67 protein-coding genes and 1 riboswitch (1 of these 68 cut by a window edge) are annotated in these 82,794 nt (G+C 56.8%); of the genes, 31 read left to right on the top strand and 36 right to left on the bottom strand.

Going from position 1 to position 82,794, the window contains the following annotated elements; genetic code table 11:
* Positions 1-51: 51 nt before the first annotated feature.
* The gene (gene acnB / locus L6R44_RS10385; protein WP_237424081.1) at positions 52-2,649 is read right to left on the bottom strand and encodes a bifunctional aconitate hydratase 2/2-methylisocitrate dehydratase; all 2,598 of its coding nucleotides are present in this window, start codon (positions 2,647-2,649) and stop codon (positions 52-54) included.
* A gap of 399 nt (positions 2,650-3,048) precedes the next feature.
* Here acnB and L6R44_RS10380 point away from each other — a divergent pair, with 399 nt between their 5' ends.
* Complete coding sequence (locus L6R44_RS10380; RefSeq protein WP_237424080.1) at positions 3,049-4,599, top strand: DUF3300 domain-containing protein; 1,551 nt, start codon at positions 3,049-3,051, stop codon at positions 4,597-4,599.
* A 10-nt stretch (positions 4,600-4,609) separates the two neighbouring features.
* Complete coding sequence (locus L6R44_RS10375) at positions 4,610-5,401, top strand: DUF2950 family protein (protein WP_237424079.1); 792 nt, start codon at positions 4,610-4,612, stop codon at positions 5,399-5,401.
* 49 nt (positions 5,402-5,450) lie between these two features.
* On the opposite strand, the gene traT is transcribed toward L6R44_RS10375, so the two are convergent.
* From traT to pdhR, 5 genes are all read right to left on the bottom strand, one after another.
* A complete protein-coding gene (traT, locus tag L6R44_RS10370) occupies positions 5,451-6,182 on the bottom strand; it encodes a conjugal transfer complement resistance protein TraT (protein ID WP_077064276.1) in 732 nt (243 codons plus the stop codon).
* Between the two features lie 194 nt (positions 6,183-6,376).
* A complete protein-coding gene (lpdA, locus tag L6R44_RS10365) occupies positions 6,377-7,801 on the bottom strand; it encodes a dihydrolipoyl dehydrogenase (protein WP_032644085.1) in 1,425 nt (474 codons plus the stop codon).
* 175 nt (positions 7,802-7,976) lie between these two features.
* Positions 7,977-9,875, bottom strand: coding sequence for a pyruvate dehydrogenase complex dihydrolipoyllysine-residue acetyltransferase (aceF, locus tag L6R44_RS10360; protein ID WP_237424078.1), 1,899 nt, complete (start codon positions 9,873-9,875; stop codon positions 7,977-7,979).
* 14 nt (positions 9,876-9,889) lie between these two features.
* On the bottom strand, positions 9,890-12,553 hold the full coding sequence (gene aceE / locus L6R44_RS10355; RefSeq protein ID WP_061715959.1) for a pyruvate dehydrogenase (acetyl-transferring), homodimeric type: 2,664 nt from the start codon (positions 12,551-12,553) through the stop codon (positions 9,890-9,892).
* A 123-nt stretch (positions 12,554-12,676) separates the two neighbouring features.
* Entirely contained in the window at positions 12,677-13,441 is a 765-nt protein-coding gene (gene pdhR, locus L6R44_RS10350) for a pyruvate dehydrogenase complex transcriptional repressor PdhR (RefSeq protein ID WP_014882565.1), read from the bottom strand.
* Between the two features lie 263 nt (positions 13,442-13,704).
* Here pdhR and L6R44_RS10345 point away from each other — a divergent pair, with 263 nt between their 5' ends.
* The 4 genes from L6R44_RS10345 to L6R44_RS10330 all read left to right on the top strand — a co-directional run bounded on the left by L6R44_RS10345 (position 13,705) and on the right by L6R44_RS10330 (position 17,872).
* On the top strand, positions 13,705-13,932 hold the full coding sequence (locus L6R44_RS10345) for a hypothetical protein (protein ID WP_080283038.1): 228 nt from the start codon (positions 13,705-13,707) through the stop codon (positions 13,930-13,932).
* A gap of 46 nt (positions 13,933-13,978) precedes the next feature.
* Entirely contained in the window at positions 13,979-15,349 is a 1,371-nt protein-coding gene (gene aroP / locus L6R44_RS10340; protein ID WP_032644082.1) for an aromatic amino acid transporter AroP, read from the top strand.
* A gap of 164 nt (positions 15,350-15,513) precedes the next feature.
* Positions 15,514-16,911 carry a glycoside-pentoside-hexuronide (GPH):cation symporter gene (locus L6R44_RS10335; protein ID WP_237424077.1) on the top strand — a complete coding sequence of 466 codons (1,398 nt, stop codon included), beginning with the start codon at positions 15,514-15,516 and terminating at the stop codon, positions 16,909-16,911.
* A gap of 10 nt (positions 16,912-16,921) precedes the next feature.
* Entirely contained in the window at positions 16,922-17,872 is a 951-nt protein-coding gene (locus L6R44_RS10330; RefSeq protein WP_237424076.1) for a glycoside hydrolase family 43 protein, read from the top strand.
* An 18-nt stretch (positions 17,873-17,890) separates the two neighbouring features.
* On the opposite strand, the gene ampE is transcribed toward L6R44_RS10330, so the two are convergent.
* Positions 17,891-18,745: a beta-lactamase regulator AmpE gene (ampE, locus tag L6R44_RS10325; RefSeq protein ID WP_237424075.1), complete on the bottom strand. Its 855-nt coding sequence runs from the start codon at positions 18,743-18,745 to the stop codon at positions 17,891-17,893.
* A gap of 9 nt (positions 18,746-18,754) precedes the next feature.
* Positions 18,755-19,306, bottom strand: coding sequence for a 1,6-anhydro-N-acetylmuramyl-L-alanine amidase AmpD (ampD, locus tag L6R44_RS10320; RefSeq protein ID WP_237424074.1), 552 nt, complete (start codon positions 19,304-19,306; stop codon positions 18,755-18,757).
* Positions 19,307-19,393: 87 nt separating this feature from the next.
* On the opposite strand from ampD, the gene nadC reads away from it, so the two are divergent.
* From nadC to hofC, 4 genes are all read left to right on the top strand, one after another.
* Positions 19,394-20,287, top strand: a complete 894-nt coding sequence (gene nadC, locus L6R44_RS10315) for a carboxylating nicotinate-nucleotide diphosphorylase (protein WP_032644077.1) — start codon at positions 19,394-19,396, stop codon at positions 20,285-20,287.
* A 174-nt stretch (positions 20,288-20,461) separates the two neighbouring features.
* Positions 20,462-20,899: a prepilin peptidase-dependent pilin gene (ppdD, locus tag L6R44_RS10310; protein ID WP_237424073.1), complete on the top strand. Its 438-nt coding sequence runs from the start codon at positions 20,462-20,464 to the stop codon at positions 20,897-20,899.
* Between the two features lie 10 nt (positions 20,900-20,909).
* Positions 20,910-22,292 carry a type II secretion system protein GspE gene (gene gspE, locus L6R44_RS10305; RefSeq protein ID WP_237424072.1) on the top strand — a complete coding sequence of 461 codons (1,383 nt, stop codon included), beginning with the start codon at positions 20,910-20,912 and terminating at the stop codon, positions 22,290-22,292.
* Positions 22,282-23,466 carry a protein transport protein HofC gene (gene hofC, locus L6R44_RS10300; RefSeq protein ID WP_237424071.1) on the top strand — a complete coding sequence of 395 codons (1,185 nt, stop codon included), beginning with the start codon at positions 22,282-22,284 and terminating at the stop codon, positions 23,464-23,466. The genes gspE and hofC overlap by 11 nt, the downstream gene beginning before the upstream one ends.
* A 42-nt stretch (positions 23,467-23,508) precedes the next feature.
* Here hofC and L6R44_RS10295 read toward each other — a convergent pair whose 3' ends face one another.
* Entirely contained in the window at positions 23,509-24,552 is a 1,044-nt protein-coding gene (locus tag L6R44_RS10295) for a GMP reductase (protein WP_032644074.1), read from the bottom strand.
* A gap of 228 nt (positions 24,553-24,780) precedes the next feature.
* Here L6R44_RS10295 and coaE point away from each other — a divergent pair, with 228 nt between their 5' ends.
* The 3 genes from coaE to yacG are packed head-to-tail and all read left to right on the top strand — an operon-like array spanning position 24,781 to position 26,348.
* Positions 24,781-25,401: a dephospho-CoA kinase gene (gene coaE / locus L6R44_RS10290; RefSeq protein ID WP_237424070.1), complete on the top strand. Its 621-nt coding sequence runs from the start codon at positions 24,781-24,783 to the stop codon at positions 25,399-25,401.
* Positions 25,401-26,144, top strand: coding sequence for a cell division protein ZapD (gene zapD / locus L6R44_RS10285; RefSeq protein ID WP_237424069.1), 744 nt, complete (start codon positions 25,401-25,403; stop codon positions 26,142-26,144). Before coaE ends, zapD begins: the two co-directional genes overlap by 1 nt.
* A gap of 9 nt (positions 26,145-26,153) precedes the next feature.
* Entirely contained in the window at positions 26,154-26,348 is a 195-nt protein-coding gene (yacG, locus tag L6R44_RS10280; protein ID WP_032644071.1) for a DNA gyrase inhibitor YacG, read from the top strand.
* Between the two features lie 33 nt (positions 26,349-26,381).
* Here the strand turns inward: yacG and mutT are convergent, their stop codons facing one another.
* From mutT to leuO, 23 genes are all read right to left on the bottom strand, one after another.
* Positions 26,382-26,774: an 8-oxo-dGTP diphosphatase MutT gene (gene mutT / locus L6R44_RS10275; RefSeq protein WP_032644070.1), complete on the bottom strand. Its 393-nt coding sequence runs from the start codon at positions 26,772-26,774 to the stop codon at positions 26,382-26,384.
* A gap of 57 nt (positions 26,775-26,831) precedes the next feature.
* On the bottom strand, positions 26,832-29,537 hold the full coding sequence (secA, locus tag L6R44_RS10270; protein WP_237424068.1) for a preprotein translocase subunit SecA: 2,706 nt from the start codon (positions 29,535-29,537) through the stop codon (positions 26,832-26,834).
* A 58-nt stretch (positions 29,538-29,595) separates the two neighbouring features.
* Positions 29,596-30,099: a secA translation cis-regulator SecM gene (gene secM / locus L6R44_RS10265; RefSeq protein WP_237424067.1), complete on the bottom strand. Its 504-nt coding sequence runs from the start codon at positions 30,097-30,099 to the stop codon at positions 29,596-29,598.
* Between the two features lie 276 nt (positions 30,100-30,375).
* A complete protein-coding gene (lpxC, locus tag L6R44_RS10260; RefSeq protein WP_010426966.1) occupies positions 30,376-31,293 on the bottom strand; it encodes a UDP-3-O-acyl-N-acetylglucosamine deacetylase in 918 nt (305 codons plus the stop codon).
* Positions 31,294-31,394: 101 nt separating this feature from the next.
* Positions 31,395-32,546 carry a cell division protein FtsZ gene (ftsZ, locus tag L6R44_RS10255; protein WP_008501978.1) on the bottom strand — a complete coding sequence of 384 codons (1,152 nt, stop codon included), beginning with the start codon at positions 32,544-32,546 and terminating at the stop codon, positions 31,395-31,397.
* Between the two features lie 63 nt (positions 32,547-32,609).
* Positions 32,610-33,866: a cell division protein FtsA gene (gene ftsA / locus L6R44_RS10250; protein ID WP_023334508.1), complete on the bottom strand. Its 1,257-nt coding sequence runs from the start codon at positions 33,864-33,866 to the stop codon at positions 32,610-32,612.
* A complete protein-coding gene (gene ftsQ, locus L6R44_RS10245) occupies positions 33,863-34,705 on the bottom strand; it encodes a cell division protein FtsQ (protein ID WP_032644068.1) in 843 nt (280 codons plus the stop codon). Before ftsQ ends, ftsA begins: the two co-directional genes overlap by 4 nt.
* Position 34,706: 1 nt before the next feature.
* On the bottom strand, positions 34,707-35,630 hold the full coding sequence (locus L6R44_RS10240) for a D-alanine--D-alanine ligase (protein ID WP_237424066.1): 924 nt from the start codon (positions 35,628-35,630) through the stop codon (positions 34,707-34,709).
* Positions 35,623-37,098, bottom strand: coding sequence for a UDP-N-acetylmuramate--L-alanine ligase (gene murC, locus L6R44_RS10235; RefSeq protein WP_237424065.1), 1,476 nt, complete (start codon positions 37,096-37,098; stop codon positions 35,623-35,625). The genes L6R44_RS10240 and murC overlap by 8 nt, the downstream gene beginning before the upstream one ends.
* A gap of 56 nt (positions 37,099-37,154) precedes the next feature.
* Positions 37,155-38,219, bottom strand: a complete 1,065-nt coding sequence (murG, locus tag L6R44_RS10230; RefSeq protein ID WP_237424064.1) for an undecaprenyldiphospho-muramoylpentapeptide beta-N-acetylglucosaminyltransferase — start codon at positions 38,217-38,219, stop codon at positions 37,155-37,157.
* A complete protein-coding gene (ftsW, locus tag L6R44_RS10225) occupies positions 38,216-39,460 on the bottom strand; it encodes a cell division protein FtsW (RefSeq protein ID WP_032644064.1) in 1,245 nt (414 codons plus the stop codon). Before ftsW ends, murG begins: the two co-directional genes overlap by 4 nt.
* On the bottom strand, positions 39,460-40,776 hold the full coding sequence (murD, locus tag L6R44_RS10220) for a UDP-N-acetylmuramoyl-L-alanine--D-glutamate ligase (protein WP_237424063.1): 1,317 nt from the start codon (positions 40,774-40,776) through the stop codon (positions 39,460-39,462). The genes ftsW and murD overlap by 1 nt, the downstream gene beginning before the upstream one ends.
* A 2-nt stretch (positions 40,777-40,778) precedes the next feature.
* The gene (gene mraY / locus L6R44_RS10215; protein ID WP_008501985.1) at positions 40,779-41,861 is read right to left on the bottom strand and encodes a phospho-N-acetylmuramoyl-pentapeptide-transferase; all 1,083 of its coding nucleotides are present in this window, start codon (positions 41,859-41,861) and stop codon (positions 40,779-40,781) included.
* On the bottom strand, positions 41,855-43,213 hold the full coding sequence (murF, locus tag L6R44_RS10210) for a UDP-N-acetylmuramoyl-tripeptide--D-alanyl-D-alanine ligase (protein WP_237424062.1): 1,359 nt from the start codon (positions 43,211-43,213) through the stop codon (positions 41,855-41,857). The genes mraY and murF overlap by 7 nt, the downstream gene beginning before the upstream one ends.
* Positions 43,210-44,697 carry a UDP-N-acetylmuramoyl-L-alanyl-D-glutamate--2,6-diaminopimelate ligase gene (gene murE / locus L6R44_RS10205; protein WP_237424061.1) on the bottom strand — a complete coding sequence of 496 codons (1,488 nt, stop codon included), beginning with the start codon at positions 44,695-44,697 and terminating at the stop codon, positions 43,210-43,212. Before murE ends, murF begins: the two co-directional genes overlap by 4 nt.
* A complete protein-coding gene (locus L6R44_RS10200) occupies positions 44,684-46,450 on the bottom strand; it encodes a peptidoglycan glycosyltransferase FtsI (protein WP_032644060.1) in 1,767 nt (588 codons plus the stop codon). The genes murE and L6R44_RS10200 overlap by 14 nt, the downstream gene beginning before the upstream one ends.
* A gap of 15 nt (positions 46,451-46,465) precedes the next feature.
* Positions 46,466-46,831 carry a cell division protein FtsL gene (gene ftsL / locus L6R44_RS10195; RefSeq protein ID WP_008501989.1) on the bottom strand — a complete coding sequence of 122 codons (366 nt, stop codon included), beginning with the start codon at positions 46,829-46,831 and terminating at the stop codon, positions 46,466-46,468.
* Positions 46,828-47,769, bottom strand: coding sequence for a 16S rRNA (cytosine(1402)-N(4))-methyltransferase RsmH (gene rsmH, locus L6R44_RS10190; RefSeq protein WP_021240527.1), 942 nt, complete (start codon positions 47,767-47,769; stop codon positions 46,828-46,830). The genes ftsL and rsmH overlap by 4 nt, the downstream gene beginning before the upstream one ends.
* 2 nt (positions 47,770-47,771) lie before the next feature.
* Positions 47,772-48,230 carry a division/cell wall cluster transcriptional repressor MraZ gene (gene mraZ, locus L6R44_RS10185; protein ID WP_032642561.1) on the bottom strand — a complete coding sequence of 153 codons (459 nt, stop codon included), beginning with the start codon at positions 48,228-48,230 and terminating at the stop codon, positions 47,772-47,774.
* Positions 48,231-48,829: 599 nt separating this feature from the next.
* Entirely contained in the window at positions 48,830-49,837 is a 1,008-nt protein-coding gene (gene cra / locus L6R44_RS10180) for a catabolite repressor/activator (protein WP_032644059.1), read from the bottom strand.
* A gap of 179 nt (positions 49,838-50,016) precedes the next feature.
* Positions 50,017-50,508, bottom strand: coding sequence for an acetolactate synthase small subunit (ilvN, locus tag L6R44_RS10175; protein ID WP_023334498.1), 492 nt, complete (start codon positions 50,506-50,508; stop codon positions 50,017-50,019).
* A 1-nt stretch (position 50,509) separates the two neighbouring features.
* On the bottom strand, positions 50,510-52,234 hold the full coding sequence (gene ilvI / locus L6R44_RS10170) for an acetolactate synthase 3 large subunit (protein ID WP_237424060.1): 1,725 nt from the start codon (positions 52,232-52,234) through the stop codon (positions 50,510-50,512).
* A gap of 380 nt (positions 52,235-52,614) precedes the next feature.
* Positions 52,615-53,577 (bottom strand): transcriptional regulator LeuO, encoded by a 963-nt coding sequence (leuO, locus tag L6R44_RS10165; protein ID WP_279238172.1) that lies wholly within the window; start codon positions 53,575-53,577, stop codon positions 52,615-52,617.
* 588 nt (positions 53,578-54,165) lie between these two features.
* Here leuO and leuL point away from each other — a divergent pair.
* The 7 genes from leuL (at position 54,166) to L6R44_RS10135 (ending at position 60,765) form a co-directional block, all read left to right on the top strand.
* Positions 54,166-54,252 carry a leu operon leader peptide gene (leuL, locus tag L6R44_RS24995; RefSeq protein WP_071530973.1) on the top strand — a complete coding sequence of 29 codons (87 nt, stop codon included), beginning with the start codon at positions 54,166-54,168 and terminating at the stop codon, positions 54,250-54,252.
* 91 nt (positions 54,253-54,343) lie between these two features.
* A complete protein-coding gene (leuA, locus tag L6R44_RS10160; RefSeq protein ID WP_237424059.1) occupies positions 54,344-55,915 on the top strand; it encodes a 2-isopropylmalate synthase in 1,572 nt (523 codons plus the stop codon).
* Entirely contained in the window at positions 55,915-57,006 is a 1,092-nt protein-coding gene (gene leuB, locus L6R44_RS10155) for a 3-isopropylmalate dehydrogenase (RefSeq protein WP_032644055.1), read from the top strand. The genes leuA and leuB overlap by 1 nt, the downstream gene beginning before the upstream one ends.
* 2 nt (positions 57,007-57,008) lie before the next feature.
* Positions 57,009-58,409, top strand: a complete 1,401-nt coding sequence (gene leuC / locus L6R44_RS10150; protein WP_032644054.1) for a 3-isopropylmalate dehydratase large subunit — start codon at positions 57,009-57,011, stop codon at positions 58,407-58,409.
* Between the two features lie 10 nt (positions 58,410-58,419).
* A complete protein-coding gene (gene leuD / locus L6R44_RS10145) occupies positions 58,420-59,025 on the top strand; it encodes a 3-isopropylmalate dehydratase small subunit (protein WP_237424058.1) in 606 nt (201 codons plus the stop codon).
* Positions 59,026-59,186: 161 nt separating this feature from the next.
* The gene (locus L6R44_RS10140) at positions 59,187-60,077 is read left to right on the top strand and encodes a cation diffusion facilitator family transporter (protein WP_237424057.1); all 891 of its coding nucleotides are present in this window, start codon (positions 59,187-59,189) and stop codon (positions 60,075-60,077) included.
* A gap of 106 nt (positions 60,078-60,183) precedes the next feature.
* Entirely contained in the window at positions 60,184-60,765 is a 582-nt protein-coding gene (locus L6R44_RS10135; RefSeq protein ID WP_237424056.1) for a cytochrome b/b6 domain-containing protein, read from the top strand.
* 47 nt (positions 60,766-60,812) lie between these two features.
* Here L6R44_RS10135 and L6R44_RS10130 read toward each other — a convergent pair whose 3' ends face one another.
* Positions 60,813-61,991, bottom strand: coding sequence for a sugar efflux transporter (locus L6R44_RS10130; protein ID WP_237424055.1), 1,179 nt, complete (start codon positions 61,989-61,991; stop codon positions 60,813-60,815).
* Positions 61,992-62,111: 120 nt separating this feature from the next.
* Complete coding sequence (gene sgrT / locus L6R44_RS10125) at positions 62,112-62,264, bottom strand: glucose uptake inhibitor SgrT (RefSeq protein WP_032644049.1); 153 nt, start codon at positions 62,262-62,264, stop codon at positions 62,112-62,114.
* 88 nt (positions 62,265-62,352) lie between these two features.
* On the opposite strand from sgrT, the gene sgrR reads away from it, so the two are divergent.
* From sgrR to thiQ, 4 genes are all read left to right on the top strand, one after another.
* Entirely contained in the window at positions 62,353-64,008 is a 1,656-nt protein-coding gene (gene sgrR / locus L6R44_RS10120; RefSeq protein ID WP_237424054.1) for an HTH-type transcriptional regulator SgrR, read from the top strand.
* A gap of 36 nt (positions 64,009-64,044) precedes the next feature.
* Positions 64,045-64,145: riboswitch (TPP riboswitch) on the top strand.
* A gap of 31 nt (positions 64,146-64,176) precedes the next feature.
* Positions 64,177-65,160, top strand: a complete 984-nt coding sequence (gene thiB / locus L6R44_RS10115; RefSeq protein WP_237424053.1) for a thiamine ABC transporter substrate binding subunit — start codon at positions 64,177-64,179, stop codon at positions 65,158-65,160.
* Positions 65,136-66,746 carry a thiamine/thiamine pyrophosphate ABC transporter permease ThiP gene (thiP, locus tag L6R44_RS10110; protein ID WP_237424052.1) on the top strand — a complete coding sequence of 537 codons (1,611 nt, stop codon included), beginning with the start codon at positions 65,136-65,138 and terminating at the stop codon, positions 66,744-66,746. The genes thiB and thiP overlap by 25 nt, the downstream gene beginning before the upstream one ends.
* Positions 66,730-67,431, top strand: coding sequence for a thiamine ABC transporter ATP-binding protein ThiQ (thiQ, locus tag L6R44_RS10105; protein WP_237424051.1), 702 nt, complete (start codon positions 66,730-66,732; stop codon positions 67,429-67,431). The genes thiP and thiQ overlap by 17 nt, the downstream gene beginning before the upstream one ends.
* A 137-nt stretch (positions 67,432-67,568) precedes the next feature.
* Here the strand turns inward: thiQ and L6R44_RS10100 are convergent, their stop codons facing one another.
* A complete protein-coding gene (locus L6R44_RS10100; protein ID WP_237424050.1) occupies positions 67,569-68,336 on the bottom strand; it encodes a DedA family protein in 768 nt (255 codons plus the stop codon).
* Between the two features lie 128 nt (positions 68,337-68,464).
* The gene (gene araC, locus L6R44_RS10095; protein ID WP_237424049.1) at positions 68,465-69,310 is read right to left on the bottom strand and encodes an arabinose operon transcriptional regulator AraC; all 846 of its coding nucleotides are present in this window, start codon (positions 69,308-69,310) and stop codon (positions 68,465-68,467) included.
* Between the two features lie 336 nt (positions 69,311-69,646).
* Here araC and araB point away from each other — a divergent pair, with 336 nt between their 5' ends.
* The 7 genes from araB to L6R44_RS10060 all read left to right on the top strand — a co-directional run.
* Complete coding sequence (gene araB / locus L6R44_RS10090) at positions 69,647-71,356, top strand: ribulokinase (protein ID WP_237424048.1); 1,710 nt, start codon at positions 69,647-69,649, stop codon at positions 71,354-71,356.
* A 10-nt stretch (positions 71,357-71,366) separates the two neighbouring features.
* The gene (gene araA / locus L6R44_RS10085; RefSeq protein ID WP_237424085.1) at positions 71,367-72,869 is read left to right on the top strand and encodes an L-arabinose isomerase; all 1,503 of its coding nucleotides are present in this window, start codon (positions 71,367-71,369) and stop codon (positions 72,867-72,869) included.
* Positions 72,870-72,956: 87 nt separating this feature from the next.
* On the top strand, positions 72,957-73,652 hold the full coding sequence (gene araD / locus L6R44_RS10080) for an L-ribulose-5-phosphate 4-epimerase (protein WP_237424047.1): 696 nt from the start codon (positions 72,957-72,959) through the stop codon (positions 73,650-73,652).
* A gap of 195 nt (positions 73,653-73,847) precedes the next feature.
* On the top strand, positions 73,848-76,205 hold the full coding sequence (gene polB / locus L6R44_RS10075; RefSeq protein WP_237424046.1) for a DNA polymerase II: 2,358 nt from the start codon (positions 73,848-73,850) through the stop codon (positions 76,203-76,205).
* A 128-nt stretch (positions 76,206-76,333) separates the two neighbouring features.
* On the top strand, positions 76,334-79,240 hold the full coding sequence (rapA, locus tag L6R44_RS10070; protein ID WP_237424045.1) for an RNA polymerase-associated protein RapA: 2,907 nt from the start codon (positions 76,334-76,336) through the stop codon (positions 79,238-79,240).
* Between the two features lie 12 nt (positions 79,241-79,252).
* Positions 79,253-79,912, top strand: a complete 660-nt coding sequence (gene rluA, locus L6R44_RS10065; RefSeq protein WP_237424044.1) for a bifunctional tRNA pseudouridine(32) synthase/23S rRNA pseudouridine(746) synthase RluA — start codon at positions 79,253-79,255, stop codon at positions 79,910-79,912.
* A 309-nt stretch (positions 79,913-80,221) separates the two neighbouring features.
* A protein-coding gene (locus tag L6R44_RS10060; RefSeq protein ID WP_237424043.1) for an autotransporter outer membrane beta-barrel domain-containing protein crosses the window boundary here: on the top strand, positions 80,222-82,794 show its 5' portion. It continues 898 nt past the right edge of the window; the window shows 2,573 of its 3,471 coding nt (coding positions 1-2,573); it begins with the start codon at positions 80,222-80,224; its stop codon lies off the right edge, out of view.

Below are 82,794 nucleotides of genomic sequence, written 5' to 3'. Positions count from 1 at the left end.
CCCCCAGCCCCTCTCCCCTTTGGGGAGAGGGCCGGGGTGAGGGGTTCGTTTTTATACCGCGGTCTGGAAGATAACCCCGTCGGCCTTCTCGGTGTACTGAGAAAGCTGGTCGAAGTTCAGATAGCGATAGGTATCCACCGCCGTCTTATCTACCTGAGCCACAAAGGTCTGGTACTCTTCCGGCGTTGGCAGTTTGCCAATCAGCGCGGCAACCGCCGCCAGCTCCGCAGAAGCCAGGAAGACGTTCGCACCGGTACCTAAACGGTTCGGGAAGTTACGGGTCGAGGTGGAGACCACCGTCGCACCGTCGGCTACGCGCGCCTGGTTACCCATGCACAGGGAGCAGCCAGGAATTTCGATGCGGGCACCGCTCTTACCAAACACGCTGTAGTAGCCTTCTTCCGTCAGCTGCGCGGCATCCATACGGGTTGGCGGCGCCACCCACAGGCGGGTCGGCAGCTGGCCCTTGTGGGTATCCAGCAGTTTACCGGCCGCACGGAAGTGACCGATGTTGGTCATGCAGGAACCGATGAACACTTCGTCGATCTTCTCGCCCTGAACCTCAGACAGCGGACGCGCGTCGTCCGGATCGTTCGGTGCACACAGGATCGGCTCTTTGATATCCGCCAGATCGATGTCGATCACCGCCGCGTACTCTGCGTCAGCATCGGCTTCCAGCAGCTGCGGATCGGCCAGCCATTTTTCCATACCCTGAATACGACGCTCCAGCGTGCGACGGTCGCCGTAGCCTTCTGCAATCATCCACTTCAGCAGCACGATGTTGGAGGTCAGGTACTCTTCGATTGGCGCTTTGTTCAGCTTGATGGTACAGCCCGCTGCGGAACGCTCGGCGGAGGCGTCGGTCAGCTCGAACGCCTGCTCCACTTTCAGGTCCGGCAGACCTTCAATTTCCAGAATGCGGCCAGAGAAGATGTTTTTCTTACCTTTCTTCTCAACGGTCAGCAGGCCCTGTTTAATCGCATACAGCGGGATAGCGTGAACCAGGTCGCGCAGGGTGATACCCGGCTGCATTTTACCTTTGAAGCGCACCAGTACCGATTCCGGCATATCCAGCGGCATCACGCCGGTCGCCGCAGCAAACGCCACCAGACCGGAGCCCGCCGGGAAGGAAATCCCGATAGGGAAACGGGTATGGGAGTCACCGCCGGTACCCACGGTATCCGGCAGCAGCATGCGGTTCAGCCAGGAGTGGATAACGCCGTCACCCGGACGCAGGGAAACGCCGCCGCGGTTCATGATGAAGTCTGGCAGCGTGTGGTGCGTGGTCACGTCAACCGGCTTCGGATACGCCGCGGTGTGGCAGAAGGACTGCATGACCAGGTCAGAAGAGAAGCCCAGGCACGCCAGGTCTTTCAGTTCGTCACGGGTCATTGGGCCAGTGGTATCCTGAGAGCCCACGGAGGTCATCTTCGGCTCGCAGTACGCGCCAGGACGAACGCCCGCAACGCCGCACGCGCGGCCGACCATTTTCTGCGCCAGCGAATAACCGCGGTTGCTTTCCGCCACATCTTTCGCCTGACGGAACACGTCCGAGTGCGGCAGACCCAGCGCTTCACGCGCCTTGGTGGTCAGGCCACGACCGATGATCAGCGGAATACGGCCACCGGCACGCACTTCATCGACCAGCACGTCGGTTTTCAGCTCGAAGCTTGCCAGCAGCTCGTTGGTGTCGTGGTTACGTACTTCACCCTTGAACGGGTAAACGTCAATCACGTCGCCCATGTTCAGGTTGCTCACGTCCACCTCGATTGGCAGCGCGCCCGCATCTTCCATGGTGTTGAAGAAGATTGGCGCAATTTTGCCGCCGAGGCACAGGCCGCCGCCGCGCTTGTTCGGCACATGAGGGATGTCGTCACCCATGAACCACAGCACGGAGTTGGTCGCGGACTTACGGGAAGAACCGGTACCCACAACGTCACCCACGTAGGCCAGCGGGAAACCTTTTTTCTGCAGGGCTTCGATCTGTTTGATCGGACCCACCACGCCCGGCTGATCCGGCTCAATGCCTTCACGGGCGTTTTTCAGCATCGCCAGGGCGTGCAGAGGGATATCCGGGCGAGACCACGCGTCCGGCGCCGGAGAGAGGTCGTCGGTGTTGGTTTCGCCGGTCACTTTGAAGACGGTAACGGTGATTTTCTCAGCAAGCTGGGGACGGTTCAGGAACCATTCGGCATCCGCCCAGGACTGCATCACCTGCTTCGCATAGACGTTGCCTGCTTTGGCTTTTTCTTCTACATCGTAGAAGTTATCAAACATCAGCAGCGTGGAAGAGAGCGCTTTAGCGGCAATCGGTGCCAGCTTGTCGTTATCCAGCGCGTCAATCAGCGGATGAATGTTATAACCACCCTGCATGGTGCCGAGCAGTTCAATGGCTTTTTCAGGAGTAACCAGTGGGGAGGTGGCTTCGCCTTTGGCGATAGCGGCAAGGAATCCGGCTTTTACGTAGGCAGCTTCATCTACGCCAGGCGGTACGCGGTTGATCAACAGATCTAACAGGAATTCTTCTTCGCCCTTAGGCGGGTTCTTCAGCAGCTCGACGAGCGCGGCCATTTGGGTTGCATCTAAAGGTTTGGGTACAATTCCCTCGGCGGCACGTTCTGCTACGTGCTTACGGTATTCTTCTAGCACGACGGTTCTCCTCGCTCTCATTGTCATATGCGGCGGGCGTTCTCTTCACGCTCCTGTGAGACAGCAGTTTGTAGGGTAAATGCCCGATACCGCGTCGGGCAGCATAGCAGGATTTCTGCACAGTGTTAATCCGTTTACAAAAAAGCAACATTAAAAAATTTGCTGAATCGTTAAGCATGGTGTAGCGGGGATTTAGGGCAGCATTTTGCCGTTTCTGCTGCACCGTAACGCTTCAGTTTTTTCGTCATCGGATATAATTGCGTAATAAATACTCACACTCTTTATCCGGACGTGCCGGACGCTTCCCAATAAAAGTCAAAACAGTCAAAGACGGGTGAATAATACTCACGCCAACCGTAACGCCTCACGGCATAGCGCTTGTCTCGTTGGAGTCATTTTATGAAGTTGTCCTTTAAGCCACATCTGCTCATCCTTCTGTGCAGTGCCGGGCTGTTTGCCGCCTCAGGCGTCATGTTTGTCAAAGGCCGCGCGACGGAGCCCGCAGCGCCGGCAGCGGCCGCTCAACAGCCGGCTGCACCAGCGCCTGCCGCAGCCCAGCCCGCCCCGGTCGCCGCGCCAACGTATACGGCCGCGCAAATCGATCAGTGGGTTGCCCCCATTGCGCTCTACCCTGACGCCCTGCTGTCACAAATTCTGATGGCCGCAACTTACCCAGCCAACGTGATCCAGGCGGCGCAGTGGTCCAAAGACAACCCCAAAATGGAAGGGGACGCCGCGATCCAGGCCGTTGCGGGCCAGCCGTGGGATCCAAGCGTAAAATCGCTGGTCGCGTTTCCTCAGCTGATGTCGCTGATGGGGGAAAACCCGCCGTGGGTGCAAAATCTGGGTGATGCGTTTCTCGCGCAGCCGAAAGACGTGATGGATTCCGTGCAACGCCTGCGCGCGCTGGCACAGAAGACCGGCGCGCTGCAATCGACGCCTCAGCAGAAGGTCACCACTGTGACAAAACCGGCACCGGCGAAAACCAGCACCAGCGAGACAACGACAACGTCCGCGCCCGCCCCAACGGTAATCAAAATTGAATCTGCCGACCCGCAGGTGATTTACGTCCCCACCTATAACCCCAATACGGTTTACGGAACCTGGCCAAACACCGCCTATCCGCCCACCTATCTTCCGCCTACGCCCGGGGAGCAGTTTGGCAACAGCTTCGTCAACGGTTTAGGCTTCAGCCTGGGCGTCGCCACAACCTATGCCATTTTCAGCAACATCGACTGGGATGATGACGATGACTGGGATCACCACCATGGCGACTGGGATAATCACGGCGGCTATAACCGCAACGGCGATAACAATATCAATATCAACGTTCAGAACTTCAATAAAATCAGCGGACAGCGCCTGACGGACGCCAACCGCACCTGGCAGCACAACCTGGCCTATCGGGAAGGCGTGCCCTATCCCACTAACCAGCTCAACACCCGCTTCCACTCAACCAGCGCGGCGACCGGGCTAAGCTCAGCGCAGCAAACACAGGTTAACCGGGATAGCCAGCGTCAGGCCGCGCTGAGCCAGATGGAGAAATCCACGGGCAAAACCTTCCCGCAAACGGCGCGCAGCGGAACGAGAGACGCGCAGCGTCAGGCCTCAAGCGAACAGCTGAAGCAGATTTCGCAGCGCAATAACTACCGTGGCTACGACACCAAACCGCAGACGGCGAAGCGAAGTACCACACAGCAGCGAGAAAATCGCCAGACCACCGCGCAGAGACAAGATAAACGCGCGTCACAGCCCGCGCAGCAACGCACTCTTCAGCAGCGAAACAGCCAGCCCCGGGCCAATGCGCTGAGCGGCAACGACAGCCGCTCCGCGAACTGGCAGGCGCAGCAGCAGCGCGGTGCGCAAAGCAGACAGCTCGCCGCTCGCCAGCAGCAGACGCGTCAGGCGTCTGGTGGACGCGTTGAGCGCCGTGAAATTCGACATCGCTAAGGGAACCGACATGAAAAGTAAACTACTCAGTGGAATAGCGTTGTTCGTGCTTTCGGCCTCGGTGATGGCGCAGCAGTCCTTTAGTACGCCAGACCAGGCAACCGATGCGCTGGCTAAAGCCATCAGTGAGCAAAATGAGCGCGCGATGAGCAACCTGCTTGGAGAGAACTGGCGCGATTTTCTGCCGCCGGAAGGCGTTGATCCGGACGCCGTCGATCGCTTCCTGCGCGACTGGAAAGTCCGTCACAACACGGTTGTCGAAGGCGATACGGCGCATCTAGTCGTCGGAGACAGCGGCTGGCAGCTCCCCATTCCGGTGATCAAAACCGCTGCCGGCTGGGCGTTTGATATTAAAGAAGGGGCGGAAGAGATCCTGACCCGCGAAATCGGGCGTAACGAGCTCGCCGCCATTGAAGCCCTACATGCCTATGTTGATGCGCAGCAAAGCTACTTTGCGATGAACCAGCAATACGCGCAGAAGATTGTCAGCTCGCAGGGGAAAAAGGACGGCCTGTACTGGCCCGCCTCACCCGGCGAAGCGCCCAGCCCGCTCGGACCGGCATTTAGCCCGAGCGTGCCGGGTACCGGCTATCACGGCTATCGCTTTCGGATCCTGCCGGAGAACAACGGATTCGCGATGGTTGCCTGGCCGGTTAGCTACGGCCAGACGGGCGTCATGAGCTTTGTGGTAAACCAGGATGACAAGGTGTATCAGTCCGATCTCGGCAGCGATTCTGAGCAGAAAGCCCGGGCGATGACCGCCTATAGTCCTGATAAAAACTGGCAGCCTGTGGTCCCCTAACGCCACTTTGCAGGCCGGGTAAGGCGAAGCCGCCACCCGGCTGTTTTACTTACAGAATATTTGCCACCGATTTCGCCAGCTGCGCTTCCAGAACTGGTTTCGCTTCTTCGAACTTCAGATTGACCTTGTTAGCATTCGATACCACGCGGGTCTGATACTTCGCGCGATCGCCCTGCTCGGAGCTGGTTTGCAGCTTCACGCCGGACGTCCCCTGGCGCAGCGCCGCAATGTTATCGGTGGTGACTTTCGCTTTGCTACGCTCAGAGATCTGCAGGTCGGTAACCATGGTGTAGTTCACGTCTTCCACCATCGCATCTGCCGCCATGCCGATCAGCCCAGCAGCCAGCCCCACGCCCAGCGCGGCGCCGGAAGAGTTGCTGTTGTAGGCGGTAATACCGGCCCCCAGCGCGGCGCCCACGGCGGCACCTTCATAGCCGGTTTTCAGGTAGCCCTGAGACTCGCGCAGGTCCATTTTATCGGCTTTGAGGACGTTAGCCTGAACCCAGTAGTATGCGCCGTCAGGTGAGCTGGTGACCTTGTACCCTTTGGCACTCAGATCGTTTGCCAGCAGCGTCTGGAGGTTGCTCATGTCTTTATCGGAGGTGTTTTTTACCTGAATATAGACCGTTTTTTCACTGGATGGCTCAAGCCAGATGGTTTCGCTCATCTGGGTTTTCACTTCCAGGTTGCGCTTTTTCACGGCTGTCGTCATTGCGCCACATCCGGTCAGCGTCATAACTGACGCCAGTAAGCCAATTCCCACAATTTTCTTAAAAGACATGCTTTTTCCTTTTTTCGTGTAATTAAAAGTCCAGAACCCCTGAACCGCGCAGCCAGTAGCCACACAACGGTGAAAAAAGTATCGGCAGAAGAAGGGAAATTTTTAGCAGAAATATCAATGAGATGACTACCAATTCGGGTAGTTTCCGGGCAAAAAAAACGCCCCCGGGGAGGCGTTTAGCAATCGAAAGAAGCTTATTTCTTCTTCGCTTTCGCGTTTGGCAGGTCGGTGATGCTGCCTTCAAACACTTCTGCCGCCAGGCCCACGGACTCGTGCAGAGTCGGGTGAGCGTGGATGGTCAGCGCGATGTCTTCCGCGTCACAGCCCATTTCGATCGCCAGACCGATTTCACCCAGCAGCTCGCCGCCGTTGGTGCCGACAATCGCACCACCGATCACGCGGTGAGTCTCTTTGTCGAAGATCAGTTTGGTCATACCGTCTGCGCAGTCGGAAGCGATAGCACGGCCAGAAGCAGCCCACGGGAAGGTGGCGGTTTCGTAGCTGATGCCTTTCTCTTTCGCTTCTTTCTCGGTCAGACCCACCCATGCCACTTCTGGCTCGGTGTACGCGATAGATGGAATGACTTTCGGATCGAAGTAGTGCTTCATGCCGGCAATAACTTCAGCGGCAACGTGACCTTCGTGAACGCCTTTGTGCGCCAGCATTGGCTGACCGACGATATCGCCGATAGCAAAGATGTGCGGCACGTTGGTGCGCAGCTGTTTGTCAACGCGGATAAAGCCACGGTCGTCCACTTCCACGCCGGCTTTGCCCGCGTCGAGGTTTTTACCGTTCGGCACGCGGCCGATAGCCACCAGCACGGCGTCGTAACGCTGTGGTTCGGATGGGGCTTTTTTGCCTTCCATGGAAACGTAAATACCGTCTTCTTTCGCTTCAACGGCAGTTACTTTGGTTTCCAGCATCAGGTTGAATTTCTTGCTGATGCGCTTGGTGAAGACCTTAACGATGTCTTTATCGGCAGCCGGGATAACCTGGTCGAACATTTCAACCACGTCGATCTCTGAACCCAGCGCATGGTACACGGTACCCATTTCCAGACCGATGATACCGCCGCCCATAACCAGCAGGCGCTTAGGAACGGTTTTCAGCTCCAGGGCATCGGTGGAATCCCACACGCGCGGATCTTCATGCGGAATGAAAGGCAGTTCGATTGGGCGAGAGCCTGCCGCGATGATCGCGTTGTCGAAGTTGATCACGGTTTTGCCGTTTTCGCCATCCACTTCCAGGGTGTTCGCACCGGTGAATTTACCCAGACCGTTTACCACTTTCACCTTACGGCCTTTGGCCATACCCGCCAGACCGCCGGTCAGCTGAGTGATAACTTTCTCTTTCCAGGTACGAATTTTGTCGATATCGGTTTTCGGCTCGCCGAAGACGATACCGTGTTCTGCCAGCGCTTTGGCTTCTTCAATCACTTTCGCGACGTGCAGCAGCGCTTTAGAAGGGATACAGCCGACGTTCAGACAAACACCGCCGAGGGTGCTGTAACGTTCTACGATGACGGTTTCCAGACCTAAATCCGCGGCGCGGAATGCTGCGGAATAACCTGCCGGGCCTGCCCCAAGTACTACGACCTGAGTTTTGATTTCTGTGCTCATCATGACCTCTTAATTTATACCCGTCGTCCACCGGGTCGTTCTATCCGCCCGCATTTTACAAAATTGTTAACAATTTTGAAACAACAAACGGCTCATGAATTTTTGCTTACGCCAGTAACGTCAATAACACCATGAGGTTACCAGAAAAAAGCCGGCCGACTGGCCGGCTTTTCGATTACATCACCAGGCGGCGAATGTCGCTCAGCATGTTGTTGATGATGGTGATGAAGCGCGCACCATCAGCACCGTCGATCACGCGGTGGTCGAAGGACAGAGAGATTGGCATCATCAGACGCGGCATGAACTCTTTGCCATTCCACACCGGCTCCATGGCGGACTTGGACACGCCAAGGATCGCCACTTCCGGCGCGTTAACAATCGGCGCGAAGTGGGTGGTACCCAGGCCGCCGATGCTGGAGATCGTGAAGCAGCCGCCCTGCATTTCGCCGGCAGTCAGCTTACCATCACGCGCTTTCTTGGAGATCACGGTCAGTTCACGGGACAGCTCGGTGATGCTCTTCTTGTTCACGTCCTTGAAGACCGGAACAACCAGACCATTTGGCGTATCAACCGCAACACCGATGTTGATGTATTTCTTCAGCGTCAGCTTCTGGCCGTCTTCGGACAGGGAGCTGTTGAAGCGTGGCATCTGCTCAAGGGCAGCGGCAACGGCCTTCATGATGAAGACCACTGGGGTGAATTTCACGTCCAGCTTGCGCTTCTCGGCTTCGGCGTTCTGCTGTTTACGGAACGCTTCCAGATCGGTGATATCGGTTTTGTCGAAGTGCGTAACGTGCGGGATCATCACCCAGTTACGGCTCAGGTTAGCACCAGAGATTTTCTGGATGCGGCCCAGCTCCACTTCTTCGATTTCGCCGAACTTGCTGAAGTCGACTTTCGGCCATGGCAGCATGCCCGGGATACCGCCACCGGCGGCTGCAGCTGGTGCAGCTTCGGCGCGTTTCACCGCGTCTTTCACGTAGGTCTGAACGTCTTCGCGCAGGATACGCCCCTTACGGCCGGTCCCTTTCACTTTCGCCAGGTTCACACCGAACTCGCGCGCCAGGCGACGAATCAGCGGAGTCGCGTGGACGTAAGCGTCGTTTTCAGCGAACTCAGATTTTTCTGCTTTCGCAGCAGGGGCAGCAGCTGGTTTAGCAGCCTGAGCCGGTGCAGCAGCCGGTGCTGGCGCAGCCGCGGCGGCCGGAGCAGCAGCAGGCGCAGCGCCTTCCACTTCGAAGACCATGATCAGAGAGCCGGTAGACACTTTGTCGCCGGTGCTGATTTTGATCTCTTTAACGGTACCGGCGAACGGCGCAGGGACTTCCATAGAAGCCTTGTCGCCTTCAACGGTGATCAGTGACTGCTCAGCGGCAACTTTATCGCCCACTTTCACCATCACTTCGGTCACTTCAACTTCGTCACCGCCGATGTCCGGTACGTTCACGTCTTTCGCACCGCCAGCCGCAGCTGGAGCAGCGGCAGGTGCCGGAGCAGCCGCCTGAGCCGGGGCAGCAGCAGGTGCAGCACCCGCCACTTCGAAGACCATGATCAGAGAGCCGGTAGACACTTTGTCGCCGGTGTTGATCTTGATCTCTTTAACGGTACCCGCGAACGGAGCTGGCACTTCCATAGAGGCCTTGTCGCCTTCTACGGTGATCAGTGACTGCTCGGCCGCAACGGTGTCGCCCACTTTCACCAGGATCTCAGTGACTTCAACTTCGTCACCGCCGATGTCAGGCACGTTAACTTCTTTCGCTGCCGCGGCAGCTGCTGGAGCAGCGGCGGCCGGAGCGGCTTCTTTCTTCTCTTCCTGCGCAGGTGCAGCAGCTGCTGCACCGTCGGCGGAATCGAAAATCATGATCAGTTTGCCGGTCTCGGTTTTATCGCCAACGGAGACTTTGATCTCTTTAACGATGCCAGCCTGAGGAGACGGGACTTCCATAGAGGCTTTGTCGCCTTCTACGGTGATCAGCGACTGTTCAGCTTCAACTTTGTCGCCTACTTTGACCAGGATCTCGGTGATTTCAACTTCATCAGCCCCGATGTCCGGTACATTGATTTCGATAGCCATTATTCTTTTACCTCTTACGCCAGACGCGGGTTAACTTTTTCTGCATCGATGTTGAATTTGGTGATTGCGTCCGCAACCACTTTCTTATCGATTTCGCCACGTTTAGCCAGTTCGCCCAGTGCTGCTACAACCACGTAAGAAGCATCAACTTCGAAGTGGTGACGCAGGTTTTCGCGGCTGTCAGAACGACCGAAGCCGTCAGTACCCAGTACGCGATAATCATCAGCTGGAACGTAAGTACGAACCTGCTCAGCGAACAGTTTCATATAGTCAGTAGACGCCACCGCTGGCGCGTCGTTCATCACCTGAGCGATGTACGGAACGCGTGGGGTTTCCATTGGGTGCAGCATGTTCCAGCGCTCACAATCCTGGCCGTCACGCGCCAGTTCGGTGAAGGAAGTCACAGAGTACACGTCGGAACCCACGCCGTAGTCTTTCGCCAGGATCTGCGCGGCTTCACGCACGTGACGCAGGATAGAGCCGGAGCCCAGCAGCTGAACTTTACCTTTGCTACCTTCAATGGTTTCGAGTTTGTAGATACCTTTACGGATACCTTCCTCGGCACCTGCTGGCATTGCCGGCATGTGGTAGTTTTCGTTCAGGGTGGTGATGTAGTAGTAAATGTTCTCCTGCGCTTCACCGTACATGCGCTGCAGACCGTCATGCATGATGACTGCCACTTCGTACGCGTAAGATGGGTCGTAAGAGATACAGTTAGGGATAGTCAGAGACTGAATGTGGCTGTGGCCATCTTCGTGCTGCAGACCTTCACCGTTCAGGGTCGTACGACCGGACGTACCGCCTACCAGGAAGCCGCGAGCCTGCTGGTCGCCTGCCTGCCAGCACAGGTCACCGATACGCTGGAACCCGAACATGGAGTAGTAAATGTAGAACGGGATCATCGGCAGGTTGTTGGTGCTGTAAGAGGTCGCAGCAGCCAGCCAGGATGCGCCTGCGCCCAGCTCGTTGATACCTTCCTGCAGGATCTGACCTTTCTCGTCTTCTTTGTAGTAGGCAACCTGCTCACGGTCCTGCGGGGTGTACTGCTGGCCGTTCGGGCTGTAGATACCGATCTGACGGAACAGACCTTCCATACCGAAAGTACGCGCTTCGTCTGCGATGATTGGCACCAGGCGATCTTTGATCGACTTGTTCTTCAGCATCACGTTCAGGGCACGAACGAAAGCGATAGTGGTGGAGATCTCTTTGTTCTGCTCTTCCAGCAGCTGAGAGAAGTCTTCCAGCGCTGGCAGTTCCAGCTTCTCGGTGAAGTTAGGCTGACGAGCTGGCAGGTAGCCTTTCAGCGCCTGACGACGTTCGTGCAGGTACTTGTGCTCTTCAGAACCTTCCGGGAAGGTGATGTAAGACAGGTTTTCTACCTGCTCATCGGTCACTGGAACGTTGAAACGGTCGCGGATATAACGCACGCCGTCCATGTTCATTTTCTTAACCTGGTGCGCGATGTTTTTACCTTCTGCGGTATCACCCATGCCGTAACCTTTGATGGTGTGGGCCAGGATCACAGTCGCTTTACCTTTGGTTTCCTGCGCTTTTTTCAGTGCAGCGTAAACTTTCTTCGGATCGTGACCACCGCGGTTCAGGGCCCAAATCTGCTCATCAGTCCAGTCGGCAACCAGCGCTGCGGTTTCAGGGTATTTGCCGAAGAAGTGCTCACGCACGTAGGCACCGTCTTTGGATTTGAAGGTCTGATAGTCGCCGTCAACGGTTTCGTTCATCAGCTGGATCAGCTTACCGCTGGTGTCTTTACGCAGCAGCTCATCCCAACGACCGCCCCACATGACTTTGATTACGTTCCAGCCAGCACCGGCGAAGATGCCTTCCAGTTCGTTGATGATCTTGCCGTTACCGGTTACCGGACCATCCAGACGCTGCAGGTTACAGTTGATGATGAAGCACAGGTTGTCCAGCTTCTCACGGGTGGCGATGGTGATCGCACCTTTAGATTCTGGCTCATCCATTTCGCCGTCGCCCAGGAAGGCGTAAACGGTCTGCTCGGAGGTGTCTTTCAGACCACGGTGTTCCAGATACTTCAGGAATTTCGCCTGGTAGATCGCACCGATTGGACCCAGACCCATAGATACGGTCGGGAACTGCCAGAATTCAGGCATCAGTTTAGGGTGCGGGTAAGAAGACAGACCTTTACCGTGAACTTCCTGACGGAAGTTGTTCATCTGCTCTTCAGTCAGACGACCTTCCAGGAATGCGCGTGCATAGATGCCCGGAGAGATGTGGCCCTGGAAGTACACCAGATCGCCGCCGTCTTTCTCGTTCGCTGCACGGAAGAAGTGGTTGAAGCACACTTCGTAAACGGTCGCAGAAGACTGGAAGGACGCCATGTGGCCACCCAGCTCCAGGTCTTTCTTGGATGCGCGCAGAACGGTCATGATGGCGTTCCAGCGAATTGCAGAACGGATACGACGTTCCAGATCCAGATTGCCCGGGTATTCCGGTTCGTCTTCGACGGCAATCGTGTTTACGTAGTTGCTAGCCCCTGCACCTGAAGCAACCTTCACGCCGCCTTTGCGGGCTTCAGAAAGCAGCTGATCAATCAGATACTGAGCGCGCTCAACACCTTCTTCACGGATGACCGATTCGATCGCCTGTAGCCAGTCGCGAGTTTCGATCGGATCCACGTCATTTTGGAGACGTTCTGACATGGGGGTATTCCTTATCTATCTAATACGTTGATTTGTCTGGAACCTGTCCCATTGTATTTTCGCCAGAAAACACAATAAGACAGGTTCTGCGTTTAGTTGCCGCGCTCTAAAAGTACCTGGCGCTTAATCCTTTCGTTGCTGTATGCGGCGTAATGAACGTTCGCGACGCGATTGTTCACGGCTGCGGTCCAGCAAGATTTCCTCAATGAAAGCCAGATGGCGGTGCGACGCTTCGCGCGCCTGCTCCGGTTCCCCGGCCATTATCGCCTCGAATATTCGGGTGCGATGGTTGCTTACCAGTGGGAGCATCTCCCGACGGGCATACAACAATTCAAAATTCTGACGAACGTTCTGGGCCAGCATCGGCTCCATGCAGCGTAGCAGATGGAGGAGCACCACGTTGTGGGCCGCTTCGGTGACGGCGATTTGATACTGGACGACGGCGCTGGACTCGGCGTCTAAATCGCCGGACTGCTGTGCCCGTTCAATGGCCTGATGCAGTTCGCGTATGCGCACGCGATCTTCATCAGTGCTGCGAAGGGCGGCGTAATAGGCCGCAATACCTTCAAGCGCGTGACGGGTCTCAAGCAGGTCAAACTGGGATTCTGGGTGGTCAGAGAGAAGTTCTACCAGCGGATCGCTGAAGCTCTGCCACAGGCTGTTTTGCACAAAGGTTCCGCCGCCCTGGCGACGAAGCAGCAAGCCCTTTGCTTCGAGACGTTGAATCGCCTCACGCAGAGAGGGACGTGAAACGTCGAACTGTTTTGCCAGCTCGCGTTCTGGCGGAAGTTTCTCACCCGGGCGCAGAGTCCCTTCGAGGATTAAAAACTCCAGCTGCTGCTCAATCACATCAGATAGTTTTGGTTGGCGAATTTTGCTGTAGGCCATATTCCCTGTCTTACGCCTTTTTGCCCGGAGTCAATTGGTCTTACCAATTTCTATTTCGTATCGCTAAAGTAACAAAGTATTCACCTTCTGTCCATATTGGTTTTGATTGAAATCAGTAAACCCTGCACATTTTAACAACCTTACAGAAATAACGTTTCAGAAATGTAACTTTGCACAAATGAGTTGATTACTCACAAAGAGGGAGTTTTAACCATAATGAAACGGGGGTTTTTGCAATCTGAAGCGATTCAACAGGGCAAATAATGAAAATTCGCCCACTTACGGCGCATTTCTATTCTATAGGTTGGGTGAGGAACAACGAGCGGGCCGATTTACAAATGCTTTCTTTTTATTCAAGTCGTCATCACCCCTTCATAAAGCAGGTGCATTCGCAGGCGCTTACCACTATTCTTGCGCTTACGGAAGTCATCTCCGCTTTTTTCGGTCTCGTTTACCGTAAAGAAATAAATACAGAATATGGATTTTCATAATTACACACGCTCAGCGTGAACATAACAACCACACACGAGGTTTCAAATGGAAGCTCAACAGCACGGCGATCAGCTAAAGCGCGGGCTTAAAAACCGCCATATACAGCTCATCGCACTGGGCGGTGCGATTGGTACCGGCCTGTTTCTGGGCAGCGCATCCGTTATCCAGTCTGCCGGTCCGGGCATTATTTTGGGTTACGCGATTGCGGGTTTCATTGCTTTTCTGATCATGCGCCAGCTGGGCGAAATGGTAGTGGAAGAGCCGGTCGCGGGCTCCTTTAGCCACTTTGCCTATAAGTACTGGGGCAGCTTTGCCGGCTTCGCCTCGGGCTGGAACTACTGGGTGCTGTACGTTCTGGTTGCCATGGCCGAATTGACCGCCGTCGGGAAGTACATTCAGTTCTGGTATCCCGAGATCCCAACCTGGGCTTCTGCTGCAGCCTTCTTCGTCATTATCAACGCCATTAACCTGACCAACGTAAAAGTGTTCGGCGAGATGGAGTTCTGGTTTGCCATCATCAAGGTTATTGCCGTGGTGGCGATGATTATCTTCGGCGGCTGGCTGCTGTTCAGCGGCAACGGCGGCCCGCAGGCCACCGTGCGCAACCTCTGGGAACAGGGCGGCTTCCTGCCGCACGGCATGACGGGCCTGGTGATGATGATGGCCATTATCATGTTCTCCTTCGGCGGTCTGGAGCTGGTGGGTATCACCGCCGCAGAAGCCGACAACCCGGAGCAGAGCATTCCAAAGGCCACGAACCAGGTTATCTACCGCATCCTGATCTTCTATGTGGGCTCGCTTGCCGTCCTGCTCTCCCTGCTGCCGTGGACGCGCGTGACCGCTGACACCAGCCCGTTTGTGCTGATCTTCCACGAGCTGGGCGACACCTTTGTGGCTAACGCCCTGAACATCGTGGTGCTGACCGCGGCGCTCTCCGTTTATAACAGCTGCGTTTACTGCAACAGCCGCATGCTGTTCGGCCTGGCCCAGCAGGGCAACGCGCCAAAAGCGTTGCTCAACGTCGATAAGCGCGGCGTGCCGGTCAATACTATTCTCGTTTCGGCGGTCGTGACCGCCCTGTGCGTGCTGATTAACTATATGGCTCCCGAGTCGGCGTTTGGCCTGCTGATGGCGCTGGTGGTCTCTGCCCTGGTCATCAACTGGGCGATGATCAGCCTGGCGCACATCAAGTTCCGCCGCGCAAAACAGCAGCAGGGCGTCACCACCCGCTTCCCTGCCCTGCTTTATCCGCTGGGCAACTGGATCTGCCTGCTGTTTATGGCGGCGGTGCTGGTGATTATGCTGATCACGCCGGGTATGGCGATTTCCGTCTACCTGATCCCGGTCTGGATTGCGATCCTGGGCGTTGGCTATCTCTTCAGCCAAAAAAGCCGTAAGGCCATGAAGGCCCACTAAGCCTCTCTTCGCGGCGCCTGCTTTTGCGGGTGCCGCGCGTTGTTACCTCCCTCACACTTTCATCCCTACAGCGTTTTTATCCATATCACCGCCCTGATACTGCAACGCATATATTCGTTTGCCAGCAAATAATTCTCTCCATACCGAAACCCGGAGAGCAGGCTATGGATAACGCTAAACTGTCAGTGAAAGAAAAGATCGGCTATGGAATGGGCGATGCAGGTTGCAACATCATCTTTGGCGCCATCATGCTGTTTGTTAACTATTTTTATACGGATATTTTTGGCCTGGCCCCTGCGCTGGTCGGCGTGCTGCTGCTGTCTGTCCGCGTGATTGACGCCGTAACGGACCCGATCATGGGCGCGATTGCCGACCGCACCCGCAGCAAATATGGTCGGTTTCGTCCATGGCTGCTGTGGATCGCCTTCCCCTATGCGCTGTTTAGCATCCTGATGTTCACCACGCCGGAGTGGACCTATAACAGCAAAGTTATCTATGCGTTTGTCACCTACTTCCTGCTGTCGCTGACCTACACGGCGATTAATATTCCCTATTGCTCGCTGGGCGGGGTGATCACCAATGACCCGAAAGAGCGCGTCGCCTGCCAGTCGTATCGCTTCGTGCTGGTCGGCATCGCCACGCTGCTGCTCTCGTTAACGCTGCTGCCGATGGCCGACTGGTTTGGCGGGGAAGACAAAGCCAAAGGCTACCAGATGGCAATGACCGTGCTGGCGCTGATTGGCACCTGTATGTTCCTGTTCTGCTTCGCCACCGTGCGCGAACGCGTGCGCCCGGCGGTGCAGACCCACGACGAGCTGAAAAACGATCTAAAAGACGTGTGGAAAAACGATCAGTGGGTGCGCATTCTTCTGCTAACGCTGTGCAACGTCTGCCCGGGCTTTATCCGCATGGCGGCCACCATGTATTACGTCACCTGGGTGATGGGCCAGAGCACCCACTTCGCCACCCTGTTTATCAGCCTGGGGGTCATCGGCATGATGTTTGGCAGCGTGCTGGCAAAAGTGCTAACCGACCGCTGGTGTAAGCTGAAGGTCTTCTTCTGGACCAATATCGTGCTGGCGATTTTCTCAACCGCCTTTTATTTCTTCGACCCGAAAGCCACCGTCACCATCGTGGTGCTCTACGTCCTGCTGAACGTTCTGCACCAGATCCCGTCTCCGCTGCACTGGTCGCTGATGGCCGACGTGGACGACTACGGCGAGTGGAAAACCGGGAAACGCATCACCGGGATCAGCTTCTCCGGCAACATCTTCTTCCTCAAGCTGGGGCTGGCGATTGCCGGGGCGATGGTCGGCTTCCTGCTCTCCTGGTACGGCTACGACGCGGGCGCAAAAGCGCAAAGCGCGGAGGCCATTAACGGGATCGTGCTGCTCTTCACCGTCATTCCCGGCGTTGGATACTTAATTACCGCGGGCGTGGTGCGTCTGCTGAAGGTGGACCGCGAAACCATGAAGATGATCCAGTCCGATCTGGAGAAGCGCCGCGCCAACTACCGCGAGCTGAACGCTTATCAGGAACTCAAAGCCGCAGAGACAAAATAAGGAAAGTTGCATGCAAACCTGGCCAAACCCGTTTATTGAACAACGCGCCGACCCGTACATTTTATATCACGCGGGGCAGTACTACTTTATCGCCTCCGTGCCGGAGTACGACAGGCTGGCTATCCGCCGTGCTGACTCGCTGGAGGGCTTGCGCAGCGCCGAAGAGGTGGTGGTCTGGCGTAAACCCGACGCCGGCCCCATGAGCCAGCTTATCTGGGCCCCGGAACTGCACCACATTGACGGGAAGTGGTACATCTATTTTGCCGCGACGCACACCCAGGCGCTCGACGCGCTCGGGATGTTCCAGCACCGCATGTTTGCCATTGAATGTGCCGACAACGATCCGCTCACCGGCACGTGGGTGGAAAAAGGCCAGATAAAAACGCCGTTCGACACCTTCGCCCTGGACGCCACCACCTTTGTGCATCAGGAGAAGCGCTGGTATCTGTGGGCGCAAAAAGCGCCGGATATCACCGGGAACTCCAACCTTTACCTGTGCGAAATGGCGAACCCGTGGACGCTCAAAGGCGAGCCGGTGATGCTCAGCAAGCCGGAGTATGACTGGGAATGTCGCGGGTTCTGGGTTAACGAAGGCCCGGCGGTACTGATTCACGGCGATAAGCTGTTTATCAGCTATTCCGCCAGCGCCACCGACGAGAACTACTGCATGGGGCTGCTGTGGATAGACCTGAATGCCGATCCGCAAAACCCGGCAAACTGGCACAAATCCCCGCGTCCAGTGTTCGTTACCAGCTATGAAAACCGCCAGTTCGGCCCGGGACACAACAGCTTTACGCAAACGCCGGAAGGGGAAGACGTGCTGGTGTATCACGCGCGTAACTACACCGAAATTGAGGGCGATCCGCTTTACGATCCAAACCGTCATACCCGCCTGAAGCGGGTCCGCTGGGACGAAAGCGGGATGCCTGATTTCGGCATCCCGCCTGCGGATTCGCTTTAATCTTTACGGCGCGCTGGCCTACACCAGCGTGCCGTAAATGGTCAGCAGCGCCACAACAACCACCACCACAAACGAGGTTTTCTTCGCCATGGAGACAGCGGCTTTCGGTGTTTCAATCTTGTCGGTATGCGGCTCGCGCGCCAGCGAGAACTGCGCCAGACGCGTTAACACCTGGTACTGCGACGTATGGCGGTCAGCCAGCGAAGCGAACCATGCGGGCAGCGCTTTTTCACCGTGCCCAATGAGCGCGTACACCACGCCCACCAGACGCACCGGGAGCCAGTCGAGCACGTGCAGGATGGCATCGATGCCGGAGAGCAAACGCTCATGCGGCGTCAGATAGCGGGCAAGCCAGGTCTGCCAGGCGCGCAGGAAGGCATACCCCATCAGCAACACCGGTCCCCACGGGCCGCCCACCACAAACCAGAACAGCGGCGCCAGGTAGTAACGGAAGTTAATCCACAGCAGCGCGTTCTGCAGCTCGCGCAGAAACTCGCGTTCGTCGCAGTCCGGCGGCACGCCGTGGATCATCGTCAGCTCGCTCGCCATGGCGCCGCGCGCGTGGGCATCGTCACGGGAGGCGGCCTTCAGGTAGGCGTGATAGTGCAAACGCACCTTACCCGCACCAATGCACAGCACCCCAAGCAGGATCCACACCACCAGCAGCGGCACGTTGAAAAAGAGCCCGTACAGCGCGCGCAGCAGCAGGAACGTAATCACCATCACACCCGCCATCATCAGCAGCGTGCGCAGCATAGAAAAGTGCTTAATCCGGCGGAATAACACCTCCAGCCGGTGATCCAAATGCCAGTGCTCGCCGAGCTTGAACAGGCGTTCGGCGATGATAACCAGCAGCATGGTAAACAACGTCATGGTATCTCCTTATTCTGACGACGCGGTGAGCATGGCGCGAAAGCGGGGCCAGTCAAAGGCCGGGCCGGGATCGGTTTTTCTCGCCGGGGCAATATCACTGTGTCCCGTAATATTGTCGGCAATGGCCGGGTAGCGTCGGATAAGCGTGCGGGTCAGAGCCGCTAGCTGCTGATACTGCGCATCGGTGTAGGGCATGGTATCCGTGCCTTCCAGCTCGATGCCGATAGAAAAATCATTGCACCGTTCGCGCCCGTGATACATCGACACCCCGGCATGCCAGGCGCGTTTATCAAAGGGAACATACTGAACCACTTCACCGTCGCGACGAATCAGACAGTGAGCCGACACGCGCAGATGGGCAATCTCAGCAAAGAAAGGATGGGCATCGGGATCTATCGTTCCCGTGAATAACGCATCGATCCACGGGCCGCCAAACTCACCCGGCGGGAGACTAATATTATGAACCACCAGCAGTGTGGGCTTTTCATCCTCCGGGCGGCAATCGTGGTGCGGCGAAGGCACATGCCGCGCGTCCACCAGCCATCCGTTTTCTAACAACATGCTGGAACTCCTTATGTATGGTGCTGTTACTCGGTTCAGAGTAGCATGTTTCAATATTATGATTCGTTACCAATTTGGAGTTTTATCATGCCGCCTCGCCGCTACAACCCCGACCACCGACGTGAAGCGCTTCTGGAACGTATTACTATGGATATTCCGGCAAGCGTTGCCCATGCTTTGAAAGAAGATCTGGGCGGTGACGTGAATGCCGACAATGATATTACCGCACAATTGTTGCCGAAAGAGACGCGCTCGCACGCGGTCATTATCACCCGTGAAGAGGGCGTTTTTTGCGGCAAGCGCTGGGTTGAAGAGGTCTTTACTCAGCTGGCGGGCGATGACGTGCAGGTAACATGGCACGTGGAGGACGGCGATACCGTCACGCCAAACCAGCCGCTGTTTGAGCTGGACGGCCCTTCCCGCGTCCTGCTGACCGGCGAACGCACCGCGCTCAATTTTGTACAGACGCTTTCTGGCGTGGCCAGTGAAGTGCGTCGCTACGCTGACCTGCTGGCCGGTACCCGCACCCAGCTGCTGGATACCCGCAAAACGCTGCCGGGCCTGCGCACGGCCCTGAAGTATGCGGTCCTCTGCGGGGGCGGCGCAAACCATCGTCTGGGCTTATCCGACGCCTTCCTGATTAAAGAGAACCACATTATTGCCTCTGGCTCCGTGCGTCAGGCGGTGGAGAAAGCCTTCTGGCTGCATCCGGACGTGCCCGTTGAGGTGGAAGTCGAAAGCCTTGAAGAACTTGAGCAGGCGATTAAGGCCGGGGCCGATATCATCATGCTCGATAACTTCGAAACAGAGCAGATGCGCGAGGCGGTAAAACTGACAAACGGCCGGGCCCGGCTTGAAGTGTCCGGGAACGTCACGTTCGACACGATCCGTGAGTTTGCCGAAACCGGCGTGGATTACATCTCCGTCGGCGCGCTGACCAAGCACGTTCGCGCCCTCGACCTCTCAATGCGCTTCAAATAGCGCCTTCTCCCCTCTCCGCCCGGAGAGGGGAAATTCAGCCCCGCTCGCAAATCCGCTGTTCTTCGCTGCAACCCTCAAAAATTTCTCTGAAGCCCCCTTCCCGTTCCCTTTTTTGCCCCTCGTTTCTGCTCTTTTCCGCTGACAAAGTAGCGCCACTTTGCATAAGGAGCAGATATGGACAGACAACAAGGATTCACACTTATTGAGCTGATGGTGGTCATCGGCATTATTGCGATTCTGAGCGCCATCGGCGTTCCCGCCTATCAGAACTACCTGCGCAAGGCAGCGCTCACCGATATGCTGCAAACCTTCGTTCCCTACCGCACGGCCATTGAGCTTTGCGCGCTGGACCATGGTGGCGTGGCGAGCTGCGATGCGGGCAGCAACGGCATTCCTTCCCCCACGACCACACGCTACGTTTCAGGAATGAGCGTGGCGAAAGGGATCGTGACCTTAACGGGACAGGAGAGTCTTAACGGGCTTGAGGTGGTCATGACGCCACAGTGGAACGACGGCAACGGGATGACGGGCTGGACGCGTGACTGCAATACCAGTGCTGACAGCGCCCTGAAGCAGGCCTGCGAAGACGTTTTCCGCTTCGACACTAACTGAGGTGCGGACAATGAATACCGACCAGCTCGTCGCGCTTTGCCAGCGCCATCACGCTCTGCTGCTTACCAGCGACGGGGACAAAGTGAGCATTGCCGTCGTGGGCACCCCCGCGACTGAACTCATGGAGGCGCTGCGCTTCGCGACCCAGAAACGGATCGATATTGAGTGCTGGAGCGCTGAACGCATGGAAAAACACCGGCAGCTAACGTCGCAAGCGCATCTGCCCGTCGTTTCACAGGCACGCTCCGCGGTGGATATCCTCAACCACACGCTGCAGCAGGCGATCAACCAACGCGCCTCCGACATTCACATCGAACCGATGGAGCACGCATGCCAGATCCGTTTACGCATCGACGGCGTACTTTGCCCCCAGCCTCCGCTATCCGCCTCGCTGGCCAGCCTGTTCAGCGCGCGCTTAAAGGTGCTGGGCAACCTGGATATCGCAGAACGTCGTTTGCCTCAGGACGGCCAGTTTACGATTGAGCTGGCCAACGAGCCGGTCTCGTTTCGGATCGCCACGCTTCCCTGCAGCGGCGGCGAGAAAATCGTGCTGCGTCTTCTGCATCAGGTTCAGCAGGCGCTTGAGCCAAAAGCGCTTGGCATGAGTGATGAACAGCTGGCCAGGTTTACTGAGGTGCTTCACCAGCCGCAGGGGCTGATTCTGGTCACTGGCCCTACCGGCAGCGGTAAAACCGTGACGCTGTACAGCGCGCTGCAGGCGCGAAATACCCCAGACGTCAACATCTGCAGCGTGGAGGATCCCATTGAGATCCCCCTTGCGGGATTAAACCAGACGCAGATTAATCCTCGGGCGGGCTTAACCTTCCAGAGCGTGCTCCGGGCGCTGCTGCGTCAGGATCCAGACATCATTATGGTCGGCGAAATCCGTGACGGAGAAACGGCAGACATTGCCATCAATGCCGCCCAGACCGGACATCTGGTGCTGTCGACCCTGCACACCAATTCGACGACGGAAACCCTGATTCGCCTGGAGCAGATGGGCGTCGCGCGCTGGATGATATCTTCCGCGCTGTCGATGGTCATTGCCCAGCGCCTGGTCCGCCGTCTGTGCCCACACTGTCGCCGGGAAGCCAGCGAGCAGGCTCAGTTACCGCGCGCCGTATGGTCCAGACCGCTTCCGCGCTGGCAGCCCACCGGCTGCGATCGTTGCTATCACGGTTTTTATGGCCGCGTGGCCATTTTTGAAGTACTCACAATCGACAGCGCCCTGCGGCAGGCGATTGCCAGCGGGGCGGGAACAGAAGTGATAGAGGCGAGCGCGCGGCAGGCGGGAATGCTTTCTCTTTTTGAGCACGGCTGCATGGCTGTTGAACAAGGGCTAACCACGCTCGAAGAGCTGGTGCGCGTTCTGGGAATGCCAAATGGCGTCTAATCTGCTCTGGCGCTGGCGAGCGCTCACCAAAGAGGGAGAACCCCGAAGCGGGACCCTCTGGGCCACAGACCGCAATGCGGCCTGCATCTGGCTGATGCGTAACGATCTTCATCCTTTGACCCTGACCCGATGCGCTCAGCGACACCGCTGGCGGCCACATCACTGCTACGAGATGTTTCGCCAGCTCGCAACCCTTCTGCAGGCCGGGCTGACATTAGCCCACAGCCTGCAGATGCTGGCAGAGCAACATCCGTTAAGGCCGTGGCAGGCGCTGCTGCAAAGCATTGCCGATGAGCTCAGCGAGGGAGCCCCCTTTTCTGAACTGCTAAAAAAATGGCCTGCGGTGTTTAGCCCACTGCATGTCTCGATGGTGAAAACCGGTGAGCTAACGGGCAAACTGGAGGCGTGCTGTCGCCAGCTCGCTGAGCAGCAAAAAGCGCAGCAGCAGCTCAGTGCAAAAGTGAAAAAGGCGCTGCGCTACCCGGCGATCGTCCTGACGCTTGCCGTGCTCGTGGTGCTGGCGATGGTCACCCTGGTCTTGCCCGAGTTTGCTGCGATCTACAAAACGTTTAACACACCGCTCCCGATGCTGACGCAGATGGTCATGGGGATGGCCGAATTTATTCGGTCATATGCCCTCGCATTGTTCGCCGCGTTGTTAGGCCCCGCAGCCGCGGCCTGGTCTTTGCGGCAGAATCCGCGCTGGCAGCGCATGCTGATGCATACGCCGGTGATGGGCGAGCTGGCAAAAGGTCAAAAGCTGGGGCACGTCTTTACCGTGCTGTCACTCACGCAGCAGGCCGGCATCCCCTTTTTACAGGGCCTTGAGAGCGCGGAGGAGACCGTAGAAAGTCGTTACTGGCGGGGAATACTCGCAGGCGTTCGTGAGGACATTGAGAAAGGCCACCCGGTCTGGTCATCCTTTCAGAAAGCGGCCATCTTTACCCCGCTCTGTATTCAGCTTTTACGAACCGGCGAAATGTCGGGCGCGCTGGACATCATGCTGGCAAACCTCGCCCGGCATCACACGGAACAGACCTTTCAGCGGGCAGATAGCCTGGCGGCACTTCTGGAACCCATACTTCTGATTGTGACGGGGGTCATCATCGGCACGCTGGTGGTGGCAATGTACCTGCCTATTTTCCATCTGGGGGATGCGATGAGTGCGGGATGACGCTCAACAGGGCTGGCGCACGGGCATGCGCCAGCGAAAGCCTTACAGGCTATTAAATACGCGGTTTTCCTGTTCCTGAACGCGAATAAACGTCGTACGCTTCGTCAGCTCTTTCAGGCGGGATGCCCCCACGTAGGTGCAGGCGGAGCGCAGGCCACCGAGGATATCGCGCGCGGTGTTATCAACCGGACCGCGCAGAGGCAGCTTCACGGTTTTGCCTTCTGCCGCACGGTATTTTGCCACACCACCGACGTGACGGGTCATTGCGGATTCAGAGCTCATGCCGTAGAACAGCATAAATTTCTCGCCGTTCTCTTCAACCACGGTACCACCGCTCTCTTCGTGGCCTGCCAGCATACCGCCGAGCATCACGAAGTCCGCGCCGCCGCCGAAGGCCTTTGCAACATCGCCCGGCATGGTGCAACCGCCGTCGCTGATGATCTGGCCGCCCAGGCCGTGCGCCGCATCGGCACATTCGATAACGGCGGACAGCTGCGGATACCCAACGCCGGTTTTGACGCGCGTGGTGCACACTGAGCCCGGGCCAATGCCCACTTTCACGATATCTGCACCGGAAAGGATCAGCTCTTCACACATTTCACCGGTCACCACGTTGCCCGCGATGATGGTTTTCGTCGGCCAGGCCTCGCGCGCCTTGCTGACGAACTGCACGAAGTGCTCGGAGTAACCGTTCGCCACGTCAATACAAACGAAGCTGAGCGCCGGGTTCGCATTCAGGATCTGTTTGGTCTTCTCGAAATCGGCATCAGAGGTGCCGGTGGAGACCATCACGTGCTTCACGACATCCGCAGAGGCGGATGCAACAAACGCATTCCACTCTTCCGGGCTGTAGTGCTTGTGTACGGCGGTGAGAATGTCGAACTGCGCCAGGGCGGTTGCCATCTCAAAGGTTCCCACAGTATCCATGTTGGCAGCGATGATCGGCACGCCAGACCACGTCTGACCGGAATGCTTAAAGGTGAATTGACGTTCGAGTTCAACGTCTGAGCGACTTTTCAGTGTAGAGCGTTTAGGGCGGATAAGAACGTCTTTGAAACCTAACTTCAGATCTTCTTCGATACGCATGTGCGGATTCCTGGGGTTAGAGGCAAATATGTTAAAAGCACAACTCCAGTGACGCTATCATACGCACTAATACCTGCTCCGCAAGACTGCGAAATTCTCTTTTTTTACGCTACAATCCTATAAATTTACCTGGTAAAAAGCCGGTAAACAGGGCTAAACGATGGCTAACGCACGTTTGAAATTCAACCAACTGATTTTAATAATGAATAATTCCCAGGATTTGATTTAATGGGGTATATCGTCGCATTAACCGGCGGCATCGGTAGTGGCAAAAGTACCGTTGCGGACGCATTTTCTCGTCTGGGCATTACGATTATTGATGCCGATATCATTGCCCGTCAGGTGGTAGAGCCTAATACACCCGCGCTAAAAACCATCGAAGACCATTTTGGTCAGGCAATCCTCAACGCGGACGGCACGCTAAATCGCCGTCGGCTTCGCGAATGCATTTTTTCCGATTCTGCGGAAAAAGCCTGGCTTAATGCCCTGCTCCACCCCATTATCCACCAGGAAACTCAGCGCCAGATGGCCGCAGCTCGCTCGCCGTATGTTCTGTGGGTGATCCCCTTGCTGGTAGAGAACCAGCTGCAGAATAAAGCCGATCGGGTGCTGGTCATTGATGTCTCGCCTGAAACGCAAATCCAGCGCACCGTGACGCGCGACGGTGTCTCTCGCGAACAGGCTGAACAAATTCTTGCCGCTCAGGCCACGCGCGCTCAGCGCCTTGCCGTAGCGGATGATGTTATTGATAATAACGGCGCACCAGATGCCATTGCATCGGATGTTGCCCGCCTGCACGCGCAGTATATGACGTTTGCCGCGCAGGCCGCTGCACAGGAAAAACCATAATGTCGACACACATCCTTTTTGAGCATCCGCTCAATGAAAAAATGCGTACCTGGCTGCGCATCGAATTCCTTATTCAACAGCTTTCACAACATCTGCCTGTTAACGATCACGCTACGGCGCTGCACTTCTTCCGCAACGTAGGCGATCTCCTGGATGTAATTGAACGCGGCGATGTCCGCACAGAACTGCTTAAAGAGCTGGAGCGCCAGCAGCGTAAATTGCAGGCATGGACAGAAGTTCCCGGGGTAGATCAGAGCCGTATCGACGCGCTCCGCCAGCAGTTAAAAAGCAGTAGCGCTGTCCTGATGGCCGCGCCGCGCGTCGGGCAGTTTTTGCGTGAAGACCGCCTGATTGGCCTGGTGCGACAGCGTCTGAGCATTCCTGGCGGTTGCTGTAGTTTTGACCTGCCGACCCTGCATATGTGGCTACATATGCCCCAGGCGCAGCGTGACGCGCAGGTAAACAGCTGGCTCGCCAGCCTGGAGCCCATGCACCAGACGCTGGCACTGATCCTCGATCTGATCCGCAACTCTGCGCCGTTCCGCAAGCAAACCAGCCTGAATGGTTTCTTCCAGGATAACGGTGATGATGCCGATCTTCTGCGTCTCAACCTGGCTCTTAGCGAACAGCTTTACCCACAGATTTCCGGGCATAAGAGCCGCTTTGCGATTCGCTTTATGCCGCTGGACAGTGAAAATGGCACCGTGCCGGAACGTCTCGATTTTGAACTGGCCTGTTGTTAAGGAGTGCCGATGTCTGATGTGACCACCGTAAGCTGCCCAACCTGCGGCAAAACCGTTGTCTGGGGCGAAGTGAGTCCTTTCCGCCCGTTTTGCTGCAAGCGCTGCCAGCTAATCGACCTGGGCGAATGGGCGGCGGAAGAGAAACGCATTCCAAGCAAAGGCGATCTCTCGGACAGCGACGACTGGAGCGAAGAGCAACGATAGCTTGAAAGCCTGCTGGCGCTTCGCCCGGCAGGCCTACTGTTGTTCGACCAATCGCAGGATCACAGGCTCGTTGGCTGGCGGGAATTTTTCGGCATCACTTGCCTGTAGTTCCACCCAGTTACCCGGCTGACCCTCTTTTCCCCAGGGCTCCCCCTCCCAGTTTTCGACCAGCCAAAACCACAGCGTGATGTGCCTGTCCGGAAACTGATACTCAAGCTTGTCAAACAGCGTTGCGCCAAGCGGCGTGATCCCCACCTCTTCCTGAAGCTCCCGAACCAGCGCCTCTTCCGGCGTTTCACCTGATTCGATTTTCCCGCCAGGAAACTCCCATTTGTTTGCCATGTGGGCGTCGGCGGCGCGCTGGGTGATAAAGATTTGATTTTGCGGGTTGCGAATAATCCCGACGGCAATTTGCAGTATTTTCATAGTGTCGCTTCCATAAAAAAGGCGCAGTAATCTGCGCCTTTTTGCTTTTTTATGAACTTAGCTCAGACGGCCGTGGCACGCCTTGTACTTTTTACCTGAACCGCACGGGCACGGATCGTTCCGCCCCACTTTACGATCGCCGGTCTGCGCGGCGATCGCCGCTGCGGCTTCGCTGTCGTCGGTCTGATGGCTCAGCTGCTGCATTTGTGCCAGACGTTCAGCCTCTTCACGACGCTGCTGCTCCATTGCCTCCACTTCTTCCGGCATACGCACCTGAACCTTGCTCAGGGTGCTGATCACTTCATACTTCAGTGACTCCAGCATAGAGGCAAACATGGAGAAGGATTCACGCTTGTACTCCTGCTTCGGATCTTTCTGCGCATAGCCACGCAGGTGGATACCCTGACGCAGGTAATCCATCGCCGCCAGGTGCTCTTTCCACAGGGAGTCCAGCGTCTGCAGCATCACGCCTTTTTCGAAGTGACGCATCATCTCAGCGCCAACGACCTCTTCCTTACGCTTGTAAACGTCCAGCGCGGTTTCATAGATGCGCTCGCGCAGGGTCTCTTCGTGCAGCTCAGGCTCTTTGTCCAGCCACTCTTTGATAGGCAGCTCGAGGTCAAAGTCGTTTTTCAGACGTTCCTGCAGGCCTTCGATATCCCACATTTCTTCCAGAGACTGCGGTGGAATATGCGCATCAATCGTCGCTTTAAACACATCTTCGCGGATGCTGTTGATGGTTTCGCTCACGTCGGACACGTCCAGCAGTTCGTTACGCTGGGTGTAAATCGCACGACGCTGATCGTTAGCCACGTCGTCATACTCCAGCAGCTGCTTACGAATATCGAAGTTGCGGCTTTCCACTTTACGCTGTGCGTTAGCGATCGCTTTGGTCACCCACGGGTGCTCAATGGCTTCACCTGGCTTCATGCCCAGCTTACGCATCATGCCGGACACGCGGTCGGAGGCAAAAATACGCATCAGCGCATCTTCCATAGACAGATAGAAGCGGGATGAACCGGCATCACCCTGGCGACCCGCACGGCCACGCAGCTGGTTGTCGATACGACGGGATTCGTGACGCTCGGTACCGATGATGTGCAGACCGCCGGAAGCCAGCACCGCGTCGTGACGCACCTGCCAGTCGGCTTTGATCTGGGCAATCTGTTCTGGCGTTGGGTTTTCCAGCTCCGCCACTTCAGCCTGCCAGCTACCGCCCAGCATAATATCGGTACCACGACCCGCCATGTTGGTGGCGATGGTCACGGCAGCCGGATAGCCCGCCTGCGCAACAATGTCCGCTTCTTTGGCGTGGAATTTGGCGTTCAGAACGTTGTGTTTGATACCCGCTTTCGTCAGCTCGTTGGAAACCACTTCGGATTTCTCGATGGAGATGGTCCCCACCAGTACCGGCTGGCCCTTCGCAGTACGGTCGCGGATATCTTCAATGATGGCCTGAATTTTTTCCGCTTCGGTCATGTACACCAGGTCCGGCATATCCTTACGGATCATTGGACGGTTGGTTGGAACGACCACGGTATCGAGCTTATAGATAGAGCTGAATTCAAACGCTTCGGTATCAGCAGTACCGGTCATCCCCGCCAGCTTCTCGTACAGACGGAAGTAGTTCTGGAAGGTGATAGACGCCAGCGTCTGGTTTTCATTCTGAATATCCACACCTTCTTTGGCTTCCACAGCCTGGTGCAGACCGTCAGACCAGCGACGTCCCTGCATGGTACGGCCGGTGTGTTCATCGACGATGATCACTTCGCCATCTTTAACGATGTAGTCGACGTCGCGGGTAAACAGCGCGTGCGCGCGCAGCGCGGCGGTCACGTGGTGCATCAGCATAATGTTGCTCGGGGAGTAGAGAGACTCGCCCTCTTCCATAATGCCTTCAGCGACCAGCAGTTCTTCAATTTTCACCAGACCGCGTTCGGTCAGGTTCACCTGGCGCGCTTTTTCATCAACGGAGAAGTGACCTTCACCCTGGAAGGTGTCGGAGTCTTCTTTCTCCTGACGCAGCAGGTGTGGAATGATTTTATCGACCTTACGGTACATCTCGGAGCTGTCTTCAGCCGGGCCGGAGATGATCAGCGGGGTACGCGCTTCATCGATCAGGATGGAGTCCACCTCATCCACCAGCGCATAGTGCAGCTTACGCTGTACGCGCTCTTCCGGGCTAAACGCCATGTTGTCGCGCAGGTAGTCGAAGCCGTATTCGTTGTTTGTACCGTAGGTGATATCCGCATTGTACGCTTCACGCTTGGCTGGCGCAGGCAGGCCGGACATGTTGATACCCACGGTCATACCGAGGAATTCAAACAGTGGACGGTTGTTTTCGGCGTCACGCTGCGCCAGATAGTCGTTGACGGTAACGACGTGAACGCCTTTACCGGTCAGCGCGTTCAGGTAGGCCGGCAGCGTTGCGGTCAGGGTTTTACCTTCACCGGTACGCATTTCCGCGATGCAGCGCTCGTTCAGCACCATACCACCCAGCAGCTGAACGTCGAAGTGACGCATGCCGAATACACGCTTACTTGCTTCACGCACCACGGCAAACGCTTCCGGGATCAGGCTTTCTAAGGTTTCGCCTTTTTCCAGACGGGCACGGAATTCCGCCGTTTTTGCTTTCAGCTCGTCATCGGAGAGCTTCTCCATCGCCGGTTCCATACCGTTGATGACGGCAACAGCTTTGCGCATACGGCGCAGAGTACGATCGTTACGACTACCGAAAACTTTTGTTAATAATTTGATTAGCATAATAAATTCTCAAACGCCCCAGCGTGGGCAGATAAATTAAGGTATTGAAAAAGTTAATTTAGCTGAGGCGTTGCGGCCCGGCGCGAATGCCGTGAGCCTGGCTAATCCAGGTTGAAATAGAGAATACAAGAGGTGAAACAAAGGTGCGTGGCGTCGTCTGGTGCGCCACAACCGGCGGCTGGCTGTCCTGGGTGAGGAGCGCATTGAGCGTGTCCAGCAGGGCAAGATGCTGAGCCTGCACCGGCAGCGCCTCTTCCGCAACAGGCATAGCCTGCGGCGCCATCGCGAAGGAGAGATGGCGGATAACCGTGCGGATAGCGTGCTGGTGCCAGTAATCGACGGAGAAGTTAGGACGGCGGCTGGCCTCAAGCCACGCAAGATTAGTGAAATTAACCCGCGTGTTGAGATCGTGTTTGGTGGTAGAGGCTTTTGCGGGCGTCGCCGCTTCGGCACTGCTGCAGAGCGCAGGCAAGCCGAAACTCGCCGCGACCATCCCTAATAAGAGATGCGGCCAGAAGTAACGTCTGCCAAATTGTCGCCAGCGCGTCAGTATTCCGCTCACCTGCTCCACCCAATAAGCCAGCCTTGCTGAGGCTGAGTTCAGTTATTCTTTTAGCGCCCAGATATTACCACTAATGCCACTATACATCAGCAGGAATGAGGTGCCGCCGTGGGGAAAAACGGTCAAGAATGCAGCTAACGCACACATTTTCTGCGCATGACAAACAAGAGATAACGCTGGGGGAAACGAAGAAAGGTAAAAATAAAAACGACTGGTCTTCCTGGCCGGAGAGAGTACCAGGTTAACCAGTCGATTTTTTACGAACGGTCCAGACCGTTACGCCAGAACCATGTTTGGTGCTTTGAAGGCCAGCGGCAGTTCAGCTTCGTCTTCAAAGGTCACATATTCCCAGGCTTCCTGTTTTGCCAGGACGGCCTGCAACAATTTGTTGTTCAGCGCATGACCGGATTTGAACGCGGTAAATGCACCAATGATGTTGTGACCACACATAAACAGGTCGCCGATCGCATCCAGCATTTTGTGACGAACGAATTCATCTTCAAAACGCAGGCCGTCTTCGTTCAGTACGCGATAATCGTCAACAACGATGGCACAATCGAAGCTGCCGCCCAGGCACAGGCCGCGGGACTGCAGATATTCGATATCACGCATGAAGCCAAACGTACGTGCGCGGCTGATCTGACGCATAAACGCATCAGCAGAGAAGTTCATCGCGTAGCGCTGGGTGCTGGAGTCAATCGCCGGATGGTTAAAGTCGATGGTAAAGTCCAACGAGAAACCATTGTACGGTTTGAATTCAGCCCACTTGTCGCCATCTTCGACGCGAACGGTCTCTTTGATGCGAACAAATTTCTTCGCGCAGTTCAGTTCTTCGATGCCGGCATCCAGCAACAGATAAACGAACGGAGCAGCACTGCCATCCATAATCGGGATTTCTGGCGCATCGACTTCAACAATAATGTTGTCGATACCCAGACCCGCCAGGGCGGCGTTCAGGTGCTCTACGGTAGAAATCCGCACGTCATGCTCGTTCACCAGACAAGTACAGAGCATAGTATCACGCACAGATTTGGCATCGGCCGGAAAATCTACCGGTGGATTCAAGTCGGTGCGACGATAGATGACCCCGGTATTGGCCGGCGCAGGGCGTAACGTCAGCGTGACTTTCTTGCCGGTATGTAAACCGACACCCGTCGCCTGAACGATACGTTTAAGTGTCCTTTGTTTGATCATCGTATAATCTCGCCAAATTAACTATCCAACCGAGAGTGTATATCACTAACGGTGGGCCAGTTTAGCACAAAGAGCGCAAATCCCCTAATTCCAGCCAATTCTTAATCAGCTTGCTTACGCAGGAACGCCGGGATATCCAGATAATCTGGCTCTTTCGCCGTTTGCGGCGTTGGGTCGTTCACCACTTTCGCGGCCGGTTTCTGCTCTTGAGTCAGAGGAGACATACCGTGCTGCTGGTAACGATCCATTACCGGTTGCTGTGTCTGTTTGTTAGTCACGAGGGTGATCTCAGGACGCTTGTCCATACCGATACCGGTCGCAACAACGGTCACACGCAGCTCGTCGTTCATTTCAGGGTCAAGGGAAGTACCGATTACCACGGTGGCGTTGTCAGAGGCGAACGCACGGATAGTGTTACCCACGGTTTCGAACTCATCCAGACGCAGGTCAAAGCCAGCGGTAATGTTGACCAGCACGCCGCGCGCACCAGACAGATCGATATCTTCCAGCAGTGGAGAAGAGATGGCCATTTCAGCCGCTTCTTCTGCACGGTCTTCGCCGCTCGCCACGCCAGAGCCCATCATCGCGTAGCCCATTTCGGACATCACGGTGCGAACGTCTGCAAAGTCAACGTTCATCAGGCCAGGACGAGTAATCAGTTCAGCGATACCCTGAACCGCGCCTTTCAGCACGTCGTTTGCGGCACCGAAGGCGTCCAGCAGGGAGATACCGCGACCCAGAACTTTCAGCAGCTTGTCGTTCGGGATGGTGATCAGCGAGTCCACATGCTTGGACAGCTCGGTGATACCCTGCTCCGCGAAGGCCATACGCTTCTTGCCTTCAAAGTTGAAAGGCTTGGTCACGACAGCAACGGTCAGGATACCTAAATCTTTAGCGACTTCCGCCACAACAGGTGCTGCGCCGGTACCGGTACCGCCACCCATGCCTGCTGCGATGAAGACCATGTCCGCACCTTCCAGTGCAGCGCGCAGGGCTTCACGATCTTCTTCAGCCGCATTGCGACCGACTTCCGGGTTAGCCCCTGCTCCCAGCCCTTTGGTGATACCACCGCCGATCTGGATAGTCTGGCCTACAGCCGTCTTACGCAGTGCCTGTGCATCGGTGTTAACTGCGAAGAACTCAACACCTTCAATGCGTTCACGCACCATATGCTCTACGGCGTTACCGCCGCCGCCACCGACGCCGATGACTTTAATCACCGCGTCGTTGGTCAGTTCCATAGGTTCAAACATAATTTCTCTCTCCGTTGTGCCTGTCGCCCGAGACCGCTAATTCTCTCCGGTCTCTTAAAAAAATTAAAACTCTTTTCGCAACCAGTTGTTCAGTCGTTTGACCCACGACCCCACTGAGACGCGTTTTTCCACTTCTGCTTCACCACTGAGATGAGATTCCTTCCCGTAATGGAGCAGGCCCACAGCCGTTGAATAATACGGCTCCTGAGCATAATCCGTTAAACCGGTGATATTCAGCGGCGCGCCAATACGCACCTGCGTATGGAACACGCGCTGAGCACAGGCCGCAAGACCTTCAATTTGCGCTGCACCGCCGGTTAATACAATCCCCGCCGCAAGATGATGCTTAACGCCCTGCTGACGAAGCTGTTCCTGTAACTGTAAAATCTCTTCGTTGACCAGGTTGAGCAGCTCGGTATAGCGCGGCTCAATCACCTCTGCCAACGTCTGGCGCTGCAGGCTGCGCGGTGGACGACCACCAACGCTCGGCACTTCAACGCTCTCATCTTTGCCAACGATAGACCCCAGCGCACAGCCGTGGCGCACTTTAATCGCTTCTGCATCGCTCGGTGGCGTACCAAAAGCGTAAGCAATATCGCTGGTCACAACGTTCCCGGCATACGGGATCACTTTGGTGTGGCGCAGCGCACCGCCGGTATACACGGCGATATCCATTGTACCACCACCAATATCGACCACACAGACGCCCAGTTCACGTTCATCTTCGGTCAGCACGGAATAACTGGCCGCCAGACCGGCGAAAATAAGTTGGTCAACTTTCAGGCCACAACGTTCAACGGCTTTGACAATGTTCTTTGCCATATCGTTGTGACATGTGATCAGGTGCACTTTTGCCTGCATACGGACGCCAGACAGACCGACCGGGTTTTTGATCCCTTCCTGATAGTCGATCGCGTATTCCTGCGGGATGACGTGCAGCACGCGGTGCTCGTCGCGGACACGCACGGATTTCGCCGTGTGCACGACGTTTTCAACGTCTTCCTGCGTCACTTCTTCTTCGGAAATCGGCACCATACCGATTTCGTTCTGGCAGCTTATGTGCTTACCAGAAAGGGCAAGATAGACAGAAGAAATCTGGCAATCTGCCATCAATTCAGCCTGATCGATGGCGCGCTGAACGCATTTCACCACCGATTCAAGATCGTTTACCCCACCTTTATCCATACCACGGGACGGGCAACTGCCTACGCCAATGATATTGACCATACCGTCGGGCAGAACTTCCCCTACTAAAGCGGCAACCTTCGCGGTGCCAATCTCCAGTCCAACTACCAGTTTTCTGTCCGTCGCCTTGATCATTGTTGTTCTGCCTGTACCTGTGCCTGATTCTGTTGCTGATTAGGTTCCTCGACCGGAGCCGGTACCCAACCGACTGCTGCGCCTGAGTCATAGCGCAAATCAACGTAGCTTATCCGTTTGCCGTCAGTCTGTGCCTGCTGCTGTAAAACCGGGTAAAGTTCGACAAAACGCGCCAGACGCTTCATGGTGTCGCCGCGTCCCAGGTTGAGCTTAATGCCGTTTGTTAACGTCAGCTGCCAGGAACGGCGCGCCGTCATGGCCGCATCTTTTAACGTAAACCTGTCCTTCGCCAGCACCTGCCCCATGTCGCGAAAACCCTGTAACACTTCGTTTTCGCTGCCTTCAGGGCCATACAACATCGGTAAATTTTGCTTGTTGACACGATCGGCCGGGACGCTGAAGGAATTTCCGTCTACGTCAACCATGTGCTGATCATTCCAACGCGCAATGGGCACATATTCAACCAGATGAATCTTCAATTCATCAGGCCATTGCTTTCTTACGCTCGCCTGTTTTATCCAGGGCAGACGTTCAATCTGGCTCTGGATAATATTGACGTCCTGCGTCATAAAGGTGCCGGGCGAGCCCAGCGCCAGAATTGACTGACGAATATCGTCGTTGCGCGTGTAGTGACGCTCACCGGTGACCACCAGCTTAGAAAGCGGCAACCGCTGCGCATCCTCCATCCAGCCCAGGACCATCCAGCCGCTGATAAACACGGTGCACAGCACCCCGAGCAGGAAAATGATGCCTGCAAGACGCGTTCCATTACTGCGGCGTGAAGAGGCGTATTCTTCCTCGTCATCGCGGTTGCGCGTGTTCAATGCAGCCTGAGACATATCAGCCCGCCGCCTGGTCCAGGATGCGTACGACTAACTGCGAGAAGCTCATCCCCGCCTGACGCGCCGCCATCGGCACAAGGCTGTGGCTGGTCATTCCCGGAGAGGTATTCGCTTCCAGCAGATAAAATTGCCCGTCACTGTCCTGCATCACGTCGATGCGTCCCCAACCCTGGCATCCCAAAACATGCCAGGCTTTAAGCACCAGGGACTGTAAATCGGCTTCACGCTCAGCTTCAAGGCCACTTGGGCAGAAATATTGCGTCTCATCAGAGAGATACTTCGCCTCATAATCATAGAAGACTCCAGCGGGTTGGATACGGATTGACGGTAAAATTTCTTCGCCAAGCATCGCGACGGTAAATTCCGGCCCGCTAAGCCATTTTTCTACCAGAACTTCATCATCATGTTGAAATGCCAGCGCTAAAGCGGACGCTAAATCGTCAGCTTTGTCGACTTTGGACATTCCCACGCTGGAGCCTTCCCGGCTTGGCTTTACAATAACCGGTAAGCCCAGATCAGCAATGCGTGCATTAACGCTATCCGGCAGGCCCAATTCAAATTCGCGACGCGTCAGTGCCACCCAGGGTGCGACAGGTAGCCCTGCGCCCTGCCACAGCAGCTTGCTGCGCAGTTTATCCATAGAGATAGCGGAAGCCATCACGCCGCTGCCGGTGTACGGCAGGCCGATCAGATCCAGAAGCCCCTGCAGGGTGCCGTCTTCACCGCCGCGACCATGTAAAGCGATAAAGACTTTATCGAAGCCCATGGCCTTTAATTGCGTCACGTCGACCTCTTTTGGATCGACCAGGTGCGCATTGACGCCACCTTCACGCAGGCCAGCCAGCACGGCCGCGCCGGAGTTCAGAGAAACCTCGCGCTCGGCGGAGGTGCCGCCGGACAGGACAGCAATCTTATCAGCCATGATGCTCATCCTCCTGGTTTTGCGGCTTCAGTTTGATTTCAGCTAAGGTACGGGCGATTTTGCCGATATTTCCCGCGCCCTGGATCAGAATCAAATCGTTACCTGTCAGGACCGGTGCCAGAATATCCGCCACCTGTGCCGGGTCAGAAACCAAAATAGGGTCAACTTTACCGCGTCCGCGGATTGTGCGACACAAAGAACGGCTGTCAGCCCCAGGAATCGGAGTTTCGCCCGCTGCATAAACGTCCAGCATCAGCAATGTATCCACCTGCGACAGTACGCTGGCGAAATCGTCATACAGATCGCGGGTGCGCGTGTAGCGGTGGGGCTGGAAGATCATGACCAGATTTTTTTCAGGCCAGCCCGCGCGAGCGGCTTTGATGGTCGCGTCCACCTCGGTTGGATGGTGACCGTAGTCGTCCACCAGCATCGCGGTGCCGGCTTTACCGTTGACGGCCTCCAGCGGGAATTCACCGAGGAAATCGAAGCGACGGCCGGTGCCCTGGAAGCTTTCCAGCGCGCGCAGGATCGCGTCATCATCAATGCCTTCTTCCGTCGCGACGGCCACTGCCGCGGCCGCATTGAGGGCATTATGGCGCCCTGGCGCATTCAGCGTCACGTGCAGCAGCTCTTTGTCCTGACGCGCCAGCGTGAAGTGCCCCTGCGCGCCGATCTGTTTGTACCCTTCGACGCGAACGTCAGCGTCTTCACTGAAGCCGTAGGTGGTAATTTGACGCCCGACGCGCGGCAGCAGCTCGCGGATCACCGGATCGTCTACGCACATCACCGCGCGCCCGTAGAACGGCAGGTTGTGCAGGAAGTTGATAAAGGTCTGCTTTAAGTTCTCGAAGTCACCCTGGTAGGTATCCATATGGTCAGCTTCGATGTTAGTAACAATCGCCACCATCGGCTGCAGGTGCAGGAACGACGCGTCGCTCTCATCCGCTTCCGCAATCAGATAACGGCTGTGGCCGAGACGCGCGTGTACGCCTGCGGCTTTCACCAGACCGCCGTTGACGAACGTCGGGTCGAGGCCCGCTTCCGCATAAATACTGGAGACCATCGCCGTGGTCGTGGTTTTACCGTGGGTCCCGGCAATCGCGATGCCGTGACGGAAACGCATCAGTTCCGCCAGCATTTCTGCACGGCGGATCACCGGAATGCGCGCGTCGTGCGCGGCAACGATTTCCGGGTTGTCAGAGGAGATGGCGCTTGAGACCACCACCACGCTCGCATCGCGCACGTTTTCCGGACGATGGTTAAAATAGATGGTCGCCCCAAGCGACGCCAGCTGCTGCGTAACAGGGTTTGGCGCCAGGTCAGATCCGCTGATCTGATAGCCTTCGTTAGCTAACACTTCGGCAATACCGCCCATGCCGGCACCACCGATGCCAACAAAGTGAATGTGCCGGACGCGACGCATCTCGGGCACGATTGAACGCAGTTTTGCCAGTTGTTGTGTATTCATTCTCTAAACGCCATCGACTACTTAAAATTCGTGCCGCGCTTTACGCGCTGCGAGGGTTAAGCCTGGGCTGCCAGGCTCACTTCTTTTGCCACCCGTTCCGTCGCATCAGGGATAGCCGTCGCGCGCGCGCGCTCGGCCATCTCAAGCAATACGTCTCTGTTCCAGCCCGCCAGGGTGGTGGCGACCGCGTCGGCGGTAAAGTATGGCTGCTCAAATATCTTCGCCGCACCGGCTTTCTCGAGCGGCAGCGCATTCCAGTACTGCTGTCTGTCTTTGTGCTGGAACGGCACAAACAGCGCTGGCAAACCGGCGGCAGCAATCTCGCTCACCGTCAGCGCGCCAGAGCGGCAAACCACGACATCGGCCCAGGCATACGCTGCCGCCATGTCGTCGATAAACTCTGTGACTTTATGCTGCGGTTGCCCCGCCTCGGCGTAGGCCTGCTCAACGGTCTGCTGAGCGCCTTTTCCGCTCTGGTGCCAGATGGTTACGGCATCTGCGAGCTGTGCGGCTACCTGCGGCATCGTCTGGTTTAAAATGCGTGCGCCCTGAGAGCCGCCCACGACCAGGACACGCACCGGCCCTTCACGGCCCGTCAGGCGAGCGTCCGGCAGCGGCAGCGCCAGCACGTCCACGCGCACCGGGTTACCCACCACGTCCGCTTTCGGGAACGCGCCGGGAAATGCCTGCATAACTTTGGTGGCGATTTTCGCCAGCCATTTGTTGGTCAGACCGGCAATACCGTTCTGCTCATGCAGCACGACGGGAATACCTAACGACCACGCCGCCAGCCCGCCGGGACCAGAGACATAGCCGCCCATTCCCAGCACCACATCGGGCTTAAAGCGCTTCATGATGGTGCGCGCCTGACGCCAGGCGTTAAAAATGCGCACCGGTGCCAGCAGCATTGCCTTGAGGCCTTTGCCCCGAAGGCCGGAAATACGAATAAAGTCGATCTCGATACCGTGCTTCGGTACCAGATCGGCCTCCATGCGGTCTGCGGTTCCCAGCCAGCGTACCTGCCAGCCCTGATCCATTAAATGGTGCGCAACCGCCAGCCCCGGGAACACGTGTCCGCCGGTACCGCCTGCCATCACCATTAACCGCTTCGGTTGATTCATCGTGAACCTCGTGTAAACGCCTGGGCTTTTTCCAGGCGCGTCTCATAATCTATGCGCAACAACAGCATGATGGCCGTCGACATGATCAACAGACTGGAACCACCATAACTGATCAACGGCAACGTCAGACCTTTGGTCGGCAGCATGCCCGCTGCGGCCCCGACGTTAACCAATGCCTGGAAGCTAAACCAGATACCAATTGAGCAGGCCAGGAAGCCTGAGAAGCGGTGATCGATCTCCAGCGCTTTCCGGCCAATCGACATGGCGCGGAAAGCGACGAAGAATACCATTAATAGCGCTAATACCACACCGATATAACCCAGTTCTTCCCCAATAATGGAGAAGATGAAGTCAGTGTGCGCTTCCGGTAAATACTCCAGTTTCTGTACCGAGTTACCCAGCCCCTGCCCCCAGAGTTCACCGCGACCAAAGGCCATCAGCGACTGCGTCAGCTGATAACCGCTGCCGAACGGATCTTCCCACGGGTTCCAGAACGAGGTCACGCGGCGGATACGGTAAGGCTCGGCGAGGATCAGCAGCACTACCGCTGAAATCCCCATTCCGATGATGGCGATGAACTGCCACAGCTTGGCCCCTGCCAGGAACAGCATCGCCAGCGTCGTGACAAACAGCACCACCACGGTACCGAGGTCAGGCTGCGCCAGCAGCAATACCGCCAGCACCAGAATCACGCCCATCGGTTTTAAGAAGCCGCGAAGGTTGTTACGCACCTCATCTACCTTACGCACCAGGTAGTTCGCCAGGTAGCAGAACAGCGAAAGCTTGGTGAATTCCGCAGGCTGAATGCGCAGCGGACCAAAGGCAATCCAGCGCGATGCCCCGTTAACGGAGCTCCCCACCACCAGCACGATCAGCAGCATGATAATTGACGCAATCAGCATCGCCGTACTGTGCCGCTGCCAGAATGCCATCGGCAGACGCAGGGTCACCAGCGCCAGACAGAACGCCAGGATGATGTACAGCCCGTCACGCTTGGCAAACAGGAAGGGATCGTTAGCCAGACGCTGTCCAACGGGCATCGAGGCCGAGGTCACCATGATAAAGCCGATCGCCGCCAGCCCCAGCGTAAGCCAGAACAGGGTGCGGTCGTACATAATCAGGCTATCGGAGTCTTTTTCCCGCGAAGCCATCACCCAGCCTTTCAGTGCCGCAAACAGCCACACCAGAATTCCAAATCCTGGCAGACGCGGCATTTTCAGGCGAGGGAGAGATAAACGCATCAGCCTAACTCCTTCGCCAGACGGGTAAAGACATCACCACGCTGTTCGAAATTCTTGAATTGATCGAGGCTGGCACAGGCCGGAGAGAGCAGCACCATGTCGCCCGGCTTCACGCGAGGCGCGATAAGCCGCATCGCCTGTTCCATGGTGTCGGTTTGCTCGGCAACCTCAGGGCGCAGTTCAGCCAGCTCGCTGCCGTCGCGGCCGAAGCAGTACAGACGGATGTTATCCCCGGAAAGATACGGCTTGAGGGACGAGAAATCAGCGGATTTACCGTCGCCGCCCAGCAGCAGATGCAGGGTACCGTCAACGTGCAGGCCGTTCAGCGCGGCCTCCGTGCTGCCCACGTTGGTCGCCTTAGAGTCGTTGATCCAGCGCACGCCGTTGTGCTCCAGCGCCAGCTGGAAGCGGTGCGCCAGGCCGGAAAACGTGGTTAACGCTTTCAGGCTTGAGGAGCGCGGCAGGCCAACAGCATCCGCCAGCGCCAGCGCCGCCAGCGCATTGGTATAGTTATGCTGGCCAGAGAGCTTCATCTCTTTCACGTTCAGTACTTTCTCACCTTTCACCCGCAGCCAGGTTTCACCCAGCTGGCGGTTCAGATGATAATCACCCATGGTGATGCCGAAGCTGATACAGCGATCGTCCGCGCCGCGTACCGGCATGGTCAGCGCGTCATCGGCGTTCACCACGCAGACTTTGGCATTTTCATACACGCGCAGCTTGGCGGCGCGGTACTGCTGCAGACCAAATGGATACCTGTCCATATGATCTTCCGTCACGTTAAGGATCGTCGCAGCGGCGGCGTGCAGGCTGGAGGTTGTTTCCAGCTGGAAGCTGGAAAGTTCCAGAACATAGAGTTCGCAGCCTTTGTCCAGCAGCATCAGAGCAGGCAAGCCGATGTTACCGCCGACGCCGACGTTCATGCCTGCCGCTTTCGCCATTTCACCCACCAGGGTGGTGACGGTGCTCTTTCCGTTAGAACCGGTAATGGCGATAACGGGGGCCTGCGCTTCGCGGCAGAACAGCTCGATATCGCCGACAATCTCAACGCCCGCATCCGCGGCAGCGCTCAGCGAAGGGTGCGCCAGCGCCATACCAGGGCTGGCGACAATCAGATCGGCTGCCAGCAGCCAGTCATCATTCAGACCACCAAGGTGGCGTTCAACCTGTTCCGGCAGCTTGTCCAGACCCGGCGGAGAGACACGCGTATCCATCACCCGCGGCGTCACGCCGCGCGCGAGGAAAAAGTCCACGCAGGAGAGGCCCGTGAGGCCCAACCCGATGATAACGACTTTTTTGCCCTGGTAATCTGCCATGATTAACGTACCTTCAGCGTTGCCAGGCCAATCAGCACCAGCATCAGCGAAATAATCCAGAAGCGCACAATCACGCGCGGCTCCGGCCAGCCTTTCAGTTCATAGTGGTGGTGAATCGGCGCCATACGGAAGATGCGCTGACCGCGCAGCTTGAAGGAACCGACCTGCAAAATCACCGACAGGGTTTCAACCACAAACACGCCGCCCATGATCACCAGCAGGAACTCCTGACGCAGCAGTACGGCGATAATGCCGAGCGCACCGCCCAAAGCCAGAGAACCGACGTCACCCATAAAGACCTGAGCCGGATAGGTGTTGAACCACAGGAAACCCAGCCCCGCGCCGACAATCGCCGTACAGACGATCACCAGCTCACCCGCGTGTCGCAGATAAGGGATGTGCAGGTAGTTCGCAAAGTTCATGTTACCGGTCGCCCAGGCCACCAGCGCAAAACCGGCCGCCACGAAGACGGTAGGCATAATGGCGAGGCCATCCAGACCGTCGGTCAGGTTAACGGCGTTGCCGGTGCCGACAATCACAAAGTAGGCCAGCAGGATGTAGAACAGCCCCAGCTGCGGCATCACGTCCTTAAAGAACGGCACGACCAGCTCGGTTGCCGGCGTGTCTTTCCCGGCCAGATAGAGCGCAAAGGCCACGCCCAGCGCAATCACCGACATCCAGAAGTACTTCCAGCGGGCAATCAGGCCCTTCGTATCTTTGCGAACGACTTTGCGGTAATCATCCACAAAACCAATGATCCCATAGCCCACCAGCACGGTAAGCACGCACCAGACGTATGGGTTAGACGGATACGCCCACAGCAGTACGGAAACAACGATGGCCGTCAGGATCATGATCCCGCCCATAGTCGGCGTGCCGCGTTTACTGAAGTGCGATTCCGGGCCGTCGTTACGCACAACCTGGCCGAAAGAGAGTTTTTGCAGACGGGCAATCATGCGCGGGCCCATCCACAGCGAGATGAACAGCGCAGTCAGCAGGCTGACGATGGCGCGAAACGTCAGATACGAAAAGACGTTAAAGCCTGAATAATATTTGACCAAATGTTCGGCCAGCCAAACTAACATGTCCCGTTCTCCTGTAATGCGTGCACAACCTCTTCCATGGCGGCACTACGTGAACCTTTCACTAACACAGTCACAATTTGTTTTTCTGTCATCAATGCTTTGAGGCGTTCAATCAACGCCGCTTTATCGGCAAAATGCTCGCCAACGCCGCTGGCCTGGCTTATCGCCTGGCTCAGTTTTCCTGCGCTCAGGACACGGTCCAGCCCCGCCGCTTTCGCCGCTTCACCGACCTGGGTATGACAGGCTTCGCTTTCGTCGCCCAGCTCTGCCATGTCGCCAACCACCATGATGCGATAGCCCGGCATTTCCGATAGCACCTGCACCGCCGCCGTCATTGAGCCAACGTTCGCGTTGTAGGAGTCATCCAGCAGCAGCTTGTTTTCCGAAAGCGGAATCGGGAACAGACGCCCCGGTACGGCTTTCAGGTTCGCCAGCCCGGCTTTGATCGCCTCATGCGGCGCGCCGACCGCCGTCGACAACGCCGCCGCCGCAAGCGCATTGGCGATGTTATGACGCCCCGGCAGCGGCAGCAGCACGTCCACACCACCCGTTGGGGTCGTGAGGGTGAACTCCGTGCCGTGCGACGTCACATGGATATTGGTCGCGGTAAAATCACTGTTGGCCGCATTCGGCGAGAAGCGCCAGGTTTTACGCGACCCAATGATGCTCTGCCAGTTCAGCCAGTCGTTGTTATCGGCGTTCAGAATGGCAATACCGTTATCCGGCAGGCCGGTATAAATCTCGCCTTTGGCTTTCGCTACGCCTTCCAGCGAACCAAAGCCCTCCAGATGCGCCGCCGCGAGGTTATTCACCAGCGCCGCTTCCGGGCGCGTCAGGCTCACGGTCCAGGCGATTTCACCCTGATGGTTTGCTCCTAGCTCGATCACCGCATAGTCATGCTCTTTGGTCAGGCGCAGTAACGTCATCGGCACGCCGATGTCGTTATTGAGGTTGCCCGCGGTATAAAGCGTGTTGCCGCACTGGCTGAGGATCGCCGCCGTCATCTCTTTCACCGACGTTTTGCCCGATGACCCGGTGAGCGCGACGACGCGCGCAGGTACCTGCTGACGAACCCAGGCAGCCAGCTCGCCGAACGCGAGACGCGTATCTTTCACCACAACCTGCGGCAGATCGACATCAAGCTTGCGGCTGACCAGAAGCGCACCCGCGCCGTTTTCTTTGGCCTGTTCGGCAAAATCATGCGCGTCAAAACGTTCGCCCTTCAGCGCCACGAACAGACAGCCTGCCGTGACTTTGCGGGTGTCCGTCGTCACGGCATCAATGGTCAGGTCTTGCCCATGCAGGTCGCCGTGCAGCAGCGCAGCGGCCTGGCTTAACGAAAGGCTAATCATGCGACGACTCCCAGCAGGCGTGCTGCCGTTACGCGATCCGAGTAGTCCAGACGGCGATTGCCAACGATCTGATAATCTTCATGGCCTTTGCCCGCCAGCAGAACCACGTCGTTTTCTTTGGCCTGCATGATGGCGTTGGTCACGGCTTCCGCACGGCCTTCCACGACGCGCGCGCGGCCCGCGTCCAGCATGCCCGCCAGAATGTCATTGATGATGGCGCGCGGCTCTTCCGTACGCGGGTTGTCATCGGTAACAACCGGAATATCCGCAAACTGCTCCGCAATCGCGCCCATCAGCGGGCGCTTGCCTTTGTCGCGATCGCCGCCGCAGCCAAACACGCACCAGAGCTTACCGGTACAGTGCAGGCGCGCCGCTTCCAGCGCTTTTTCCAGCGCGTCCGGCGTGTGGGCATAATCAACCACGACGGTCGGCTTGCCCGGCGCGCTGAACACTTCCATACGGCCGCAAACCGGCTGCAGACGCGCTGAGGTTTTCAGCAGTTCCGCCATCGGATAACCCAGCGCCAGCAGCGTCGCCAGCGCCAGCAGCAGGTTGCTGACGTTAAACGCCCCCATCAGGCGGCTTTCAATTTCACCTTCACCCCAGGAAGAGGCAAAGCGAATGGTCGCCCCGCTGTCGTGATAGTTCACCTCAACCGCCTTCAGCCAGCGGCCGTGGCAGTTCGGATTAATATGGTCTTCCATCGACACGGCAACCGCATCCGGCAGCTTCGCCAGCCAGCGGCGTCCGACTTCATCGTCGGCATTGATGATCGCCTGACCACAGTGGTGAGTGGAATAGAGCAGCCATTTCGCGGCTTCGTAATGCTCCATATCACCATGATAATCAAGATGATCGCGGCTCAGGTTGGTAAACACGGATGCCGCAAATTTCAGCGCCGCGACGCGGTGCTGTACCAGACCGTGTGAAGAAACTTCCATTGCGGCAAAGGTTGCGCCCTGCCCTGCCAGACCGGCAAGCACGTGCTGGACGTCAACCGCCGAACCGGTGGTGTTTTCCGTCGGGCTCACTTTGCCCAGCAGGCCGTTGCCCACGGTTCCCATCACCGCACCGGTTTCACCCAGCAGTTGGGCCCACTGCGCCATCAGCTGCGTGGTGGTGGTTTTTCCGTTGGTGCCCGTTACGCCAACCAGACGCAGCTGGTCGGAAGGTTCGTGATAAAAACGTCCCGCCAGCGCGGAAAGACGCTCGTTCAACTGGATGAGATAGATAACCGGCACGCCGTGCATTTCACGGATCTCACCGTCGGTTGCCTCATCTTTAGCCTCAGCAATAATGGCAGCCACACCTTGCGCAATCGCCTGCGGGATATAACGACGCCCGTCCGCCTGATGACCGACCACCGCCACAAAAAGATCGCCAGAAGCCGCTACGCGGCTGTCCAGTACCATCTCTCGCAGTGCTCGCTCCGGTGCGTTTGGCACCCACGGAGCGAGAAGGTCGCGCAAATTACGATCTGCCACCTGTACCCTCGCCTTGATTAATTACAAATTCACTTTTTTCGCCCGTCGCCAGCGCATCCGGTTCAATGTTCATGGTGCGTAACACGCCGCCCATGATGGCCCCGAACACGGGCGCGGAGACGGCGCCGCCGTAGTATTTACCCGCCTGTGGATCGTTGATTACGACCACCAGCGCAAAACGCGGATTGCTTGCAGGCGCTACGCCTGCGGTATAGGCAATGTATTTGTTGATGTAGCGGCCGTCTGGCCCCACTTTTTTCGCCGTACCGGTTTTAATGGCAATGCGGTAGCCTTTGATAGCCGCCTTCACGCCGCCGCCGCCGGGCAGCGCCACGCTTTCCATCATGTGCACAACGGTACGAACGGTGGATTCCGGGAAGATACGCTCACCGGGAACCGGTGGATCAACTTTGGTAATCGACAGCGGACGATAAACGCCATAGCTGCCGATCGTTGCGTAGACTCGCGCTAACTGTAACGGGGTTACCATTAGCCCGTAGCCGAAAGAGAAGGTGGCCCTCTCTATGTCAGACCACCGTTGTTTTTGAGGATATAAGCCACTGCGTTCTCCGACCAACCCCAAATTGGTCGCCTTTCCAAGCCCAAAACGTGAGTAAGTCTCTACTAACGCTGAGGACGGCATCGCTAACGCCAGCTTAGAAACGCCGACGTTACTCGACTTCTGCAACACCCCGGTCAGGGTCAATTCGCTATAACGTGCCACGTCTTTGATTTCGTGACCGTTAATTCGGTAAGGAATGGTATTCAGTACGGTGTTTTCATTCACGATACCGCGCTGAAGTGCAGTCATGACCACCATCGGCTTAACGGTCGAGCCCGGCTCGAAGACGTCGGTGATGGTACGGTTACGCATCACATCCTTCTGCGTGCCGGTCAGGTTGTTCGGGTTGTAGGACGGGCTATTGGCCATCGCCAGCACCTCACCCGTGTTGACATCCACCAGCACGGCGCTGCCCGACTCCGCCTTGTTAAACGCCACGGCGTTGTTCAGCTCGCGGTAAACCAGCGCCTGCAGACGTTCATCAATGCTTAGCGCAAGGTTGTGCGCCGCCTGGCTGTCCGTTGAGGAAATATCCTCGATCACGCGACCGTAGCGGTCTTTACGCACGATACGTTCGCCCGGCTGGCCGGTAAGCCATTTATCAAAGCTTTTTTCGACGCCTTCAATCCCCTGGCTATCGACGTTGGTAAAGCCAATGAGGTGAGCGGTCACTTCGCCGGATGGATAGTAACGACGGGATTCCTCACGCAGATGGATCCCCGGCAGCTTCAGTTTTTTGATGTAGTCCGCCATGTCAGGGTTCACCTGACGCGCCAGATAGATAAAACGCCCTTTCGGGTTTGTATTCACGCGTGACGCCAGCTGGTCCAGCGGCATCTTCAGCGCATCGGCAAGCGCCTTCCAGCGGTTATCCAGCGTGATCCCGCCCGCGTCATGCAGTTCTTTCGGATCGGCCCAGATCGCCTTCACCGGCACGCTCACCGCCAGCGGACGGCCAGAGCGGTCGGTGATCATCCCGCGGGATGTCGATACTTCCTGAACGCGCAGAGAGCGCATGTCGCCCTGGCGCACCAGCATGTCAGGGGCGACGATTTGTAGCCAGGCTACGCGTCCCAGCAGAAAACCCAGAGCGAGTAAAATGCAGCCGCAAAGCAACGCAAAACGCCAACTGATAAAGTTGGCCTGTTCTTCCTGACGTTTTGGTTTTAGCGTTTTTGCCGCTGCTTTCATGCGTCGCGTTTTCCCTTATTTTTGTACTACGATATTTTCCTGTGAAGGATCAACATGCTGCAGCTGCAGCTTCTCCGTTGCGATCCGTTCAACCCGGCTGTGATCGCCGAGCGCGTTTTCTTCAAGGATCAGATTTCGCCATTCAATATCCAGCGCATCGCGTTCCAGTACCATCTGCTCGCGTTGCGCAGTCAATAAACGTGTGTGGTGAGCGGTGGTCACCACCGTAACCGCTGTGACAATGATGCAAATGAACAGACAGAGTGGCAGTTTCCCAAACCGCAAAAGATCGTCGCCGATCACGCCAGGCAAGGCATGGCGCTCGTTGCTTCCTAACGAATCCTTAACTTTGCTTAGGGTCTCTGTCACTCTGCCGATCATGCGTTCGTCCTCTCTGCAACACGCAGCACTGAACTACGGGCGCGTGGATTCTCTGCCACTTCTTCTTCGCCCGGCATCAACTTGCCTAATGCTCGCAACTGACGGCCACCCAGCTTCCTGAGTTGTTCTTCCGTCATCGGCAGCCCCGCTGGCACCTGTGGACCGCGGCTTTGTTCACGCATAAAGCGTTTCACAATACGGTCTTCCAGCGAATGGAAGCTGATGATGGATAACCGCCCACCCGGGGCCAGCACGTCGAGCGAGCTTTTTAGCGCCAGCTCTATTTCCTCCAGTTCACTGTTTACCCAGATGCGAACCGCCTGGAAGGTACGGGTCGCGGGATGTTTGTGCTTATCCTTCACCGGCGTCGCCGCCGCGATCACCTCGGCCAACTCTTTGGTGCGGGTCATTGGCTCAATACGATTGCGCTCAACGATGGCGCGCGCAATACGTTTGCCAAAGCGCTCTTCGCCGAACGTTTTGATGACCCATGCAATATCGGCTTCGTCAGCGGTCTGTAACCACTCCGCGGCAGACTGACCGCGCGTCGGATCCATGCGCATGTCCAGCGGACCGTCACGCATAAAGGAGAAACCGCGCTCAGCATCATCAAGTTGGGGTGAAGAGACGCCAAGATCGAGAAGAATCCCGTCGATCTTGCCCGTCAGGCCGCGCTCGGCAACGTAATCCGCGAGCGCAGAGAAAGGTCCATGCACGATGGAAAAGCGTGGGTCATTGATGGTCTGCGCAACGGCAATAGCCTGCGGATCGCGATCGATTGCCAGCAGACGCCCTTCCTCTCCAAGCTGGGAGAGAATCAAACGCGAGTGACCACCGCGACCAAACGTGCCATCAATGTAGATGCCATCCGGACGAATGTTCAGACCGTTCACGGCCTCGTCCAGTAACACCGTTTTATGTTTATAATTTTCCATCATATTTATAGAGACAAGTCCTGCAGCCGTTCCGATAATGTCGCGGAATCAGACTGCTCAGCGTCGATATCTTCCTTGACCTGTTGATACCAGGTCGTTTCATCCCACAGCTCAAACTTGTTGAACTGCCCGACCAGCATCACTTCTTTGGTCAGACCGGCATGTTGCCGTAACACAGGGGCAATCAGTAATCGCCCTGCGTTATCCATCTGACATTCACTGGCATGTCCCAATAACAGCCGCTGCACGCGGCGTTCCTGCGGGTTCATGCTCGACAGTCGCGACAGCTTTTGCTCAATAATTTCCCATTCGGGCAAGGGGTAAAGCAGCAGGCAGGGGGAGTTAATGTCAATGGTGCAAACCATTTGACCCGCAGCGTTCTCAATCAGCCGGTCGCGGTATCGGGTTGGTACCGATAAACGCCCTTTGCTGTCGAGATTGACTAACGTAGCTCCACGGAACATGCCAGTCACACCCCTCCTCACCACTTTAACCCACAAATTCCCACCTAAAGGAGTTTACGGAGCGAGGGAAAAGCTTGTCAAGCCAGGACTCTCCCTATAAGGACTCGAAAGCCCTCTATTTACAGAGATAAACAGTCCTGGTTAATAACTGCACAACTGGCGAGGCAAAATTAACGTTATGAATATTTGTAAGAAAAAAACCGAATATGCACACTAGCGTTAAGGCTCACTCAATATCATCGCAGATAAATATAAAGTGTCAGTTTGCGACGCGGGCAGCATTTTATGACAGATTCCCGGGGGATAACAGCGCCAGATTCACCCAGGCGCCCGGTAAGCGCGGCGGTTGGCGCGTAAGCTGGCAAAGGCGGAGGAAAAACGTCTGAATATTCATCGCCCGAAGAGGGTTTGTAACAAAATAATACAAATAGTGCTGCTTAAAATTACCCGGACGTTCTTTAAATGGGCAATTTAAAAGCCAGAATGAATTAAGAAAATGGGTGATTACGATCCTGCAAGAATTATCCTAATTTCTCTCCGGGAATTATCTACACGAAATATCGCAACAAAATGGGGCAGATTTCGCCGCCCCAGTCGTTTCATTTTTGGCGGCTTAAAATTCCGCGATGGTAGAGATTACGTTTGATACGCGTCAGGCCCGGCTTCGGTTTGCGCGGCTCATCCAGGCTTGCCAGCACGATCTCAAGCACGCGTTCAGCCACATCGCGGTGACGCTGGGCAACCGCCAGCACCGGGCACTGGAGGAAATCGAGCAGCTCGTTATCCCCAAACGTGGCAATCGCCAGGTCGGACGGCAGTTTACCTTCACGGCGCAAGGTCACATCCATGACGCCCTGCAGGAGCGCAAACGAGGTGGTGAACAGCGCCTGAGGCATCGGATGCGTTTCCAGCCATTTCTCGAACAGCTGCGCAGCCGCTTCACGCTCGTAGCTATTGGCATAAAGGTAGTGAACCTCGCGCGGATCGTCTTTCCAGGCGGTTCTGAATCCCTGCTCGCGCAGGAAGCTCACGGAAAGCTCGGGCAGCGCGCCAAGATACAGCACCGTTTCAGCGGGGAATGTTCTCAGCTCTGCGGCCAGCATTTCTGCATCATCCTGATCCGCACCCACGACGCTGGTGAAATGCTCGCGATCGAGCGCGCGATCCAGCGCAACGATAGGGAACGCGTCGTTCGCCCAGCGCTGGTAGAAAGGATGCTCGGGCGGTAGGGAGGTCGACACGATGATAGCATCCACCTGACGCTGAAGCAGATGCTCAATGCAGCGCATCTCGTTGTCGGGCTGGTCTTCCGAGCAGGCGATCAGCAATTGATAGCCGCGCTGGCGCGCCTGACGTTCAAGATAGTTGGCGATACGGGTATAGCTGGTATTTTCCAGATCCGGGATCACCAGACCAATAGAGCGGGTACGCCCGGCGCGCAGGCCGGCAGCGACAGCATTCGGATGGTAGTTATGTTCACGAACCACCGCCATAACTTTTTCAACGGTCTTATCGCTGACACGGTACTGCTTTGCTTTACCGTTAATCACATAGCTGGCCGTTGTTCGTGACACGCCGGCTAGCCGGGCGATTTCATCCAGTTTCACAATTGCCCCTTAAAAAAAGAAAAGAGTCCATGGCCCTGTCAAGGTTATGGTTAAATCTTTTAACATCTAAACGCAGAAAAGCCTTCGCGGCAACCGCTTTTATCTGCGTTATCGGCTGATTACGCAAAAAAAAGCCCGGCTTTGGTGACCGGGCAGAAAGAGGCGAACCTTTTTGACAACTAACGCATGATTTTCTCGCCGCGTGACAGGCCCACAACACCCGATCTCGCGACCTCAACAATTTTTGCGACATCCCGCACGGACGCGAGGAAAGCATCCAGCTTGTCGCTTGTCCCGGCCAGTTGAACCGTATAAAGAGAAGGCGTGACGTCAATGATCTGTCCGCGGAAAATGTCCGCATTGCGTTTGACTTCATCACGCCCGTAGCCGCTGGCCTGAATTTTTACCAGCATAACTTCACGCTCAACGTAAGCACCCTGCCCCAGCTCGCTCACGCGCAGCACGTCGACCAGCTTATGCAGCTGCTTCTCAATCTGCTCGAGCACTTTGGCATCGCCGACGGTTTGGATCGTCATGCGCGACAGCGTCGGGTCTTCCGTCGGAGCAACGGTCAGGCTTTCAATGTTATAGCCGCGCTGCGCAAAAAGGCCAATGACGCGCGACAGTGCGCCAGACTCGTTTTCCAGTAAAACAGATAATATCCGGCGCATATCAGGTTCTCTCCGTTTTGCTTAACCACATTTCATCCATACCACCACCACGAATATGCATCGGATAAACGTGCTCGGTCCCATCAACAATGACATCCATAAAGACGAGGCGGTTGTTTTTAACGTGCTCAAGCGCCTGAGCGAGCTTCGTTTCCAGCTCAGCCGGATCGGCCACCCGCATGCCTACGTGGCCGTAAGCTTCAGCAAGACGAACAAAGTCCGGCAGCGATTTCATGTAGGACTGGGAATGACGGCCAGAGTAGATCATATCCTGCCACTGCTTCACCATGCCGAGATACCCGTTATTCAGGTTCAGCACCAGAACCGGCAGTTCATATTGCAACGCGGTAGACAGCTCCTGAATGTTCATCTGAATGCTGCCATCACCGGTCACGCAGACGACGGTTTCATTCGGCAACGCCAGCTTCACGCCCAGCGCGGCGGGCAGGCCAAAGCCCATGGTGCCTAAACCACCGGAGTTGATCCAGCGTCGCGGTTTATCAAATGGGTAATACAGAGCGGCAAACATCTGGTGCTGCCCGACGTCTGAGGTCACATACGCCTCACCTTTCGTCAGGCGCCACACCGTTTCAATGACCGCCTGCGGCTTAATGTTTTCACTTTGCGCGTCATATTTCAGGCACTGACGCGCGCGCCACTGTTCAATTTGCTGCCACCAGTCGCGGATCTCATCCAGCGGTTGAGACGTGCTTTCGTGGGTCAGCAGATCCAGCATTTGCTCCAGAACCTGACGGGCATCTCCGACGATCGGTACATCGGCAGACACCGTCTTTGAAATCGACGTAGGATCGATATCAATGTGCAGCACGGTGGCGTTCGGGCAATACTTCGCCAGGTTGTTGGTGGTGCGATCGTCAAAGCGCACGCCGACGGCAAAAATGACATCGGAATGGTGCATCGTCATATTGGCTTCATAGGTACCGTGCATACCCAGCATGCCCAGCGCCTGACGGTGGGTGGCGGGGAACGCCCCGAGCCCCATCAGTGACGACGCAACAGGCAGGTTAAGCTTTTCGATCAGCTCACGAAGCTGTGGCTCACACGCAGAATTGATTGCCCCACCGCCGACATAGACCACCGGTTTTTTAGCGGCCAGCAGCGTCTGCAGCGCCCGCTTGATCTGGCCTTTGTGGCCCTGCGTTGTAGGGTTGTAAGAACGCATGCTGACCGAGTCCGGCCAGACGTAGGGCAGCCTGTTTGCCGGGTTCAGGATATCTTTCGGCAGATCGACCACCACCGGTCCAGGGCGTCCACTTGCCGCCAGCCAGAAGGCTTTTTTCAGCACGCCGGGAATGTCTTCGGTTTGCTTAACCAGAAAGCTGTGCTTCACAACGGGACGCGAAATCCCGACCATGTCGCACTCCTGGAACGCATCGTAGCCGATGAGTGAGGTTGCCACCTGCCCGGAGAGGATCACCAGCGGGATGGAGTCCATATACGCTGTCGCAATGCCGGTAATGGCGTTTGTTGCGCCGGGGCCGGAGGTCACTAACACTACGCCCACTTCACCCGTCGCACGCGCCAGGCCGTCAGCCATGTGTACCGCCGCCTGCTCGTGACGCACCAGAACATGGTCAATGCCCCCTACCGTATGCAGCGCATCATAAATATCGAGGACCGCACCGCCAGGGTAGCCGAACACTTGCTTTACGCCCTGATCGATCAGCGACCGAACGACCATTTCCGCGCCAGACAACATCTCCATGCTTTGCCTCCAGGCATTTTGTTATAGACGGACTGCCGAATTCATTTCCGCACCGTCTTACGATTGGGCTAAACCAATCTTATATTTTGCAGAGTGTTCTTTACCTTAACCGCTCGTTATGAGGCAGGCAATTAGCAAACCCGGGGAGATAAACGGTGCGTAAAGCAGAAAAAGCAGCCGTTAACAGAAGATATGGTTATTTCTTCTGGGAAGAGAGGATGGGGTGATAAATCATCGCTGAAAAGCGCGACAATGCAGGAAATCATCTATTTTTACGCGCCGGAGAGCAGCCCGAAAAAAAACATCGCAGAACAAAATAGCAATTATGCAAAAGAACTCAGGATAAATCGCATGAACCAATGCAATTTATCCTGATGCGTTTACCGGCGGCAGATGCTCACCAGCAGCTCCTCCATCCACTGATGCCCTTTATCCCGGCCCGCCGCCTCGTGCCAGGAAAGATAACAGGTACGGCTATTTAGCTTGAGCGGCAGAGGCAAAATTTGCAGATTTAAAGGGTCAGAAAACTCTTCTGCCAGCCAGCGCGGCGCAATCGCTACCAGCTGAGTCTGGGAGACCACGTTTAATACGCTCACCATGGCCATACCCTGATAGGCTACGCTCGCCTGTTTATCCGCAGTGTCATACCACGGCAGGCTAAAGGAAGCATATCTGTCGAGTGCAACAACGGCGTGCTGCTCGTTATAAACATCGCTTTCGCGCAGCGGAGAATTGAGGCGCGGATGCTTTTTACTGGCGACCAGAACCATTTCATCTTTAAACAGCGGCACGCAGGAAAATTCTGGACGACGGAACTCTTCATATCCGAGAACGAATTCGATCTCCTGATAGCGTAACTGATGTTCCGTGTTTTGATTCAGGGATGATTTAAAAACCAGATTGATATTGGGTGCGATCTCTTCAACTTTATTATAAATCACCGACGTTAAATAATTATCTAAGGGGCTACAGACACAAAGATGGAATACGCGTTCGCTGCTTAAGGGTTCAAAGCCCGATCCCGGCAGCTCATTTTGCACCAACTGCAGCGCCTGACGGATAGAGCCGAACAGCTGGAATGCACGCGCCGTAGGCTGGATCCCTCTTCCGTAGCGAACAAATAATTCGTCGTTAAACATGACTTTAAGTCTGGCAACGGCATTACTCACGGCAGGTTGTGACATCCCCAACGCCTGGGCTGCGCGGGTGATATTTTGCTCCTGCATGACAGCATCAAATACCGTCAGAAGATTAAGATCCACCGTGCGTAACTGCGGTTTAATCCCATCAGTAGCTTGAGGTTGTTTAATATTATTTTCTGGCACTTCTGACTCCACTGTCACGCTACACTCCCTTTGCCACCGTAAGGTAATAATCTCGAAAAATATGATTTATCATGCAAATACGATCAGCGAAAGAGAATCACTTAAAATTCGGAATATATAAAGACTCTATATTAACGAAATCTAATGAGCGCAAATGATATGTTTGACTTTAGGATTTAAATGAAACCATAAACCAGACGAATATACAATTGCCAGCAGGTTAATGATGACTTAAGTATTATTAAACTGTTATCGCTATTGACCTGCTGTGAGTTAACAGCCTGTTATCTCCCTTCGCTTTCCAGCATTCTGGAATAGATTCACTGCAATTATAACTCAATGATATCAAAACCGTTTAAACACAATGCGTCCTTTTATAGACATTTCACGCATTTTTAAACAATTATATTTATTCGTTCTGCAACGCTTTTCTTAAGTCCAAAATTAGACAATTCGTCGGTTCTGGAAAGCCAAAACCAGCACAATTAGCTAAAGTAAATCCCCTGCCGATTCCGTCTGTCGGGCCCGTTTTCATCCTCAGGGGTTGACATGAATGGCCGTATCCAGTACCACTAAAAGCATATTGAATTTAACGGAGCACGATTCATGATTCGCACCATTCGTTTCACCGGTCTACTACTACTAAACGCATCCACTGTGCGCGGTAGACTGGCGGGCGAAATTCAGCGTTGAATCGTCACCAGTAAGACTAAAAACCCGCGCCACTGCGCGGGTTTTTTTATGCTCGTAGCAAGGCGCCCTAAGACTGACAAGGACCTAACCCATGAGCCAGCAAGTCATTATTTTCGATACTACTTTACGTGACGGTGAACAGGCATTGCAGGCAAGCCTGAGTGTAAAAGAGAAACTGCAGATCGCGCTGGCTCTCGAACGTATGGGTGTCGACGTGATGGAAGTCGGTTTCCCGGTCTCGTCCCCGGGTGATTTCGAATCCGTCCAGACTATCGCGCGCACCATTAAAAACAGCCGCGTGTGTGCCCTGGCGCGCTGCGTAGAGAAAGATATCGACGTTGCCGCCGAGTCGCTGAAAGTCGCCGAAGCGTTCCGTATCCACACCTTTATTGCCACCTCGCCTATGCACATCGCTACCAAGCTGCGCAGCACGCTGGATGAGGTGATTGAGCGCGCGGTCTACATGGTTAAGCGTGCGCGCAACTATACCGATGACGTTGAATTCTCCTGTGAAGATGCGGGCCGTACGCCAATCGAAGACCTGGCGCGTGTGGTAGAAGCCGCCATCAACGCGGGCGCAAAAACCATCAACATCCCGGACACCGTCGGCTACACCATGCCGTTTGAGTTCTCCAACATCATCACCGGCCTGTATGACCGCGTACCCAACATTGATAAGGCAATTATCTCGGTCCACACCCACGATGATTTGGGCCTGGCCGTCGGCAATGCCATCGCCGCCGTCCACGCCGGCGCGCGTCAGGTAGAAGGCGCGATGAACGGTATCGGCGAACGCGCGGGCAACTGTTCGCTGGAAGAAGTGATCATGGCGATCAAAGTGCGCAAAGACATTATGAACGTGCACACCCGCATCAATCACAACGAAATCTGGCGCACCAGCCAGACCGTCAGCCAGATTTGCAACATGCCCATTCCGGCGAACAAAGCGATTGTCGGCACCGGCGCCTTCGCGCACTCCTCCGGTATTCACCAGGATGGCGTGCTGAAGAACCGCGAAAACTACGAAATCATGACCCCGGAATCTATCGGTCTGAATCAGGTGCAGCTGAACCTGACCTCCCGCTCCGGCCGCGCGGCGGTGAAGCACCGCATGGAGGAGATGGGTTATAAGGACAGCGATTACAACATGGATCAGCTGTACGACGCGTTCCTGAAGCTGGCCGATAAAAAAGGTCAGGTCTTCGACTACGACCTGGAAGCGCTGGCCTTTATTAACAAGCAGCAGGAAGAGCCAGAGCACTTCCGTCTGGATTATTTCAACGTACAGTCCGGCTCCAGCGACATCGCTACCGCCTCGGTCAAACTGGCCTGCGGCGATGACATTAAAGCAGAGGCCGCGAACGGCAACGGCCCCGTCGACGCCATCTATCAGGCCATTAACCGCGTCACCGAGTACGACGTTGAGCTGGTGAAATATGACCTGACGGCCAAAGGCCACGGTAAAGATGCGCTGGGTCAGGTGGATATCGTCGTCAATTATAACGGTCGTCGTTTCCACGGCGTGGGCCTGGCGACCGATATCGTCGAATCCTCCGCAAAAGCGATGGTGCACGTTTTGAACAACATCTGGCGCGCCGCCGAAGTCGAAAAAGAGTTGCAACGCAAAGCTCAGAATAAAGAGAACAACAAGGAAACCGTGTAATGTCGAAGAATTACCATATTGCTGTGTTGCCGGGCGACGGTATTGGCCCGGAAGTGATGGCACAGGCGCTGAAAGTACTGGAAGCCGTTCGCTCGCGTTTTGCGATGAAAATCACCACCAGCCACTACGATGTGGGCGGTATTGCGATTGATAACCACGGTACGCCGCTGCCAAAAGCGACCGTGGAAGGCTGCGAACATGCCGACGCCGTGCTGTTTGGCTCCGTCGGTGGCCCAAAATGGGAACACCTGCCGCCGGCTGAACAGCCAGAGCGCGGCGCGCTGCTGCCGCTGCGCAAGCATTTCAAGCTGTTCAGCAACCTGCGTCCGGCGAAGCTGTATCAGGGTCTGGAAGAGTTCTGCCCGCTGCGCGCGGATATCGCCGCCAACGGTTTCGACATTCTGTGCGTGCGTGAACTGACCGGGGGGATCTATTTCGGTCAACCAAAGGGCCGCGAAGGCAGCGGTCAGCATGAAAAAGCGTTTGATACCGAGGTGTATCACCGTTTCGAAATCGAACGAATCGCCCATATCGCGTTTGAGTCTGCGCGCAAACGCCGTCATAAAGTGACTTCTATTGATAAAGCGAACGTGCTGCAGTCGTCCATTTTGTGGCGCGAGATCGTCAGCGAAGTGGCTAAGCAGTACCCGGACGTCGCGCTGTCGCACATGTACATCGACAACGCAACCATGCAGCTGATTAAGGATCCGTCCCAGTTTGACGTGCTGCTGTGCTCCAACCTGTTCGGCGACATTTTGTCAGACGAGTGCGCGATGATCACCGGCTCCATGGGCATGCTGCCCTCCGCGAGCCTGAACGAAGAAGGCTTTGGCCTGTATGAGCCCGCGGGCGGTTCCGCCCCGGATATCGCAGGTAAAAACATCGCTAACCCGATTGCGCAGATCCTCTCCCTGGCCCTGCTGCTGCGCTACAGCCTGGATGCAGGTGATGCAGCAACCGCAATTGAAAACGCCATTAACCGGGCGTTAGAAGAAGGCGTCCGTACCGGTGATTTAGCACGCGGCACGGCGGCTGTTAGTACTGATGAAATGGGCGACATCATTGCCCGCTATGTCGCTGAAGGGGTGTAATCATGGCCAAAACCTTATATGAAAAGTTGTTTGATGCGCACGTTGTCCACGAGGCGCCAAACGAAACCCCGCTGCTGTACATTGACCGTCATCTGGTACACGAAGTGACCTCTCCTCAGGCGTTTGACGGCCTGCGCGCGCACAAGCGCCCGGTACGTCAGCCGGGTAAAACCTTCGCGACGATGGACCACAACGTTTCTACCCAGACTAAAGACATTAACGCCTCGGGTGAGATGGCGCGTATTCAGATGCAGGAGCTGATTAAGAACTGCAACGAATTTGGCGTAGAGCTGTACGACCTGAACCACCCTTATCAGGGCATCGTTCACGTGATGGGGCCAGAGCAGGGAATTACCCTGCCGGGCATGACCATCGTCTGCGGCGACTCCCATACCGCAACCCACGGCGCGTTTGGCGCCCTGGCGTTCGGGATCGGCACGTCTGAAGTGGAACACGTGCTGGCGACGCAGACCCTGAAGCAGGGCCGCGCTAAAACCATGAAGATTGAGGTGAAGGGTAAAGCCGCGCCGGGTATTACCGCAAAAGACATCGTGCTGGCCATCATCGGTAAAACCGGCAGCGCAGGCGGCACCGGTCATGTTGTTGAGTTCTGCGGAGACGCCATTCAGGCGCTGAGCATGGAGGGTCGCATGACCCTGTGCAACATGGCGATTGAGATGGGCGCCAAAGCCGGTCTGGTCGCGCCAGATGAAACGACCTTCAACTATGTGAAGGGCCGTCTGCACGCGCCGAAAGGCCAGGATTTTGACGACGCGGTCGCGTACTGGAAAACCCTGAAAACGGATGACGGAGCGACCTTTGACACCGTCGTCACCCTGCAGGCAGAAGAGATTGCGCCTCAGGTGACCTGGGGCACCAATCCGGGCCAGGTGATTTCCGTTAACGACAATATCCCTGACCCGGCATCTTTTACCGATCCGGTCGAGCGCGCCAGTGCGGAAAAAGCGCTGGCCTACATGGGGCTGAAGCCCGGCGTGCCGTTGACCGATGTCGCCATTGATAAAGTCTTTATCGGTTCCTGCACCAACTCCCGTATCGAAGATTTGCGTGCGGCGGCAGAGATTGCCAAAGGCCGCAAAGTGGCGCCCGGCGTGCAGGCGCTGGTGGTTCCAGGCTCCGGCCCGGTGAAAGCCCAGGCGGAAGCCGAAGGTCTGGATAAGATCTTTATCGACGCGGGCTTCGAGTGGCGCCTGCCCGGCTGCTCTATGTGTCTGGCCATGAATAACGATCGCCTGAACCCGGGTGAGCGCTGCGCCTCTACCAGCAACCGTAACTTTGAAGGCCGTCAGGGCCGCGGTGGGCGCACCCATCTGGTCAGCCCGGCAATGGCCGCCGCTGCGGCCGTTACCGGCCATTTCGCCGACATTCGCAGCCTGAAATAAGGAGACAATCATGGCAGAGAAATTTACCCAACATACGGGCCGTGTTGTCCCGCTGGACGCCGCTAACGTTGATACGGACGCGATCATTCCTAAGCAGTTTTTGCAGAAGGTGACGCGTACCGGTTTTGGCGCGCACCTGTTTAACGACTGGCGTTTCCTGGACGATAAAGGCGAAGTGCCTAATCCCGAATTCGTTCTGAACTTCCCGGAATATAAAGGCGCCTCCATCCTGCTGGCGCGGGAAAACTTTGGCTGCGGTTCATCCCGCGAGCACGCGCCGTGGGCGCTCACCGACTACGGCTTCAAAGTGGTCATCGCCCCAAGCTTTGCGGATATCTTTTACGGCAACAGCTTCAACAACCAGCTGCTGCCGGTGACGCTGAGCGATGAGCAAGTCGATGAGCTGTTTGCGCTGGTTAAGGCGAACCCGGGCATGGCGTTTGAAGTGGATCTGGAAGCGGAAGTGGTGAAAGCCGGGGACAAGACCTACAGCTTCAGCATTGACGCGTTCCGCCGTCACTGCATGCTGAACGGTCTGGACAGCATTGGCTTAACTCTCCAGCACGACACGGCGATTGCCTCTTACGAACAAAAACAACCTGCATTTATGAAATAACGCTCCGGCCTGCAGTGCACTCTGCAGGCCGCACTTTACGCTCGTCCCCTCCCATACTGTCATTGCTTCCAACATTAAGCGGATAAAGACGTTATATTTAATGTCAATTTAATATTCCCTGCGCAGAATACTCGCTCAATCAGCTTGTAGCGGAAATCATCATGGAAAAGAAAAATGGCAATGAGTCTCATCTCCGTTCGCGGGAAATACATAAATGCACATTAGTGAGCGTGATAATTAATATTTTACTCACCGGCTTTCAGATACTTGCAGGATTATTTTCCGGCTCGCAAGGGTTAATTGCTGATGGGATTCATTCTCTTTCCGATTTATCCTCTGATTTTGTCGTTCTGATTGCGAATAAAAAAAGTCATAAAGCCTCTGATTTCGATCACCATTACGGTCATCTGCGTTTCGAAAACGGTGCGAAGCTCATTATTGGCGCTATTCTGCTGCTCGTAGGCGTGGGGATGCTGTGGTCCGCAGGCAATAAACTGCTTCACCCCGAGACCCATCAGCTGGTGAAAGGGGCCGCTTTGTGGGTGGCGATACTGGCGCTGGTGGTGAAGGAAAGTTTATTCAGATACATGTTCGCCACGGGAAAACGCATTCAGTCCTCGCTGCTGATTGCCAACGCCTGGCATGCCCGCTCTGACGCCGCGTCGTCCGTGGTTGTCGCTGTTGGTATTGCCGGAAATTTACTGGGTTTTCACGCAATGGACCTGGTTGCGGCTCTGATTGTCGGCATATTCATCGCCCATATGGGTTACAAATTCTCTGCTGATGCCCTGCACGATCTGATGGACCGTTCGCTGGAACCCGAGCTGGAAAACGATATCAAAACGTGCCTGCTGTCAACCGAAGGCGTCACCGGACTCCATGACTTAAAAACCCGCAAGATGGGCGATTTAGCGCTCGTCGATGTTCATCTGGAAGTGAACGGCGAATTAAGCGTAAAAGAAGGGCATCAGATTGCCGTCAATGCCAGAAACAAGGTGATGCAAAACGTTAATGTGCTGAACGTCATGACGCATATTGACCCCGCCCAGTAACCGGAACGCGTAAATAGAGTGTGGCGCACCCGCTAGTTAAGGTTTCGTTAATTAATTTGCGTCACAATGCATCGCATCAGCTCTCTCATTATTGAGGTAAAAAGCGATGAGCCCAACATTGCGTGATACGCTTCCCCATAAAGAAACGCCTTTTCTTGGCGTGCTGCACATTGTTGTTGCCGTGCTGGTATTAGCGCAAATAATTAATTCAAATTTTACCGAAAGTGAAGCCCTCCACGAATCCGGGCTGAACGGAATTGTTACCTGGATCCACGTTATCTCCGGATTTGGTTTAATTTTTTGCGGCATTGCCATGATGGCATGGATGTTAACCCAGCGCGGATTTAAGTATTACTTCGCCTGGCTGGCGCTGGATTTTCGCGGAATCGTTGACGATATTCGTACCCTGACGCAGCGCCAGCTTCCCGACGCGCATGCAGGCGGGATGGCGGCCACGGTGCAGGGTCTTGGCGTGCTGGCGCTGCTGGGCGTGGCGCTCTGCGGGGCAGCCTGGTTCGTGCTGAACGCCACGCTCGGTCCGGTGTCGCCCGTCACGGAATCCGTCCTGGGTTTGCATAAATTCCTGACGGTCTTTATTGAGACCTATTTCTGGGCACACGGCTTCATGGGCCTTGTTCATATGTATCTGACGCTACGCGCGCAGCGTAAATATCAGTATTCCGAATAAAAGGTTCGCAGAGCCCGGCGCATCCGGGCTCCGTTTCATTTACCCGATTACACGTCTTTAACGCGGCAGGTCAGCATGAGCGTCACTACGGAGAGCGCCGCAATCATCCAGTAGACCGCGCCGTGCCCGTAGCTTTGCGCCAGCGCCCCCTGAATCACCCCCGCCAGAATCACCCCGGTTGAAATGCTGTTGGTAAAAAGCGTGGTCGCCGAGCCTGCACGGCCGGGCATAAGATCCTGAAACCAGAGCATGCCGATCCCGGCAACAATCCCAATAAACACGGCGTTAAACAGCTGCAGCGCCAGCAACGCTTCACGCGAATGGAAAAGGATCAGCCCCGCGTAGAACAGCACCCCGGCCGCTACGGCGACGATCATCATCCGACGCTTTCCGAAGCGTTTAACGTAGTATCCCGCCAGAATCATGGCCGGAATTTCCAGCCCGGCAGCGGTCCCCATTAAGATCCCCGCGAGCCTGTCCGGCAGACCGAGATCGCTGCTGATCCACAGCGGCATATCGATGATGTACATGGTGTTGCAGGTCCACATCAGCGTGGAGGCGATAAACAGCATGCGGACGTTTTTGTCCTGCCAGCCGCTCGCTTGCGTTATCGGTTTATCCGTCGTCTGCTCCACCCGCGCCACGGACGGTAACGCAAAGGCAATCAGCACCAGGCTAATGGCAAAAATGGCCGCGGCGATAGAGAACATCGCGGTAAAGCCGTAGTTTAACGCCAGCATGAAGGCCAGCGGCGGACCAATAACCCACGCCAGCGAGAGCTGGGCACGCATCACCGAGCTGAACATCACCACTTCCCGCGCCGAGCTATCCGCATATTCCCTCGCCAGCGCGAAAAGCTGTGGCATAGCGGTATTCGCCAGCGACGCCAGCAGCACGCCGCAGGTAATCAGCGTCAGATAATGACGGTTGAACGCAAAGAGCAGCGCGTTACCCACGGCCATCGCGCAGCAAAAGAGGATCAGCTTACGGCGATCGCCCCGGCTGTCCGATCGTTTCGCCAGCGCGAGGCTGACCAGGATCCCGGCAATGGCGTTGACGGTATAGAACAGCCCGACCCAGAACGGCTGTGCCCCCACCTCGCGGCTGAGAAACAGGCTCAGCGTCGGCGCCTGCAGCGCCCCCGCCACGCCCATCATAAAGGCCACCAGCATAAAAGCGGCGTACACTCCGTTCAGGCGTCGCCCCATCGTCATCAACCAGAGCATGCGCAAGTCCTTGTGAAAGCGAATCGTAATCGGGTGAAAGAATAAACGAAAAAAGCCAGCAAAAACATTTTGCTGGCGGGTGATAAGCACCAATACTCAGTCACACATGATCGAGGCGAGTTAGCGGGAAGAGGTCGGCGTTGTAACGTCCCACTGCATCAATTCTTCTAACGTTTTCAGCCGCTGTTCTGCACACTGACGGGCCAGCCAGGACGATCCCTTTGTCGCTGAAAAGTACTGCTGATAAAACTGACGTGCGGTAGACCTCTTCATAATTTACCTCCTCGCTTCATCGAGAAGAATTATTGGCCTAATATAGGGATTAATAAATTGCTGGTTTTTTGTCAGGAGTTCCCCTTTTATGCCTTCCGGTCGTCTGCAACAACAGTTTATCCGCCTCTGGCAGTGCTGCGAGGGGCAATCGCAGGAGACCACGCTCAACGAGCTGGCCGACCTGCTTAGCTGTTCCCGCCGCCATATGCGCACGCTGCTCAACACCATGCAGCAGCAGGGCTGGTTAAGCTGGGAAGCGGAAGCGGGACGCGGCAAACGCTCGCGCCTGACCTTTCTCTACACCGGGCTGGCGTTGCAGCAGCAGCGCGCGGAAGACCTGCTCGAGCAGGATCGCATCGATCAGCTGGTCCAGCTGGTGGGCGACAAGGCCGCCGTGCGTCAGATGCTGGTTTCGCATCTCGGGCGCAGCTTTCGTCAGGGCCGACACATCCTGCGGGTGCTCTACTATCGCCCCATGAAAAATCTGCTGCCCGGCACGGCGTTACGCCGCTCGGAAACCCACATGGCCAGGCAAATCTTCAACGGCCTGACGCGCATAAATGAGGAAAACGGGGAACTGGAAGCGGATATCGCGCACCACTGGCAGCAGCTTTCTCCGCTTCACTGGCGGTTCTTCCTGCGCCCCGGCATCCACTTTCACCACGGCCGCGAGCTGGAAATACACGACGTCATCGCCTCTCTGGAGCGCGCCCGTCGGCTACCGCTCTACTCGCACATTTCCCGTATCCACTCCCCCACGGCATGGACGCTGGATATTGAGCTGTCGCAGCAGGACAAGTGGCTTCCCTGGCTGCTGGGCTATGTGCCGTCGATGATCATGCCTGCCGAGTGGGAATCGCTGAACAACTTTGCCAGCCTGCCGATTGGCACCGGGCCCTACTCCGTGTCCCGCAATAACAGCAACCAGCTAAAAATCCGCGCCTTCGATGACTACTTTGGCTATCGGGCGCTGATCGACGAGGTGAACGTCTGGGTATTGCCGGATCTCAATGAAGACCTGAGCTGCGGGCTGACGCTGGAAGGCCCCACTGCGGGAGAAAAGGCGGTGGAAAGCCGTCTGGAGGAGGGATGCTACTACCTGCTGTTTGATAGCCGCACCCACCGCGGGGCAAACCAGGCCGTTCGTCAGTGGGTCAGCCACGTGTTGTCCCCCTCCAATCTGATCTACCATGCGGAAGAGCAGTACCAGACATACTGGTTCCCGGCGTACGGCCTGCTTCCGCGCTGGCACCACGCCCGCCCGGCGCACTGCGTCAAGCCTGCCGGGCTGGAGTCCATCACCCTCACCTACTACCGCGAGCACGTGGAGCATCGTTTTATCGCCGGGATCATGACCCGACTGCTGGCCGCAGAAGGGGTCACGCTGGAGGTCAAAGAAGTGGACTATGACGAATGGCACCGGGGGGAGATCGTCAGCGATATCTGGTTAAACAGCGCCAACTTCACCCTGCCGCTCGATTTCTCGCTCTTTTCGCACCTGTATGAGGTCCCGCTGATCCAGCACTGCATCACGCGCGACTGGCAGCAGGACGCCGAACGGTGGCGCGCTGGCGACATGAACCTTGCCGCGTGGTGCAAGGCGCTGCTTGAGGAACAGGCGATCGTCCCGTTGATCCACCACTGGCTGATGATCCAGGGCCAGCGCAGTATGCGCGGCCTGCGGATGAACACCCTGGGCTGGTTTGATTTTAAATCCGCCTGGTTTGCGCCGCCGGAGCCATAACGCTTTCGTAATATTCACCAAATCATTACAATAGCGCCGTTCTCAACGGGGTGCTGCATCACAGATGTGCGCTGAGATAATACCCGTCGAACCTGATCCGGATAACGCCGGCGAAGGGATTTGAGGCTGTTGCTCAAAATCCTTTGCCACTCAACTTTGAGGTGCAAAGTGTTAAAAAAAGTTCTCCCCCTGCTGGCGCTGTTTGCGCTGCCTGCTTTCGCGAAGCCCGTTCTGACGGTCTACACCTACGACTCTTTCTCTGCCGACTGGGGCCCTGGCCCGGTGGTCAAAAAAGCCTTTGAAGCTGACTGCAACTGCGAGCTGAAGTTCGTGGCGCTGGAAGATGGCGTGTCGTTGCTCAACCGTCTGCGCATGGAAGGAAAAAACAGCAAGGCCGACGTGGTGCTCGGGCTCGATAACAACCTGCTGGAGGCCGCCTCGCAAACCAAACTGTTTGCCAAAAGCGGCGTCGCGGCAGAGGCCGTTAACGTGCCGGGCGGCTGGAAAAATGACACCTTTGTGCCGTTCGACTACGGCTACTTTGCGTTTGTCTACGATAAAAACAAGCTGAAAAATCCGCCGAAGAGCCTGAAAGAGCTGGTGGAGAGCGACCAAAAATGGCGCGTGATTTATGAAGATCCGCGCACCAGCACGCCTGGGCTGGGCCTGCTGCTGTGGATGCAAAAGGTTTATGGGGATAAAGCGCCACAGGCGTGGCAGAAGCTGGCCGCCAAAACCGTGACCGTGACCAAAGGCTGGAGCGAAGCCTACGGCCTGTTCCTGAAAGGCGAAAGCGACCTGGTGCTGAGCTACACCACCTCTCCGGCCTACCACATTATCGCCGAGAAGAAAGATAACTACGCCGCCGCGAATTTTGCTGAAGGGCACTACATGCAGGTAGAGGTCGCTGCGCGTACCGCCGCCAGCAAACAGCCGGAGCTGGCCGAGAAGTTCCTGAAGTTTATGGTTTCACCGGCGTTCCAGAATGCGATTCCCGCAGGCAACTGGATGTATCCGGTCACTAACGTTGCGCTGCCGGCCGGTTTCGAGCAGTTAACCAAACCACAAACCTCGCTGGAGTTTACGCCGCAGCAGGTCGCCGCGCACCGAGCAGCATGGGTAAGTGAATGGCAACGCGCCGTCAGCCGCTGATTCCCGGCTGGCTACTTCCCGGGCTGCTCGCCGCCGTTGTGATGGTGGCGGTCAGTCTGGGGGCCTTTCTTGCCCTGTGGTTTAACGCGCCAGAGAGCGACCTGCTCGCCCTCTGGCACGACAGCTACCTCTGGCACGTGATCCGTTTCTCCTTCTGGCAGGCGTTTCTTTCAGCCCTGCTGTCAGTCATCCCGGCCATTTTTCTTGCACGCGCGCTGTACCGGCGGCGCTTCCCCGGCAGGCAGGCGCTGCTGCGCCTGTGTGCCATGACGCTGATCCTGCCGGTGCTGGTGGCCGTATTTGGTATTCTGAGCGTTTACGGTCGCCAGGGCTGGCTGGCGTCGCTGTTCGGCCAGCTTGGTCTGGAGTGGACCTTCTCTCCTTACGGACTGCAGGGCATTCTGCTCGCGCACGTCTTCTTCAATATGCCGATGGCGACGCGCCTCTTTTTGCAGGCGCTGGAAAACATTCCCGGCGAGCAGCGCCAGATTGCCGCCCAGCTCGGCATGCGCGGCGTGTCGTTCTTCCGCTTTGTCGAATGGCCGTGGCTGCGCCGACAGATCCCGTCCGTGGCGGCGTTAATCTTTATGCTCTGCTTTGCCAGCTTTGCCACCGTGCTGTCACTCGGCGGCGGGCCGCAGGCCACCACCATCGAGCTGGCGATTTACCAGGCGCTGAGTTACGACTACGATCCGGGCCGCGCCGCGCTGCTGGCGATGGTGCAAATGGCGTGCTGCCTTGCGCTGGTGCTTCTGAGCCAGCGGCTGAGCAAAGCCATTCCCCCCGGCAGCAATCAAATAACCGGCTGGCGCGACCCGCAGGACAGCCTGCACAGCCGCGTCTCCGATTTTGTCCTGATCGCGCTGGCGCTTCTGCTTCTGCTGCCGCCGCTGTTGGCCGTTATCGCTGACGGGCTGAACCTCAATCTTATGTCCGTCCTGCAACAGCCCGTCCTCTGGCAGGCCACCTGGACCTCGCTGCGCATCGCGCTGGCTGCCGGATTATTGTGCGTCATCCTGACCATGATGCTGCTGTGGAGCAGCCGTGAGCTCTACGCTCGCCGGGCGCAAAAGGCCGGACAGATAATGGAACTGACGGGCATGCTGATACTGGCGATGCCGGGGATCGTGCTGGCGACTGGCTTCTTCCTGCTGTTCAACAGCACCGTCGGCCTGCCGGAACGCGCCGACGGCATCGTTATCTTTACCAACGCCTTAATGGCCATCCCTTACGCGCTCAAGGTGCTGGAAAACCCGATGCGCGACGTCAACAGCCGCTACGGTTTGCTGTGTCAGTCGCTGGGCATGCAGGGCTGGCAGCGGCTGAAGGTGGTCGAACTGCGCGCGCTTAAACGTCCGCTGGCGCAGGCGCTGGCGTTTGCCTGCGTGCTCTCCATTGGAGATTTTGGGGTCGTGGCGCTGTTCGGCAACGACGATTTCCGCACGCTCCCCTACTGGCTCTATCAGCAAATCGGCTCTTATCGCAGTCAGGACGGCGCGGTGACCGCGCTGTTGCTTCTGCTGCTGTGCTTTGCCTTATTTACCGTTATCGAAAAACTTCCGGGGCGTGATGTTAAAACTGACTGATGTAACCTGGCTTTATCAGCATCTGCCGATGCGCTTCACGCTCTCCGTGCGTCAGGGAGAGAGGGTTGCGGTGCTTGGCCCAAGCGGCGCGGGAAAAAGCACGCTGCTTAATCTGGTTGCGGGTTTTCTGCAGCCGGCAAGCGGCTCGATCGCCATCGATAATCGGGATCATACCCATACGCCGCCTGCAAAACGTCCTGTCTCCATGCTGTTTCAGGAAAACAATCTGTTTACCCACCTGACGGTGCGGCAAAACATCGCCCTGGGGATGCATCCGGGGCTGAGGCTGAACGGCGCCCAGCGCCATAAGCTGGAGGAGATTGCCGCGCAGATGGGGATCGCCGGGTTTATCGACAGGCTGCCGGGCGAGCTTTCCGGCGGCCAGCGTCAGCGCGTGGCGCTGGCGCGTTGTCTGGTGCGCGAGCAGCCGATACTGCTGCTGGATGAGCCGTTCTCGGCGCTCGACCCGGCGCTGCGCCAGGAGATGCTGGCGCTGGTGCAGGACGTCTGCCAGCGCCAGCAGCTGACGATGCTGATGGTATCGCACAGTATCGAAGATGCCGCGCGGATTGCCCCAAGATCGGTGGTCATTGCCGAAGGGCGAATCGCGTGGGATGGGATGACGGAAGAACTTCTGAGTGGTAAAGCGGGGGCGTCTTCACTGTTGGGCATTCGTGCCGTCTGATGCCCTCACCCTAGCCCTCTCCCACAGGGAGAGGGTAAAAACATTAAAAACGGCAACTCTGGTTGCCGTTTTGCTTTTACCTTGTGCGGTCTGATGCCCTCACCCTGGCCCTCTCCCACAGGGAGAGGGAAAACACATTAACGGCTCACCACCTTCAACAGGATTTCACCGTACACCGGCATCAGAGGATGGCGAATTAGCGCGACCAGCGCCATCACCGCAACGCCCAGCGTCAGCGGGGCCAGCCACAAAAGACGAGTGCGCGGAAGATAGCGCGTCAGGCGATCGACGCTGGCTTTGGCGCTGCGCCACAGCCGCCAGCACAGCCACGCGGCCAGCCACAGCAGCAGCGCGGTGCCCAGCAGCAGCCACTTAAACTCACCACTTTGCATGCCGTCAGGAATATCGATAGCCGCGCCGGCCAGGATCCCCGGCAGGAAGTAGAACGGCGGCCAGAAGACGCAGCCGATGATGTTCGGCACCACAAATTTTGCGACGGGCAGATCCAGCATTCCGGCAACCATCGGCACCAGCGGACGCGTTGGCCCGACAAAGCGGCCCACGAGGATGGTAAACATGCTGTGCTGATGCAGCGCATGCTCGGTTTTATCCAGCAAGGCTTTGTTCTTTTTCATGAACGACCAGCGGTGCAGCGGCTTCTTAAAGCGCCAGCCCAGCCAGAAGGAGATCCAGTCGCCCAGCAGGCAGCCGATAATCCCGGCCAGCCACGCCTGCCAGAAATTGACCTCGCCGCTGCCAATCAGCGCGCCAAGACCCGCCATCATCACGGTGCCGGGCAGGATTAACCCTACGAGCGCCAGCGATTCCAGAAACGCCACCAGCGCCACGGCGATGAGCGAGTACATAACGGACTGGGTAATAAAGTGTTCCAGCAATGCCTGCATAACTATTCCGGTCAGAAAACGAATCAGCGATTCTGCTTAGCGCCCCGCACCGCGTCAAGGCAACAATTGTCTGAATAGTTTACAGGTTGCTTTCCGGGTTCACCTGTTTGTTTATCTTTTTTTACCGTTTATTCACATCCCGCGCGGAATTCACTCGGGCTGGCGCCGGTGCATTTTTTAAATACGCGAGAAAAATAGAGCTGATCCTCAAAGCCCACGTTGCGCCCCACGGTGGCAATCGGCATTCGGGTGGTGCTGAGCAGCAGCTTCGCCTGGCTGATGCGCTGATCCTCGCGCCAGCTCAACACGCTGACGCCCAGCTGCTGGCGGAACAGATGCGACAGCCGCGACGGCGACAGGCACACGTGCTGGGCAACGCTGGCAATATCAAACTGGCTGTCGGCCAGGTGGTCGCTGATGTACTGGCAGGCGTCGCGCACGCGGTTATCCAGCGGGGGATTAAGCGACTCGTTAATGGCCTCCATCCGTCGCAGCAGCAGCTGTTCAAGCAGGTTGATTGCCAGCAGCTCAGCGTAGCGACCACCGGCCTGCCCCGCTTCAATTATCTGTGCGAACAGCTCACGGAACTGTGCCAGATGTACCTCATCCGGGCGATAAAATCCGGTGTGCGCAAAAATAGCAGGCCACGTAAGCCACTCCTGCCAGTAGGCGCGCGGACGGAAATAGACCCACTGGTGATACCACTCTTTGGCATCCGGATGACGGCCATAGTGATGGATCTCTCCCGGCGGGAACAGCAGGATATCGCCGGGGCGGCAGACGAACTGCTGGTCGCCATTCTTGATAATTCCCTCGCCGCGCACGGTCAGGTTGAGGATATACCCTTTCATGCCGAGCGGTCGGTCGACGTAAAAATCGAGGTATCCCTCAGCCTCGATAGGGGTCAGTCCCGCCACAAGGTGCGCGTTAAACGAGTATCCCGGCAGCAGGGGATCGTTTTGCGTTTCGGCCATATATGCAGTTCTCCCAAGGGTCCTGAAGGAAACCAATTGTCCATATCGCTAAAAGCAGCTTAAAAATGGCCCGCGAAACGCTCCAAAAAGCATCATGCCGCTTTTACGTCCGCCATGTTTCAGCCTTTCCTCCTGATTTCTCCGCCAGAGCAGGCAGATAAGCAGTAACAAAAGTGTCTATAAGTGCGGCAGAAATGTCCACATTGAATATTTGCACGGCGTCACACTTTCCGTTGTAACAGCAATTTAGTCCATAAGATTAGCGGATCCTGCCTGACGACTTTTGCCCCCAGTCTCTAATGTTCTTGCATACCTGTTTTTTGATGGAGCAACACCATGGCAATTGCGATTGGCCTCGATTTTGGCAGCGACTCGGTTCGCGCGCTGGCAGTGGACTGTACGACTGGCCAGGAGATAGCAACCAGCGTTGAGTGGTACCCGCGCTGGCAAGAGGGGCGCTACTGCGATGCGCCTAACAACCAGTTCCGCCACCACCCGCGTGACTATATTGAGTCGATGGAAGCGGCGATCAAAACCGTCCTGGCTGAACTGACTGACGCCCAGCGGGCGGAGATTGTCGGGATTGGCGTCGACAGCACCGGCTCCACGCCTGCCCCGGTGGATGCCGAAGGCCGCGTGCTGGCGCTGCGCCCGGAATTCGCCGACAACCCGAACGCCATGTTCGTGCTGTGGAAAGACCATACCGCCGTGGAAGAGGCCGAGGCCATCACCCGCCTGTGCCATCAGCCGGGCAAAACAGACTACTCGCGCTACATCGGCGGGATCTACTCCAGCGAGTGGTTCTGGGCCAAGATCCTTCACGTCACCCGTGCCGACGCCTCCGTCGCGCAGGCTGCGGCATCGTGGATTGAGCTGTGCGACTGGGTGCCCGCCCTGCTCTCCGGCACTACCCGTCCGCAGGACATCCGCCGCGGTCGCTGCAGCGCCGGGCATAAATCCCTGTGGCATGAAAGCTGGGGCGGCCTGCCGCCTGCCGCGTTCTTCGATGAGCTCGACCCGATTATCAACAAGAGCCTGACCTACCCGCTGTTTACCGACACCTTCACCGCCGATATTCCGGTGGGCACGCTCTGCGAAGAGTGGGCAAAACGCCTCGGCCTGCCGCAGAACGTGGCGATCTCCGGCGGTGCCTTTGACTGCCACATGGGCGCCGTCGGCGCGGGCGCACAGCCCAACACGCTGGTCAAAGTCATCGGGACGTCAACCTGCGACATCCTGACGGCCGATAAAGCCACCGTCGGCGACCGCGCGGTGAAAGGCATCTGCGGCCAGGTTGACGGCAGCGTGGTGCCGGACTTCATCGGTCTGGAAGCCGGCCAGTCCGCGTTTGGCGATATCTACGCCTGGTTTGGCCGCGTGCTGGGCTGGCCGCTGGACCAGCTGGCGGCCGCGCATCCTGAACTGAAAACCCAGATCGCCGAGAGCAAAAAGCAGCTTCTGCCGCAGCTCACGGAAGCCTGGGCAAAAAATCCGTCTCTCGATCATCTTCCGGTGGTGCTTGACTGGTTCAACGGCCGCCGCACGCCGTTTGCCAACCAGCGCCTGAAAGGGGTCATTACCGATCTCAACCTCGCGACCGACGCACCGGCGCTGTTCGGTGGCCTGATTGCCGCCACCGCCTTCGGCGCGCGCGCCATTATGGAGTGCTTCACCGAGCAGGGCATCGACGTGAATAACGTGATGGCGCTGGGCGGCATCGCCCGTAAAAACCCGGTCATCATGCAGGCCTGCTGCGACGTGCTGAACCGTCCGCTGCAGATTGTGGCGTCCGATCAGTGCTGCGCCCTGGGCGCGGCGATTTTCGCCGCCGTGGCCGCAGGCGTCCATGCGGATATCCCGACCGCGCAGCAGCGTATGGCGAGCGCCGTCGAAAACACGCTCCAGCCGCGCGTCCAGCAGGCGCAACGCTTTGAACAGCTTTATCAGCGCTACCAGCAGTGGGCAAAAAGCGCCGAACTTCACTATCTCCCTGTCGCCGCCCCGGCCAAAAGCACCGCGGACACTACGGCAACCCTGACCCATTAAGGACACGATGATGACCATTTTTAATAACTATGAAGTGTGGTTTGTGATTGGCAGCCAGCATCTGTACGGACCGGAAGCGCTGCAGCAGGTGACGAAACACGCGGAGCACGTCGTTAACGCACTGAACGCGGAGGCCAAACTGCCGTGCAAGCTGGTGCTGAAACCGCTGGGCACGACGCCGGACGAAATCACCCACATCTGCCGCGACGCCAACTACGACGACAAATGCGCCGGTCTGGTGGTGTGGCTGCACACCTTCTCACCGGCCAAAATGTGGATCAACGGCCTTTCTATCCTCAACAAACCGCTGCTGCAGTTCCATACCCAGTTCAACGCCTCCCTGCCGTGGGATAGCATCGATATGGACTTCATGAACCTGAACCAGACCGCGCACGGCGGCCGCGAGTTCGGCTTTATCGGCGCGCGCATGCGTCAGCAGCACGCGGTGGTCACCGGCCACTGGCAGGATGGTAAAGCGCAACAGCGTATCGGCTCGTGGATGCGTCAGGCGGTATCGAAACAGGATACTCGCCACCTGAAAGTGGTGCGTTTTGGCGACAACATGCGTGAAGTGGCGGTCACCGACGGCGACAAAGTGGCCGCGCAGATCAAGTTCGGCTTCTCCGTCAATACCTGGGCGGTGGGCGACCTGGTGCAGGTGGTCAATGAAATCAGCGATGGCGACGTAAGCGCGCTGGTGGACGAGTACGAAAGCAGCTACCGCCTGACGCCTGCGGCACAAATCAACGGCGACAAGCGCCAGAACGTGCTGGACGCGGCGCGCATTGAGCTGGGCATGAAGCGCTTCCTGGAACAGGGCGGCTTCCACGCCTTCACCACCACCTTTGAAGACCTCCACGGTCTGAAACAGCTGCCGGGTCTGGCGGTACAACGTCTGATGCAGAAGGGCTACGGCTTTGCGGGCGAAGGCGACTGGAAAACTGCCGCTCTGCTTCGCATCATGAAGGTGATGTCGACCGGTCTGCAGGGCGGCACCTCCTTTATGGAGGACTACACCTACCACTTCGAAAACGGCAATGACCTGGTGCTCGGCTCGCACATGCTGGAAGTGTGCCCGTCGATCGCCGTGGAAGAGAAACCGATCCTTGACGTGCAGTATCTCGGCATCGGCGGTAAAGCCGATCCGGCGCGTCTGATCTTCAACACCCGCACGGGCCCGGCCATCAACGCCAGCCTGATCGATCTGGGCGATCGTTTCCGCCTGCTGGTGAACTGCGTCGATGCAGTTGAAACGCCGCACTCCCTGCCGAAACTGCCGGTCGCCAACGCCCTGTGGAAAGCACAGCCTGACCTGCCAACCGCGTCAGAAGCCTGGATCCTGGCCGGTGGCGCACACCATACCGTCTTCAGCCACGCGCTGGATCTGAACGACATGCGCCAGTTCGCCGAGCTGCACGATATCGAACTGACCGTGATTGATAACGACACCCGCCTGCCCGCGTTCAAAGACGCGCTGCGCTGGAACGAAGTCTATTACGGTTCAAAACGCTAAGCCCTGAATGCCCGGTGGCACTGCGTTTACCGGGCCTACAAAACCGTAGGCCGGGTAAGCGAAGCGCCACCCGGCAAGGAGAACGTAATGCTCGAAGTTTTGAAGCAGCAGGTGCTTGACGCCAATCTGGCGCTGCCGAAACATAACCTGGTGACCCTGACCTGGGGCAACGTTAGCGCCGTTGACCGCGAAAAAGGCGTGTTCGTGATCAAGCCTTCCGGCGTGGATTACGCGGTGATGACGGCGGACGATATGGTGGTGGTCAGCATCGCGACGGGTGAAGTGGTGGAAGGGAACAAAAAGCCGTCGTCCGACACGCCTACCCACCGTCTGCTGTATCAGTCATTCCCGACCATCGGCGGCATTGTGCATACCCATTCGCGCCATGCGACCATCTGGGCGCAGGCGGGCCAGTCCATCCCGGCCACGGGTACCACCCACGCGGATTACTTCTACGGCACCATTCCCTGCACGCGCCTGATGACCGACGCCGAAATCAACGGCGAGTACGAGTGGGAAACCGGTAACGTGATTGTCGAAACCTTTGAGAAACAGGGTATCGACGCGGCGCAAATGCCCGGCGTGCTGGTGCACTCCCACGGGCCGTTTGCCTGGGGTAAAAACGCGGAAGACGCGGTACATAACGCCATCGTGCTGGAAGAGGTTGCCTATATGGGGATCTTCTGTCGCCAGCTGGCGCCGCAGCTGCCGGACATGCAGCAAACCCTGCTGGATAAGCACTACCTTCGCAAGCATGGGGCAAAGGCGTATTACGGGCAGTAGCAGTAATCCTTACCCCTCACCCTAACCCTCTCCCCAAAGGGGAGAGGGGATCGAACGGAGTCGTATTTCCCCCTCGCCCCTTTGGGGAGAGGGCCGGGGTGAGGGGAAACTACGCGCAATAACTGTATAAAACCCCAGCAAACCCACCTTAACCAGGCTATAATCAGGCCTGGTTTTGTTTTATGGGATAACGGCGTGACGCAGGCGCAAGAAGGCTTTTTACTGACCCGACACTGGCGGGATACGCCTCAGGGCACCGAGGTTGCGTTCTGGCTGGCGACGGACAGCGGCCCGCTGCACGTGACGCTGCCGCCGCAGGAGTCCGTGGCGTTTATCCCTGAAGCGCACGTCGAAAAAGTCAAACAGCTGCTGCGCGGCGAAAACGGCTGGCGCATAACGCCCCTTGAGCTGAAAGATTTCCACCGCCAGCCGGTTTACGGCCTCTACTGCCGCGCCCATCGTCAGCTGATGCGCTATGAAAAACTGCTGCGCGAGGCGGGCGTAACGCTCTACGAAGCCGATATCCGCCCACCGGAACGCTTCCTGATGGAGCGGTTTATCACCGCGCCGGTCTGGGTCGACGGCTGCGCGCATAACGGCAGCCTCGTTAACGCGCGCCTGAAGCCGAATCCGCACTATCGTCCACCGCTGAAGTGGGTCTCCCTGGATATTGAAACCACCCGCCACGGCGAGCTGTACTGCATTGGCCTGGAAGGCTGCGGCGATCGGGTTGTCTACATGCTCGGGCCGCCGAACGGCGATGCCTCCGCGCTGGATTTCCGGCTTGAGTACGTCAACAGCCGCCCGCAGCTGCTGGAGAAGCTTAACCAGTGGTTTGCCGACTACGATCCCGACGTCCTGATTGGCTGGAACGTGGTGCAGTTCGACCTGCGCGTGCTGCAAAAGCACGCCGAGCGCTACCGCATTCCGCTGATGCTCGGGCGCGGAAACAGCGAGCTGGAATGGCGCGAACACGGCTTCAAGAACGGCGTCTTCTTCGCCCAGGCCAATGGCCGCCTGATTATCGACGGCATCGAGGCGCTGAAATCCGCCTTCTGGAACTTCTCGTCATTCTCCCTCGAAGCAGTCGCGCAGGAGCTGCTTGGCGAAGGCAAATCCATCGACAATCCCTGGGACAGAATGGACGAGATCGACCGGCGCTTTAACCAGGATAAGCCCGCGCTCGCCATCTATAACCTGAAAGACTGCGAGCTGGTCACGCAGATATTCCACAAAACCGAGATTATGCCGTTCCTGCTGGAGCGCGCGACGGTGAACGGCCTCGCGGTTGACAGGCACGGCGGCTCCGTGGCGGCCTTTAGCCACCTCTATTTTCCGCGAATGCACCGGGCAGGCTACGTCGCCCCCAACCTCGGGGACGTGCCGCCGCAGGCGAGCCCCGGCGGCTACGTCATGGATTCGCAACCGGGGTTATACGACTCCGTTCTGGTGCTGGACTACAAAAGCCTGTACCCGTCGATTATCCGCACCTTCCTGATCGATCCCGTCGGGCTGGTTGAGGGCATGGCTGAGCCGGATGATGAGCACAGCACCGAAGGCTTTCTCGGCGCACGCTTCTCGCGGAAAAAACACTGCCTGCCTGACATTGTGGGCAACATCTGGAACGGCCGCGACGAGGCCAAGCGCCACGGCAACAAGCCGCTCTCGCAGGCGCTGAAAATCATCATGAATGCGTTTTATGGGGTGTTGGGCACCAGCGCCTGCCGCTTCTTTGACCCGCGCCTCGCCTCCTCGATCACCATGCGCGGGCACGAGATTATGCGCCAGACCAAAGCGCTGATTGAATCCCGGGGCTATGACGTCATCTACGGCGACACGGACTCCACTTTTGTCTGGCTTAAGGGCGCGCATTCAGAAGACGACGCCGCGCAAATCGGCAAAACGCTGGTCGCCTTCGTGAACGACTGGTGGCAGACACATTTGCAAAAAGAGCGGTTAACCAGCGCCCTGGAACTGGAATTTGAAACCTATTTCGCCCGCTTTTTAATGCCCACCATTCGCGGTACCGATCAGGGCAGCAAGAAGCGCTACGCCGGGCTGATTCAGGAAGGCGACGCGCAGCGGATGGTCTTTAAAGGGCTGGAGACGGTTCGCACCGACTGGACGCCCCTGGCGCAGCAGTTCCAGCAAACGCTTTACCTGCGGGTGTTCCGCAATGAGCCTTATCAGGACTACGTTCGCGAGACGATAGCCAGCCTGATGGCGGGCGAACTCGATAACCAGCTGGTCTACCGCAAGCGCCTGCGCCGTCCGCTGGCGGAGTATCAGCGCAACGTTCCTCCGCACGTGCGCGCCGCGCGCCTGGCGGATGAAGAGAACGTGAAGCGCGGCCGCGCGCCGCAGTACCAGAACCGGGGAACCATCAAATACGTCTGGACCACCAACGGCCCGGAACCCGTGGATTATCAGCACTCACCGCTCGATTATGAACACTATTTGACGCGTCAGCTTCAGCCGGTCGCCGACGGAATTTTGCCCTTCATTGACGACGACTTTGCTACACTAGTGACAGGGCAACTTGGCCTATTTTGACGCGTGACGAAATGGCTGCCATCCAGTACCATAGCGCCCTTTCCATTCCCGGACCCATTTTTCGATGACCGTCTTTTTTGACGGGGGTCGAACTATTGCCTGCAATTAAAGATTAGAGCCGAACAACTATGCCTTTTACACTTGGTCAACGCTGGATCAGCGATACAGAAAGCGAACTTGGATTAGGAACCGTCGTAGCAATCGATACGCGCATGGTTACCCTCCTCTTCCCTGCCACCGGTGAAAACCGCCTGTACGCTCGCAATGACTCCCCTGTAACCCGCGTGATGTTTAATCCGGGTGACACCGTGACCAGCCATGACGGCTGGCAGCTCAAGATTGAAGACGTAAAAGAAGAGAATGGACTGCTCGCCTATATCGGCACCCGTCTGGACACCGACGAGGCCAATGTCATCCTGCGTGAAGTGCTGCTCGACAGCAAGCTGGTGTTCAGCAAGCCGCAGGACCGCCTGTTTGCCGGGCAAATCGACCGTATGGATCGTTTCTCGCTGCGCTATCGCGCGCGCAAGTTCCAGAGTGAACAGTACCGCATGCCGTGGAGCGGCCTGCGCGGTCAGCGCACCAGCCTGATCCCACACCAGCTGAACATCGCCCATGACGTGGGCCGCCGCCACGCGCCGCGCGTGCTGCTGGCCGATGAGGTCGGCCTGGGTAAAACCATCGAAGCGGGCATGATCCTGCATCAACAGCTGCTTTCCGGCGCCGCCGAGCGCGTGCTGATTGTGGTGCCAGAAACCCTGCAGCACCAGTGGCTGGTCGAGATGCTCCGCCGCTTCAACCTGCGCTTCTCCCTGTTTGACGACGAACGCTATGCCGAAGCGCAGCACGACGCCGACAACCCGTTTGAAACCGAACAGCTGGTCATTTGTTCCCTGGACTTCGTGCGCCGCAGCAAGCAGCGTCTTGAGCACCTGTGCGATGCCGAGTGGGACATTATGGTCGTTGACGAAGCGCACCACCTGGTCTGGAGCGAAGACGCGCCAAGCCGCGAATACCTGGCGATCGAGCAGCTTGCCGAGCACGTCCCGGGCGTCCTGCTGCTGACCGCAACGCCGGAGCAGCTGGGCCTCGAAAGCCACTTCGCCCGCCTGCGCCTGCTCGATCCAAACCGTTTCCACGACTTCGCGCAGTTTGTGGAAGAACAGAATAACTACCGTCCGGTCGCGGATGCCGTCGCCATGCTGCTGGCGGGCAAGCGTCTCTCTAATGACGAACTCAACACCCTGAGCGAGCTGATCGGCGAGCAGGATATCGAGCCGCTGTTACAGGCCGCAAACAGCGACAGCGACAACGCGGGATCCGCGCGTAAAGAGCTGATCGAGATGCTGATGGACCGCCACGGCACCAGCCGCGTGCTGTTCCGCAACACCCGCAACGGCGTGAAAGGTTTCCCGAAACGCGAGCTGCACACCATCAAGCTGCCGCTGCCGACGCAGTATCAGACGGCAATCAAGGTCTCCGGCATTATGGGTGCGCGCAAAACCCAGGAAGAGCGCGCCCGCGACATGCTCTATCCGGAACAAATCTACCAGGAGTTTGAAGGCGATACCGGTACGTGGTGGAACTTCGACCCGCGCGTGGAGTGGCTGATGGGCTACCTGACCGCACACCGCTCCCAGAAGGTGCTGGTGATCTGCGCCAAAGCGGCCACCGCGCTGCAGCTGGAGCAGGTTCTGCGCGAGCGTGAAGGTATTCGCGCCGCCGTGTTCCACGAAGGCATGTCCATCGTCGAACGCGACCGCGCCGCGGCGTGGTTCGCGGAAGAGGACAGCGGCGCACAGGTTCTGCTGTGCTCGGAAATCGGCTCTGAAGGCCGTAACTTCCAGTTCGCCAGCAACCTGGTGATGTTTGACCTGCCGTTTAACCCGGATCTGCTGGAGCAGCGTATCGGTCGTCTGGACCGTATCGGCCAGGCGCATGATATTCAGATCCACGTGCCGTATCTGGAAAAAACCGCCCAGTCCGTGCTGGTGCGCTGGTTCCACGAAGGTCTGGACGCGTTTGAACATACCTGCCCGACGGGCCGCACCATTTACGACCAGGTGCATGGGGATCTGATCGGCTACCTGGTCGCGCCGGAAAACGTGGAAGGGTTTGATGAGCTGATCAAATCCTGCCGCGAGAAGCACGACGCGCTGAAAGCGCAGCTGGAGCAGGGCCGCGACCGCCTGCTGGAAATTCACTCCAACGGCGGTGAAAAAGCCCAGGCGCTGGCCGAGAGCATTGAAGAGCAGGACGATGACACCAGCCTGATTAGCTTCTCCATGAACCTGTTCGACATCGTCGGGATTAACCAGGACGACCGCGGCGAGAACCTGATTGTTCTGACCCCGTCCGATCACATGCTGGTGCCGGATTTTCCGGGCCTGCCGGAAGATGGCTGCACCATCACCTTCGAGCGTGACGTGGCGCTGTCCCGCGAAGATGCGCAGTTCATCACCTGGGAACACCCGCTGATCCGCAACGGCCTGGATCTGATCCTCTCCGGCGATACCGGCAGCAGCACCATTTCCCTGTTGAAAAACAAGGCGCTGCCGGTGGGCACGCTGCTGGTGGAGCTGATTTACGTGGTGGAAGCGCAGGCGCCGAAACAGCTGCAGCTTACCCGCTTCCTGCCGCCAACGCCGGTGCGTCTGCTGCTGGATAAAAACGGCACTAACCTCGCGGGGCAGGTTGAATTTGAAAGCTTCAACCGACAGCTGAGCGCGGTAAACCGCCATACGGGCAGCAAGCTGGTGAACGCGGTACAGCAGGACGTGCACGCCATTCTGCAGTTGGGCGAAACCCAGATTGAGAAGGCGGCCAGAGCGCTGATTGACGCCGCGCGCAGCGAAGCCGACGAGAAACTGTCTGCCGAGCTGTCCCGTCTGGAAGCGCTAAAAGCCGTCAACCCGAACATCCGTGACGACGAGCTGACGGCGATTGAAAGCAACCGTCAGCAGGTGCTGGAAAGCCTGAATCAGGCAAGCTGGCGTCTGGATGCCCTGCGTCTTATCGTTGTGACGCATCAGTAAACGGAGCGCAAGATGGTGATGGAGCCTTACAATCCGCCGCAGGATCCCTGGCTGGTCATTCTGTATCAGGATGACCACATTATGGTCGTCAACAAGCCGAGCGGCCTGCTGTCCGTGCCGGGGCGTCTGGACGAGCATAAAGACAGCGTGATGACGCGCATTCAGCGCGATTATCCGCAGGCGGAGTCCGTCCATCGCCTGGATATGGCCACCAGCGGGGTGATTGTGGTAGCGCTGAATAAAGCGGCAGAGCGCGAGTTAAAACGCCAGTTCCGCGAGCGCGAGCCGAAAAAACAGTACGTCGCCCGCGTATGGGGTCACCCCGCGCAGGCGGAAGGGCTGGTAGATTTACCGCTGATCTGCGACTGGCCGAACCGGCCAAAGCAGAAGGTGTGTTATGAAACCGGCAAGGCAGCGCAGACCGATTATGAAGTGCTGGAGTACGCGCCGGATAACACCGCGCGCGTCCTGCTTAAGCCGATTACCGGGCGTTCACACCAGCTGCGCGTGCATATGCTTGCCTTAGGACATCCGATTCTGGGCGATCGGTTTTACGCGCCGCCGGAAGCCCTGGCGCTGGCGCCGCGCCTGCAGCTGCATGCTGAAAGCTTAACGGTTACTCACCCGGCCTACGGCACGACGATGACCTTCAGAGCAACCGCTGATTTCTAATATTGTCACATTATGAACACTCTTTATTTACAGAGTGTTCATTCTTCTTTTTGAAACATAACCAAAAAAATATATATCACCGTAAAATTCTGCTTAAAACCCCGCAATACATAACCAACCAAAATAATTTAAATAAAACTAAATACCCAATTAACTTTTTTAAATTAGTCATGCTTTTCTGCACTGCATAATATAAGAATCAGCTTATAAGCTGTCGGTAAAAACACCTTTATTTCCTCTTCTGGTAAATAAACACGTTTCCCCTCTGCTCAACATTGGAACTGGATTTTTCAACAAAGGAATGAAGATATGAACAAGCAGTATAATATTGTCTGGAACAGCGCACGTAATATGTACGTTGTTGCCTCGGAGTTTGCCCGCGGCGACAGCAGAATCAAATCTCAGGTGCGCGCGGGGGGGCTGGTTGCCGCGCTGATTCTGGCAAGCTCTGCGGGGTATGCGGAAGACAGGACGTTTAAAGCGCCTGAAGGCGAAAAAAGCACAATCTCTGGAACCTATTCCAACACCACCGAAAAAAGTCAGCAACCAGTCATCAGTGCCGATGGTAAGGGCACCTTTGTGGATGATGCCGGCCCTGTAACCGTCAACTTCGATACTGTCGATGATGCGACATCAACTGCAGTAATTGTTCATAATGGGGCGGAATTAATTCTGGACGATGCGGGTACAACGGTCAACGTTAACAGTACGGACAATAACAGCCAGATAATCGCAATAAATGTGCTGGATGCTAAAGCCACGCTTGACGGTGGAACATACACCGCCACAGGTAATAACAGCACGGCAATCGCGGTACAAACGGGTTGGTCAACGAGTGCATCGGTTGACGTGCGCAACGCCGAAATCAGCGCCGGGAAGTATGGCATTATGGTCGCTGACGACGGCGCGGCCCTGACGATCAATAACACCCAGATTAATGCCACGGGCGCCTCCAGTTCGGGGATCGCAGCCATCGGCGGTGAGACGGCTGTAAACGGTTCGGATGTGTCAATAACCACCAAAGGCGATGCAGCTTACGGAATATATAGCGCGTCCGGTGGTTCGATGAATCTGAACAACGTGACAATAACCACAACGGGGAATGGCACCTATGGCATCTATAACCAGGAGGAAATGCGCGTCGATAATATTGACCTTTCCACCAGCGGGGAGGGTTCGCATGGTGCTTCAACCAGCTATAACGCCAAATCATCGCTGACGCTCAATGGCGGCACGGTTCACACTTCAGGTGAAAATTCCTATGGCTTACGTGCAGCGGATCAGGCAACCCTGAATGCGACCGACCTGACGGTGACCAGCGATAAATCTTACGGCGTTGCGCTGGAAAACGGCGGTCATGCGACGATAACCAACAGCAAGGTAGAAGGCGCTGACGCGGGATACTACCTGGTTAAAGGTAAAAAGGCGTATACCAACGAACTCACGGTTGATGGCGGCAGTATAGCCACATCCAATGCTGACGGCAGTGCATTCCTGGTTGATTCTGGCGCAGCAAACATCACGGTGAAAAATTTTAATACTGCGACCCCTGATAATCTGCTCACCGTCAACACCACGACGGATGCCGTCACGTTTAACGCGGAAAACAGCACCCTTACCGGTGTGATCAACGCGAATACCGATAACGTCAGCATGTCGCTGGATAATACCAGCCAGTGGGTGCTGACCGGAAACTCATCCGTCGGCAACCTGACCAGCAGCGGGCGAATCACGCTGGGAGATGCAAACGGCAACGTCGGTACCCTGAACGTCGGTAACCTGACCCTGAACAATGATAGCGTCACCGACGTCTGGCTGAGCACGGCCTCCACCGCAGCGCCAATTACCGCGCAGCAGGCGACGCTCGGCGGCACGTTGAACATTACCGGGTTTGAAGGTGTTGAGGATCTGGCAAACCAAAATGCGGTCACGGTCGTTGATGCCGAAAACGCCATTGCGGGCGACTTCAGCGACATTACCATCGCCGGGATGCACTCAGCGGATTTCCTCGCGCTTTCTGGCCATGTGAATGCCGCGGACAACACCCTTTATGACGTCTCCGCCTCCCTGACCTGGTTCGCCGGTGAGGATAACGCGGATGCGCCAGCCCACGGTACGTACACCATTGACGACGCCGACGACAGCTTCACCATTGATACCGTACTGGATGACCAGCCTGCCAACGCGGCAACCGGCTGGGACGGCGAGTCGCTGGTTAAAGAAGGCGAAGGTACGCTGATCCTCGATGCGGATAACACCTACAGCGGCGATACCCACATCAACGACGGTACGCTGTGGATTGGTGAAGATGGCGCCATTGGCGTAGACGGCAGCGATCAGACCATTTACGTGGCAGAGGGCGCGACCTTCGGCGGCGACAACGGCACCGCAAACGCGAACGTGATCAACGATGGTACCGTGAAGTTCGATGACACGCTGACGATTAACGGCGACATGACCAACGGCGGCAACATCATTAGCGGCGATATCACCAGCGATGAGAAAACCACCGGTAATACGCTGGTTATCAACGGCGATTACATCAGCGACAACGGCGCGATCACCATTAATACCAAACTGGGCGGCGACGACTCTCCAACGGATCTGGTCAAGATTGCGGGTGATACCTCCGGCGATACCACCGTATACATCAACAACATCGGTGGCGAAGGTGCATTGACGGAAAATGGCATTAAGGTCATTGACGTCGGCGGCGAGTCAAACGGCACCTTCACCCAGGGCAACCAGGTGCAGGTAAACGCCTTCGAATATCGCCTTTATGAAGATCAGGGCGACTGGTTCCTGCGTTCAATCACCAGCGGCGGCAACAATACGCCACAGTACCGTGCAGACATCGGTGCGTACCTTGGCAACCAGTCTAT

This window comes from Enterobacter cloacae complex sp. ECC445, from assembly GCF_021892025.1.
GTDB classification, from domain to species: domain Bacteria; phylum Pseudomonadota; class Gammaproteobacteria; order Enterobacterales; family Enterobacteriaceae; genus Enterobacter; species Enterobacter chengduensis.
Note: the sequence above shows the minus strand (reverse complement) of the source record. Positions and strands in the feature narration are given on the sequence as shown.

What these genes read in the sequence shown, in the direction of transcription:
- ftsW (WP_032644064.1), bottom strand. Translation starts at nt 39,460, where the DNA reads ATGCGTTTATCTCTCCCTCGCCTGAAAATGCCGCGTCTGCCAGGATTT.
- rapA (WP_237424045.1), top strand. Translation starts at nt 76,334, where the DNA reads ATGCCTTTTACACTTGGTCAACGCTGGATCAGCGATACAGAAAGCGAA.
- araC (WP_237424049.1), bottom strand. Translation starts at nt 69,310, where the DNA reads ATGGCCGAAACGCAAAACGATCCCCTGCTGCCGGGATACTCGTTTAAC.
- ilvI (WP_237424060.1), bottom strand. Translation starts at nt 52,234, where the DNA reads ATGGAGATGTTGTCTGGCGCGGAAATGGTCGTTCGGTCGCTGATCGAT.
- L6R44_RS10240 (WP_237424066.1), bottom strand. Translation starts at nt 35,630, where the DNA reads ATGGCTGATAAGATTGCTGTCCTGTCCGGCGGCACCTCCGCCGAGCGC.
- L6R44_RS10130 (WP_237424055.1), bottom strand. Translation starts at nt 61,991, where the DNA reads ATGCTCTGGTTGATGACGATGGGGCGACGCCTGAACGGAGTGTACGCC.
- araA (WP_237424085.1), top strand. Translation starts at nt 71,367, where the DNA reads ATGACCATTTTTAATAACTATGAAGTGTGGTTTGTGATTGGCAGCCAG.
- araB (WP_237424048.1), top strand. Translation starts at nt 69,647, where the DNA reads ATGGCAATTGCGATTGGCCTCGATTTTGGCAGCGACTCGGTTCGCGCG.
- ppdD (WP_237424073.1), top strand. Translation starts at nt 20,462, where the DNA reads ATGGACAGACAACAAGGATTCACACTTATTGAGCTGATGGTGGTCATC.
- L6R44_RS10140 (WP_237424057.1), top strand. Translation starts at nt 59,187, where the DNA reads ATGGAAAAGAAAAATGGCAATGAGTCTCATCTCCGTTCGCGGGAAATA.
- rsmH (WP_021240527.1), bottom strand. Translation starts at nt 47,769, where the DNA reads ATGATGGAAAATTATAAACATAAAACGGTGTTACTGGACGAGGCCGTG.
- thiP (WP_237424052.1), top strand. Translation starts at nt 65,136, where the DNA reads ATGGCAACGCGCCGTCAGCCGCTGATTCCCGGCTGGCTACTTCCCGGG.
- mraZ (WP_032642561.1), bottom strand. Translation starts at nt 48,230, where the DNA reads ATGTTCCGTGGAGCTACGTTAGTCAATCTCGACAGCAAAGGGCGTTTA.
- L6R44_RS10200 (WP_032644060.1), bottom strand. Translation starts at nt 46,450, where the DNA reads ATGAAAGCAGCGGCAAAAACGCTAAAACCAAAACGTCAGGAAGAACAG.
- zapD (WP_237424069.1), top strand. Translation starts at nt 25,401, where the DNA reads ATGTCGACACACATCCTTTTTGAGCATCCGCTCAATGAAAAAATGCGT.
- lpxC (WP_010426966.1), bottom strand. Translation starts at nt 31,293, where the DNA reads ATGATCAAACAAAGGACACTTAAACGTATCGTTCAGGCGACGGGTGTC.
- traT (WP_077064276.1), bottom strand. Translation starts at nt 6,182, where the DNA reads ATGTCTTTTAAGAAAATTGTGGGAATTGGCTTACTGGCGTCAGTTATG.
- coaE (WP_237424070.1), top strand. Translation starts at nt 24,781, where the DNA reads ATGGGGTATATCGTCGCATTAACCGGCGGCATCGGTAGTGGCAAAAGT.
- L6R44_RS10380 (WP_237424080.1), top strand. Translation starts at nt 3,049, where the DNA reads ATGAAGTTGTCCTTTAAGCCACATCTGCTCATCCTTCTGTGCAGTGCC.
- L6R44_RS10335 (WP_237424077.1), top strand. Translation starts at nt 15,514, where the DNA reads ATGGATAACGCTAAACTGTCAGTGAAAGAAAAGATCGGCTATGGAATG.
- L6R44_RS10100 (WP_237424050.1), bottom strand. Translation starts at nt 68,336, where the DNA reads ATGCAGGCATTGCTGGAACACTTTATTACCCAGTCCGTTATGTACTCG.
- L6R44_RS10135 (WP_237424056.1), top strand. Translation starts at nt 60,184, where the DNA reads ATGAGCCCAACATTGCGTGATACGCTTCCCCATAAAGAAACGCCTTTT.
- ftsL (WP_008501989.1), bottom strand. Translation starts at nt 46,831, where the DNA reads ATGATCGGCAGAGTGACAGAGACCCTAAGCAAAGTTAAGGATTCGTTA.
- leuL (WP_071530973.1), top strand. Translation starts at nt 54,166, where the DNA reads ATGATTCGCACCATTCGTTTCACCGGTCTACTACTACTAAACGCATCC.
- ampE (WP_237424075.1), bottom strand. Translation starts at nt 18,745, where the DNA reads ATGACGTTGTTTACCATGCTGCTGGTTATCATCGCCGAACGCCTGTTC.
- hofC (WP_237424071.1), top strand. Translation starts at nt 22,282, where the DNA reads ATGGCGTCTAATCTGCTCTGGCGCTGGCGAGCGCTCACCAAAGAGGGA.
- ilvN (WP_023334498.1), bottom strand. Translation starts at nt 50,508, where the DNA reads ATGCGCCGGATATTATCTGTTTTACTGGAAAACGAGTCTGGCGCACTG.
- L6R44_RS10345 (WP_080283038.1), top strand. Translation starts at nt 13,705, where the DNA reads ATGAAAATTCGCCCACTTACGGCGCATTTCTATTCTATAGGTTGGGTG.
- ftsQ (WP_032644068.1), bottom strand. Translation starts at nt 34,705, where the DNA reads ATGTCTCAGGCTGCATTGAACACGCGCAACCGCGATGACGAGGAAGAA.
- mraY (WP_008501985.1), bottom strand. Translation starts at nt 41,861, where the DNA reads ATGTTAGTTTGGCTGGCCGAACATTTGGTCAAATATTATTCAGGCTTT.
- ampD (WP_237424074.1), bottom strand. Translation starts at nt 19,306, where the DNA reads ATGTTGTTAGAAAACGGATGGCTGGTGGACGCGCGGCATGTGCCTTCG.
- L6R44_RS10375 (WP_237424079.1), top strand. Translation starts at nt 4,610, where the DNA reads ATGAAAAGTAAACTACTCAGTGGAATAGCGTTGTTCGTGCTTTCGGCC.
- leuB (WP_032644055.1), top strand. Translation starts at nt 55,915, where the DNA reads ATGTCGAAGAATTACCATATTGCTGTGTTGCCGGGCGACGGTATTGGC.
- murD (WP_237424063.1), bottom strand. Translation starts at nt 40,776, where the DNA reads ATGGCAGATTACCAGGGCAAAAAAGTCGTTATCATCGGGTTGGGCCTC.
- murG (WP_237424064.1), bottom strand. Translation starts at nt 38,219, where the DNA reads ATGAATCAACCGAAGCGGTTAATGGTGATGGCAGGCGGTACCGGCGGA.
- ftsA (WP_023334508.1), bottom strand. Translation starts at nt 33,866, where the DNA reads ATGATCAAGGCGACGGACAGAAAACTGGTAGTTGGACTGGAGATTGGC.
- araD (WP_237424047.1), top strand. Translation starts at nt 72,957, where the DNA reads ATGCTCGAAGTTTTGAAGCAGCAGGTGCTTGACGCCAATCTGGCGCTG.
- lpdA (WP_032644085.1), bottom strand. Translation starts at nt 7,801, where the DNA reads ATGAGCACAGAAATCAAAACTCAGGTCGTAGTACTTGGGGCAGGCCCG.
- aroP (WP_032644082.1), top strand. Translation starts at nt 13,979, where the DNA reads ATGGAAGCTCAACAGCACGGCGATCAGCTAAAGCGCGGGCTTAAAAAC.
- L6R44_RS10330 (WP_237424076.1), top strand. Translation starts at nt 16,922, where the DNA reads ATGCAAACCTGGCCAAACCCGTTTATTGAACAACGCGCCGACCCGTAC.
- gspE (WP_237424072.1), top strand. Translation starts at nt 20,910, where the DNA reads ATGAATACCGACCAGCTCGTCGCGCTTTGCCAGCGCCATCACGCTCTG.
- leuC (WP_032644054.1), top strand. Translation starts at nt 57,009, where the DNA reads ATGGCCAAAACCTTATATGAAAAGTTGTTTGATGCGCACGTTGTCCAC.
- secA (WP_237424068.1), bottom strand. Translation starts at nt 29,537, where the DNA reads ATGCTAATCAAATTATTAACAAAAGTTTTCGGTAGTCGTAACGATCGT.
- murC (WP_237424065.1), bottom strand. Translation starts at nt 37,098, where the DNA reads ATGAATACACAACAACTGGCAAAACTGCGTTCAATCGTGCCCGAGATG.
- rluA (WP_237424044.1), top strand. Translation starts at nt 79,253, where the DNA reads ATGGTGATGGAGCCTTACAATCCGCCGCAGGATCCCTGGCTGGTCATT.
- sgrR (WP_237424054.1), top strand. Translation starts at nt 62,353, where the DNA reads ATGCCTTCCGGTCGTCTGCAACAACAGTTTATCCGCCTCTGGCAGTGC.
- aceE (WP_061715959.1), bottom strand. Translation starts at nt 12,553, where the DNA reads ATGTCAGAACGTCTCCAAAATGACGTGGATCCGATCGAAACTCGCGAC.
- mutT (WP_032644070.1), bottom strand. Translation starts at nt 26,774, where the DNA reads ATGAAAATACTGCAAATTGCCGTCGGGATTATTCGCAACCCGCAAAAT.
- thiQ (WP_237424051.1), top strand. Translation starts at nt 66,730, where the DNA reads ATGTTAAAACTGACTGATGTAACCTGGCTTTATCAGCATCTGCCGATG.
- murF (WP_237424062.1), bottom strand. Translation starts at nt 43,213, where the DNA reads ATGATTAGCCTTTCGTTAAGCCAGGCCGCTGCGCTGCTGCACGGCGAC.
- yacG (WP_032644071.1), top strand. Translation starts at nt 26,154, where the DNA reads ATGTCTGATGTGACCACCGTAAGCTGCCCAACCTGCGGCAAAACCGTT.
- nadC (WP_032644077.1), top strand. Translation starts at nt 19,394, where the DNA reads ATGCCGCCTCGCCGCTACAACCCCGACCACCGACGTGAAGCGCTTCTG.
- leuA (WP_237424059.1), top strand. Translation starts at nt 54,344, where the DNA reads ATGAGCCAGCAAGTCATTATTTTCGATACTACTTTACGTGACGGTGAA.
- ftsZ (WP_008501978.1), bottom strand. Translation starts at nt 32,546, where the DNA reads ATGTTTGAACCTATGGAACTGACCAACGACGCGGTGATTAAAGTCATC.
- L6R44_RS10295 (WP_032644074.1), bottom strand. Translation starts at nt 24,552, where the DNA reads ATGCGTATCGAAGAAGATCTGAAGTTAGGTTTCAAAGACGTTCTTATC.
- aceF (WP_237424078.1), bottom strand. Translation starts at nt 9,875, where the DNA reads ATGGCTATCGAAATCAATGTACCGGACATCGGGGCTGATGAAGTTGAA.
- pdhR (WP_014882565.1), bottom strand. Translation starts at nt 13,441, where the DNA reads ATGGCCTACAGCAAAATTCGCCAACCAAAACTATCTGATGTGATTGAG.
- leuD (WP_237424058.1), top strand. Translation starts at nt 58,420, where the DNA reads ATGGCAGAGAAATTTACCCAACATACGGGCCGTGTTGTCCCGCTGGAC.
- sgrT (WP_032644049.1), bottom strand. Translation starts at nt 62,264, where the DNA reads ATGAAGAGGTCTACCGCACGTCAGTTTTATCAGCAGTACTTTTCAGCG.